Genomic DNA, 104,331 nt, shown 5'->3' on the forward strand with positions numbered 1-104,331 from the left:
AGTGTGGATACTTGAGGGATTTCCAAAATTAGTTGATAAACTTTCTGATATTGCGGTGATGACCTCAGGAAGAAGTGGAGTAGTAGCTGCGTTATCTAAATATATAATTTTATTTTTCCTACCTTTCGTAGTAATTAGTGGATATTTTTATAAGGATTTAATATTTTTTTAAAAGTTAGTGCTTTATCTTTGCATACTTTACTGATAGAAAGATTATAATTTTTCTATCAGTATTAAATCGTTTCCTTATCTGATAAGCTCTATTTTAACATTTTTTTATCTTTTTTATCTGAATCTTGATAAGTTTATTTGCTAGATTGAAATATCAAATTGAACGATTAAACGTCATCTATTGATGGTATATTTCTCTATTTAATTATATAATATTCTTAGGGAGGGTTTTATTATGGTTGAACAATATAAAAATATTTTAGTCGCAGTAGATGGTTCAGAACAATCCTATGATGCACTTCGGGAAGCAATCGAAACCGCTCAAGCGAATGATTCACAGTTGAAAATATTGTATGTTTTAAATGATAAACTGGCAAATATTCCGGTACATTTGGATACAATGACACTTTATAAAAGTGTACAAGAGCATTCTGATTATGTGGTGGATCAAGTTCAAGGGTATCTTAAAGATACAGAAGTTAGTTTTGAAATTGTCCGTTTAACAGGAAGCCCCAAAAGAGAAATTATTAATTATTCAAAAGAAAATAATATTGATTTAATCGTTCTAGGTTCTACAGGTCTTGATGCCATTGACCGTTTTATTATCGGTTCAACAACACAGTACATTGTTAATCATGCCTCTTGCAACGTGATGGTTGTTAAATAAAAAAGAGAAAAGTTGTCATTAGATGACTTTTTGTTTTTCTAAAAGAATTATAAAAATACCAAACCTAGCTTGGTATTTTTATTGTTTTAAATTAGAAAATTCTTTTAATCTTGAGGTTTTTCATGTTCAAAAAGTGGAGAAACTGGACGTCCTTCATGAATACGAAGGATTGCACTAGCTAAGTATTCAGCGGCACTTAAATATTTCACATTCAAAGGCTTACGGTGCTCAGTAACTACAGAGTCTGTTACCAAGATTTCTTTGATGTCTGCTTTTTCAAGAACATCAGCAGCGTTTGTTGTGAATAATCCGTGACTGGCAACAGCATAGATTTCGCTGGCTCCAGCTTCGCGAACGACATTCGCTGCGTTAGCAAAAGTCACCCCTGTATTTAAGATATCATCAATAAGAATTACTTTTTTACCAGCAACATTACCGATTACATAACCATTTTCACGATTTTTATCATCATCTTCATAGTCAACAATGGCAATTGCTGATTCTAAGTATTCAGCAAGTGAACGTGCACGTTTGATACCAGAATTTTTGGGAGCAACAACGATAACATCATCACCAAATAAACCATTTTTACGATAGTAATCAGCAAAAAGTGGAACAGTGAAAAGATTATCTACAGGAATATCGAAGAATCCTTGAACCTGAACAGCATGAATATCAAGAGTGAGTACGCGGTCAGCTCCAGCTTTAACAATCATATCAGCAACTAATTTTGCTGTGATTGGTTCACGAGAAGTCGCAGTACGGTCTTGACGAGCATAGCCAAAGTAAGGAATTACGATGTTAATCGTACGAGCAGAAGCACGTTTACATGCATCAATCATGATAAGCAATTCCCAAAGGTGATCATTAACAGGGCAGCTGGTTGATTGGACGATGAAAATGTCTTGGCTACGGACACTTTCTTCCATGTTAATCATAATTTCACCGTCAGAAAACTGTTTTGAAGAAAGTTTTCCTAGAGGAACTCCTGTAAATTGGCTAATTTTCTCAGCAAGACCAGGGTTTGAGTTTAAGGCAAAAAGCTTTAAGTGTGAATCAGAGTAAACCACGATTTCTCTCCATTTTCTTTTATGAAATAATATAGTTCTATTTTAGCAAAATTATGATGATTTTCATAGTCTATATCGATAAATATCTTTGTGAATTAATATGAAAATAAAAGTTAAGAGTATTTAGAAAAAATTTTATAAGTAAAAAATAAATTCACAAACTTAAAATTCTAATAATTTAAAAAAACGCTTTAAACGTTTAAGAATACGCTTTTGAAAACATTTTCAAAAAATGAGGAAAGTAAAGTTTGTGAAAGTTGCGGCAAAGTCTTGCGTTTACATAAGTGAAGTGTTACAATGGTTCTGTAAGGTTCGTGAAAGCTAAGTGTTACGAACAAATTATTTATTTTTAGGGGAATTAAAAATGAAAAAAACAAAAGTGATTTCACTTCTTGCTGTTTCAGTACTCTCAGTTTCTTTGCTTGCCGCTTGTGGAAGTAATAACTCATCAAGTAGCTCTGATAAAAAAACAGAACAATCATCTAAAGCAGAAGTTTTTGCTGGTGCAACTCAAGGAACAAGTAACTTCTCTGATTTGCAAAAAGGTTTTGCTAAAAATGGCGCTTGGTTGAATGCAACTAAAGGTGATATGAACGCTTCAGGCAAAACTTTGACTGTTGAAGGACTTTTCTTGGGTGACGGACAAGTTGCTCGTAAATTGGCAATCTACAATCAAGATAGCAGCCATAAAATTACTGCTCGTTATACTTTGACAGTTGATAAAATTGAAGTGAAATCTCCTGGTTTCTATATTTCAAATGGTACTGTTAAAGGAAATGTTGATGTATTTGCAACTGGCTTCCACGGACAAACTGGTACAGGTGTTGAAGGACAAGCAACAATTGATGGTAACTTGACTTTTGCTAGCCAAGACCTCCTTGACGCTTACAATAAATTACCAGATGCTCAAAAAGTTAAAGTAACTGGTACAACTTCAGTTGTTAAAGGTGATGTTGTTTCATTCAAACCTGGTGGAATTACTGCCGGTGCTCATGGTAATGTAACTTATTCATTTGAAGGAAATGGTACAGATACAAAAACTGGTGCAACAACTGGTACTGCTGATGTTTCAGTATTGAAAAAAGCACTTGGTAAAAATGGTGCTTGGCTTGTAGCTACTAATGCTGACGTTGATGCTTCAGGAAAAGACCTTACAATTGATGGAACTTTCCTCAATGAAAAAGCGGCTGTTCAACGTACACTTGCGATGATTAGCCAAAATGATCAACACCAAGTAACTAAATCTTATACATTGACTGTTGGACGTTTGATTGTTAACTCACCAGCCTTTGACCTTGAAGGTGGTAATATTAAAGGTGACGTTTATGTCGGTAAAGATGCTTCAATTGAAGCTCGCGACATGAAAGGAACTGATGGTAAATCAATCCAATCTGAAATCACTGGAAATCTTTACTTTGCAACTCAAGAACAACTTGACACTTACAAAGCTCTTCCAGCTGCAAATCAATTCAAAGTATCAGGTGAAGTTGCTGTAAAAGCCGCTAACTAATGAACTAAAAATTGTCTAAAAGGCTCTCTATGAGCCTTTTTTTCTTTCTCAAAATATAGTATAATGGGACATACGTGTAGTTCTATACAAAAATGAATTTGTCAGCAAAAAGTTTACTGACAGAAAAGAAAATCTCTCATCAGAAAAAAATTTACTGACAAAATAATCAGTGATGACAATTTGATTTTTGTTTAGAAACACGTAGACTAAAAATAATGCAAAAGCAGGAGACTGGACTGTTAGAAAAAATTCTAAGCATTTCAAGTCAAGGAGAATAACATTGGCAAAAGAAACATTTTCAATCGAATTTGCAGGACGAACTTTAACTGTTGAAACAGGTCAAGTTGCAAAACAAGCAAATGGAGCTATAGTTGTACGTTATGGAGATACAACAGTTTTGACAGCTGCTACAATGGGTAAAATGGCTACAGGTGATTTCTTCCCACTACAAGTGAATTATGAAGAAAAAATGTATGCTGCAGGAAAATTTCCAGGAGGTTTTAACAAACGTGAAGCGCGTCCTTCAACAGATGCGACTTTGACAGCTCGTTTGATTGACCGTCCAATTCGTCCAATGTTTGCCGAAGGTTTTCGTAATGAAGTACAAGTAATCAATACTGTCCTTTCTTATGATGAAAATGCGTCTGGTCGTGTGGCAGCAATGTTTGGTTCATCTCTTGCTCTGGCAATTTCTGATATTCCATTTGATGGTCCAATTGCTGGTGTTGAAGTTGCTTATATTGACGGAAAATATATCATCAATCCAACTGTTGCAGAAAAAGAGGCTTCAAGTTTGGAACTTTCTGTTGCTGGAAACATTAATGCCATTAACATGGTTGAGTCTGGGGCAAAGGAATTGTCAGAAGAAGTGATGCTTGGTGCACTTTTAGCTGGACATAATGCTGTTAAAGAATTAATCGAATTTCAAAATGAAATTGTTGCGAAAGTTGGAAAAGAAAAAGCTGAAGTTGAACTTTTGCATGTTGATGAAGATTTGAAAGCCGAAGTTATTGCAGCTTACAATTCAGATTTACAAAAAGCCGTTCAAGTTGAAGAAAAATTAGCGCGTGAATCTGCGACAAAAGCAGTTAAAGAGGCGATAATTTCTGTTTACAGTGCAAAATATGAGAATGATGAAAATCTATCAATCATTTTGCGTGATCTTGCTGAAATTCTTGAAGGAATGGAACATGCAGAAGTTCGGCGTCTGATTACCGAAGATAAAATCCGTCCTGATGGACGTAAAATTGATGAAATTCGTCCGCTTGATGCTGAAATTGACTTTACTCCACGTAATATTACACATGGGACAGGTTTATTTACTCGTGGTCAAACCCAAGCATTGTCAACATTGACTTTGGCACCAATGAATGAAGCACAAATCATTGATGGTTTGAATGATGAATATAAAAAACGATTCATGCACCACTACAATTTCCCACAATATTCTGTTGGTGAAACTGGACGTTACGGGGCACCAGGTCGACGTGAAATTGGTCACGGAGCACTCGGAGAACGGGCTTTAGAACAAGTCCTTCCTTCTTTGGAAGAATTCCCTTATGCTATTCGTTTAGTTGCTGAGGTATTGGAATCAAATGGTTCTTCATCACAAGCTTCAATTTGTGCGGGAACACTTGCACTGATGGCTGGGGGTGTGCCAATTAAAGCGCCAGTTGCTGGAATTGCTATGGGCTTGATTTCGGATGGAACGAACTATACTGTTTTGACCGACATTCAAGGACTTGAAGACCATTTTGGTGATATGGACTTTAAGGTTGCGGGAACTCGTGAAGGAATTACTGCTCTCCAAATGGATATTAAGATTTCTGGAATTACACCAGAAATTCTTGCCGAAGCTCTTGCTCAAGCCAAAACTGCTCGCTTCCAAATCTTAGACGTGATTGAAGCAACAATTGCGCAACCGCGTGAAGAATTGGCGCCGTCTGCTCCTAAAATTGATACAATTACGATTCCTGTAGATAAGATTAAAGTGGTCATCGGTAAAGGTGGCGAACAAATCGATAAAATTATCGCAGAAACTGGGGTTAAAATTGACATTGATGATGAAGGACTTTGTTCAATTTTCTCTTCTGACCAATCAGCGATTGATCGTGCTAAAGAAATCATTGCTGAACTTGTCCGTGAAGCAAAAGTTGGCGAAGTTTATGAAGCAAAAGTGGTTCGTATCGAAAGTTTTGGTGCCTTTGTCAATCTCTTTGGCAAACAAGATGCTATGGTTCACATTTCAGAAATGGCTTGGGCACGTACGGCCAAAGTTGAAGATGTCATGAAACTAGGCGATGTAGTTAAAGTGAAAATCATGAAGATTGATGATAAAGGACGTGTTGATGCGTCAATGCGTGCTTTGGTTGAAAAACCAGAAGGCTATGTTGAACCTGAGCGTAAACCACGTGAACGTCGTGATAATAAGGACCGTCGTAATGGAAATGGATTCGATCGTCGCAATAACGATCGTAATAACCATAACAACAATAGCGGAAATCATAGTTTTGAACTTCGTGAACGCAAATCACACGTTGACCATGAGTTTCCAGAGCTTTCAACTAAAAAGCCAGAATAAACTGAAATTTAAAATGGAAAAGCTGTAAAAATAGACCTAAAAAAGCTAAAAATTTACTGATGAAAATACTAGCCTATTCCTAAGTGTTCTCTAGGCATTTCGTACTGTGTTGTCACTTTTTCTATCCGCTCAAGCGAATGAAATAAAGGCAAAGCGCCGAAGGTTACGTTATGACAGAAACAGGCGAGGAATAATCTTAAATTTGTCAGTAAATTATTTGTTTACTTAGCTTGTAAGTAATCACTGACAGGTCTGTCAGCAAAAAATATGTCTAATTATAACCTTAATACAGAATTGGATGAACGTCTGCGTGTCTCATTAGCAAATCCAGGATCATTTATGGAAGATTTGTCCTTGGTCTATGCTTTTCACCAATTCCCAGTACTCGCCCCAAAATCAGTCTTTTTTGTTCCGATTGAAGACCATAAGGCTTTACCTGTCTTTACAACAGAAGAAGACTTGGAAGTTTTTCTGTCAGAACTGACAGATTTTGAAACAGAATGGGAACTTCACTCATTGATTGAGATATTGGATCAGTTAATGGAAACTGATATTGATATTTTGGCAATCAATCCCAAATTGCCTCAAGATGAAGATAAAGGAAATACGGTTTATTTCGGAACACCGGAATTAATGCAATTTTTGATTCATTATACGGAAATTTTGAATAAAGTTTTCAGTCCAGAAAACACTTCTGCTGAACAAAGAGAAAAATATTACTTCGTACCAGCTTTTGTGACTACAACGAATCAAAGAACTTTTCCAAATTTAATCAATCAAGAAAATGAAGAATATCTTCCTGTTTTTGATAACTTAGACAGTTTGGCTAAATGGCATAATGAAGATTATTTTAGTCAAGCCTTTAAAGAAAACAATGGCCAAGTATTACTTTTGAAACTTGATGAATTGTTGAAATCAGATGCTGAAACAATGAATGATTTAGGAAAAAGCCTTGGAATTACTGTAAATCCTTTGGATTTTTCACAAGAAGAAGTTCAAAATTCAATGGTTACTTGGGAAGAATTGGCAAGAGATTAAATGAATTAACAGAGTAATTAAGTCTCGGCAGCATTTTTTTAACAACAAGGCCCACAATGCTTATGGTATAATTACTGTAAGTATTTTTTAGCGAAGTAGGAAAAAATGAAAGAAAAAAAGAAAGGTTTTTGGTCTGAAGCAATTCGGGTGACCAAGGAAAATGACCCAGCCGCTCGAACGGCATTAGAAGTGTTGTTGACCTATCCGGGAGTAAAAGCACTTGCGGCTCACCGAATTTCACATTTTCTTTGGCGCCATAATTTGAAACTTTTAGCCCGGATGCATTCCCAATTTTGGCGCTTTTGGACGCAAATTGAAATTCATCCAGGAGCTGAAATTGCTCATGGGGTTTTTATCGACCATGGTTCAGGTTTAGTCATTGGTGAAACGGCGATTGTAGAATCCGATGTAAAACTCTATCACGGAGTGACCCTGGGTGGAACGGGTAAAGACAAGGGGAAACGGCATCCAACCATTAGACAAGGTGCCTTGATTTCGGCCCATTCACAGCTTTTGGGCCCAATCGAAGTTGGGATGAATGCAAAGGTAGGAGCAAGTGCTGTTGTGGTAACAGATGTTCCAGCCGAGGTTACTGTTGTCGGCATTCCCGCAAAAGTTGTTCGAGTTAAAGGTAAAAAGGATTTGGAACGGATTACAAATCTTGAAGAGCAACGTGAAGCGAGCTATCATTCGTCACATTTGTGAGGAGGAATGAGAAGTGAAAAAGAGAAAAGTAGCTGTTTATGAAGGACATATGCTTAGCACTTTAAAATCGTTTACTGATGCGGTAATGTCTATTATTGCGACGATTATGGTTTTAGAGATTCCTTTGCCAAAATTTATTGGAACTAATCATTATGATTTTCGTGAAACAAGTAGTTCACTCATTATTTTCTTTGTGAGTTTTCTAGTTGTTGCTTCATATTATTTTCAGTTTAGTAAGTTTTTTGGACGGATAAAGAAAATGAGTGGTTGGCAGATATTCGCCTATACGATTTTTCTCATGCTTGTTTCACTTTTCCCCTTTATGACTCAAACTGATAATGGTAGTCATCCCGCTTATTTTACAATAGTCTATGTTATATATATTATTGTGACCTCACGGTTTGCTTCTTTGATTATCAAAGCTGCTTATCGTTTAAACGAAGTAAAAATCAATAGGCATCAGGCACGCAAACCTTGGGATTTGTTAGCTATGTCAGTGATTGCTATTGTGATTTCGAGTCTTGGTTATTCTGCTTATACAGGAATACCACTGCTCTATCTACCAATACGTTCTCTTGTAACCTCAATTGTTTATGATGAAGATTAAGAAGGAAATAGAATGAAAATATATAACACTTATAGTCGACAGCTAGAAGATTTTCAACCAATTGAACCTGGAAAAGTTAAAATGTATGTCTGCGGACCGACCGTTTATAATTACATCCATGTGGGAAATGCTCGCTCAGTTGTTGCTTTTGATTTAGTCAGAAAATATTTGGAATTTCGGGGATTTGAAGTTGAATATATCTCTAATTTCACAGATGTTGATGATAAAATTATTAACGGTGCAAAAGCTGCGAACATGACCACAACGGATTTTTCTGAGCGCTATATTGCTGCCTTTTACGAAGATACTGACGCCTTAAATATCAAAAGAGCCAGCCAAAATCCAAAAGCAACGGAATTTATCGAAGCGATGATTGATTTTATTCAAGAACTTTTGGATAAGGACTACGCTTATATTTCTGAGGGTGATGTGTATTTCCGTGTAGCTAAATCAAAAGATTACGCTAAATTGGCAAATAAAAACCTTGCAGATTTACTTGCAGGGGCTTCTGGACGTACGGATGAGGAAACTAAATTAAAAGAATCACCAGCCGATTTCGCCCTTTGGAAATCTGTAAAAGCTGATGAAGTTTCGTGGCAAGCCCCTTGGGGAGCAGGACGTCCGGGTTGGCATATTGAATGTTCTGTTATGTCAACTTCGTTATTGGGTGAAACGATTGATATTCATGGAGGGGGAGCAGATTTAGAATTTCCTCACCATACTAATGAAATTGCACAATCTGAAGCAAAAACAGGCCAAAAATTTGTTAACTATTGGATGCACAATGGTTTTGTCAATGTTGATGGTGAAAAAATGTCCAAATCATTAGGAAATTTCACAACTGTCCATGAATTACTTCAAGTTGTTGACCCACAAATTTTACGTTTCTTTTTGGCAACAACTCATTACAGAAGACCGCTTAATTTTACTGATGATGCACTGACAGAAGCAGAAAATAACATTAAAAAAATAGAAAATGCTTACCGACATTTGGATGACCAAGCTGAATCCAATCTATCGGCTTTGACAACTTTTAGAAATGATTTTGTGGTTGCTATGGATGAAGATTTCAACATTGCTAATGGAATGACTGTTTTTTATGACTTTGTTTCATGGGTCAATAAAGGAAATGGGGGAGCTGAGGTCAAAGCATTCTTTGATCAGGTTTTAGAAATATTAGGCATAAAATTTGAAATTGAACAAAGTTTAGATAGTGAAATCGAAGCGATGATTGAAGCGAGACAATTGGCACGAGAAGTCCGTGATTTTGCGAAATCAGATGAAATTCGTGATGCTCTGAAAGCTCAAGGAATTGTTCTTGAAGATACAAAAGACGGGGTACGGTGGCATCGTGAATAAGCAACAAGCAGAACTTTTAAATGGAATTGCCCTTGCCTATGTGGGGGATGCAATATTTGAAGTTTTTGTCCGCGATTACTTGTTAGAAAAAGGGCTGACAAAACCCGCTTTCCTTCAAAAAAATGCCACAAAATTTGTGTCAGCTAAAGCGCAAGCAAAAATCATCAGAGCCATGGAAGAAGTTGATTTTCTTACGGAATATGAACTCACATATTTCAAAAGAGGACGTAACGCTCACTCTAAAACTACGGCCAAAAATACCGATGTTGTCACTTATCGGATTTCAACTGGTTTTGAAGCCGTCGTTGGGATTCTTCACTTGACACAAGAAAATGAGCGTCTTAAAGAATTTTGGAATTTTTGTGTCGAAACAATCGAAAAAGATACAGCCTAAAGATTACTGTCTGACAGAAAAAAGTATTAAGCAAATTATTTTAAAAAAATAAAAAAATCCGCTAGAATAGGTATGCAAAGATACAAAGAAAAAAACAGCGGAAAGAAGAAGAGATGTATAGAGTAGTTACAATGTACGGCACCGATGAGCCATGGTGGTTCTTTGAAGGCTGGAAAGAAGATATAGTTTCAGTAGACGAATTTGATGATTTTTATAAAGCTTTAAAATGGTACAAAAAAGAATGGTTTGAGATGGCTGAGAATTTTAAAGAATTCACTAGTAAGTCAGGATTACAAACCGCATTTTGGCAAAATGGTGATGAAGAGTGGTGTGAAGATTGTGTAGGCTATTTGCAACGTTATCACAGTATTGCTTTGCTTGAAGATTGGCATGCGATTCCTTTCGAGAAAAAACGTTCAGGTTATAGTAAAAAATCAGGAGAGCTTCCTGAACGATTCTGTTCAATGAAAAACGAAAATTAAAAAATGAGAAAGTTTACTTTTTAGGAAAACTTTCTTTTTCTTTTGTAAAATGACTGTGAGCATTTTAGTGGTAAGAAAGTTGAAATTATAATATAATTATTTTATAATATAAATCTAATGTTAGGAGGGGCTATGAGGAAACCATTAATTATATTAGATGGATTTTTAATATTACTAATCATAATTTTGGGACTGGCATTATTTCACAATGTCCGAGAACAATCTAAAGAGCATTCATTATCGAATGAAACAAATATACATAAAAGTTCGATTGAAAATAAAGAAGAAACAAAGTCTACTGGCCTTAAATTAAATACCAGAGAGATCAAACAAGGAAACTTTTTAACATTATCAGGTCTTTGGGAAAGTAAAAGTCATCAGTTGAAAAATATCGTTATTTCAGGGCCTTCGGCAACTCTTGATGATATCCAGTATGAATTGAAAGTAGCAGGAGTGACTTCTGAAAATGAACTGCCCTATTTAAAATTGATGATAGAAGGACAGGATTCAGGGAAAGTTTTAGGAGTTTATCCTCGAGGAAGTGCTATTCCTGTCAGGTTGGCTAATGGTAAGATTGATTTTGCTGGGCAGTATGACCCTACAGATAAGAAAAAAGACCGAATTATTCTTTTTGACGATTATCTCTCGGCACAAGATATTCTTGGACAAGTTTTATATCGAGAATTGGAAGAAATTTTGTAAATAGTAATAGATTTACGTGATTTTGAAAATGAAAAGAAAATAGTCTTGAAAAAAATGATAAAATGAGTTAAAATATCATTATCTTAGATAAGAACTCGATGGTCAAAGCTCGGGAAAATATGACAAAAAACTTTTAAAAATTACTGATAGGAGGGTCAATTTATTGATTTTCTTTCAGTAACTGATGAGAGGATTTTTTGACATATTTTTCACAGCTTTGGCTTTTTTATTTGCAAAATATTTATGTTTAATGTGTACAAAGAGTGAGCATTAAATCGTTAGATAAAAGAATTGTCAGTAAGTTTGGCAGTTCTGTCAGCAGTTTTGCAAGAACTTTTATCAAAATAAAAAGAAAGGCGAATTTTAAAAAATTCGTAGTAAAAAATGAATTTTCAAGAAAATTATGATGTCATCGTCATCGGAGGAGGACATGCGGGTGTTGAAGCTTCGCTTGCGGCTGCACGCATGGGTTCTAAAACGTTACTGATGACGATTAATCTTAACATGGTTGCCTTTATGCCATGTAATCCATCAATTGGTGGCTCAGCTAAAGGAATTGTTGTCAGAGAAATTGATGCCCTAGGTGGGGAAATGGGACGCAATATTGACAAGACCTATATTCAAATGAAGATGCTTAATACAGGGAAAGGTCCAGCAGTTCGTGCCCTCCGTGCCCAAGCAGATAAAGATGAATATGCTGCTTCAATGAAAAATACCGTTTCTGACCAAGAAAACTTGACGCTTCGTCAGGGAATGGTTGAAGAACTCATCCTTGATGAAGAAAAGCAAAAAGTTATTGGTGTTCGGACATCAACAGGAACACAATACGGGGTCAAGGCTGTCATCATCACGACTGGAACAGCTTTACGTGGGGAAATTATCATCGGTGAATTGAAGTATTCTTCTGGACCAAATAATTCTCTTTCATCAATTGGTTTAGCAGATAATTTACGTGAAATTGGTTTTGAAATTGGTCGTTTTAAAACTGGAACACCACCACGAGTTTTGGCAAGTTCAATTGATTACGATAAAACAGAAATCCAACCAGGAGATGAAGCGCCAAATCATTTTAGCTTTATGAGCTCTGACGAGGATTATCTAAAAGACCAAATTCCTTGCTGGTTGACCTATACTACAGAAAACAGTCATACGATTTTGCGTGATAATTTGCACCGTGCACCACTTTTTTCTGGTATTGTTAAAGGAGTAGGTCCTCGCTATTGCCCATCCATAGAAGACAAAATTACTCGTTTTGCTGACAAACCTCGTCATCAACTCTTTCTTGAACCAGAAGGACGCAATACAGAAGAAGTTTATATCGGTGGACTTTCAACTTCAATGCCTGAAGATGTTCAATTTGATTTAGTAAAATCAATTCCAGGACTCGAAAATGCTAAGATGATGCGTCCAGGTTATGCCATAGAATATGATGTGGTGATGCCTCATCAACTCCGTCCTACTCTTGAAACGAAATTGATTTCAGGTCTATTTACAGCCGGACAAACAAATGGAACTTCAGGTTATGAAGAAGCGGCTGGGCAAGGTTTGGTTGCCGGAATAAATGCCGCTCTTAAGATTCAAGGAAAACCAGAATTTATTCTTAAACGCAGTGAAGCTTATATCGGTGTAATGATTGATGATTTGGTAACCAAAGGGACTTTAGAACCTTATCGCCTCTTGACTTCACGGGCTGAGTACCGTTTGATACTTCGTCATGATAATGCTGACCGCCGCTTGACAGAAATCGGACGTCAAGTTGGTCTCGTTTCAGATGCACAATGGGAGCATTACCAAGCTAAAATGGCTCAATTTGACCGAGAAATGAAACGACTCAATTCGGAAAAACTCAAACCTTTGCCTGATACTCAAGAAAAATTAGGAAAATTGGGCTTTGGTCCAATCAAAGATGCACTGACAGGTGCCGAATTTTTGAAACGACCAGAAGTTCATTATGATGAAGTGATTGATTTCATTGGACAAGCACCAGAAGTAATTGACCGCACAGTCATTGAATTGATTGAAACTGAAATTACTTACGAAGGTTACATCAAAAAAGCAATGGACCAAGTGGACAAAATGCATCGCTTGGAAGCAAAACGAATTCCTAAAAATATGGATTGGGATAAGTTAGATTCCATCGCTACCGAGGCTCGTCAAAAATTCAAAAAAATAAATCCAGAAACACTCGGACAAGCCAGCCGAATTTCAGGTGTAAATCCAGCTGATATTAGTATTCTCATGGTTTATCTTGAAGGAAAATAATTTAGAATTAAAAAGTTACTGATAGAAAAGTTAGAGGAGAGTCCTTGTGTTTTAATCACTTAGGACTAGACTCAACTTTTCATCAGTAACTTTTTTTCTTGTAGAATAAATCAAAAGCTGATAAAATAGGCTTAAATATGGAATGAGGGAAATAGATGACAGAAATAAAAAACATTATTTTTGATTGGGACAATACACTTTTCCCTTTTAAAAAAAAATATTGGGAATTAGCCCACCGACAACTTTTTTCAGAACAATTAGGCCCATTTACTGATCAGGGACTCAATCATTTTATGGAGAAATATCACGAATTTGATGAATTGCTCTGGCCCCAAGTTCATCAAAGACAGATGACCATTGAAGAGTTAAGAGAAGAAAGATTACGCTTGACTCTCGAATATTTTGACTTGGAAATTGATGAAATTTATCTTAGGGCTTTCTTCAAAAATTTTTTGAACAGATTATTTGAGTTGATAGAACCTGATGAGCAACTCATTCAAAATTTGAAAAATCTTTCAAAAAAATATCAACTTGCACTATTAAGTAATGGTGGACGTGTTGAACAAAGAGAGAAATTACGGCGTTCAAATGTTGAAGAATTATTTCCAGTTTATATTTCAGGAGAAACAGGCTATTTAAAACCAGACGCGCGTGCTTTTACAAATTTACTGAACAAGGAAAATTTCAAAGCCAGTGAAACCTTAATGGTTGGAGATTTACTAGAACATGATATAAAGCCAGCTAAAGATTTAGGACTTCAAACAGCCTATATTGGGTCAGAAAAAGGAACCATTGCTGACTATGAGTTTGAAACAATTCAAGAATTATTTAATTCATTATAAGATAAAAAAACGATTAATAATCGTTTTTTAATTTTTATCAATTTTTAAAGCATTAGTAGTCAAATAGATTTGCCCGACTGGCGCATGGGTTAATCTATAGATTCCATTCTTACTGAAAGTGATACATTTCTTTTCAAAAACTCCATTTGATTTCTCAATAAAAAATGTAAAATTTCCTACAAGATTTCCAGTAATGACAAGCGCTAAGTCCTTTGAGTCATTTAAAATCTTTAACCAGCTATTGGAATTTAAAATATATTGTATCCCGGCTTCATCATTAAAAGTTAGAATATGGGAAAATTGAAGCTTAGCATTGATCGATTCACTTTTTTCAACCATTTCTTCAAAAATTGTGATTTCATCATATTCGATAAGTTGGTCAAGAACTTCACTGACCAGTTGAGCAGTTAATAATCGATCACTTGCAGGAATAATGGAATGCTCAGCATCAAGAGAACCATCAGTGATATAAAGTTCATGCATTAATCCCATTGCATACATCTTTTTACGATGAATAGACCAATTCTTTGTTTTTTTTATGTTATCAGTAAGATGAGTTAAATCAAGTGCAGCCATAGAAGTCTTCCTTTCTATATTATATGGAAATCAATTTGATGAAGAGGGTTCTCTGAGTGTGCGTAGAGAATTATCAGGCATCACTTGATAAGTTTTGAGATGTTGAGTAGTGGTAGTATTGCTGATATTAGAAATCGTAATGAGTTGCGTATCTGCCATTTTATTCTCCTTTCGTATTTTTATTTTATTATAATCATTTTATCATTTAATTATCATTTTGCTAAATGATATGATGTATTTTGAAGATAATAAAATGCTAGTAATAAGGGCTGGCCTAATATTCTAAAATTGTATTATATATATATCTAAATAATAAAATTAATCTTAAAAGTCATCTAAAACAATCAGTCAAAAGTTGATAAAGAATTAGGGCTTGACAAGTTCTAAAATAATTGATAGAATAATAGAGTTGAAAAGCAGAAGCACCCGCTTCTCGCCTTAGAGGTTATAGCCCTGGGCAAACAAATGGAATTATTCAAAAACGAATGTTTTCATGAGCGGGGCGAGATTGTCGTTCCGCTTTTGTTTTTCTTTAAAAAAGAAGTTGAGCTAAATTTTAGCCAACTTTCACATCATATTAGAAGGAGAACGAACATAGCTAAACAAGACAATAGAAAACCTATGATGAACGGTGCAATCCGTGCTCGTGAGGTTCGTCTCATTGGCGCTGAGGGTGAACAATTAGGTGTCACACCAACGTCTGAGGCGCTAATGCAAGCTGAAAATCTTAACATGGACTTGGTTTTAATTTCAAATCAAGAACCACCTGTTGCCAAAATTATGGATTATACAAAATTCATGTTTGAGCAAAAGAAAAAACAAAAAGAAGCAAAGAAAAAACAAGCAGTTGTTTCTGTAAAAGAAGTCCGTTTGTCACCAGTTATTGACCAAAACGACTTTGATACAAAGCTTCGCCAAGCCATCAAGTTCCTTGAAAAAGGCGATAAAGTTAAGGTTTCAATCCGATTTAAAGGTCGGATGATTACTCACCAAGATGTGGGTCGTCAAGTAATGGACAAGTTCGCGGAAGCAACAAAAGAAGTTGCTGTCGTTGAACAAAGAGCCAAAATGGATGGGCGTCAAATGTTCTTGCAACTTGCTCCTATAAAAAAATAGGTCTGTACAAGATAAGCTCGTCTCGAAAGGGTAGCCTTTCAAGTCTTTATTCTTTAGACTAGTGCTTTAAGAATAAAGAAAGCAGAATTCATCTTCTGCTAACTGATATAAATTAAGGAGAATTACAATGCCAAAACAAAAAACTCACCGCGCATCTGCTAAACGTTTCAAACGTACAGGTAACGGCGGACTTAAACGCTTCCGCGCTTACACTTCTCACCGTTTCCACGGTAAATCTGTAAAACAACGTCGTCAACTTCGTAAAGCTTCTATGGTTTCTAAAGGTGACTTCAAACGTATCCGTCGCATGGTTGCGACTATGAAATAAGCAAAGCTTATTTCAAGGAGCAATCGCCATACATCGAAGCACAGCTTCGATAGGCGGACAATGCGTTAAGCGAACACGGTTCGCTGCATTGGAGCAATCCCTATAGGAGCGTAAGCGACTAAGGGAGACTATGGAATAACTCATCTGATTTTAGAGAGTTCTCTAAACAGTTGATTATAAAATTCTTGTTCCAACTCAAATAAAAAAATAAACTTGTCTTCAAAGACAAAAATGAAATCTACTAAGAATTAAAGGAGAACACACATGGCACGTGTTAAAGGTAGCGTTGCAACTCGCAAACGCCGTAAACGTATTTTAAAGCTCGCTAAAGGTTACTACGGAGCTAAACATAGACTCTTCAAGACTGCTAAAGAGCAAGTCATGAATTCATACTACTATGCATTCCGCGATCGTCGTCAAAAGAAACGCGACTTCCGTAAATTATGGATTGCACGTATCAATGCAGCTGCTCGTATGAATGGTCTTTCATACAGCAAATTGATGCACGGTTTGAAATTAGCTGACATCGAAGTGAACCGTAAAATGCTTGCTGACATCGCAATCGCTGATGCTGCTGCATTTACTGCACTTGCTGAAGAAGCAAAAAAAGCTTTGGCTAAATAATTAACTTAAAAACTCTGCTAGTTTTCTAGCAGAGTTTTTTTATTTTATATCAAATTCTATCTGAGAAGATAGTTTTTTTATTTGGAATATGCTAAATTATTGCAAAATTCAATAAAAAGGATTATAATACCGTAAATCATCTTTTTGAAACAAAAGTAACGTGATAGCAATAAATTACGTAGTGTACGAAAAAAGATACAATTTGGAGGTTACTGTGGAAAATAATAATATTTTAGTGGCTAAACAAGTAAGCGTTGCTTTTCGGATTGCTGGAAAATTGCAAAAAGCAATTTATGATATTGATTTAACGGTTAAACACGGCGAGGTTTTGGCAATTGTTGGGGAATCAGGCTCTGGAAAGTCTACTTTTGCAACAGCAGTAATGGGTTTACATAATCCTAACCAAACTCAAATCAAAGGTTCCATTTTATTAGATGGTGAAGAAGTGGTTGGCAAAACTGGAGATTCGATGTCAAAACTTCGAGGAACTAAGGTAGGGATGATTTTTCAAAATCCTTTAACTGCTTTGAATCCGTTGATGAAAATTGGTCAACAAGTCATGGAAATGCTAGCAGTACATGAAGTTTATCCAGAAAGCCAATATGAAAGTAGAACTTTCCAGCTCTTAGAACAGGTTGGGATTCCAAATTCTAAGCGTGTTGCCAATCAATTCCCACATCAGCTATCAGGAGGAATGCGACAGCGGGTGATGATTGCGATAGCAATAGCCAATGACCCAGATTTGATTATTGCTGATGAACCAACAACAGCTTTAGATGTTACGATTCAAGCTCAAATTTTAGATTTGATATTAGATGTACAAAAGAAGAAAAATGCAGGAGTTATTTTGATTACTCATGATTTGGGAGTAGTGGCAGAAGTCGCTGATACGGTGGCCGTCATGTATGCGGGACAATTAGTCGAAAAAGCATCTGTCGAAGAACTCTTCAACAATCCTAAACACCCTTACACAAGGTCACTTTTACGCTCAAACCCTTCGGCCGAGACTGTTTCAGATGACTTGTACGTGATACCGGGAAATGTTCCTTCGTTATCTGAAATCGAATATGATAAAGATTTATTTCTTGCACGCGTACCTTGGATGAAAGAAGAGGCTAAAAAGATAATTTCAAATGAGATGACTGAAATTTCTCCAAATCATTTGGTTCGAGGAAGTGCTTGGGAAAACTTTGATTTCCCAAATCAAACCGTTAAAGGAGGTGAGAGGTGAGCGAAATTCTTAGTCTAAAAGACTTAAAAGTTTATTACCCGATTCGTTCAGGTTTCTTTAATCGGGTAACAGATAATGTAACGGCAGTTGATGGAGTAGATTTGACCATTCATGAGGGAGAGACAGTTGGACTGGTTGGTGAGTCTGGTTCAGGAAAGACAACGATTGGAAAAACAATCGTCGGACTAGAGCAAATGACCTCAGGGAAATTGATTTACAAGGGGCAAGATGTCAGCAAGAAGAAAATAAGAAATCAGCTCAAGTATAACAAAGATGTACAAATGATTTTTCAGGATGCCTTTTCCAGCCTTAATCCTCGTAAAAATATTTATGATATTATTGCTGAACCGATTAGAAATTTTGAAAAATTGGATCCAAATTCAGAAAATAAAAGGATACTTGAACTATTGGATATTGTGGGCTTACCCAAACAAACTTTAAGTCAATATCCCTTTCAATTTTCAGGAGGGCAACAACAACGGATTGGAATAGCTCGGGCAGTTGCGACCAATCCTAAATTAATTGTGGCCGATGAGCCTGTCTCTGCTCTTGATTTGTCTGTTCAGGCTCAGGTTCTAAACTTTATGAAACTCATTCAGAAAGATTTGGGAATCGCTTTTTTGTTCATTTCTCATGATTTGGGAGTTGTGCGACATATGACGGATAATATTGCGGTCATGCACAATGGACGAATTGTAGAAAAAGGAACGCGAAAGGATATTTTTGAACATGCCGAGCATATTTACACAAAACGTTTATTATCTGCTATTCCTTCTATCGATGTCTCAAGAAGAAGGGAAAATAGGTCGAAACGATTAGAAGTGGAACAAGAATTTGAAACTAAAAAATCAATTTTTTATGATAAGGAGGGACGCGCTCTGCCCTTACAAGAATTAAGTAAAACACACTGGGCAGCTTTACCAAAAGGAGGGGAAAATGTGGAAAGTAATTATTAGACGTGTTTTATTGATGATTCCGCAACTATTTATCCTGAGTATTCTTGTTTTCTTCTTTGCTAAATTGATGCCAGGTGACCCTTTTTCTGGTTTAATTGGGCCACATACAGATCCACACGAAATTGAAGCTTTAAGGCGTGCAGCTGGCCTGTACGACCCTTGGTGGGAACAATATCTCAGATGGTTGGGACATGCGATTCATGGAAATTTGGGGATGTCTTATAATCTCAAAGAGCCTGTCACTACTGTCATTGGTCAACGAGCAGTTAATACTTTTTGGATGTCGCTTCTTTCTGTGATTTTGACCTATTTATTTGCTGTGCCAATGTCTATCGTTGCAGCCCGTCATGAGGGAAAATGGCAAGACCGTTTATGGTTGACATATAACTCGATTACTTTTGGTATTCCACCTTATGTTTTCTATTTGGTCATGATTTTTATCTTTGGTTATAGTTTAGGCTGGTTTCCAACGGGTGGAACAGTGAGTCCAAATGCTGTTGGTTTTGTCGCCGTCTTTTTTAGTCGAATCTATCACATGATTCTTCCAGCTTTTAGCTTGGCAGTTTTTGGAACAGTCGCGATATTCACTTATTTCCGTTCAGGGATTTTGGATGAAGAAACGCAGGATTATGTGCGAACGGCGCGAGCTAAAGGAGTGAAGGAAAGAGTGATTTTCACTCGACATATCTTGAGAAACGCTTCACTACCGATTGCGGCAAACTTTGGTTTTGTAATTACGGGACTTTTAGGAGGGGCAATATTTGCAGAAACGATTTTCGGCTATCCTGGTTTGGGTCAACTTTTTATTACCTCAATCACTGGTCGAGATTATTCAATGATTACGGCTCTGATTTTGTTAAATGGTTTTCTAGGCTTATTAGGGGCCCTCTTGTCAGATATTATCATGGCAATTGTTGACCCTCGAATTCGGATTCAGTAAGGAGTGAAAATGTCAGAAAAAAAACAAAAAAATTCTCTATCATTGATTCACTCAATCAAAGAAGAACTCAAACATGATAAATTGGCATTGATTTCAACAATTTTCCTTTTAGTTGTCTTTTTGACAGTTTATATCTACTCGATGTTTCTCAAGCAAGCAAATTATGTTGATGTCAATATCATGGACCAGTATCTGGCGCCTTTGACCAATGGTCATTTGCTGGGAACGGATAATGGTGGACGCGATATCATCATGATGCTAATGATTAGTGCGCGGAATTCCTTTAATATCGCCTTTGCAGTGACTTTGATTACCTTAGTTGTCGGGAATGTTTTAGGGGTGATCACGGGGTATTATGGGGGAAGGTTTGATTTAATCTTCATGCGTTTCACCGATTTTTGGATGATTTTACCTAACTTGATGATTATTATCGTTTTTGTAACTATTATTCCGCGATTTAATGCTTGGTCCTTGATTTGGATTATTAGTATCTTTAGTTGGATAGGAACAACACGTCTGATTCGGGCAAAAACATTGACAGAGGTTAATCGAGACTATGTTCGGGCTTCTAAGACTTCGGGAACTTCAAATTTAAAAATTATGTTCCGAGAAATCTGGCCTAACTTATCGACTTTGGTTATCGCTGAGTCTACTTTAGTCTTTGCCGGAAATATTGGGCTAGAAACAGGACTTTCTTTCTTGGGATTCGGACTTCCTGCAGGGACTCCTTCTTTGGGGACGATGATTAGTGAGGCAACGAACCCAGAAACGATGACTGACAAACCTTGGACTTGGGTTCCAGCAACGGTAGTCATCTTGATTGTGGTCCTTGCAATTATTTTCATCGGTAATGCACTAAGACGCGTTGCTGACCAAAGACAAGCAGTAAGATAAAATAAAAATATCAGAATATAAAAAATAGTTTGACAAAAATAAATTTAGTGATATAATCTAAACATTCTAGTTAAACTAGAAATAAAACTTAATTTTTCGGGAGAAAATTAACATGAAAAAATTGAATATAACTTTATTGGCAACGACTGCAGTTTTAGCAACTGCACTCTTGAGTGCTTGTGGCTCCAACCAAAGCTCAAGTACAAGCACTACAAAATTAAAAGCCGGAAGTTTTGATGTGGCTTACAAAAATCCAGATAAGGCTATCAAAGGTGGAAACTTAAAAATCGCTTATCAAAGTGACTCCCCAATGAAAGCTGAATGGCTAGCTGGACTTTCAGATGATGCGACTTTTGGTACCATGTCTAGTCCTGCAGGTGGACAAGATGGAATCTTCTTTACGAACAGCTCATTTAAATTTATCAATGGTGGTCCTGCGAATGTCAGTCTTGATAATAGCGCAAAGACGGCAACAATTACCTTGCGTAAAGATTTGAAATGGTCTGATGGCTCGCAAGTTACGGCTAAAGACTATGAATTTACTTATGAAGTTACTGCCAACCCTGCCTACGGCTCTGACCGTTGGACTGATTCTTTAGCCAATATCGTTGGTTTGAGTGATTATCATGCAGGTAAAGCAAAAACAATCTCAGGCATCACTTTCCCAGATGGTGAAAATGGTAAAGTTATCAAGATTCAATTTAAAGCAATGACACCAGGAATGACTCAAACAGGAAATGGCTATTTCCTTGAAACAGTGACTCCTTATCAATACTTGAAAGACGTGGCGCCTAAAGACTTGGCTTCAAGTCCAAAAACGACAACCAAACCATTAGTCACAGGTCCTTTCAAACCAGCAAATGTTGTCGTTGGCGAATCAATCAAATATGTACCAAATCCATATTATTGGGGTGAAAAACCAAAATTAAACTCTATCACCTATGAGACAGTTTCAACAAATAAATCAGTTGCTGCTCTCTCATCTGGTAAATATGACTTTATCAATCAGATGACTCCTAGTCAGTACAAACAGGTTAAGAATCTTAAAGGGTATAAGGTGTTGGGACAACAGCAACTTTATATCTCATTGATGTACTACAATTTGGGACATTATGACACGAATAAATCAATCAATGTTCAAGACCGTAAAACACCATTACAAGACCAAAATGTCCGTCAAGCGATTGGCTATGCTCGTAATGTCGCAGAGGTTGATGCGAAGTTTTCAAATGGATTGAGAACACCAGCAAATGGACTTATCCCACCCATCTTTAAACAGTTTACAAGTTCATCAGTCAAAGGTTATGAAAAACAAAATCTTGACAAGGCCAATAAACTTTTGGATGCAGATGGTTGGAAACTCAATAAGTCTACAGGCTACCGTGAAAAAGATGGGAAAGAATTATCGCTTGTCTATGCCGCTTGTCAAGGAGATTCCAATCAAGAAACCATCGCTCAAAACTATATCCAACAATGGAAGAAGATTGGTGCGAAAGTCAGCCTTTATAAAGGAAAATTGATGGAATTCAACTCTTGGGTTGACCACATGACGACTCCTCCAGGAGCAAATGACTGGGATATTACCGACGGGGCTTGGTCGCTTTCAGGAGAACCTTCTCAACAAGATTTGTTCTCAGCAGCAGCCCCTTACAATATGGGTCACTTTAACGACCCACAAATCACTAAAGATTTGAATGATATTGACTCTACCAAGTCGGAAAATGTAACTTATCGTAAAGCAGCCTTTATTAAATATCAAAAAGATATGAATACTAAAGCTTATGTCATTCCAACTGATTATATGTTGAACTATACTCCTGTCAACAAACGTGTGGTTGGAATGACACTTGACTATGGGGATATGAAGCTTTGGTCAGAAATTGGAGTCTCTTCTAATAAGATGGCTACCAAATAATTTTAATTAACTATGTTTACAAGTTTTTTTGTAAAAATACCCTCACTTTAGTTCGCAATCTAAAGTCAAAGAAATTCAAGTCTATGATTTGAATTTCTTTTGTTTTATAAAAAGAAAAAATCACTGACAGAATTTTGTCAGTGATTTTATTTGTTGAAGGTGTAAATTTTTTATTGGCGGACAACGAGTACGTCACAAGGCGCATTCTTGATAATGTAGTCCGCCACGGAGCCGATAAAGATACGCTCAATGTAAGAAAGACCAGTAGCTCCAAGAACGATTAGACTAATTTCTTCTTCTTTAGGAAGAGTTTGTCCGAGCATTACTTTTGGAGAACCAAACTCAACACGAGTTTTAACCTTTTTGACACCAGCTTTTTTTGCTTCATCAGCAAAGTCATTAATGAGATTTTCAGCACCTTTGTGTGTATCATCAGCAACAACTGAATCATAAGCTGAGATAGATTGGAAGGCACGAAGGTCAATGACGTTAGCGATAACGAGTTCAGCATCGTTACGAAGTGCTGTTGCGACTGCTTTGTCAAAGGCTTTAGTAGCTTCTACCGAACCATCAATACCAACAAGGATTTTCTTATAGTTATCTAACATAGGCGACTCCTTCATAAGTTTTTATCTATATTTTAATTTTACTCTTATTTTGTCAATTTGTAAAAAGAAAACTGTTAAAAAAAGGTTTATGGTATAATTGATAAAGTGAATTTCTTCAAAACAATGTTCAAAAATTACTGACAAAGATTCAAAATTATTTCTAAATGGACTTAAGTCAATCTGGAGTTTCTGTCAGTAAAATTTGTGAGTGGTTATTGAAGAAAACTGTAAGAAATAGGTGAAAAATATGACTCGATATGCTGTGGTGGATCTGGAAGCGACCGATGCTCATAGTAGTGAAAATAAAATTATACAGATTGGGATTGCGCTTGTTGAAGGTGGAAAAATTGTTGAAACTTATTCCACAGAAGTAAATCCGCATGAACCTTTGCTTCCAAGGATTAGTGAGTTAACTGGTTTGTCAGATAAGCAATTAAAAAGTGCCCCCGATTTTTCAGAAGTTGCCTCAGAGGTGAGAAAACTGCTGACGGATAGTGTTTTTGTTGCTCATAATGCTCGGTTTGATTATGGACTTTTAGAAAAAAGTTTTCTTAATGCTGGTTTAGAATTTAATGAAATGTTACGCGTTGACACGGTTGATTTGGCGCGTGTTTTCTATCCAACTTTTGAAAAATATGGGTTAGAAGCGCTAAGCGAAAAATTAGACTTAGCTCATGACCATCCGCATGCTGCGGTTTCTGATGCTTATGCAACGGCAGAATTATTAATAAGAATAGAAGAAAAAATCCAAAAACTGCCAAGAAGTGTTTTAGAAGAATTGCTCAGACATTCAGATAATTTACTTTTTGAAAGTAAAAGCTTCTTACAAGAACAGTTAGATAAAACAAAAATTCGACCAGCTGCTTTTAAAGTGGTTCATAATATTGCGACTCGTAAGTTTAAATCTTCTGTCAGTAAAAAAAGTCCACTGACAGACTTGTCAGCAAATTTTTCAGAAAACATCAGTAGATTGGGCTTATCTTCTCGCTCAAAGCAAGAAAAATTAGCTCATTTAATGGAAACAGAGCTTACACATTTACAAGCAAGTTTTATTGAGGCTCCGACAGGACTTGGGAAAACTTATGGTTACTTACTACCCTTAGTAGCAGCAGGTCAACGAATTGTTGTTTCAACAGCAACAAAAGTTCTCCAAAAGCAATTGGTGAATGATGTTGCTCCAAAACTTGCAGAAACATTTGGTCTTAAAATGGCCAAAATTGTAGGAACCAAAAACTACATTTCCTTGAGAAAATTTTCTGAACTCTTATTAAATAATACAGATGGCAAAAATTTTGAAATTTTCAAGATGAAGATTTTAATTTGGCTGACAGAAACAAAAACGGGCGAATTGGATGAAGTTTCAAAAGTCATGACAAATGATGATTATTTTGATGGCATTCGCCACGACGGTTATGTCAACACTAAACATTTTCATTATGAACAAGATTTTTGGTTGAGAGCTCAAAAAGAAGCAGAACAAGCTGAAATTAAAGTAGTGAATCATGCTTATCTGATTGAACGTTTAGCAGATTATCCAGAAACTTTTTTGGAAAATCGGGTGCTTGTCGTCGATGAGGCTCAACAACTATTTCCAATCATGGAAAATGCTGGTCAGAAAAGTATAAAAATTACGGATGAACTCTTAAAAATTGACTCTGAATCAAGTGAAAATCCGCAACTGACTAAACGTCTTCAAGAAAGTCTTGTTTTTCAGCTCAATAAAAAAGAACTTGACTTAAGTAAAATAAAAATAGACGCTGATGAACTCGGGCTGACAGAACTATCAGCACTTTTGGAAGCTGATAATCAGATAGTTTGGCGTGAAAATGGCATACTTTATAGTAGCGACCAAGATTTTTATAATTTTGAGCGTCTGATTCCCAAAGAAACTAAATTGTTCATGTTGGGAGCGACACTTTCTCTATCTAAAGATAAACCCTCTTTTCCAGAATTACTTGGTTTTAAAGATTATCGATTTTTCAAAATTGAAGCTAGTCAAGCCACCAATCAAGAATTATTGACAGTGGCAGATGCTCCTAATATCAAAAATGTAAGTTTGATTGATTACGCAGACTATACAGCTGATACCATTGCAGAACTTGCCAAGTTGAATCTCCCAATTGTTGTTTTATTTACTTCAAAAATGTCATTAACTTTTGTTGCTGAAAAATTATCCGCTGAAGGATTTGATATTTTAGCACAAGATATTAATGGAAGTCCAGCTCAAATCAAGAAAAAATTTGATAAGGGTGAAGGAAAAATTTTATTAGGACTCGGCTCTTTTTGGGAGGGTGTTGATTTTGATAAGCAAAACCAAGTGATTCTGGTTATACCAAGATTGCCCTTTGCGACACCTGATGATATTTTAACTAAAAAATATGCTAAAAAATTTGAAAATCCTTTTTATGACTTCAACGTTCCCATGGCGACGTTAAAAATGCGTCAAGCAATTGGTCGAGTGAATCGGCGAAAAAATCAGTACTCAAGTATTGTTGTATTAGATAAACGTCTTGGTGGGAAATCCTATGCCAAAAGAATGCGGAAAAATCTCTCAGAAGCTTTACCTGTAAAAATGCTGAATTTACTTGACACAATCAGCGAAATCAAGAATTTTTTGATATAATAAAACATGTTTAAGCAAAAACTTAAAATGGGAGATTGGACAAATTATTTTTGACCAATCATAAGAGGTTTTTACTAATAAATAGCTTGAAATATCTTTGAAAAAGATTTGCTCAAATTTTGAAAGAAGAAAAAAATGAAAAAGCGGAAAATGACTCGACATTCGCAAATTATAATCGGAATTTTAGTGATAATTTTAGCCATTTATTTGTCTATCGGCCTTTTCTTTTGGAAAAGTCTGAATCCCTATCATTCTGTGCGAGCGCAAGCGATAAATATTGCTAAAGACAAAACAGATTTAGTCAAAGCGACGGGATTTGATATTGCGTCTACAGATACTGTGACTTATTCAATTGTCGGGCTCAATAAAGCGAACCAAGAAGTTGGAATTTTAATTCCAAAAAAATCTGGTAAAATCAAAGAGGTACAATTATCTGAGGGGGTTTCACCTGCAAGCCTAACGACTAAAGATACCAAATCAGTTGTTTTAGCGCTTTACAAAGGGAAACCAGCCTGGGAAGTAAATAATAGCAATGGATTTAAAGTTTATGACTTTGAGTCAGGAAAAGAGTTGATATGAAAAAATGTTCTGATTTTGTATTAAAAATGGATGAGTCTGTGACCCTTGCGGCGGCCAATCGTGCCAAAGCATTAAAAGCACAAGGACGAGATATTATCGACTTGACCCTTGGTCAACCAGACTTTCCAACTCCTAAAAAAATTGGTCAAGCGGCCATCGAAGCGATAAATAATGGACAAGCTAGTTTTTATACACAAGCTGGTGGACTTCCAGAACTTAAAAAAGCCGTTCAACATTATTGGACACGTTTTTATGCTTATGAAATTCAAACAAACGAAATATTAATTACGGCTGGGGCAAAGTTTGCCCTCTACGCTTACTTTATGGCAACTGTTGACCCTTTAGATGAGGTAATCATACCAGCACCTTATTGGGTTTCTTATGTTGACCAAGTAAAAATGGCTGGTGGGAATCCAGTAATTGTAGAAGCCAAGCAAGAAAATAACTTTAAAGTTACGGTTGAGCAATTAGAAAAAGCAAGAACAAGCAAAACTAAGATTTTATTACTAAATTCGCCTTCAAATCCAACAGGAATGATTTATTCTAAAGAAGAATTAACAGCCATTGGAGAATGGGCAGTTGCTCATGATTTATTGATTTTGGCCGATGATATCTATCATCGTTTGGTTTATAATGGAGCAGAATTTACAGCAATTTCAAGCCTGTCTGATGAAATCAGAAACAGAACGACAGTGATTAATGGTGTTTCTAAAACATTTGCAATGACTGGTTGGCGAATTGGTTTAGCCGTAGGTGATCCTGAAATTATTGCTGCAATGACTAAAATTGCCAGTCAAACCACTTCAAATCCGACCGCTGTTGCTCAATATGCTGCCATAGAGGCATTTGAAGAAAATGATAAAAGTTTTGAGAAAATGCATGCTGCATTTGAAGAACGCTTAAATAAAATTTATCTTCAACTTTCAGAAGTTCCTGGTTTTGAACTTGTGAAACCAAATGGTGCTTTCTATTTGTTCCCGAAAGTGACCAAGGCTATGGCGATGAAAGGCTATACGGATGTGACTGATTTTACGACAGCCATTCTTGAAGAAGCTGGGGTAGCTCTAGTTACAGGAGCAGGTTTTGGTTCTCCAGAAAATGTTCGTTTGAGTTATGCAACAAGTCTTGAAACTCTGGAAGCAGCAGTAACAAGATTAAAGGATTGGATGAATGATTGATAAAAAAGAAGCAAAATCAGCTTATAAACTTTCAAAAAAAGTTGGAGCAGTTGTTGCTTATAAGAATTTCGAAACGAATGAACGCTATATCGACATAGCACCAGACTTAGCAGGTGTAAAAAATCGTTTTGAATTTGCTAAAAAGACTGGGATTGGTTTGCCTTATGCCATTGAAAAAGCAGCAAAAACGGCTGATTTTGAATTGGAAGTTCTTGAAGAGCTAGAAAAAGATGAACTTCAAACGACGAAAGAATTCAAAGAAGATTTAAAAACCTTAAAAGAAATCTGGCTTGAAAAGTCATAAAATTATGATTTAAAAATTATAAAATAGAAATATAGATAGAAGGATTTATTTATGAAAGACTTAATTTCAATCATTGATGTAAAAGACCACGTTGGTGAAACAGTAAAAATCGGCGCTTGGGTCGCTGACAAATCAGGCAAAGGGAAACTTCAATTTCTTCAACTTCGCGATGGGACAGCATTTTTCCAAGCTGTTGTTTTCAAACCAAATATGATTGAAAAATTTGGTGAAGAAGAAGGAACAGCTAAATTTGATGAAATCAAACATTTATCACAAGAAACTTCAGTTTATGTGACTGGTGTGGTCAAAGAAGATTCACGTTCAAAATTTGGTTATGAACTTGATGTGACAGAGTTGGAAGTGATTGGTCACTCACACGATTATCCAATTACACCAAAAGAACATGGCGTTGAATTCCTCCTTGATAACCGTCATTTATGGTTGCGCTCAAAACGTCAAATGGCAATGATGCAAGTGCGTAATGCAATTATCTATGCAAGCTATGATTTCTTTGCGAAAAACGGCTTTATTAAGTTTGATAGCCCAATTCTTTCAGGAAATGCTGCAGAAAATACAACAGAACTTTTTGAAACAGATTATTTTGGCAACTCTGCTTTCTTGTCACAATCAGGACAACTTTATCTTGAAGCTGGTGCAATGGCTCTTGGACGTGTCTTTGACTTTGGTCCCGTTTTCCGTGCTGAAAAATCAAAAACTCGTCGTCATTTGACAGAATTTTGGATGATGGATGCAGAATATCCATTTGTTACTCATGATGAATCTTTGGATATTCAAGAAGCTTATGTGAAAGCTTTGATTCAAGGCGTTTTGGATAATGCGGCTTATGCGCTTGAAACACTTGAACGTGATACAAGCATGTTGCAAAAGTATATTGATACGCCTTTCAAACGTGTGTCTTATGATGATGCGATTGATTTGTTGCAAGCCCATGAAAATGATGAAGATACAGACTATGAACACGTAGAACACGGGGATGACTTTGGCTCACCACATGAAACATGGATTTCAAATTACTATGGTGTTCCAACCTTTATCGTCAACTATCCTGCAAGTTTCAAAGCTTTCTACATGAAACCAGTTCCTGGTAATCCAGAACGTGTCTTGTGTGCTGATTTGTTGGCACCAGAAGGTTATGGCGAAATTATTGGTGGCTCAGAACGTGAAACAGATTATGACTTGTTACTTAAGAAAATTGCTGATTTCGGTTTAGATCCTAAAGATTATGATTGGTATTTAGAACTTCGTAAATTTGGTTCAGTTCCGCATGCTGGTTTCGGACTTGGTCTGGAACGGATGGTTACTTTTGTGGCTGGAACAGAACACATTCGTGAAGCTATTCCATTCCCACGTATGATTAATCGTATCCAACCTTAAAAATAAAAGCCTCTAAATTAGAGGCTTTTTTATTATTTATTATTCAGCAACTGAGGATGAGCTTGCAGCATCAATGTCATTTTGTGTGATTAAGAGATTAAAGATCTCTGAATTATCTGGATTCAAGTAGATGTAACGTTCTTTGAAATTTGGATACATGGAAGTGAATTTATTAAATTCAGTGGCTGTTCCTGAAGCCAATTGCTTAATCATTGTTTCTTTAGAAATAGTAGGGGTTACTTTATTTTTATAAATATAGGTATAAACAATTGTTTCAGGAGCTTCTGCAGTAACTTTGATATCTGAGTAGGTATCTTTGAAAGAAGCTTTCGTTGTTTCCATATTTTTTCGTGTAGCTTCTACAGTCATTTGAAAGCTAGAGCTAATATTTTCTTGAGTATTTTCAACTTTTTTTGAAGAAGATGTTGAACTTGAAGAGGAGATGGCCGTTGATGAAACAGATGAACTGGCTTTGGCTTTACTATCTGATTTTTTAGAGCAAGCTCCTAACGAGAGAAGAGCAAGTGCAAGAGTTGTAGTAATTAAAATTTTTTTCATAATACTAGAAGTATAACATGTTTAGTTTCATTTAAGCAAGTCGAAAATTTAATTTTGGTTTCAAAAAATACATTTTTATTTTATAATTTACGATATCTTTTACTTTTAAGTCAGTAAATCGGATGCAAATGAAAATTTTTTCATTAAATTTTGATAATGATAGCCTTTGCAAGACTGTGATATAATTAGACTTATGAAAAGTAAAGAAGAGCAGCGAATGAGTTGGTCAGAAGATGAATATGAAGCGATGGTTGACTTAGCAACAAGACAATTGGCTGAACGGATGGCCAAGCGGGCATTGATTACTCATGAACTGTATGATTACAATTATCTTGATTCGCAGTTTGTGGCGGATTTTATTGCTGAATTTGTCATCAGCGGCTATGCTTCCTATTTGATTAAACCTGAAAATCTTGATGAAGAGGCCATTTTGCTTTTATTTGTGAATATGGCTTATGAAAATATGCGAGGATTGCCAGATGAAGTGGGACAATACCATCGGCTTTTTCGCCAACTTTGTGACCTTTATTATGAACAAGGTTGCTTGCGAAATGCTTTAGTCGATGAAGTAGACTATCAAGAAATGGTTCTAGCAATTTTAGCGGATATTTTTATGGAAGTAAAATTGCGAAAAAAGCTTTGAAATAGGGTTTGTAAAATTTAAGGGGGAGAAAATGGACTTAGATGCTTATCAAAAAGCAATTGTCAAATTTGATTTAAATAAAAATATTGAGTTTCGGGATAAAATTGATTTTGCTTTTTTGGACAAAATTTTAGGGCTGTCTGGCGAGGCAGGAGAAGTTGCTGACAAAGTAAAAAAAGTGATTCGGGACCAAGAGGGAAAGCTGTCAGTAAATGATAAAAAGGCAATTTCTTACGAGCTAGGCGACTTATTGTGGTATCTGGCGACAAGTGCACGTTATTTAGGAATATCCTTAGAACAAGTTGCAAGCGAAAACATTGAAAAATTAGAAAGTCGTTTAAATCGTGGAAAAATTTCAGGATCAGGTGATGAAAGATGAAAATATTAATTGTAGCAGGTTTGCCTGATTTTATTCCCGACGAAACTTTTGATAAATATATTGGTGTGGATCGTGGCTCGCTTTTTTTAGTGGAAAAAGGGATTCAGCTAACGCTTGCGATTGGTGATTTTGATTCTGTCAGTAAAACTGAACTTGATAAAATTTCTGTCAGTACTGACAAGTTGATTAAATTACCTGCTGAAAAAGATTTGACAGATTTAGAAGCAGCTTTAGATTTTATATTAAAAGATTTTCCAGATGCTGAGCTGACAATAGCTGGTGCTTTAGGTGGACGTTTGGATCACTTACTGACCAATGCCTACCTAGCAACACGCCCAAAATATCAGAGCCTTGCTCCCAAAATGCATTTAGTTGACCAACAGAATTTGGTGACCTATTTACTACCAGGTCAGCATTTACTCAAAAGAATACCAGCTTACAAATATATTGGTTTTGTACAGGTCGATACAAGCGATAGTCTGGCTATTGTGGGAGCCAAGTATCCTTTAAAAGCCGAAGATAATTTTAGTTTAATCTATGCAAGTAATGAGTTTATAAGTGAGCAGATGCAAGTTTCATTTGATAGTGGCGTGGTCATTGTGATTTATTCAGGAGATTTGCGGAAAAAATAAGAATCACCAGATTTAAGGAGAGAAAAAAGTATGATTATTGGAGTCATTGGGGCAACATCAAATATCGCAAGCAAAGCTTATTTACCTGTTTATGCAAAAATGCAGGAAGAACACCGTTTTATTTTATATTCTCGTCAGTGGGATAAAGCCGAAAAAGTTCGTAAGCAGTATAAATTTGAATACGCAACAGAAGATTTATCAGCGCTTGAAACGGTTGATTTAGTTATTATCCATGCTGCAACAAGCCAACATTTTGAATTGGCCAAAAGATATCTGACAGCAGGGGTTCCGGTATTAATGGATAAACCGATTTCCGAAAATTTTTCTGAGGTAAAAGAATTACAAAAGTTAGCAAGGCAAAAAAATGTTTTATTTGTTGTTGCCTTTAATCGTAGATTTGCACCACAAACTGCTAAATTAAAAGACTTACCAGAAAAAAATATGGTGAAAGTAAGCAAAAATTTAGCGAATTCTGCGAGTGACAAAATCACTTTTTCGATGTATGATATTTTTATTCATCCGCTTGACACCTTGATTTATTTGCTAGATGATGAAATTTTAGAAGTGAATTATTCACTTAAAAAGAATAAAAAGGGGCTCTTAACACGAGCGATTGTTATGTTAGAAACCGCGACGACTAGCGGGATTGCAACGATGAATTTAGAAGCAGGAGCTTTTACAGAAGAATTTATAGTGGAAAGTCCCAATGCAACTCTCCGTTTATCAGAGCTGACAGAACTTGAAAAAATGACAGGAATTGACCGCCAAAAATTCGGAATTAGTGGTTGGCAAAGTACCACTTATAATCGAGGATTTGATGAAATAATTTCAGCAATGACTCAGGCAGTTGAAAAATTTGATGGTCAAAATCGAGAAGAGTTACTGACAGAACTTAAACAAAAAAATATTTTAAAATCGCATGAAATCATTGCCCAAATGTTGAGCTGAGAAAATACTGACAGAATTTCAAAAATTTCTGTCAGTATTTTTTTTGATTGCCCCTTGCATTATTGTCAATAAAAAAGTATAATTATAAAAAAATTAAGAAAAGGAGTCCGCATGAAAACACAACAATCAACAGTCTTTTATTTTTGGCGCAGATAGTTTGTGTTTATGCAATTGGCGTAGATACAACTTTTGAGTATACTCAAGTTTCTGCGCCGGGATTCAAAGAAGACCGGATAGTAAAAACTATCTGGTCTTTCTTTTTTAATTTTTTTAACCTTTCTTTCAACTCTAAAGTAAAATTAATCGTAAAGACCGACTCCAAGCAGGGTTTTGCTAGGCGACTGGAAGGTAACTTATAAAAGAAAGCTTTGCTTTCACACATTAGAAAAGAGGAATTTTATGGAAAATTCTACAGGCTTGAAGTCTTCTTTAAAGACTCGCCACATTGTTATGCTCTCACTTGGGGGAGCGATTGGATCAGGACTATTTTTAGGTTCTGGTAAAGTCATCGCACAAGCAGGGCCAAGTGTGCTGCTCTCCTACGTCTTAGCTGGGCTGACCCTTTATGTCGTCATGTATGGTGTTGGAAAAATGGTCATCCATCAAGATGACCATAAAGCTGGGATGGCTGGAGTTGTTGCTCCTTTTATTGGAGATCATTGGGCGCATTTTGCAGACTGGGTTTACTGGGCAACTTGGATGGCGGTCCTCATCGCAGAAGAAGCGGGAGTTTCAACTTTCCTTGCTATGCTGATTCCTGGCGTCCCACTTTGGGTTTTTGCTCTGGTTGTTGCGGTTCTTGGAACGGCAATTAATCTCTGGTCAGTCAAAGCTTTTGCCGAAACGGAATATTGGTTGGCCTTTATCAAGGTCGCTGTTATCCTACTTTTGATTGCTTTGGGTATTTATTTATTGGTTATCAATGATGCTCATCTTGGTTTTGTTGCCGATAGTGCTCAAAAAGTAACTACGAAAAGTACAGCACCAAGTTTTGCTCCAAATGGTTTTTCAGGATTTTTAACTTCACTATTAGTCGTTATTTTCTCATTTGGTGGTTCTGAATTGGCGGCCATTACAGTTGCTGAAACAGAAAATCCAAAAGTGGCTATTCCGAGAGCTATTCGAGGCGTTTTAATTCGGATTATTAGTTTTTATGTTATTCCAATCTTTTTATTCTTGCATTTATTGCCATGGAGCGAAGTGTCAAATCCAGACGCCGCTAGTCCATTTGCGACAATTTTTGCTCGAGTTGGAATTCCTCACGCAGATAAAATTGTACTTGTAATTATTGTTATTGCTATTTTCTCAGCCGTGAATTCGGCAATTTATGCTACTTCACGTTCACTTTATTCTCGAATTCAAGGTTCTAGCACTTATGTGGGTAAAAAATTAGGTAAATTATCAAAAAATCAAGTGCCAACGAATGCGATTTTAGTTTCTTCATTTGTTCTATTTATCGGAGTTCTTTTATCAGCTGTTTTGGGTGATGGTTTCTGGCAATTTGTCGCCGGTTCAATCTCATTTACCATTTCAATCGTATGGATTCTCTTATTAGTTGCTGCTTTAGTTTTGTATTTTAAACATAAAGAAGTCACAAATTGGGTTGTTAAATTGGCAACACTTGTAGTACTTATCGCTTTAAGCCTCGTGTTTATCATGCAAATTATCATAAATCCTTGGACATTGTCCGTCTTTGCCTTGGTTATTTGCCTTTTGTCTTACTTTAGTTACCGCAAGAAAAAAGCATAATAGAAAAAACATTCATTTTATAATGAATGTTTTTATTTTTGCTTGGCTAAAAGATACTCTAAAAATTTTTCTTTAATCAAATTATTTTTGACAAGAGACAATTTTTGCTTGCGAACAAGTTTATGTTTAAACCACCATTCACAAGACATGGCATCATTTTTATTATCAAAATTGACAGAAGCAAGCAACTTAACTGGAAGCCTCGTTTTTGTGTATTTAGCTCCTTTTCCGGAGTTGTGAGTGGCAAGTCTTTTTTCTAAATCAGTGGTGTAGCCACAGTAAAGCGTTTGGTCAGCGCACTGTAAAACATAGGTGAAATGGGTGTTCATAAAATTATCCTAAAATTTCTAAAATGCTAAATGTCTATAAATTGATTATAGCATTTCATGTAGCCAAAGTTAAGAGCTAGCTTTCTATTCGTGGTATAATAATAGTATGATTACTTCACTTACGATTCTTTCAAGTCTAGCAATTATTGTGACCGCAATCATTGCTTTTGCGGAATATCAGGCTGGAAAAAGACGTCATTCAACCACTCTTTCTATTGAAATGCTTCATAAGCAAAAAGATGATTTTATTAAGTGGTTTTATGATTATCTTCATATTTCACAAGTCTTGATGCGAGTGACCATTCAGCTTAATATGGACCGTTTGGAACAACGTCATTTTGAGAATACAAATGATTCAAGTAATCAACGTCGCATTATTCGTATTAATGAGAATACAATGTCAAGAGATCGAAATGCTGCGGATTTAAATTATCAGATGATGCTTTTAAATCTGGTGATTGATGACCGTAAGCCTTATTTTGAGAATACTCAAATAAAAATTCGTTCGAATTTTGAAACATTGATGCATGACATCAATGAGTTTACAAGAAAAATTCATGTAGAATATGATGAAAAAATGAAAGAAACTGATGATGCAGGCTGTCGTTCTATTATGAATGAAGCTCGCAATTTGGCTAGAAATACGATGGAAATTATCGAAAAATCTAATCATGAAATGGGTGAACAAGTCAAACATGATATTCAGTCACTAGAAGATGAAGTAGAACATTATTTTAAAAAATAAAGCAAACAGGAATGTACAAGACAAATAGTAATACATGGTGCGTGCTAGACAGGACTAGTGAACTCTCTCTTAGTGAGAATGGACATCTGCAATAAAAGAAACGTGCTAACCTGTAGAGTAAAAACAAAATAAAAAGGAAGTAATATGCCACAAGATAAAATAGTAATACATGGTGCGCGTGAGCACAATTTAAAAAATATTGATGTTGAGATTCCAAGAGATAAATTAGTTGTAGTTACAGGTGTTTCAGGTTCTGGTAAATCATCACTGGCCTTTGAAACTTTATATGCGGAAGGGCAACGCCGTTATGTTGAATCCCTGTCAGCTTATGCCAGACAGTTTTTAGGAAATATGGATAAACCAGATGTTGACTCAATAGATGGTTTGTCACCAGCGATTTCCATTGACCAAAAAACAACCTCAAAAAATCCGCGTTCAACGGTCGGAACAGTCACAGAAATTAATGATTATTTGCGTTTGCTCTATGCGCGTGTTGGAACGCCTTACTGTGTGAATGGTCATGGTAAAATTTCGGCACAATCTGTCGAAGAGATTGTTGAACAAATTCTTGAACTCCCAGAAAAAACACGTTTGCAAATCCTTGCTCCTGTCGTGCGGACTAAAAAGGGAACGCACGTTAAGATGTTTGAACGTATCCAAAAAGATGGTTATGTGCGCGTCCGCGTTGATGGTGAAGTTTACGATATTTCAGAAGTTCCAGAGCTTGATAAAAATAAAAAACATACCATTGAAATTGTCATTGACCGTATTGTCGTGAAAGAAGGGATTCGCTCACGTCTTTTTGACTCGGTAGAAGCCGCGCTTCATCAGGCCGAAGGTTATGTTATTGTTGATAAAATGGATGGCTCTGAGCTGCTTTTTAGTGAATTTTACGCTTGTCCTGTTTGTGGATTTACCGTTCCAGAATTAGAACCACGCCTTTTTTCATTTAATGCACCTTTTGGTTCATGTCCAGATTGTGATGGACTAGGAGTCAAATTGGAACCAGACGTCGATTTACTAATTCCTGACACCAGTAAAACACTGCGTGAAGGGGCGATTATCTACTGGTATGGAAAAGCCTCAACTTACTACCCAGCACTTTTAGAACAAGCTATGGAGCAATTTGGCATTGATTTAGATACGCCTTGGGAAAAATTATCAGAAAAAGAGCAGCAAATCGTCCTTTATGGAAATGGCGATAAACTTTTTCATTTTCTCCACGAAGGGGATTTTGGATTACGTGACCAAGATATGACTTTTGTTGGGGTCATTCCTAATCTTTGGCGCCGTTATCGCTCGGGAATGAGTGAGTCTGCCAGAGAAATGGCACGTTCTTACATGACTGAATTGACTTGTACGACTTGTCATGGTTATCGTTTGAATGACCAAGCTTTATCTGTAAAAGTCGGCGAAAAAAATATTGCTGAATTTTCAATTCTGTCAATTGGCGATACGCTTGACTATGTGGAAAGTCTTGCTTTAAGCTCAAACAACGAGATGATTGCCAAACCTATTTTGAAAGAAATTAAAGACCGTTTGGCTTTCTTAAAAAATGTTGGTCTGGATTATTTGACTTTGTCTCGTTCGGGTGGGACTTTGTCAGGTGGAGAATCTCAACGAATTCGCTTAGCAACACAGATTGGTTCTAATTTGTCAGGTGTTTTGTATATTTTGGATGAGCCATCAATCGGTTTGCACCAAAGAGATAATGATCGTTTGATTGAATCTTTGCAAAAAATGCGAGATTTAGGAAATACTTTGATTGTTGTTGAACATGATGAAGATACGATGATGGCAGCGGACTGGTTGATTGATGTTGGGCCTGGTGCAGGCGATTTGGGTGGTGAGATTATTGCTTCTGGCACACCAAAACAAGTCATGAAAAATAAAAAATCACTGACAGGACAATATTTGTCAGGAAAAAGAGCCATTCCAGTTCCTGAAAAACGTCGGGCCATTGATAAGAAAAAGATGGTCAAGATTACAGGTGCAAGTGAAAATAATTTGCAAAATCTTGATGCTGAATTTCCAATGGGCGTCATGACTGCTGTGACTGGTGTTTCTGGTTCGGGTAAATCAACTTTGGTCAATAGTATCTTGAAAAAATCATTGGCTCAAAAATTGAATCATAATTCAGAAAAACCTGGTAAGCATAAAAAAATTACAGGTTATGAAGGAATTGAGCGTTTGATTGATATTGACCAAAGTCCAATTGGTCGGACTCCCCGCTCAAATCCAGCCACTTATACCAGTGTTTTTGATGATATTCGTGATTTATTTGCCAATACCAATGAGGCAAAAATTCGTGGATATAAAAAAGGACGTTTTTCATTCAATGTCAAAGGTGGGCGTTGTGAAGCCTGTTCTGGTGATGGAATTATCAAGATTGAAATGCACTTTTTGCCAGATGTTTATGTGCCTTGTGAAGTTTGTCATGGCAGACGTTATAATTCGGAAACTTTGGAAGTTCATTATAAAGGAAAAAATATTTCGGAAGTGCTTGATATGCGCGTGTCTGATGGACTCGAATTCTTCCGTCATATTCCAAAAATCGAGCGGAAATTGCAAACGATTGTCGATGTTGGTTTGGGCTATGTGACGCTTGGTCAACCGGCAACAACCTTGTCAGGTGGAGAAGCACAACGGATGAAATTGGCTTCTGAGTTGCAAAAACGCTCAAATGGTAAAGCTTTTTATATTTTGGATGAGCCAACAACTGGTTTGCACAGCGAAGATATTGCGACATTGATTCAGGTTTTAGACCGTCTGGTTGAGCAGGGAAATACGATTGTGGTCATTGAGCACAATTTGGACGTCATTAAAACGGCAGATTATATCATTGATTTAGGACCAGAAGGTGGAGCTGGCGGCGGAACAATTCTTGCCAAGGGTACGCCTGAGGAAGTAGCCAAAGTTACTGACAGCTATACTGGTCAGTATCTTAAAGCAAAATTAGAAAAAGCAAAAGGATGAGAATACTAAGAAATTTTTGTCAGTAAATATAATCAAACAAGCGTAATCTATAAATTTAGATTACGCTTTTAAGGAAAGAAAATGGATAAATTAAAAGAAATTTTTGAAGCCATCAAAGCAGATCCGCAAAATATAAATTACACAAATAAAGGGATTGAACCACTTTATTCTGTTCATAAAGAAGCCAAAATTTGTATCATAGGACAAGCACCGGGCATTAGAGCGCAGGAATCACGCCTCTTTTGGAACGATCCATCAGGAGAACGCTTGCGTGACTGGCTAGGAATTGACCGAGAAACATTTTATCAATCGAATAAAATTTCAATTTTACCCTTAGATTTCTATTTTCCAGGAAAAGGAAAATCAGGGGATTTGCCCCCGCGAAAAGGTTTTGCCGAAAAATGGCACGAACCACTTTTGCAGCAAATGCCAGAAATTGAACTTTTTGTTTTGGTTGGATCTTATGCGATAAAATACTATTTAAATCTAAAATCGTCAGCAAAAACAACAGAAGTGATTCGTGATTTTGAAAAATATCTGCCAAAATATTTTCCACTTATTCACCCTAGTCCAAGAAATAACATTTGGCTAGCCAAAAATCCTTGGTTTGAGCCCCAACTTGTACCAGAACTTCAAAAAAGAATTGCACAATTAATGAAATAAATTACTGACAAAATGGTCAATTTAAGAAAAAATGAAAAAAACTAACCGTGAAGCTTGTTGCTACTAATCACGGTTAGTTTTTTATAGTTCATTAAGAAGTTGCACTTGTTTCTTCTGTGATAAATGTGTCACTGGCAGTTCCAATGATTGGGTCTTTGAGGAAGTCCCACATAGCTGAGTTATATTTCAATTGAGTAACGAACTCATAGCCACCGGGTGCATCTGGAATTTTAAGGCCTGGGAATTTCGATAACATTTGACCATAGTTGATGTTGAGGTCGACAGATACATCTGCTACCCCAACCCATAATTGGTGAGGGGTTGTAATTACAATACGGTCAGCAGCAACTTGAATCATTGAGCTGTCAATATCTACAGTATTTGGTCCAAGAATACATTGAACAGTTACTTGTCCCTTGATTGTATCAATGAATCCAGGAAGTACTGCGAGGGTTTTGAATTCCTTAGGAAGTTTAACTGACACAACAGAAGTATCTCCATCCACAAATCCTGAGCTTCTGGCCGTGTAGTGCAAAACTACATCCCCTGTATATTGACTAACTCCTTCAATATTCGTAAAAGGGACAAGTGACCCTTCTAATTTACCTTTAGCAGTGACAATCGCTGTTCGTGCAGAGATACCTGGATTTCCAGCAGGAGGGGTTACGGGCGCTTTGACGCTGTCTGCAAAGGAAGTCCCCATAGGAAGGCCAGCTAAAACGAGTCCACAAGCTAACGCTCCAATAATTGTTTTTGTCTTCATAATATACTCCAATTCGTATTTTGTTTTTTATGCTCGAGCAATATAAGAAAACGTTCTCTGATGATATTTTCTCACATTGAAACACAATCGTCAAATAAAAAGTTAGCAAAATGAAATTTTTCCACAATAAAGTAACATTATAGTATAATAAACGAAATTTTGTATTATATAAACAACTATAACAAAAAAATTCTTACCATTGTAAGAATTTAAACGACTAAAAATCAGTTCTTGCCATCTGAATATGCTGAATCCCTGCCTCTTCAAAAATTTGTCCAACTTCATTAAAATGAAATTTACTATACAAACCTCGTGCAGAAAGTTGCGCATGAAGTTCTAATTTATTTAGCTTAGTTTCTTTGGCAAATTCAATCAAGCGCTCAATCAAAATTGCTGCATAACCATGTCCTCGGGCTTCTTTTAAAATTGCCATTCGTTGAACCAATGCTGTTTTTTCACCCAAATCAGTAAGTAAGCGAACAGTCCCCTTGGCAACTCCTTCATCATAAAGGACAAAATGAACAGCAGAAGCTTCCTCAAGGGCATTACCAACCTCAAGTTCATAAGGGACGCCTTGCTCTTTGACAAAAACTTGATTGCGAATTCGTAAAGCATCAAAATAAATATCGGACATCGTGTCACGAGTCACTCTAATTTCCATAAGTTCTCCTAAAGATTAGTTTACATAAAAGCCTTGGATTTATTATAAAGCTTTCCACAGATACTTGCAAGTGTTGGAATTACTACATCTGATAGTTTAGGATTATATTGTATGTGCTGCATAGAGCCTAGTTTTAAGAAGAATAAAATATTTTACAAAATTTCTGATTAAAATCCTTGACATATCCCATCTTTAGATATAAAATATCCATAGATTAAGTAAATCTACGGATTGCAAGGAGAAATGATGAATATTGTTTTATTAGGCGGAAATGGCTATATAGGAAGATATCTTACAGAAATGTGGATAAATAAGAATAATGATATTAAAATCTACACAATTTCAAGAAGTGGTAAAAATAAGTTTGAGCATCCTAATGTGGTCAACATCAAAGCAGATGTAAATGATTTTGAAAAATTGGAAAAGCTCTTACCACAAGAGGTTGACTTCATTATAAATTTAATTGGAGCACCAGAAAAAGATGAACTTAAATCAAGAGAGATAAATGATCAACCAGCAGAAGTAATGCTGAAAATTGCTCAAATAAAAAAGGTTAAGGCCATGGGCATGATAGGAGGAAAACTTGGACCTAAATATTTTTTGAATACAAAAGCGAAATTAATTAAAATGTTGAGAGAATCAGAGATACCTGTAGTTGTTGTCGAACCTACTTTAGTTTATGGAGGAGATAGGAGAGATAGACTATCAAAATTGGTTCCCTTATTCAATACTTTGGGAGTTTTTTCTAAAAATATAAAACCTATCAGAGTAGAAAAAGTTGTAAAAGAAATGATTGAGGGATTGGAAAATAAATGAAACTGTCCAAACATTTAGAAGAAGCCGTTTATGTTTTACTAATTTTAGCGACTCAAAAAGACCAACAAGCCTTGAAAAGTAAAACGCTCAGCAAATTATTGGAAGTTTCCGACTCCTCTCTAAAAAAAGTATTAAGGCAATTAGTGGTAAATAATTTAATAGAGTCTACAGCAAGTAAAGATGGTGGCTTTAAGCTTAAAAAAAGAATAAATGAAATTTCGTTAAAGGACGTAATGGCTGCAGTAGAGGGGGGAGAATTCATTAGTGCTGACCTTAGTCATATCGGGCAGCGCATCTTTCCAAATAAAGCACACACACTTGAGAGTGAGAGTCTAGTGATTGAAACTTTAACTAAAGCTCAAAATCTTTATGCACTAGAATTAGAGAAATTAAAGCTTAGTGATTTATTGTTAGCCGAAGCGATGGATAATAAGACTTTAGACTGGCTAAAAAGAGAATGAGTTCTCTTTTTAGCCGTAGCAAAACACCTTGTAGGTGTTTTTTTATATTTATAGACTTTACAAACGCCAGTAGATTTTATCTATGCTTTTTTAGAGGGAACTTTTGGATGTGAAAGGCGCTAAAAGAACAATATTTAGATGACTTGTTTTTTGTTTGAAGGCTAACCTAGCGCGGTAAATCAGTTTATGGTATTATAGATAGTATTAGGGAGATAAGCCTAGAGTTCTTTCAATAAAACTCACTTGATTTAAAATAATGATTTATTTTGAGAAAGATAAAAATAAATTAAATAAAGGAAATCTATGTTCAAAAAAAGTAAATTATTCTTCTGGACAGTTGAAATATTAGCCGTTACTTTACTAATTTTTCTATTGACTCAGATTCAATTTGTATTCCAGCCCATAAAGACGTTACTGACGCTCTTATTTGTTCCGTTTATTATTGCAGGTTTTTTATATTATGTCTTCAATCCGGTTGTTACTTTTATGGAAGAAAAGCTAAAAATAAAAAAAGTATTTGGCATTTTCATTGTTCTTATACTTATTTTAGGAATGATTATTTTTGCAGTTGCATCAGTCATTCCAAGTTTAATTACACAGCTGACAAGTTTGATCAATGCCACTGGGAAAGCTTATCCTCAGATTCGAACATGGATAGAAGGACTTCAACATAACCCAAGATTCTCGCATATTTATGAACAACTTGATATTAAGAGCCTTGTTGAAAGACTAAATCTTTCTTATACTGATATTTTGCATAATCTTTTAAACAGTATTACGATAAGTGTTGGAAGTATTGTAAGTATTATCACGAGCATTATCATGGTAATGATTTTAGTTCCAATTCTTCTTTACTACATGCTCAAAGATGGTGAAAAAATTATTCCATTCTTGAAAGAAAATGTACTGACAGAAGATAAACTTAATATCTTTGAACTTTTGGAAAATATGAATCATACGATTTCTCGTTATATTTCTGGAGTTGCGCTTGATGCTTTATTGGTCTTCATTGTCGTTTTCGTCGGTTATATGGTTTTGGGAATTCCTTATGCTTTCCTTTTTGCACTCTTTGCGGGTGTTACTAACCTTATTCCTTATGCGGGACCATATATCGGGGTTTTACCAATGGTTGTAACGGTTGCTTTTAATCGTCCAATTACAGCCTTAATTGCGGTAATCTATGTTCTCGTCTTACAACAACTTGATGGAAATTTGGTTTATCCTAAAATTGTTGGTTCTGCCGTTAAAGTGCATCCAGTTACAGTTATGATTTTGATGTTAATTTCAGGAAGCCTATACGGAATTCTTGGAATGATTATTGCTGTTCCGGCCTATTGTTTGGTCAAAGAAATTGTAAAATTTGCCAATAGTCTTTATAATAACCATAAAGCTGAACAAAGAAAAATTATTTCAAAATGAGAACAAAAATATGATATAATAATTCTATCTAAAATGTTAACTCTTATTTTCTTAAATTCGAGCTAACTAAGTTTTAAGTGTTAAAATAAACACTATAATATCTTTTTCAAGGAGCACTAATGTCAAACCCTGATCCCGAGAGTGTATCGATACTCTTGCAGATTCTTTTACTAATTTTTTTAACAGCTTTAAATGCCTTCTTCTCAGCCAGTGAGATGGCCATGGTCAGTCTCAGCCGGACAAAAGTAGAGCAAAAGGCCAGCGAAGGTGATAAGAAATATATCAACCTTGTTAATATTCTTAATCAACCAAGTAATTTCCTCTCGACAATTCAGATTGGGATTACTCTGATTAACATCTTGGCGGGGGCTAGTTTGGCCGAAGCTTTGTCATCACGTCTAGCACCATTATTAGGTGGAACGGCATTGGCTAAAACTTTATCTCAAATTATTGTTTTAGCTATTTTGACTTATGTTTCACTTGTATTTGGTGAACTTTATCCTAAACGAATTGCCCAAAACCTTAAAGAAAAAATGGCCCTACGGGTCGCACCACCTATCCAATTTTTAGGAAAAGTGATGAAACCTTTTGTTTGGTTTTTAGCAAGTTCAACCAACGTCTTGAGTCGTTTGACACCAATGAAATTTGATGATTTGGATGAAAGTATGACTCGTGATGAAATTGAGTATTTACTTAATACCAATGATGAAGCACTTGATGATAATGAACGCGAGATGATTACTGGTGTATTCAGTTTGGATGAATTGGTGGCGCGTGAAATTATGGTTCCAAGAACTGACGCCTTCATGATCGATATTAATGACGACTCACGTGAAAATATTACAGCTATTCTGAACGAAACTTATTCACGAGTTCCAGTTTATGATGATGACAAAGATAATATTCTAGGGATTCTACATGTCAAAAAACTTTTGAGATATAGTTTTGAGCATGGTTTTGATGATATTGACCTACGGGAAATTCTTCAAGAACCATTGTTTGTCCCTGAAACAATCTTCGTTGACGACTTGATGCGCCAAATGCGCAAAACCCAAAATCAAATGGCAGTATTGCTAAATGAATATGGTGGCGTTGAAGGTGTAGTAACATTGGAAGATTTACTAGAAGAAATCGTCGGTGAAATTGATGACGAAACAGATATTGCCGAAGAAGATGTTTTCAAAATTGGCGAAAACCTCTATGTCGTGCAAGGGAAAATGACTCTAAACGACTTCAATGAAGAATTTGATACTCATCTTGAAAGTAATGACGTAGATACCATTGCGGGTTACTTCTTGGCAACGACTGGGAAAATTCCGGCCAAAGGACAACAAATTGTTTGCAAAGTTGATAATGAGGAAGATCATTTTTCACTGACAAGTTTAGAAGTTTCTGGAAAACGTGTGGTTAAACTTCGTGTTGAATTTGACGTTGAACCAGAAGAAACAGAAATTTAAAAAAATACTGACAGAAATTCTGTCAGTATTTTTATTTAATCAAAAAGCTTTAATTAGTTAAACCCTTACATTTATTGACTGACCGAGCTTGATTTACTAAGAGAAAGTTACTGACAGAGCCGTTAGTAGGATATTTTACTGACAGAATTTAATTTGATAAAATCAGCGAATTGCGGTATGATAGTGGTGTGAAATAGTGTTTGAAATTGGAGAAAATGATGTCAGAAAATATAGATGAACTAAAAAAAGTGACCGGACTGATTCATTCAACTGAATCATTTGGTTCTGTTGATGGGCCTGGTGTACGATTTATTATCTTTATGCAAGGTTGTCGGATGCGTTGTAAGTATTGTCATAACCCTGATACTTGGGCTTTGAAATCGGATAAAGCCACAAAACGGACTGTAGAAGATGTCATGGATGAGGCGCTTCGCTTTAGGGGATTCTGGGGAGAAAAAGGGGGAATTACTGTTTCTGGTGGTGAAGCCCTTCTTCAAATTGACTTCGTTTTGGCTCTTTTTAAATATGCAAAATCTCTTGGTATTCATACAACGCTTGATACAGCAGCTCAACCTTATTTGACTGACAAATATGTGACTGGAAAAATTGATGAATTATTAGATTATACTGATTTGGTCTTGTTGGACATCAAAGAAATCAATCCAGAACGTCATAAAGAACTGACAGCTAACAAAAATGACAATATTTTGGCTTTTGCCCAATATTTATCAGACCGTGGCAATGCCATGTGGGTTCGTCATGTCCTTGTCCCTGGTGAAAGTGATTTTGACGAAGATTTGGTACAATTGGGTGAATTTGTTAAGACTTTGAAAAATGTTTTGAAATTTGAAATTTTGCCCTACCATACAATGGGTGAATTTAAATGGCGTGAATTAGGTTGGAAATATCCACTTGAAGGGGTTAAACCGCCAACGAAAGACCGTGTTCATAATGCTAAAGAAATCATGAATACAGAGTCTTATCAAGACTATTTAGAACGAATAAAATAAAGAATAAAATGGATTTGAAAATATTTCAAATCCATTTTTTGTTATAACCGAACAAATAAGCAGAAAGAGACTTAAATGAAAATGAAAGTGTGCTTAATCAGTCAATTTTTGATATAATTTAAGAGATGATAAGCTCACTCTATTTTATAGAAAAATGAAAGAAGAGTGAGAGATAAAAATTTTTAAATTGAGGTAAAAAAATGTCTGATAAAATACTTGTTTTTGGTCACCAAAAACCTGATACTGACGCTATTGGTTCATCGTACGGTTTCTCATACTTGAGCAATCACCGTCCAAATGGTGCCCTTAATACTGAGGTTGTTGCTCTTGGGACTCCTAATGAAGAAACACAATTTGTCTTGGATTACTTTGGAGTAAAAGCTCCACGCGTTGTAAAATCAGCCAAAGAAGAAGGTGTGGATACAGTAATTTTAACTGACCACAATGAATTCCAACAATCAATTTCTGATATTGAAGACCTAACAATTTATGGTGTGGTTGACCATCATCGTGTCGCTAACTTTAATACAGCAGCACCTTTATTTATGACTGTTGAACCTGTTGGTTCTGCATCATCAATTGTTTACCGTAAATTCCTTGAAGCTAATGTTGAAATTCCTAAAGAGGTTGCAGGACTTTTACTTTCAGGTTTGATTTCTGACACTTTGCTCTTGAAATCACCAACGACTCACGTAACAGACCATAAGGTAGCTAAAGAGCTTGCTGAAATTGCTGGTGTAAATCTTGAAGAATATGGTCTTGCAATGCTTAAAGCTGGAACAAATTTGTCAACTAAATCAGCAGAAGAATTGATTGATATTGATGCTAAAACTTTTGAATTGAATGGTTCAAGTGTACGTATTGCACAAGTTAATACAGTTGATATTCCAGAAGTTTTGGAACGTCTTTCAGATATTAAAGTAGCAATTAAAGCTTCAATGAACGCAAATGGATATGATGATTTTGTCTTTATGATTACTGATATTGTTAACTCAAACTCTGAAATCATTGCATTGGGTGCACACCCAGAAAAATCAGAAGCGGCCTTCAATTTTTCACTTGCTGATGACCATGCTTTCCTTGCGGGAGCTGTTTCACGTAAAAAGCAAGTTGTTCCACAATTGACTGAAAGCTTTAATAAATAATGACTATTAAAATCTATAATGAAAATCGGCTGACAGGTCAGCCCTTTTTTAAAGATTTGATAGAATATTTAGCAGAACATGATGAAGTCATGCTAAGACAGATTCATAAAGATTTTGCTGACGTAAAAAATATGGATCGGCAGATTGATTCATTCATTGCTGCTGGCCTAATCTTACGTTCTGATAAGCGTTATTCACTTGGTTTTCATATTTTTAAAGACAGCGATTTTGACTGGAAAAGAATAGAGGATAAAAAGGCTGAACCGCAGAGAAATATCTATGAACATCCGATTTTTATTGAGGAAAATTCACGGATTGAGAAGTTATTGCAAGAAAGCAATTGCTATCCCAGATTAACTAATCAAACGAATCAAGTTATATTGAATTTCGTGACATCTTTTTCTTACAAGGAATATCCAGAAAATACAAAAGTTACACCAACACTCGCCAATTATTTTAATAAAGTAGCGAGTAATCTCCCTTTAACAACATTTGAAAAAGAAATTTATCAAATGATTGGAGATGTGGACCCTGAGTATGCATTAAAATATATGACGACTTTTCTCTTGAAATTCATGCGTAAAGACATCGTCAAAAATAAAAGTGATATTTTTGTCAATGTACTTGAAAAATATAATTATATTGAAAAGATTTCTGAAAAAGAATATAAATGTCTTTTGGAGTTTTCAGAACAAGTGATTCCAGAGCAAAAATATGATGATGCTAAATCTTTTATTATTGCTCAAATCCAACAAACCACAGCTATTGAGCCTTTTATCTCATTGGGAGACAAAGAGGCGATTAGAATAAATTAAAGGAGAACCAATGAAGTACGAAAAACTGTTACCACGTTTTCTTGAATATGTTAAAGTAAACACACGTTCAGATGAAAACAGCACAACAACACCTTCAACACAAGCGCTTGTAGAATTTGCCCACAAAATGGGTGAAGATATGAAAGCTCTTGGGCTCAAAGATGTTCATTATCTTGAATCAAATGGTTATGTTATCGGAACAATTCCTGCAAACACAGATAAAAAAGTGCGTAAAATTGGACTTTTAGCTCACTTGGATACCGCTGATTTCAACGCTGAAGGAGTTAATCCACAAATTTTGGAAAATTATGATGGGGAGTCTGTGATTCAACTTGGGGATACTGAGTTTACACTTGATCCAAAAGATTTTCCAAATCTTAAAAATTATAAAGGGCAAACATTGGTTCATACTGATGGAACAACTTTGCTTGGCTCAGATGACAAATCTGGTGTCGCTGAAATCATGACTTTGGCTGATTACCTCTTGAACATTAATCCTGATTTTGAACATGGCGAAATTCGAGTTGGATTTGGACCTGATGAAGAAATTGGTGTAGGTGCTGATAAATTTGACGTTGCTGACTTTGATGTTGACTTTGCTTACACTGTTGATGGTGGTCCTCTTGGAGAACTTCAATATGAAACTTTCTCAGCAGCTGGTGCAGTGATTGAATTCCAAGGTAAAAACGTTCACCCTGGTACAGCAAAAAATATGATGGTTAACGCTTTGCAATTGGCAATTGACTATCATAATGCACTTCCAGAATTTGACCGTCCTGAAAAAACAGAAGGCCGTGAAGGCTTCTTCCACCTTTTGAAACTTGATGGAACACCAGAAGAAGCAAGAGCTCAATATATTATTCGTGACCATGAAGAAGGCAAATTCAAGGAACGTAAAGCTTTGATGCAAGAGATTGCAGATAAAATGAATGTTGAACTTGGTCAAAACCGCGTAAAACCAGTTATTAAAGACCAATACTACAACATGGCTCAAATCATTGAAAAAGATATGTCAATTATTGATATTGCCAAAAAAGCAATGGAAAATCTTGATATTGCCCCAATTATTGAACCAATCCGTGGTGGGACTGATGGATCTAAAATTTCGTTTATGGGACTTCCAACACCAAACCTTTTTGCTGGTGGAGAAAACATGCACGGACGTTTTGAATTTGTTTCTGTACAAACAATGGAAAAAGCAGTAGATACTTTGCTTGAAATTATCCGTTTGAACAATGAAGTAGCAAAATAAAAGAAAAAATAGAGTTATTATTTTTAAGGACTCGATAATAAAAGAACAAGTCGCCCAAGAAGGTTTTTATTAAAAAATCTACTTGAGCGGCTTGCTTTGCGCTTAGCACGAAATTTTCAGACTAATCGCTACTTTTCGATAACTTTCTGCTACTGTCTACAATATTATTCTGTTTCTAAAGATTTTACTGACAGATTTGTAAGTAAAATTTAGTTAATCATTCAACACTTTAAAAATAAATTGGTTGATAAAATTATTAATCAATGTAAAAAGGAAAGATTATGTCACAAAACACAAAAGGTAAACTCTCACTCGTAGGTCTCTCGTTGATGATCTTTACGACTGTCTTTGGCTTTGGGAATATCCCAGTTGCCTTCTATCAAATGGGCTACGGTGCTATTCCTTGGTATATTATCGGAGCTCTCCTCTTTTTCCTCCCCTTTGCCTTTATGGTAACGGAAATGGGATCAGCATTTAAAGATGAAAAAGGAGGAATCTACTCATGGATGAGTGAGGCAGTTAATCCTACTTTCGCCTTTATTGGAACATTCATGTGGTATGCTTCTTATGTCATTTGGATGGTAAGTGTCGCAAATAAAATTTTGATTCCAATGGTGAATTTAATTTTTGGTAATTCAACACATACGCCATCATTACTTTGGATTTCAATTGCAGCCGTTGTTTGGATGGCCGTCATTACATTTATGGTATCTAAAGGGGTCGAAACAATTAAAAAATTCACCTCTATTGCTGGGATTGCCGTTCTTTCGCTCAATGTTATTTTAATTCTTGGCGCAGTTCTTGTACTAGTTGTTAATGGACATCCTGCAACACCAATTAACCTTGCTGCTTTTACGTCATCTCCTAATCCAACTTTTGATGGTAGTATCGTTGCTTTTATCGCCTTTCTTGTCTTTGCTGTATTTGCCTATGGTGGGGTAGAATCAATTGCCGGTTTAGTCGATCAAACACATGAACCAGAGAAAAACTTCCCTCGTGGAATTATTACATCAGCACTTATTATTGCCGTGGGTTATTCAGTAGCTATTCTTAGCGTTGGATTCTTTGTTGATTATTCACAATGGATTCCAGCAATAAAAGATGGGTCAATGAACCTTGGAACTGTTCCTTATATGCTTTTGCAAAATCTTGGTGAAGCAGTTGGTCATGCACTTGGACTTTCTACTTCTGGAGCGGATATGCTTGGTGGAATTTTTGCCCGTTATATTGGTCTTTCAATGCTTCTTGCCTATATGGGTGCTTTCTTTACCTTAACTTACAGCCCAATCAAACAGTTGATTACTGGTACACCAGAAAAACTTTGGCCTGGTAAATTAGGTAAACTTGATGAAGAAGGTATGCCAAAATTTGCAATGTGGATTCAATTTGCAATTGTTACTTTGATTATTGTTTTGAATTTCTTGACTTCACAAGGTGGTGCAAGTCAATTCTTCCTCATTTTGACTTATATGGCTAATGTTTCTATGACCTTGCCTTATCTCTTCATCGTTATTGCTTTCTGGTACTTCAAGAAAAATAAAAATATTGCTAAACCAATTGAGTTCTTTAAATCAAACTTCGTTGTTAATTTCTTGACAATTTTGGTCTTAGTAGTCGTTGGTGGCGCGAACTTCTTCACAATTATTCAACCGATTGTGAACTATATTCAATTACCAGCTGTTGACCAAACTGCAAAAGCATTATCAGAAATGTTGACCTCATTTATCTCAATGATTGGTGGACCACTTATCTTTGGTATTATTGCTTACTTCATGATGCGTAATTATAAAAAGAAAAACAAGTAAGACTAAATTATCTTTCAAAAAAAGCTGAGTATTTACTCAGCTTTTTTTATATTCAGATATTTTGTCAATGAAAAGTGTGCCATATTTTTCAAGTTTAACTGGACCTACACCAGAAATTTGTAAAAATTGGCTTGGGCTATCTGGAAGAACTTGTGCCATTTCTTTAAGGGCACTATCAGAAAAAATCATAAACGGAGGAACGCCTTCTTCTTTTGCAAGTTCGAGTCGAAGCGAACGAATACTTGCAAAACACTCTTCATCAAAATGATGAACAACAGTCGCCTTAGATTCAATAATCAAGCTTGCTCTTCGAGAGACTTTCACTTGGCCCTTGAGTACTTTTAGACCTTGGGCTGAAAGGAGAAGGAGGGGAAATTTTCCAGTTGTAACATTGAGATAACCCTCGGCAGATAAAAAGTCGATTAATTCTCCGACTGTCTTTTGGGAGTAATTTTTCATAATTCCAAAAGTGGAGAGGCCTTCAAAATTCCATTTGGCAATATTTTTATTTTTAGAACCAATCAACACTTGTGCTACAGCTGTCTTACCAAATCGCTCACCCATTCTTACCACGCAAGAAAGAACCTTTTGGGCATCAACGGTGATATCAAGAAGTTCTCTTTCATCAAGACAATTACTACATTTCTTACAGTCTTCTCCTTCATCACCAAAATATTGGAGAATATAGCGTTGGAGGCAAGTTTCAGCACTTGTGTAAGCTTGCATTTGACGGAGCTTTTCATATTCAAGTTCTTTATGTCCCTCATCCCCTTCACCTTGTTCAATCAAAAAATTACGAATTCGCAAATCATTTGGAGAAAAGAGTAAAATTGCATCTGATTCTAAGCCGTCACGTCCTGCACGACCAGCTTCTTGATAATAACTTTCAATTGTTGCGGGAATGGCATAGTGAATCACAAATCGAACATTTGGTTTGTTAATTCCCATCCCAAAAGCATTGGTTGCAACCATTATTGGCACTTCGTCAAATAGAAAAAGCTCTTGGTTCATTTGACGTTCTCGCTCGCTCAGCCCAGCATGGTAACGAACGGCTTTAAAATGATTATGGTTGAGCCACTCACAAATTTCTTCAACTTCTTTACGGGTGCTGGCGTAGATAATTCCAGCAGACTCACTCTCCTGATTTTTAAGATAATTTTTAAGAAAAGTTCTTTTATCCATCCCTTTAACCACTTCAAAACGGAGGTTTTCTCGAAGAAATCCAGTTTTGATGGTGTGGCTGGGGGATATAGAGAGCAAGGATTGGATATCGTCGGCAACCTTTGGAGTCGCAGTAGCAGTGAGAGCTAAGACGGTGGGCCGTGTAGGTAAATCTTTGAGATGAGCTGCAAAATCGACATAACTGGGTCTGAAATCATGACCCCATTGCGAAATACAGTGGGCTTCATCAATGGCAACTAAGTCAATTGGAAGTTTTTGTAAGAAATTATTGAAATAATCTAATGAAAAACGTTCGGGCGCAACAAAAAGAAGCTTAATTTCACCATTTTCTACTTGTCGCATTCTTTGATAAGATTCACCTTCTTCAAGAGTAGAGTTGATAAAAGTTGCTGGGATTCCAGCGATATTAAGTTGGTCAACCTGATCTTTCATTAGACTGATAAGTGGTGAGATTACCAGTGTGAGCCCAGATTGGATAACGGCTGGTAGTTGATAACAAATTGATTTTCCAGCTCCAGTAGGCAAAATGCCAAGAGTAGCTTGTCCTGCTAAGACTTGTTCAATAATTTGTTTTTGACCATTTCGGAAATAATCATAACCGAATATTTCTTTTAGTTTTATTTCTAAATTCATTCTTTCTATATTATACGTAAAAGAGAGGGAAAAATCACAGATGAATCTTAAAAAATTTAAAGAAAAACTGGTATAAAAATTACTTAAATAGAAATAAGATATTTTATTGGTCAAAAATATTTTTTTGCTACTTTAATGATACAAAACGAGGTAAAAAGTGTTATAATAAATTAAAAAGAATGCGTTTACAAAAAATATTATATATAGAGGAGACTTTCTTATGAAAGCAGCAGTAGTACGGAAAAATCAGGATGGTTATGCGGATGTTGTTGAAAAGGAACTTCGGATGATTAAGCCCAATGAAGCTTTACTCGACATGGAATATTGTGGAGTCTGTCATACAGACTTGCATGTAGCAGCAGGCGATTATGGCAACAAAGCTGGAACGGTCCTTGGTCATGAAGAAATCGGTATTGTCAAAGAAATTGGTAGTGAAGTCACTTCCTTAAAAGTTGGAGATCGTGTGTCAGTCGCTTGGTTTTTCGAAGGATGTGGGCATTGCGAATACTGTGTTTCTGGTAATGAAACTTTTTGTCGAGAGGTCAAAAATGCTGGTTATTCAGTTGACGGTGGAATGGCCGAACAAGCGATTGTAACAGCTGATTATGCGGTAAAAGTTCCAGAGGGACTTGATCCTATTGAAGCAAGTTCAATCACTTGTGCTGGAGTTACGACTTACAAAGCAATCAAGGTTTCTGGAGTTAAGCCAGGAGATTGGCAAGTCATCTTTGGTGCCGGTGGACTAGGTAATCTAGCCATTCAATACGCTAAAAATGTTTTTGGGGCAAAAGTAATTGCAGTTGATATTAATCAAGATAAATTGGACCTAGCTAAAAAAATTGGTGCAGATGTGATTATCAATTCTGGTGAAGTCAATCCAATTGATGAAATAAAAAAAATCACTGGTGGTTTAGGTGCACAAAGTGCTGTTGTTTGCGCCGTTGCAAGAATTGCCTTTGAACAAGCAGTCGCTTCTTTGAAACCAATGGGTAAAATGGTTGCGGTGGCACTCCCTAATACCGAAATGACTTTGTCTGTTCCGACAGTTGTTTTTGATGGTGTGGAAGTTGCTGGCTCACTTGTTGGAACAAGACTTGATTTAGCAGAAGCTTTTCAATTTGGTGCTGAAGGTAAAGTCAAACCAATTGTTGCGACACGCAAGCTTGAAGAAATCAATGAGATTATTGATGAAATGAAAGCAGGAAAAATTGAAGGCCGGATGGTCATTGATTTTACTAAATAAAATAAAAAGAGGCGATACAGATGAATTCAAAGGATTTAGTCAACTATTCAAGTGATGAATTTAACAATCTTTCGCAATTTCAACAAGAAGAAATTACAAACAATTTTAAGGAAGCGATTTTGTACAAGATGAAGGAAAAGAAATTGCACATTGATGAGGTAAGTGAGAAGGTTGGATACTCATCTCGTAAGCTTTCTGCACTCCTTTATTCGGATACAGTGAGCTATGAAACTCATGCAGAATTGCAGAGAATCCTTGCCGTTGTTAATTCTTTTGCTTAGTTAAAGGATAAAAGAGAAAAACGACTCAATTTCGAGTCGTTTTTCTCTAGTTAATTTACTGATAGAACTTCTGTCAGTAAATTAGAGATATTTTTGAGCAGCAGGACTATCTCCGATATAAGGTTCACGTTTCCCGTCCTTCAATTGGAACATATCCGCGCCTTTTCCAGCGATAATGACAGCATCATCAGAATTTTGAGTTTTACTGATAGCTTTTTTAATTGCAAATTCACGGTCCAATTCAAAGTCCAACTCACGACTAACAAATGAAGCAATCTCGTTAGCAATTGTTTTGGGATTTTCTCGGTTTGAATCGTCCGTTGTTAAGATTACATTTAGATGGGGATGATTTTCAATGACTTGTCCGAAATCTTTACGACGACTTTCTCCTTTATTTCCGGTTGAACCAAGAACTAAGAAAAGCTGACCAGTATGATGGTCTTCAACCACTTCAACGAGATTTTCTAACGATAAACCATTGTGGGCATAGTCAATGTAAATGTGTGCCCCATTTTTGGCGGTGAGTAATTCCATTCTTCCTGGAACGATAGCTGAAGCTAAACCTTGACGAATATTTTCAAAAGAAGCACCAAGTGCTTTGGTTGCTAATGCTGTAGCCAAGGCGTTTTCTTGGTTGAATCGTCCTAACAAGCGAATATCAAATTCTCCACTGACAGAGCCGTCAGTAACAAAATGAAGTCCTTTTGATTCTATAATTTTATTTTCAGAATCTGCACCATAGAAAGCATGAGGAATTTTCCGTTCATTGAGTTCTTCTTTAATGATTGCAAAGTGGTTCATTTCGGCATTGGCAACAAAATAACGTGAATTTTTAAGAAGTTGACGTTTGCAGTAAAAATAATCTTCAAGAGTTGGGTGCTCAACTGGACCGATGTGGTCAGGAGAAATATTTAAGAAAACACCAACATCAAAAGTTAAACCATAAACGCGTTCAGTCTTGTAAGCTTGGCTTGAAACTTCCATTACTAAATGTGTCATTCCATTTTCCAGAGCTTTTGCCATCATTTCCAATAAATCAAGACTTTCAGGTGTTGTCAGTTCTGATTTGAAATAATTTTGTCCATCAAGAGTCGTTTGGGCAGTTGATAAAAGGGCAGTTTTACCTCCATTCATTTTATCAAGAATGGCTTTAGCAAAGTAAGCAGAAGTTGTTTTTCCTTTGGTCCCAGTTAAGGCAAGGGTTTTTAATTTATTTTGAGGGAATTTATAAAAGTTAGCGGCAATTAGAGCCATTGCTCTTTTAACATCGGTTACGATAATTGCTGGAAGAGCTACTTCATAATCAAATTCTGAAACATAAAAAGCAGCTTCTAAATCTGTCAGATACTCCTTTTTAAAATTTAAACCCTTGGCAAAAAAAAGGGTGTCTTTAGTTGATTTTCGTGAATCATAAGAGAGCTGGTCAAAGTTTACTTCTTTTGGCCAATTGAAATAATATTCGCCAGCAGAAGAAATCTCACGAAAGTTATTATCTTTTTTTAGTATTTCTACAACTTGTTCGAGTTTAATCATGTGAGGAATGCCTATTTATCGCGAAGCGTGCGATACCTTTCTAAAAGCAAGGAACTAAGGGAAAAATCCCATTACCCTATATTATAGCATAAGCAAAGACCTGACGCATGTCCCATTTATTTACTTGATAGTAATAGATGACATCGTGAATTAATGATCTAAAATTATTCTTTTATTGTCAAAATACAGAACTTAGGGTAAAATGGAACAATGGAAGATTCAGAAAAAATAATGAATACGGGTCAGCAGTCACCAAAAACGGCTGCAAAATCAAAAGATCAGATGCTCTCGGGTGCTGCTTGGCGGACTGGTGCAGATATGATTGGGAAAATTTTAGGTGTCATCTATATTATTCCTTGGTATGCTTGGATGGGACGTTTTGGTAATGAAGCTAACTCCCTCTTTAGCATGGGATATAACATCTATGCCCTTTTCCTTTTGATTTCAACAGTGGGAATTCCAGCGGCAATCGCGCGTGAAGTGGCGCGTTACAATACCTTGGATGACCCCAATATGGCCTATCGTCTGGTACGCCAAATGCTCGGAGTCATGTTAGTTCTAGGGATTATTGCTTCAGGACTAATGTTCTTTCTCGCCGGTCCACTATCGACACTCGTTGGAGGGAAAGATAGTGCAGATTTGATTCCGGTCATGAAAAGTCTTGCCTTAGCGGTCTTGATTTTTCCTTCGATGTCCGTTATTCGGGGATATTTCCAAGGGTTAAATCAAGTGAAAGCTTACGCTATGAGTCAGCTTTTAGAGCAAATTGTTCGGGTCATTTGGATGTTGGCGGCGACTTTTGCTATCATGAAATTAGGTTCACATAACTGGCAAAATGCTGTGACGCAATCCACTTTAGCTGCTTTTATCGGGATGTTAGGTTCCTATGCTGTCTTATTTTATTACTTACAAAAATCGGGAAATCTTAATAAATTAATCAATCCAGGTCCTGTAAAGTCTAAAATAAATGCTTTAGAAATTTTAAGATCAACCTTACATACCGCTATTCCATTTATTGTCATTGGCTCAGCTATTCAAATTTTCAAAATTATCGATAACTCAACTTTCATGAATATGATGCCTTGGGTAACAAATTATAGTCATAATGAGTTACTTGTTTTGATGAGTTATTTCTCGGCCAATACAGATAAATTGACCATGGTTTTATTGGGCGTGGCTTTGACGCTAGGTTCTGTATCAGACCCATTGATTACAGAACATTATGTTCAGGGAAATCGGCGTGAGCTTGCAACGTTAGTAGGTTATAATTTCCAATTATACGTTGGTTTTATGCTTCCTGCCGTGATTGGAATGTCACTGTTGACCAAACCAATTTATACAATTTTTTACCAAATTCCTTCTGGTTTGCAAAGTAGCTTGTTTGTCTTTGCTATCTTACAGACTTTCTTATTGGGACTTTATATGATTGTCTATCCTCCGCTGACGGTGATGGATCATAAACGTTTGGCGATGCGAATCTTCACACTGACTCTTGTTATCAAATTAGTTTTACAAGTTCCGATGATTCTTATTTTCCATACTTATGGACCTTTACTTGCGACAACTGTTTCATTCTTAGTTGGTGTTTTCTTATTCATTAGAAAATTACATGAGTTAACTCATTTTTCAATTAAGAATACAGTTCGTGGAATTCAGGGAGCAACTTTACTGACAGGATTTATGGCGATTGTGGTTATTATCGTTGAAATCATTCTAGGTTTTATTTTCGGTAAGAGCCCAGGGCGTATTGCGTCAGTATTTATTGCGGCGATAGCCGGTGGTGCAGGATTTTATACTTACCTCTGGTTTGCTGCTAAACTAGGACTTTTAGAGAAATGGTTTGGTCCAAGAGGATTATCTCTCCGTCGAAAACTACATATTTAACAAAAAATAAGTCTGTCAGTAAAATATTTGCTGACAGACTTATTAGTAAATGCTAAAAAAGGATAAAAAATGGCTGAAATCACTGAAAATACAAAAAAGATTTTAGAAGTCATTCTCAATCTAAAAGAAGGAGAAGTGATGAGCTACCGAGATGTGGCACACTTGGCTGGTCTTTCAAATGGGGCCCGACAGGTTTCGAGAGTTTTGCACTCCATGTCCAAAAAATATGGACTTCCTTGGTGGCGTGTAGTCCGTTCTGACAGAACAATTGGACTGCCGGAACCTGCCAAAAGTGAACAAATGGAACTTTTGAAAAAAGAAGGAGTTTCATTTACAGCCCAAGGAAAAATAGTTATCGAAGATGAACTGCTTTGATAGATAAAAAAAGTACTTCTAGAAGAGGTACTTTTTTTTATAAATTTAATTACCAAATTTTAAGGCGTTTTTCTGGTGCACGATACATTTGGTCTGTTTCTTTGACATCAAAAGTTTCATAAAATTCTTCAAGATTTGTTGGTGGAATATTGGCACGGAGTTTAGCAGGAGCATGGACATCCATTGATAAAAGCATTTGTTGGAATTCTGTGCTTGCTTTCATACGCCAAATTTTAGCCCATTGGCTAAAGAAGGCTTTCAAATCAACATCATCTTCCTCTTTGGCTGCGGTTAGCGCAGCAGTGATTCCACCTTGGTCAGCAATATTTTCTGACACAATGAGTTTTCCGTTTGCTGGACCAGCTTCAGTTTCAACGCCATCAAAGAGCTCAATCATTTCTTTTTGTTTTTCTTCAAAGGCTTCGTAGTCTTTATCTAACCACCACTTGTTCAAATTCCCTTCTTTGTCAAATTGGGCGCCGTTGTTATCAAAAGCATGAGAAATTTCATGAGCAATGACAGCGCCGATTCCACCATAATTTTGTGATGAAGATTGTTCAAGAGAGTAAAAAGGAGCTTGCAAAATTGCTGCTGGGAAAACAATTGTATTACTATCTGGACTGTAATAAGCATTGACCATATGAGCCGGCATATGCCAAGTTGTTTTATCCACATCTTCTGAGAATTTCTCAAAAGTTCGAGCAGTCAAAATTTCATCAAATTTAAGGGCATCTTCATAAAGTGAGCCAGAAGTTGTTTTTAAACGACGATAAATTTCAGGCAGTTTATCTGGGAAACCAATGAAAGGAGTGATGGCATCCAATTTTTCAATGGCTTTTTCAGCTGTTTCTTGACTAAGCCACTCGTTTTTAGACAAACGCGCTTGGTAAACCTTAATCATTGCAGTGACCATCCGTTTAACATCGGCCTTAGCAGCTTCACCAAAATATTTTTTACCATAGAATAAACCAATTACTTGGCTAAAATAAGACTCGGTCAAATCAAGTTGATGTTTTTCTTGACTTCTTGCTTCTTGAACATTTGAGAGAAAACGTCCGTAAGCTCCACCAAGAATTCTAAGATCTTCATTGAAGAAAGAAGTAGCACCACGTGCAATTTTAGTCAGCATCCAAGCTTTAATGATTGACCAGTTTTCTTCATTGGTAAGTGAATCAAATGATTCATAAAAACGATCTTCATAAACAATGACTTTATCAGGCTCAGTTTTTATTAAATCTTTAATTAAAGTTTTTAAATCTAGGTTTTTAACTTTACTGACAAAGCTGTCAGTAGAAATTGGATGATAAAGGTCAGCATATTTTGCCCACTCTTCAGAAGTATTTGCTGACGGAACTAAAAGAGCATCGAATTTAAGGGCAGACTTTGCAATTTCTTCTGCATTTTCAACGTCAAATGTCTTTAAAATTTCGCTTGTATTTTTAGCCCAAAAATCAAGTAATTCTTTTTTTCTAGGGTGTTCATCGTTATAATAGGTGGTATCAGGTAAAATCAAGCCCGGACCAGAGAAGCCAAGAGAATAGTGAATGGCATCTTTCATATCAGGTTCAACACTAAAAGAAAATGGAAGAGGAGCCTGTGAATGGAAAACGAGTTGAGTCAAATTATTTTTAAAATCTTCAAAAGTATTTAAAGTTTCAACTTTAGCAAGTTCATTTTTTACCGCAGAAAAGTCCGCTTTTTCTCTCGCTTCCCAATCTCCCGCTTTATTATAAAACTTGATAGCCTCAAGTAATTCTGGATGATCAGTAGGTAGATTTTGCGATAACTCAGCTAAATCTTTAGCTAAATTTTTCTCATTTTTTAAAACTAATTCATCAAATGCTGAAATTCTGGGCTTGTCAGCTGGAATTTGTGCTTCTTTTAACCAGTCTGCATTAACAGTAGCAAATAAATCATCTTGAACTCTAGTCATATTCGACCTCCTAAGATTATGGATATTTTTTACATTATATCACACTTGCATAAAAAGCACTGACGATATTATCAGTACTTTTTAGGACTATTTTAAATTAAAGGAAACTCAGAATCAAGAAGTTCTGAAACGATAAATTTTAGCAATTTCACCCGATAATCCTGGAATTTCAGCAAGTTCGCCACTGTCACGACTGAAACAAATCAGTTCTCCATCTGCAATCAAAAGTTTAGCAAAGTGATTATGTTGGATTAAAAAATTGTGAGCGGATTCAGATGAATTGGCGCTACTATACTTCACGAAAAGTAAATCTCCATTTCCTGGAGCATCAGCATCCAAAGAGCCACCAATTAATTCAAAAACGGCATCATAATCATCAGGAAGTTGTTTGGTAAGAAGTTTAATTGTTTTTTTACTGTCTTGAAGTGCCCAAGTATTGTCGCCACAAAAAACAAATTGTCCAGCACTTAAAGAAATTGGCTCTCTCTCGAGCAGTTCAAGTTCATCAATTCGATTTTGGATATAATTCAGCAAATTTTGTTTGTTATCTAAAGTAAGATATTCAAACAAGAGTTTTGCTTTATTATAGCTGTATTTATCATCTTTATCGAGAAGATACTCGGTCGTGACATTAAAATAATCAGCAATTTCTGTCAACCTTTTGGCAGAAGGTTCTTTTCCCAAGCGATAATTAGCTAGGGCGTTTCTGGGATATCTCAATTCTCTTTCGACTTGATTGAAAGATTTCTGAGAATCAACAACTAAAGTTTTTAAACGGTCATAGAACATTAAAATCACCTCAATATGTATTGAATAAATATTTTTAATATTTGTAACAAATACATTATATCATATAGTTATTAGATATAAAATACCTTAAACTTAAAAAAATAGCAATATTTAGTTTGGTATATTAATTAATGCAAATTTATTAAGAAAATTGACATCTTAAACGTGATGTGGTAGTATAAAAGTAATCATAGGAATACTCGGTGCGCTTTTGAGAAGAGGAGGGAGAAAACTTGAAAGAAATTTATAATAAAATCCAAGACATAAATCTTATTTTGAAAAGATCATTTATTGACCTTGGAAAACCATTAGCTTATCAAGAAGTGGTAGAGAAAAGTGCCGAAGTTTTAGAATCTAGCCTTTTTATCATAGACACTAAACGCAATTGTTTAGGTTATGGTTTTGCTGATACTGATAACTCTTATCAAGACGATACAAACCTCCAAAATTTTTTTATCTATCAAAAAATATCAAAAGATATCTCTAGCCAAATATTAAATCACTACGAAATGAGTACAAATCTGCCCATGGCTCACTCAATTTTGGAACCAGTAAAAGAAATTTCGAGTAAATTTCCGAATAAATTTCTCACTTTTCTTCCTATAGAAGGAAATCATTTGAGACTAGGGACTCTTTTTCTATTAACAGATTCACCTCTTGAAGAAGAAAAAAGAATCTTGGCAGATTTTCTATCAACATTTATCGGAAATCAAATGTCTTATATTATGTTGGCAGAACTGGAAGGGCAACGGCGAAATGAAACCTTTGTTTCATTGGTTCAATCCTTATCTCGTTCAGAATTAGAAGCCTTTAAAAGTATTATTGAAAAAATTGAATGATAAGCTAGATAAGCCTTGAAAATTTCTACAATAAATAGTATAATAGAAATAATGGTTTGTCAGCAAAATCTGTGGGATATATTGTCCCCATAGGCTTTGTAAGCAACGAAACACTACTGTTTTCGTTGCTTTTTTGGCGTCTTTTATATTGAATAAACCAGAAAAGTTATTAAAAAGACAAACTACTGACTTTTCGGTTTTTTTAATTAAAAGTTCATCAAAAACACAGACTTTTTTAATCAAATCTAAAAAATAGAGGAGAAAACACTTGGCAGGACATGACGTAAAATACGGTAAACACCGTACAAGACGCAGTTTTTCACGTATTAAAGAAGTAATCGGTTTGCCAAACCTCATCGAAGTTCAAACATTAAGTTATAAAAACTTCCTCGATGAAGGTCTTGCAAATGTCTTCAAAGAAATGTTTCCAATCGACAACTTTGCGGGTACAATGGAACTCGAATTTGTTGGTTATGAAATGAAAACCCCAAAATACACTGTTGAAGAAGCTCGTGCACATGACGCAAACTATTCAGCACCTATCTATGTAACCTTCCGTCTTGTAAATAAAGAAACTGGTGAATTAAAAACACAAGAAGTCTTCTTTGGTGACTTCCCACTCATGACTGAAATGGGGACATTTATCAATAATGGTTCAGAACGTTTGATCGTCAGCCAGTTGGTACGTAGTCCAGGTTCATATTTCCACCTTAAAACGGATAAAAATGGTCTTGAAAGTTTTGGACATACCACAATTCCTAACCGTGGAGCTTGGTTTGAGTTGGATACAGATGCTAAAGGCATTGGTTATGTTCGTATTGACCGTACTCGTAAATTAACTTTCACAACAATGCTTCGTGCGCTTGGATTTGGTTCAGATGATGAAATCCTTGAATTGTTGGGTGAAACTCAACTTTTGACAGACACAATTGCAAAAGATGTTCATAAAAATCCGGCTGACACTCGTGTAGAAGAAGCCCTCAAAGACATCTATGACCGCTTGCGTCCAGGAGAACCAAAAACAGCAGACAGCTCACGTGGCTTACTTGTTGCGCGTTTCTTCGATCCAAAACGTTATGATTTTGCTCCTGTTGGACGTTATAAATTTAACAAAAAACTAGCTCTTAAAAACCGTTTGCTTGGTTTGACTTTGGCTGAACCAATTGTTGACCCAGAAACTGGCGAAATTCTTGTTAATACAGATACACTTGTGACTCGTGATGTGCTCGATTTAATCGAACCATTGCTTGATAATGGTCTTGGAAACTTCGTTGTTGAGCCTTCTGATGATGCAGTAATTCCAGAACCAATCACTTTGCAAAGTATTAAAGTTTATTCTCCTAAAGATTCAGAACGTGTTGTGACATTGCTCTCAAATGGTAATCCAGATTCAGAATGTCGTGTCTTGACACCAGCCGATGTTATTTCAAATATCAGCTACTGGCTTGGTCTTGCTGAAGGTATTGGTAAAGTGGACGATATTGACCACTTAGGTAACCGTCGTATTCGTTCAGTTGGGGAATTGCTTCAAAACCAAGTACGTATCGGACTTTCACGTATGGAACGTGTCATTCGTGAACGGATGTCATCTTCAGAAAACGAAAATATCACACCGCAAGGTTTGATTAACATTCGTCCTGTAACAGCTTCAATCAAAGAATTCTTTGGTTCATCACAGTTGTCACAATTTATGGACCAACATAATCCTTTGTCTGAGCTTTCACACAAACGTCGTTTCTCTGCCTTAGGACCTGGTGGTATCTCTCGTGACCGTGCTTCATATGAAGTGCGTGACGTTCACTACACTCACTATGGCCGTATGTGTCCTATTGAAACACCTGAAGGACCAAACATCGGTTTGATTAACAACTTGTCATCATATGCCAAAGTTAATGAATATGGTTTCATCATGTCACCATATCGTCGCGTTGACCGTGTGAATGGAATTGTTACTGACGAAGTTGAATATTTGACTGCCGATGAAGAAGATAACTACACTGTAGCCCAAGCGAACTCACCATTGACTGATGATAGTCGCTTTGCTAATGAAACAGTTATGGCTCGTCATACAGGTAACAATATTGAAGTTGAAGCTTCAACAGCTGACTATATGGACGTTTCACCTAAACAGGTTATCGCCGTCGCTGCTGCTTGTATTCCTTTCTTGGAAAACGATGACTCCAACCGTGCCCTCATGGGTGCCAACATGCAACGTCAAGCAGTTCCATTGATTGACCCACATGCACCTTGGATTGGTACTGGTATGGAACATCAAACCGCTCGTGACTCAGGAGCTGCACTTCTTGCTAAGCATGCAGGTGTCGTTGAATATGTTGACGGTAATGAAATCCGTGTTCGCCGTACATCTGGTGAACTTGATATTTACAATATTACAAAATATCGTCGTTCTAACTCAGGAACTTCTTATAATCAACGTCCATTGGCTCGTCTTGGCGAAAAAGTTGAAAAAAATGACATCATCGCTGACGGTCCATCTATGGAAAATGGAGAAATGGCCCTTGGTCAAAATCCACTTGTTGCTTATATGACTTGGGAAGGTTATAACTTCGAGGATGCGGTAATCATGTCAGAACGTTTGATTAAAGACGACGTTTATACATCAATTGCCATCGAAGAATATGAATCAGAAACACGCGATACAAAACTTGGCCCTGAAGAAATTACTCGTGAAATTCCAAACGTTGGGGATGAAGCACTCAAAAACCTTGATGAATCAGGAATTATCCGTATTGGTGCTGAAGTTAAAGATGGTGATTTGCTTGTTGGTAAAGTAACGCCTAAGGGTGAAACTGACCCAACACCAGAAGAACGTTTACTTCGTGCAATCTTCGGTGAAAAAGCTCGTGAAGTTCGTGATACTTCACTTCGTGTTCCTCACGGAGGTGGCGGTATTGTTCATGACGTTCGCGTATTTACCCGTGAAAATGGTGATGAATTACCATCAGGTGTGAATAAACTCGTTCGTGTCTTCATTGCTCAAAAACGTAAGATTCACGTTGGGGATAAAATGGCCGGTCGTCACGGTAACAAAGGGGTTGTTTCAAACATCGTTCCAATGGAAGATATGCCTTACTTACCAGACGGAACACCGATTGATATCATGTTGAACCCACTTGGGGTACCATCACGTATGAATATCGGACAAGTTATGGAGCTCCATTTAGGTATGGCTGCTCGTACACTTGGAATTCACATTGCAACTCCAGTGTTTGATGGAGCCTCTGATGAAGATATCTGGGATACTGTTAAAGAAGCTGGTATGGCTGCTGATGCGAAAACAGTTCTCTATGACGGACGTACTGGTGAACCATTTGATAACCGAATTTCAGTCGGTGTCATGTACATGATTAAACTTCACCACATGGTTGATGATAAACTCCATGCACGTTCAGTTGGTCCTTACTCACTCGTTACACAACAACCGCTCGGTGGTAAAGCACAGTTCGGTGGACAACGTTTCGGGGAAATGGAAGTTTGGGCGCTTGAAGCTTATGGTGCTGCCAATGTTCTTCAAGAAATCTTAACTTACAAATCAGATGACGTAATTGGACGTACGCGCGCCTATGAAGCTATTGTTAAGGGTGAACGTATTCCTAAACCAGGTCTTCCTGAATCATTCCGCGTATTGGTTAAAGAATTACAATCACTTGGTCTTGATATGAAAGTCCTTGATGCTGACCGTAATGTTCTTGACTTACGTGAATTGGATGAAGATGAAGTAATGACTCGTCCAGATAATACAGAAATTACTCCTGAAATGCTTGAAGCACAGGAAGCTATTGTTGCACAAGCAGAAGCTGAAGAAGAAGCTTTGATTAACGCTGATATTGAAAAATAAGATTTTGTAATTAATATTTTGAGATAGATTTACTGACAAAAATTCTGTCAGTAAATCTCTGATCTCAGAATCGTCTAGCGTTAAATTTATTAGAAGTGGAGAAAGAATTGGTTGATGTAAATAAATTTGAGAGTATGCGTATTGGTATCGCATCTCCACAAAAAATTCGTTACTGGTCATTCGGTGAAGTAAAAAAACCAGAAACAATTAACTATCGTACACAAAAACCTGAACGTGAAGGACTCTTTGACGAACGTATTTTCGGTCCTCAAAAAGACTGGGAATGTGCTTGTGGAAAACTTAAAGGTGTTTTCTATAAGAATCAAGTCTGTGAACTTTGTGGTGTTCAAGTAACAACTGCAAAATCACGTCGTGAACGTATGGGACATATTGAGCTTGCTGCTCCAATTTCACATATTTGGTATTTCAAGGGAATTCCATCACGTATGGGACTTGCTCTGGATATGAGCCCCCGTGCACTTGAAGAAGTAATTTACTTCGCAAGTTATGTGGTTATTGATCCAAAAGAAACTGATCTTGAGAAAAAACAACTCTTGACTGAGCGTGAATATCGTGAACAACTTTTGAAAAATGGTTTTGGTTCATTCGTTGCAAAAATGGGTGCTGAAGCAATTCAAGATTTGTTGAATGATGTTGATATTGACAAAGAAGTTGCTGAACTCAAAGAAGAACTCAAAACAGTGACTGGACAACGTCGTGTAAAAATTATTCGTCGTTTAGATGTTTTGTCAGCTTTCAGAAAATCAGGCAATGCTTTATCTTGGATGGTCTTAAACGTATTACCAGTTATTCCACCAGATTTGCGTCCAATGGTTCAATTAGATGGTGGACGTTTTGCCACATCTGACTTGAATGACTTGTATCGTCGTGTTATCAACCGTAATAACCGTTTGAAACGTTTGATGGAACTTAATGCTCCAAATATTATCGTCCAAAATGAAAAACGGATGCTCCAAGAAGCAGTTGATACATTGATTGACAATGGTCGTCGTGGTCGCCCAATCACTGGTGCTGGTAACCGTCCATTGAAATCTCTTTCACACATGTTGAAAGGGAAACAAGGACGTTTCCGTCAAAACTTGCTTGGTAAACGTGTTGACTATTCTGGACGTTCAGTTATCGCTGTCGGCCCAACACTTAAAATGTACCAATGTGGTGTTCCACGTGAAATGGCGATTGAGTTGTTCAAGCCATTCGTAATGGCTCAACTTGTTAAGAAAGAATTGGCTGCTAATATTCGTGCGGCTAAACGTAAAGTTGAACGTCAAGATTCTGATGTTTGGGATGTACTTGAAACGGTTGTTAAAGAACACCCTGTTCTTCTTAACCGCGCACCTACGCTTCACCGTTTGGGGATTCAAGCTTTTGAACCAGTCTTAATTGATGGTAAAGCCATCCGTCTTCACCCACTTGCTTGTGAAGCCTATAACGCCGACTTTGACGGTGACCAAATGGCCATTCACTTGCCATTGTCTGAAGAAGCACAAGCTGAAGCACGTCTTTTGATGCTTGCTGCTGAACATATCTTGAACCCTAAAGATGGTAAACCGGTTGTTACACCATCTCAAGATATGGTCCTTGGTAACTACTACCTTACAATGGAAGAAAAAGGTCGTGAAGGCGAAGGAATGATTTTTGCAACTCCTGAAGAAGTTGAAATCGCAATGCGTAACGGTTATGTACACTTGCATACACGTATTGGTATCGCGACAAAATCACTCAATAAACCTTGGACTGAAAATCAACAAGATAAAATCTTGGTAACCACTGTTGGTAAAGTTATTTTCAACTCAATCATTCCAGAAGGAATGCCTTACTTGAATGAACCAACTGATGTTAACTTGACAACTTCAACTGATGACCGCTTCTTTATGGATGCTGGTCAAAACATCAAAGAAGTTTTGGCTGGAATCGATACTGTTCGTCCATTCAAAAAAGGATATCTTGGAAATATTATCGCCGAAGTATTCAAACGTTACCGTACAACAGCTACATCTGAGTACCTTGACCGTTTGAAAGACCTTGGTTACCACCAATCTACTTTGGCTGGTTTGACTGTGGGTATCGCTGATATTCCTGTTGTTGAAGATAAACATGAAATCATTGATGCTGCGCATAAACGCGTAGAACAAATCACTAAACAATTCCGTCGTGGTTTGATTACTGATGATGAACGTTATAATGCCGTTACTGGTGTTTGGCGTGATGCAAAAGAGTCTCTTGAAAAACGATTGATTGAAGAACAAGATTTGACAAACCCAATCGTTATGATGATGGACTCTGGAGCCCGTGGTAATATTTCCAACTTCTCTCAACTTGCTGGTATGCGTGGATTGATGGCTGCTCCTAATGGTAAAATCATGGAATTGCCTATCATCTCTAACTTCCGTGAAGGACTTTCTGTCTTGGAAATGTTCTTCTCAACTCACGGTGCCCGTAAAGGGATGACCGATACGGCCCTTAAGACAGCCGACTCAGGTTACCTCACTCGTCGTTTGGTTGACGTTGCCCAAGATGTTATCATTCGTGAAGACGATTGTGGTACTGACCGTGGACTTGTGATTGCTGATATTGCAACTGGTAAAGAAATGGTTGAACCACTCTTTGAACGTTTGGTTGGTCGTTATACTCGTAAATCAGTCCTTCATCCAGAAACTGGTGAAATGATTATTGGCGATGATACTTTGATTTCTGAAGATATTGCTCGTAAAATCATTGAAGCTGGCGTTAAAGAAGTAACAATCCGTTCAGTATTTACATGTAAAACACCACATGGTGTATGTAAACATTGTTATGGTATCAACTTGGCAACAGGTGATGCTGTTGAAGTTGGTGAAGCTGTTGGTACAATCGCCGCTCAATCTATCGGTGAACCTGGTACTCAGTTGACAATGCGTACATTCCACACGGGTGGTGTTGCGTCAAGTTCAGATATTACTCAAGGTTTGCCTCGTGTCCAAGAAATCTTTGAAGCACGTAACCCTAAAGGGGAAGCAATCATCACTGAAGTAACTGGTACAGTTGAATCAATCGTTGAAGATGGCGCAACTCGTACTCGTGAAATTACTGTCAAAGGTAAAACAGATACACGTAGCTACACAGTAGGTATGGCAGATGTCTTGATGGTTGAAGAAGGCGAATTTATCCACCGTGGTGCGCCTTTGATTCAAGGTTCTATTGAACCTAAACATTTGCTTCAAGTTCGTGATGCTTTGTCAGTGGAAACTTACTTGCTCGGTGAAGTTCAAAAAACTTACCGTTCACAAGGGGTTGAAATTGGTGACAAGCACATCGAGGTAATGGTTCGCCAAATGCTTCGTAAAGTTCGTATCATGGACAATGGTTCAACTGATGTGCTTCCAGGTACTTTGATGGACATTTCTGATTTTGAAGCTTTGAATGAAACTGCACTCTTGAATGGTGAAATGCCTGCAACTGGTCGTCCAGTCTTGATGGGTATTACTAAAGCCTCTCTTGAAACAAATTCATTCTTGTCAGCTGCATCATTCCAAGAAACAACTCGTGTGCTTACAGATGCCGCAATTCGTGGTAAAGAAGACCACTTGCTTGGTTTGAAAGAAAATGTTATTATCGGTAAGATTATTCCTGCTGGTACAGGTATGTTCCGTTACCGTAACATCGAACCTTTAGCTGATTTGACAAATGCTCCAGAAGTAAAAGAAGTTGAAACAGAAACTGTGGAAAACTAATTTTAAATCTAGAAAATAAATAAAAATTACTGACATAAATTCTGTCAGTAATTTTTTTATCCACCGATTTGATATTTTTTTGTTTGTGTTGAGCTGTCAGTAACTTTTTTTATTAAATTTACTGACAAAATCATTAAAAACATAAAATCTCTGTCATTTTTGGTAAAATAATTCTATGACTTATTATCTCCTTGCAAATCCCAATTCTGGTGCAGGTAAAGGTGCACGAACATTGGAGATTCTGATTCCATATTTGGAAAAAAATAATTATAATTATCGACTTTTTAAAACTAATGCTCCTGGTGAAGAAGGAGATTTAGTAAAACAAATATTAGAACTTAAAGTGGCTGAAGACCATTTAGTGATTATAGGCGGTGATGGGACCATTTCACTTGTTATAAATGAACTTCCAGAAGAAGAAGCATTTTCGTATATTCCATCAGGTTCAGGTAATGATTTTGCTAGAAGCTTGAACTTAATTCTTGACCCAATTGAATCTTTTGAGGCTGCTCGCAGTGGAATGAATCATGAAATTTTTATTATGAATTATCAATCTAAAGGATTGAATGGCTATGCTTTAAATAATATTGGGATTGGATTAGATGCGGCGATAGTACAAGCTTCCAATGAAGGAAAACTTAAGCAATTTCTAAATAAATTAAAGCTAGGGAGTTTTTCTTATATTTTGACCGCTTTACATGTTTTAATCACTAAAAAAGCATTTCCAGCTTTGATTGAGATAGAAAATCAGCAAATATCTTTAGAAAAAACTTTCCTGATGACTTTTACCAAACATCCATATTTTGGAGGAGGGGTAAAAATTTCCCCAGAAGCTTCCAACCAAAATGCAGATATTCATTTGGTAGAATACAGTAAGCATTCTTTATTTCGAACTTTTTCCTTGATTCCGAGTGTTCTTCGTGGAACTCATTTAAAACATCCTTTATTTCTCCATCGTGTTAATCCAGACTTTTCCGTAGAACTAGCAGAAAGTCAATCCGTACAAATTGATGGAGAAATTCATCATTTAGCTGCCGCTGACAGACTTTCCATCAGTACTGAAAAACGAATGATTATTTACTGACAGAATAAAAACTCCGTAATTGGAGTTTTTATTTATTTAAAATTAATTTTTATACAAAAATGATTGTATTTTTATACTTTTTATATTATAATTATGCTATTGTTTTTTTATAAAAATAGAAATTATAAAAGAGAAGAGAGAAAATATGAATTTTGATTTTTTACCGAAATATTTACCCTACTTTAATGATGGAATGATTGTAACGATATTTATTTCAGCTTTTGTGGTCTTAATTGGAACGCTTTTAGGGATTGTCACAGCATTGGCAAAAATTTCTAAGATTGCTCCATTACGCTGGCTAGCCAATATCTACATTGAAATTTTTCGTGGGACACCTATGCTGGTTCAAATCATGCTTGGTTTTGGCCTAATGGGAAGTATTTCTTTACCTACTTTTCAAGTAGGAATTTTGCAACAAGATTTGGGACGTTTGATTCCCGGAATTATCGTGATTTCGTTGAATTCTGGTGCTTATATGGCGGAAATTGTTCGGGCGGGGATTGAAGCAGTACCTCTTGGTCAAAAAGAAGCGGCTTATTCTTTGGGGATTCGACCAAGACAAGCGATGACAACCGTTATCCTACCTCAAGCATTGCGAAATATTTTACCAGCCGTAGGAAATGAATTTGTAACGATAATTAAGGACAGCTCACTCCTTTATACGATTGGGGTTATGGAAGTTTTCAATGGCGCACAAACCGTGGCGAATTTGACTTATCAAACGATTAGTCCAATGATATTTGTTGCACTTTACTACTTTGTGGTCACTTTTGTTGTTAGTCGCTTGCTTGTTCTGTTTGAAAAGAAACTTGGGAAAGGATATGCGAAATAATGAATGAATATTTAATCGAAATTAAAAATTTGCATAAATATTTTGGGAAGAATGAAGTATTAAAAGGACTTGATATCCAAATAAAAAAAGGTGAAGTTGTTGTGATGATTGGACCATCAGGTTCTGGAAAATCAACTTTTTTAAGAACAATGAATTTATTAGAAAAACCAACTGATGGAGAAGTTTATTTTGAAGGAATTAATATTGCTGATAAATCTGTAGACGTCTTTAAACACCGCGAAAAAATGGGAATGGTTTTTCAGCAATTTAATCTTTTTCCAAATATGACAGTCCTTGAAAATCTTTGCTTGGCCCCAATAAAAACAGGGAAAATGACGAAAGATGAAGCTCTAAAGACTGCAGAAGATTTACTTCAAAGAGTTGGCTTATCAGATAAAGCAGAAGCCTATCCACAGTCTCTATCAGGCGGACAGCAACAAAGGGTAGCTATTGCTCGGGCTTTGGCTATGAATCCAGATGTAATGCTTTTTGATGAACCAACGTCGGCACTTGATCCGGAAATGGTTGGGGAGGTTCTGTCAGTAATGCAAGAACTTGCCAAAGAAGGGATGACGATGGTCGTTGTCACTCATGAAATGGGCTTTGCTAAAACAGTTGCTGACAGAGTATTATTTATGGCTGATGGAACAATTGTTGAGCAAGGCAAACCAGCTCAAATCTTTGAAAAGCCTAAAGAAAAACGGACCCAAGACTTTCTAGCTAAAGTCTTATAATAAAGGTTTCATATAGTTATATGGAATATCAAAAAACGGCATGAGTGCTGTTTTTTTTCTGGTCTGTGGTATAATACTATTAAGACTGGTAAAGTGATAGAAGATAAATTATAGAAAAGAGAAACAAAATGAAGTATGAGGATATAAATGAAAACACTATAAAAATCACCTTGTCTTTTGATGATTTGACAGACTATGATATCAAGTTATCTGACTTTTTTGGAAATCAAGAAGTCATTGAACAATTTTTCTATGAATTAGTTGATGAACTTGGCTTAGAAAATCGTTTTGGAAATGTAGGGATGTTAACTTTCCAAATTCAACCCTTCCCACAAGGCGTTCACATGATTGTTCATGAAGAAGCAATGTTGGGTGAAGGGGGAGAGATTCCAGATGATCCTGAAGAATTTGAAGAATTAATGACTGGTTTTTATAATAAATTAAATGAAATAGGGGCAGATATGGCGCGCGAGCGAGGAATTACTGATTTTAAACCTGGACTTGGTTTACCAGGGGCTAAAAAAGAAGAAGCCGAACATGAGCCAGACTTTATATACTACTCTATTCGTTATGATGACATGATGTCTGTCTTGACTGGAATAAAAAATGTGAAATTCGCAGATGAAGAGTCAGAATTTTACCGTTATGATGGTAATTTTTATCTTGTTGTTTTAGATAATCAAAAAGCAAAAGGTAAAATGCATGTTGAAAGCACACGTTCACGGATGATGGAATATGGTGAAGCGACAAAAATGAGTCGAGAATTTTTGCAGGAGTATGGTGAATGCCTAATCACAACGCGTGCTTTAGACGTTCTTAGAAAAATCTAAATATGGTTGATACATTAAAAGAAATCCCTTTTGCACTCAAGTTTTTAATGGTTATAATTATCACTTTTGGTATTTCAGTGATTTTAACCCCAGTTATGACTTTTGTGTCTAAGGTAATTGGCGCTGTGGATAAACCCAATGAGCGCCGCATCAATAAAAAACCGATGCCTTCAGCTGGAGGCTTGGTTATTTTCATTGCTTTTGCGGTTGCCACATTATTTATCCTTCCGCAAATCGTGCATGCCCAACCTCCAATCCATGCCCAACCTCCCGGAAACGGAAATGGTCACCCTCCCATTCAATTAGTTAGTTATTTGAGTTACATTTGGCCCTTTATTGTGGGTGGTGGAATTGTTGTTTTGACTGGTTTGGTTGATGATATAAAAGAAATATCACCTAAAATGAAACTCTTAGGTTTGACGATTGCTGCGAGTTTTATTTGGTTCTTTACCAATGCACGTTTTGATAATTTAAAAATTCCTTTTGGTGGCCCTTTATTAATTTTTCCGGGCTGGTTATCCTTTATCTTTACGGTATTTTGGATACTGGCTATTACGAATGCGATTAATTTAATTGATGGTTTAGACGGACTTGCCAGTGGGGTATCCATTATTTCACTGACGACAATGGGAATTGTCTCTTACTTTTTCCTACCAAGTCCAAATGTGTTCTTACCAATTACTATTTTCACGGTAGTAGCTGCAATCATGGGATTCTTTCCCTATAATTATCACCCAGCAATTATATATTTGGGAGATACAGGAGCTTTATTCCTTGGATTCATAATCTCGGTTGCCTCTTTACAAGGCTTGAAAAATGCGACTGCTGTAGCCGTTTTAACTCCCTTGTTAATTTTGGGAGTGCCGCTCACAGATACAATCATGGCTATGATTCGTCGGAAATTAAATCGACAATCTATAGCAACAGCTGATAAAAGGCACTTGCACCATCGGCTCATGGCACTTGGCTTTACACATCGTGGCGCTGTACTTGTAATTTATGGAATTGCCTCAATTTTTGCCTTTATCTCGATTCTCTTGCAATTTTCAAGTCGAATTGGTGGAATCTTACTAGTAATTGCATGTCTTTTTGGACTAGAAATCTTTATTGAACTTGTTGGAATTCTGGGTGAAAATCGTCAGCCAGTCTTGAAAGCTTTGAAATTCGTTGGAAATTCAGCTTATCGTGACGAAGTTCTTCACCCTGAACGGACTGACAAAAGAGATAATAAAGACCAAGAACAGTATTCAGTAGTAGATGAAGAAGTTGATGAACCGACACAAGAATTTCCAATTCAAAATTATCGAAGAAGTCGACATAAAAAATAAAAAACCTCTAATTTTATAGAGGTTTTTTGATATCTAAAAAAGCCAAATGTCATTTATTTTTTATATTGCGATTGATAAAAATAATATGAGCGAAAATAACAAATTTTATCAATTTTTTGTTAGAATAGAGACTATAAATGTCAAATACAATTGACAATTCAAAGGAGCGAAAAAATGGCTACACTTGAAATTAAAAATCTTCATGTGGCGATTGAAGATAAAGAGATTCTCAAAGGAGTCGACCTAGTCATCAATACCAATGAAATTCATGCAATTATGGGACCTAACGGAACTGGTAAATCGACTTTATCGGCAGCGATTATGGGGAACCCTAATTATACCGTCACTGAGGGAGAAGTTCTTTTTGATGGTCAAAATGTTTTAGAGATGGAAGTTGATGAAAGAGCTCGTTTAGGCCTATTTCTTGCAATGCAATATCCATCTGAAATTCCAGGAATCACTAACGCAGAATTTTTACGGGCAGCAATGAATGCCAAACGTGCTGAAGATGATAAAGTTTCTGTCATGGAATTCATCAAAAAATTGGATAAAAATATGGATGTCTTGAGCATGAAAGAAGAGATGGCGGAACGTTATCTCAATGAAGGATTTTCTGGTGGTGAAAAGAAACGAAATGAAATTCTACAACTTTTGATGTTAGAACCAACTTTTGCTATTCTTGATGAAATTGACTCAGGACTTGATATTGACGCTTTAAAAGTCGTTGCAAAAGGTGTTAATTCAATGCGTGGCGAGAAATTTGGTGCATTGATTATCACACATTACCAACGTTTGCTTGATTACATTACACCTGATGTTGTCCACATCATGATGGATGGTCGTGTGGTGAAAACCGGTGGTGCTGAATTGGCTAAACGTCTGGAAACTGAAGGATATGTCAATATTGCTGAAGAACTTGGACTAGAATATAAAGAAGAAGTTTAAGGAAAGGAGCTAGTAAGTCTATTTTTATCTACTGACAAAGCTGTCAGTAAGTTTAACTGTTCATCAATTTACTGACAGAATAATTTGTCAATAAATCGATAAGTTTACCTATAAAAATAAAAACTTGCTAATAATAATTATGAATCAAGACATCTTAAACTTTTCACAAATGCATGCTGAACCAGCTTGGTTGTCAGATTTACGCCAAAAAGCGGCGCTTGAATTTGAAAATTTAGAATTACCAAATATTGAACGAGTTAAAATCAACCGTTGGGGCTTAGACCATTTAACAATTTCTGAAAATGAAGAAATTGGCTCTGTTCCCACTTTTACAGAAATCCCAAATCATCCCTTGCTTGTTCAAGTTGGAAGCCAAACGGTTATGGAACAAATGACGAAAACGCTGGCTGAACAAGGGGTAATTTTTACAGATTTCAATTCGGCTTTGACAGAAATTCCAGAATTAGTTGAAGAAAACTTTGGAGCTGTCGTTCCCTTTAATGAAAGTCGTTTAACAGCAGCAAATGCTGCAACTTTTAATTCTGGTTTGGTTCTCTACGTTCCAGATGGTGTGGAAGTTCTTGAACCCATTGAATCAATTTTGATGCAAGAGGGTTCATCAGAAGTTCCCTTTAATAAACGAATTTTGCTTATTGTAGGAAAAAATGCGAAAGTTGATTATCTCGAGCGCTTGGAAACAAGTGGGGAGCAAACAGCCAAAGCAACAGCAAATCTAGTTGTTGAAGTGATTGCAAAAGCAGGGGCGCAAGTCAAATTTGCAGCCATTGACCGTTTAGGAAAAAATGTCACAGCATCAGTTATTCGTCGCGGTTTGATTGGGGATAATGCAACAGTTGACTGGTCAGTTGGAGTCATGAATGACGGAAATGTTGTGGCTGACTTTGACAGTGACCTTAAAGGGAATGGTTCTCATTCACAAATTAAAGTGGTGGGAATTTCAACAGGTCATCAAACGCAAGGAATTGACACAAGAGTGACTAACTTTGGTCTAAATTCTGTTGGTCATATCTTGCAAAATGGTGTTATTCTTGATAAAGGAACTTTGACCTTTAATGCCATTGGTCATATTATCAAAGGCGCTAAAAATGCGGATGCCCAACAATCTTCTCATGTTTTAATGCTTTCTGATAAAGGACGAGGAGATGCAAATCCAATTCTCTTGATTGACGAAAATGAAGTAACCGCAGGTCACGCAGCTTCTGTTGGGCAGGTTGATGAAGAAGATTTATTTTATCTTCAATCTCGTGGACTTGATGAAGAAACAGCTAAACGACTTGTTATTCGTGGATTCCTTGGCTCAGTCGTCAGTGAAATTCCTGTCAAATCAGTCCAAGCAGAATTTATTGAAACTATTGAAAGAAAGCTGGGCATGTAATGCTTAAAGGCATCAAAAATGAATTTCCAGTTCTGAATCAAATTGTTAATGATGAACCTTTGGTTTATTTGGATAATGCAGCAACCACTCAAAAACCTTTGAGCGTTTTGTCAGCGATAAAGGATTATTATGAAAATGATAACGCCAATGTCCATCGTGGGGTTCATACATTAGCAGAGCGAGCGACTGAAAAATATGAAGCAGCGCGTGAAAAAGTCCGTCAGTTCATCAATGCTAAATCAACAAAAGAAGTTTTGTTTACTAGAGGAACAACGACTTCAATCAACTGGGTTGCTCAATTTGCTGGGCAAATCTTAAAAGCAGGTGATGAGATTGTCATTTCCATTATGGAACATCATTCTAACATCGTTCCTTGGCAAGAAGTAGCTAAGAAAACAGGGGCAATCTTAAAATTTGTTTATCTCAAAGAGGGCGAATTGGATATGGAAGATTTGCGGCAAAAAGTCACAGCGCAAACGAAATTCGTGTCAATTGCCCATGTCTCTAATGTCTTAGGGACAATTAATCCAGTAGAAGAAATTACCAAAATTGCTCATGAACACGGCGCCTACCTGGTGGTTGATGGGGCACAATCTACGCCACATATGGCGATTGACCTTCAAAAAATGGATGTCGATTTCTTTGCTTTCTCAGGTCATAAAATGATGGGACCCACAGGAATCGGTGTTCTTTATGGCAAAGAAGAATTACTTAATCAATTTGAACCCGTAGAATTCGGTGGGGAAATGATTGATTTTGTTTATGAAAGTCATTCAACCTGGACAGAACTTCCTTGGAAATTTGAAGCAGGAACACCAAATATAGCGGGTGCTATTGCTTTAGGAGCAGCCATTGATTACATTCAGACACTTGGAATTGACCAAATTCATCAACATGAAGCCGAATTGATAGATTATGTGATGCCAAAACTTCAAAATATTGAAGGCTTAACAATTTATGGACCCAAAGATAACAAAAAACGTAGTGGAGTTATTGCTTTTAATATTGAAGGCCTTCATCCGCATGATGTCGCTACGGCATTGGATATGGAAGGGGTAGCAGTCAGAGCTGGTCATCACTGTGCTCAACCATTATTGAATTATCTTGGTACTCCGGCAACGGCTAGAGCAAGCTTTTATATCTATAATACCAAAGCAGACTGTGATAAATGGGTTGAGGCACTTCAAAAAACAAAGGAGTTTTTCAAACTTGATTAATATGCTTAATTGGGTCGCCTCCCTCCCACTTTGGTTGGCAACCACTTTCTTATTCGTTGTTGTTTTCTTTAGAGCTCAATGTACCTTTTGGCTAGGAAAATTGAGTTACCATGGAATATTAAAAACAAAGTGGGGCAAAAAGCTTGAAAAAAATTCAGAAACCTCCTCTGGAATTATAGCCATTCAACGGATTGGTTGGCCAATTATTCCCCTCTCTTTTTTAACGGTTGGTTTTCAAACTGCTGTTCAATTTGGAGCGGGTTTAACAAACTGGTCTTGGTTTAGATATACGCTTGCTGCGTTACCAGGTTATCTAGCATGGGGCTTCATTTATGCTATTGGAGGACTCAGCCTTTTTCGCTCACTTGTTCAAGGATCGGTTGGCTTACTTATACTATTTGTTATCATTATTTTAGCGGTAGTGATTGCAGCGAATCTTGTCCTTCGATATATTCGTAAAAATGGGATAAAGACCGATGACTAAATGAGCAAAAAGTTACTGACAGAAAATTTATTGACTAATAATAATTCTGTCAGTACTTATGAATAGATTTCAATTTTTTTCAAAAAATAAATCAAAACAATATATAAAAATTAGAAAAAAGAAAGTGTGAAAGCGTGGCTTTATCTAAATTAGATAATCTATATCGTGCAGTCATTCTCGACCATTCATCAAATCCGCGTCATGCTGGAGAATTACATACAGGTTGTATGATTGATCTTAATAATCCAACTTGTGGAGATGTCATTCGACTGACTGTTGAATTTGAAGGAGATGTGATTTCAAACATTGCCTTTAGCGGTCATGGTTGCACAATTTCAACAGCTTCAGCCTCAATGATGACAGTGGCAGTTCTTGGAAAAACCAAAGAAGAAGCCAAAGAGTTGGCAACTGTTTTTTCATCAATGGTGACCGGTGAAACTGACGAACGTCAAGAAGCACTTGGAGATGCTCAATTTCTTGCGGGTGTCAGTAAATTTCCAGCTCGGGTAAAATGTTCAACTCTAGCTTGGAATGCTCTAAAAAAAGCCATTGATTTTGGTGAAGCACAAGAAACAGTAATTCATGGTGAGTAGCTAAAAGTTACTGACAGATTTTTTATCAGTAAATTAAAGACTTGTCAGCTAGGCTGAAAAGTCTGTCAATAATAAAATGCCAAAGAGGAAGAAAAATGACAGAAAATAGTACACAAGAAGTCGTCAAAGACCTCGAAGAATATAAATTTGGATTTCATGATAATGCAGAACTTGAATTTACAACCGGTTTAGGCTTGACCGAGGAAGTCATTCGTGAAATTTCTGAGACTAAAAACGAGCCTGAATGGATGTTAGAATTTCGTCTGAAATCTTTTGAAACTTTTAAAAAGCTAGATATGCCAAAATGGGGACCAGATTTATCTGGTATTGATTTCAATGACATCGTTTATTATCAAAAGGCGTCAGCAAAATCGGCTCGCTCTTGGGAGGATGTTCCCCAAGAGATCAAAGATACTTTTGAAAAAATTGGTATTCCAGAAGCTGAACGTTCATACTTGGCAGGAGCCTCAGCCCAATATGAATCAGAAGTTGTTTATCATAATATGAAAGATGAATTTGAAAAATTAGGAATTATTTTCACTGACACTGATTCAGGCTTACGTGATTATCCAGAAATTTTCAAAAAATATTTCAGCAAACTTGTTCCGCCAACTGACAACAAATTAGCAGCTTTAAATTCTGCTGTCTGGTCTGGAGGTTCATTTGTCTACGTTCCTAAAGGAGTCAAATGTGAGATTCCTATTCAAGCTTATTTCCGTATTAATAACGAAAAATCAGGACAGTTTGAGCGGACATTGATTATTGTTGAAGAAGGAGCCTCTATTCAATACGTTGAAGGATGTACTGCCCCAACTTATTCAGCGAGCTCACTTCATGCGGCAGTCGTTGAAATTTTTGTTGAAGAGGGTGGCTACATGCGCTACTCTACCATTCAAAACTGGTCAGATAATGTTTATAACTTAGTGACTAAACGTGCGGCTGCAGAAAAAAATGCAACCGTTGAATGGATTGATGGGAATCTTGGTTCAAAAGTATCCATGAAATATCCTGCTGTGCATTTAAATGGGCCAGGAGCGCGTGGAACAATGCTTTCAATCGCTTTTGCTGGAGCAAATCAAAATCAAGATACAGGTGCTAAAATGATTCATAATGCACCAAATACTTCAAGCTCAATTATTTCAAAATCAATTGCCAAAAATGGTGGAGCAGTCAATTATCGCGGGCAAGTTACTTTTGGGAAAAATTCTAAAAAATCAGCTTCTCATATTGAATGTGACACAATTTTGATGGACGATTTATCAAAATCAGATACCGTTCCATTCAATGAAATTCACAATTCACAAGTTGCCTTAGAGCATGAAGCGAAAGTTTCAAAAATTTCTGAAGAACAACTTTATTACTTGATGAGTCGTGGTTTGACAGAAAAAGAAGCTACAGATATGATTGTCATGGGATTCATTGAACCATTTACCAAGGAATTACCAATGGAATATGCTGTTGAATTAAATCGTTTGATTTCTTATTCAATGGAAGGTTCTATTGGGTAAAATAGAAAAAGTCTTTAAAATATCATTTATCTATAATCAAAAAGGTTCAGCAATTTAATTGTTGAACCTTTTTGATTATACAAAGTTATAAAAATCATTATTTTATACCTGAAAACTCATTTATTTTTCAATAATTCGCTTAATAATTGTCTCCGCAGGTTCAATTTTATTAATATAAGCAGATGAGGTTCCGGCCATGAATGCTCCATTTAATAAGTCACCTTGTTCAACTGCAGATTTTAATGATTGGTTTGAGGAGGTTTCTGAAGGTTTTTTTAAGAGTCTCGCTAGATGACCTTTTTTGTTTGAAATTAGAATCGTTTCATTTTTTTCAGACTGACAAATCAGCTTTTGATAGGTTGAAGAAATCTGACACTCTTTGGCAAGCAGAAAGGCTGTACCAACTTGCGCACCACTAGCACCTAAATTTTTTGCAGAGGAAAAACTATGATAATCATGTATTCCTCCCGCAGCTATAAGGGGAAGAGGACAAAGAGAAGTGATTTCCTCAAGGAGTGAGGAGAGATTTTGCGTTCCTACATGGCCACCAGCCTCGGTCCCTTCAGCGATAATCCCAGTTACTGGAAGTTCTAACATTTTTTTGGCAATTTTCAAACTAGGAACAACTGGAAATAGTTTGATATGGTTAGCCACAATGGTATCAATGTATTTTTTAGGACTACCAGCTCCGGTCGTGACGACTGATATTTTTTCATCATAGATGACTTGTAAGAGCTGATCAATATTTTTATCAAGCAGCATTAGATTAACGCCAAAGGGAGAAGAAGTGAGTCTTTTAGTTTGATGAATCATTTCCTGTAATTCACTTGCTGTTCGGCCACCACTACCGATAATTCCTAAAGCTCCGTTATTGGATACAGCAGCTACTAACTCGACATTAGTCGCCCAAGCCATTCCTCCTTGAAAAAGTGGATATTTTATCCCAAGTTGATGATACCAAGTCATGTTTATATTCTTTCTATCAAAGTTTATGAAATACAGGCTCTGACCAATAACCAATTTCAGAGCCGTTCACTGAAAAAATTTTCCCAGTTTCTGGTCTGTCTATCAAGTCATTGATAATAAAATGAGCCACCTCAGAACTTGAGCCCAACTGCCATTCTTTTGGTAATTCCTGCCCGTAATGTTCTTCTAACTTTTCTAAGATTGGAAGTGTCATATCGGTCTTTGCTGCTGGAGAGACACAGTTTACTCGGAGATTAAGCTTTTTTAATTCTTGGGCCAGCGTTTTAGTTAAAGCAATCACTCCTGCTTTTGCTGCCGAATAGTTTGTTTGACCAAAATTTCCAAAAAGAGCAGATTTTGATGTCATCATAATGAGCTGACCGCCTGGATTAAGCTTATTAATCAGAGCATGGGTGACATTAAACACACCTGTTAAGTTTGTAGAAATAACATCATCCCAAGCCTTTGTTGTCATTTTAAAAAAGGTGCTGTCAGCAGTAATTCCAGCATTATTAATTAGAATATCAATCTCTGTTATTAATTGAGAAGCTGTTTGAATGCTGAGGCGATTAGAAACATCTAATTCAATGGCTTGAATTTCTGCGTTTGGAAAGTCTTTTTTTAGTGTATCAGATCTCTTTTTTAAGGCCAACGGATCGCGTCCAGTCAAGATGACTTTATGCTTTTTTCGGATTGCTTCTTGAGCCAGTGCCCAACCTATTCCTCTTGTCGCGCCTGTAATCAAAATTGTTTGTTTTTTCATTTGTTCCACACTCCTTTAAGAATCATTTTTTGATTAGCGTCATTAATTTGAAAAGTTTTTTGATTAAAATCAAAACATAAAATTTCTTGTAAGACTGCGGGTGAAAAAAAAGTTACTTTCAAATATGTTAGCTGTTCCTGATAGGTTTTCTGATACATTTTTTCTAAAAGATATAAAAGCAAATTGCCAGGAAGAATTGGTTGTTCTAAAGAGTGCAAAGGATTAGTATCATAACTTATTTCGAGATAATTTACCAAATCCCTTTCATTTATTTGTTTGTATATTTTCATTCCACGAATCCTCGGATAATAATGTTAATTTAATTTCTGTCAGTAGTTTTTGGTTCTTTGTCAGCTGTAAACTCAAATCCACAATATATTTTTGAAAATGACTTGTGGTTCGTTGACTTACTAGATAAAGTTCAATCTTATCAAAAGTAAAATCAGAGGAGGCAAAGTGGCTAATCTCTTCTGACAATAACCAATTTTGTCCATTTTTTAGATTGTCAGGAAGATTTTCAAGAAGCTGCCAAACTTGAGGAAGTCTACTGACAAAAAAAGGATTTTCAAAAAGTATCTGATATTTTTCTTTGTTTTTTATTTTAGAATGCTTAGAAATAATTGTCTGAGTCAGTAAAATCATTCGCGAAACCACCGATTTCCGAGCAGAATGGAAATTCCCATCCCACCAGCAATACATAAAGTTGCAATACCAAGGCAGGGCTTCTCTAGCTTATTGATGCGATTTAATAATCGAGAAATTAAAATTCCACCGGTTGCACCATAGGGATGACCAAAAGCTAGTGCCCCGCCGTAAGAGTTCAATTTTCTGTCATCAAGCCTAAAATGATTTCGGAATAAGAGGGCTTGACTGGCAAATGCTTCATTCAATTCTATTGCCTCAATCTCAGCAACTTTAAGATTGAATTTTTCAAGAAGTTTTTCAGTTGATTTTATTGGCGCTAGCAGAAAATCTGTGGGAGCAAGAGCAATCGTTGCTTGTCCAAGATAATAGCCTTGAAAATCAAATGGCTTATCTGAATTAGCTAGAATAAGAGAAGAAGCACCGTCATTTATAGGACAGCTGTTTCCGGCAGTAGTTCGACCATTTTCAGTAAAGGCAGGTGATAATTTAGCCAGGGCTTCAAGTGATGAATGAGGACGAACGGTTTGGTCTCGGATTATGCTTGAATTCTTGCCCAGATATGGGAGAACTTCACTCATCAATGATTTATTTTTGATGGCTTGATTAGCTTTTTGATGACTATTGAGAGCATAGAGGTCTTGAGACTCACGAGAAATATTATATTTACGGGCAGTAATATCTGCAATAATTCCCATATCAAGATCTTCATAAGGTTCAGGAGCCATTTTAAACCGTTTGATTGGCAATTGACTCTTAGCATCAATAGTGATATTTGATTGTGAAGTGTTTTCTACCCCACCTGTACAAATTATGGAGGCCTCACCCGACTGGATATAGTTTGCGGCTGTAATCAATGCTGTTAATCCCGAACCGCACTGATGATCAATTGTGAAAGCAGGGACCTCAGTTGAAAATCCAGCTTTTAAAGCGCAACGTCTGGCCAAATTTCCACCCTGATTTGTTACATTTCCCAATATGACATAATCAATCTCAGATTTTTTGAGAAATGAATTTTTTTTAAATTGTTGTTCAATAAGATTCTGATACAAACTTTCAGGGGAAATATTTTTATAAAAACCATTTATTTTACCAATTGGTAAACGATTTGCGGCAATTATTCCTACAGAGTTATTAAAAGTCATGATAGATTCCTTTAAAGTAGTTTTGTTCTAATTCTTTTCTGGATAGTTTTTGATTTGAAGTTAGCGAGAGTGTTTCGGCTTCTAAATAAATTTGTGGACGTTTATATTTTGGAAGTTCTTGATTTAGTCTTTCTTTCACTAGTTCTTTTTCTAGTGGTTTTACAACTAAGAGCGCAATTTTCTGACCATATTTTTGATCGGATATTCCAAAGGCTGCACATTCTTGACATAAATCTTTTACAAATTGCTCAATTTCTTCTGGAAAAATTTTATTAGCCCCGTGTTCAATAATGTCAGCACGTCTACCAAATAAATAGAGAGTGTCATTTTTAATAGTTCCTAAATCGTCAGTCGTCCATGACTGAGGGCTAACTTGATTGAGATATCCAGAAAATAAATAAGGACTTTTGACAATGATGCTATGATTATCGTCAAATTCAACTTGTGCATGCGGGAAAAGTTTTCCGACAGCCGCTGTTTTTTTCCCATTTTCAACAAATTGCCAAGAAATAAAGCTTGTTTCGGAGCTCCCGTAAAATTCAATCATCTTTGTTAAGGGAAGTTGATTTTTTATTTTATCAATCGTTTCTGGGCTTAAAGTTCCTCCGCTTAAAAATAAAGTATTGAGAGAAGATAAAACACTGAGTTCATTAAAAATATTCAAAAGATAGGTTGGAACAGTAAATAAAGCCCAACTTTTTTTAATTTTGCCGAATTGTGATGGACTAGTAATGGGGAGGAAGCTTTTACCAAGATATAAGGAGCAAACCAAACTATGAAGTCCCAAAGAGGTAGTCATAGGGCTGGTAGTTGCCAGACTTTCAATTTTTTTGAGTTGAAATAAGTCATTAATTGTTTCAAAGCCTGATTTCCAAGAAAGCCAGTCTCGTAAGTAGATTTTAGGCTGACCGGTTGTACCAGAAGTGGCAGCTAAAAAGAAGGTGTTATCGGGAAGAGCGTGATTATCAATATTTGTTTTGGGAGTAAAAGAATCTATCACAAGGGGATAATTTCCACTTTCAATAATTGCTAAAAATTCGGTAGTAAAATTTATGATGTTTTCATTTTTTACAATCAAAATTTTTTTAAAAGAATTTTTATATTTTTGAGCACTTTTCTTAATCATAGTTCCAAGTTGCTGATAAGTATAGCTATCTGGTCCGATAATTAAAGCTGTTTTATCAGCATAAAGAGAAACTAAATGTGAGAAATTAAATTGATTGTTGTGTTCCATTGCTGGTTTCCTTGTTCAATAAGCTTATAATTTTAAAAACAGTTAACCAAAATTTGATTATAGGGTTACTATTTGATATGATACCAGTATAATAAAAAAATCTTTTATTGTAAAATATAAAATTAGGAGTAACAACATGACTAACAATCAGAAAGTCAAAACATTAACTTATTCAGCCTTTATGACTGCTTTTATTATTATCTTGGGATTTTTACCAGGAATTCCAATTGGTTTTATTCCAGTGCCAATCATTCTTCAGAATATGGGGATAATGATGGCAGGGGGGCTTCTTGGCCCTAAATATGGTACAATTTCGGTAGGTGCTTTTCTTGCTTTAGCTTTAATTGGTTTACCTGTTCTGACAGGAGGGAATGGTGGTGCGGCTAGTTTTTTAGGGCCTTCAGGTGGTTATCGAATAGCCTGGCTCTTTACCCCATTTTTAATTGGCTTTTTCCTAAAGAAACTAAAAATTACGACTTCCCAAAATTGGTTTGGAGAGTTAATAATTGTTTTATTATTTGGGGTTATTTTTGTGGATTTTGTTGGAGCAATCTGGCTATCTTTTCAATCTAATATTCCACTATTAACTTCTTTAATTTCTAACTTAGTTTTTATTCCAGGAGACTGTATCAAAGCCATTTTAACGGTCGTCATCGTTCGACGCCTTAGAAAGCAAGGAGGTTTTGAACTTTATTTTAGAAAGTGATAGTTATGCAAACAACAAAACAATTTGTCTTGTTAGAACTTCTTCGGCAAAAAGGAAATTGGGTTTCAGGAGATGAATTAGCAGAAGAGCTAAATATTAGTCGTGAGAGCATTTGGAAAGCAATCAATACTTTAAAACGTAAAGGAAATCAGATTGTCAGCCGAAAAAATTTAGGATATAAATATATTGGAAATGAATCATTAGACGAAGATACGATAAATTTTTATAGTGGAATGAAATTTGAAAATGATATTTTCGTTTTTGATGAAGTGACTTCTACACAGGAAGTGGCAAAACAATATTTGACGACTCATGAGGTCAAACAGCCGCTTGTTTTTGTTGCGAATAATCAATCTCAAGGACATGGGAGGCGCGGTCGAAAATTTTATTCGCCAAGTGATACTGGACTATATTTTAGTCTTATTTTACCTAATCCCAGCCATGATATTTTGAAAATAGGTTTATTGACTACAAGTGCTGCTGTTTCCGTGGTCAAAGTACTTGAAAAATTTTATGAGGATAAAAACTTTAAGTTAAAGTGGGTTAATGATATTTATCTAGATACTTATAAAGTGGGAGGTATTATCACAGAAGCGGCTTTAGATTTAGAATCGAGTTCTGCTAGCAATTTTATTATGGGAATTGGCTTAAATTTGGCAACTAAGGAATTTCCAGATGAGTTATTAGGAAAAGTGAAAGGAATTAATCCCGATATAAATATAGACCGGAATCAATTGATTGCAGAAATGGCTCAGGAAGTAATTGCTAATTTTTCAAATTATACTCACCCAGACTTGATTGAAGAATATCGCAAACGCTCTTTATTAGTCGGAAAAGAGGTTACTTTGAAATTAGGAACGAGCTCTGTCAAAGGAGAAGTACAAGGAATTGCTGATGACGGAAGTTTAGTACTCAAAGGGGATACAGGAAAGCTACAATCTTTCACGAGTGGTGAGGTTATAAAAGTTGATTGGTAAGAGAAGCAGGAGAGATACCGATGGAAAAAATTTGGGGAAAAGTGGTAGATGATGAGGGAAGGTGCAGTCATTATCATCAAGAAAATGATATTGTTGCATTAAAATGTTCTGGCTGTGAAAAATATTTTTCGTGTTATGAATGTCATGACGAACTAGAAAATCATCAATTTATGGCTACTGAAAAAGAAGATTTTCCAGTCCTTTGTGGTCATTGTAAAACAAAGCTGAATTTTAATGATTATTCACAAGGTTATTGTATCAATTGTAAAGCTGTCTTTAATCCAAATTGTCATCGCCATTGGAAAATTTATTTTAAATCATAAATTCTTTTTTTCATAAAATTTATCAAAGCTCAAGTTATTCTTGAAGTTTTAATAAATTTTAAATTAATAACAAAGAATATAGGCCGATAAAATGAAGTCTAAACAAAATGTATAATCTAGATTTTTGCTCATCGTTCCATTTAAAAAAATGATATAATGTGCAAAACCGTTATATATAAAATACTTTTTAACTTATGAAAAATTTTAAGGAAAATGAAAATGTTATTTACTGAATTAGCAAGAGAAAAATCAGCAAAATATTGGGAAATGAGTTTTGAACATCCTTTTATCGAAGGTTTAGTGACGGGGAACTTATCTTCTGAGGCTTTCCGATATTACTTACTTCAAGACCGCTATTATTTAGAACACTTTAGTAAGCTCTATCTTTATATTGCGGAAAAAACTGAGGATAAAATGATTCGAGAACATTTAAAATTAAATGCAGAAGAATTAAAAGAAGGTGAAATATTCATTCGAGAAGGTTTTTTTAGGGACTTAGATATTACCGAGCAAGAAATTTCAGAAACCGCTATTGCTCCAACAGCTTATCATTATGTTTCTCATATGTATCGTCAGCTCGTTGATGGTACGGTTAATACGGCTATTGCTGGCATGTTGCCTTGCGCTTGGCTTTATCATGAGATTGGACTTCGTTTGATTGATAGGGGTTCTTCTAACGCCTTATACCAACGATGGATTGAAACATACGCGAGTGAAGAGGTTACGGTACAAATCGAAAAAGAGTGTGCCATTATCAATCAACTTTATCAAGAAAGTAATGAGTCAGAACGTGAAAAAATGCTTGAAACTTTTGTGATTAGCAGTAAGATGGAATACGAATTTTGGGAAATGTCGATGAACTTAGAAAAATGGTAATTTTTCGGGAATAAGTGAGAAATATCGATAGGACTTATAATGTAAAAAAAACATTAATTTTATTTCAGTTATTTCTTGCAAACGGATACACAAAATGATAGAATATGTTTATCCTTATAGGAAAACGTTTACCTTTAAGTCATGGTTACGTTACTAAGCTATAGCGAGTAGCTTAATTTCTTTCAGATCCCTCCTAGTCAGGGGGATTTTTTGTTTTGTGAAATATAAAATTTTAAGATGATTATCTCCTCAAAATAATGAATCTATTGAGTCAAGATGTTCACTTGAAAATAATTCGCTTTTAAGTGAGAAAAAGCTTGTCACTGGTATCTTTAGATGGTATAATTTATTGTGGTGCAAAATTTTATATGCTAGTTAGGAGAAGTAGTGGAACATTCAGCTACTCAGCGCGAATCCCAAAAAATCTGGACGGCCATTAAAAACTGGTTTCTAGTGGACAAAGTTTTTCTGATTTCGTTTATTATTGCAATTATTGCCATTAGTTTGGGTGGAGTGACAACTCGTTTTTTCAATTATCATGTCATTGTTACGGTTTCAGGATTGATGCTTGTCATTGGTGGTTTTAAGGAAACAGGATTGTTACAGTATTTGGGACAGACCTTAGTCAAAAGAAGTACAACAACGCGTCAGCTTGTTCGATTTACGACGCTACTTACCTTCTTTTTAGCCGTTTTTTTTACAAACGATTTAACAATTTTGACGGTTTTACCGCTCTATTTAGCGATTACTAAAGAAATTAAAAATCGAAAATCAGTTTATATTGGGGCAGCTTTAATTGTTCCAGCTTGTCATATTGGTTCTGCTTTGCTTCCGCAAGGAAATCCGCATAATCTCTATCTTTATTCGTTTTATAAGGTAGCGGCACATCATGGTGGAGTTCCCCTGACAAATTTAGACTTTTTCAAAGGAACTGGGGCTTTATGGATTTTAGGTTTATTGATTTTGATGATTGCTTGTCAATTCATCGATAATGAGCCTTTGGTTATTGAAACTAAAGTGAATCAATTTAATAAAGTTGAAACTTCTATCTTCGTTGTTTTGATGTTGTTAATGGCAGCTTCTGTTTTTGGTTATGTGAATTTTTATCTTGCTGGAGCAATCGTTGCTCTAGTTGTGCTAATTTATCGTCCGCGACTTTTTAAAGGAATTGATTATCATCTTTTATTTACTTTTATCTTTTTCTTTTTGATTGTGGGTAATATCGCTAATATTCATGTGTTGACTGATTTTATCAGTAATACCTTAGTTGGACCACAGGCTTCTTTTTTAGGAACCGTGATTATGAGCCAGTTTATTTCTAATATTGCGGCCCCCATCTTGATTTCGCCATTTACTCCCCATGCTGTTTCTTTGGTCCTTGGAGCTGATATTGGTGGGATTGGAACAATTGTTTCCTCTATGGCAACACTGATTGCTTATAAGGTGATTCGGATGAATGCGCGGGGCGAAACACGTGGTTTCGTAAAATATTTTACAATTGTCAATGCCGGATTTGTCCTAATTTTAACACTGATTGGTTTGATTATTGTGACACTTGTTGGTTAAAATGTAAAAGTTGGACTTTCCAACTTTTTTTATTTTTCAAAAAATTGAAAGTTACTGACAGGTCTCATAGGCACTTTTATTTATTTTTAAAATTTTATTATCTAGCGATGTGAGAAGTTCTGTCATTAGTTAATAATTGGTGTATAATAGATAAAAACTATAAAGGGGATAAGATGGAGTTTAGACTAGCAAAAAAAGCTGATGCTCAGCGACTTTTAGAGATTTATAGACCATATGTTGAAAAAACAGCCATTACTTTTGAGTACGAAGTGCCTACACTAGAAGAATTTGAAAATCGAATTGAAAAAATTGGGAGTCAATTTCCATATCTTTTAGCGATTGAAAATGGTAAAATCATTGGTTATGCCTATGCAGGGACCTACCGTGAACGGGCGGCTTATGATTGGGTGGTCGAATTATCAATTTATTTAGATGAAAAAGAGCGACAACATGGAGCTGGAAGTGCCCTTTATCAAAAGTTACTGACAGCCTTAGCGGCACTCAATTATCAACGGGCCTATGCTTGTATTACTTATCCAAATCCAGCTAGTGTCGCTTTCCATGAGAAATTTGGATTTCAACAAATTGGACTTTTCCCCAAGGCTGGTTATAAGTTTGAACAATGGTATGGAATTGTTTGGTTAGAATTAGCACTACAAAAATCTGAAGAGGTAAAGGCTCCAAAATTACTGACAGATTTATCAGAAGAGGAAATAAAAAAAATCTTGGAATAATGACCAAGGTTTTTTTATTATATAAATTATAAAAGAAGTAAAACATTTTGCCTTTTGTAAGAAAAATATTAAAATAAAATTAAAGAAAATAAATATAAATTAGAAAGGAAGAAAAAATGAACAAATTTATCTGGTCCATTTTTATCCCAATCCTGATTTTTGCAGGACTACTGACCCTTCTGGGCTTTCTCTTAGAAACTCAGCACTTTTACTGGCTTCAAACCATTGAGCTCATTTATCTTTTTGGAAGTCTGCTTATTGCTTTTACTAGTTTTCGTATCTGGAGACTTGGCATAAAAATTCGGAGAATGAAAACATTAAAAGTATTATGGCTTTTTCTAAGTTTTGGATTTTTACTTGACTTAATTAATACTGGAGTCTATATCGCACAGGGGCGTGGCTTACTTTGGGGAATGAGTAATTATAATTCGGCTCTTCCGGCTTTCTTGGCTAGTCTGCTACTTTTAGTCTTGTGTTTTAATGGGTTGAGAAATCAAATGAAAACGGTAAAATAAAAAGACAAAATGAACAATTTTTTGTCTTACCTAAGGAGAAAAAGTAGGTGAAAAGTGAAAATAAAATGATATAATTAGAAAAAAAAGGAAAAGTAAGAGAATTTATGACATTAAAGATTGACAAAGTTCAAAAAAACTTTGGGAGTAAAATCGCCGTTGACCATCTTAATATGATTATCAAACCTGGGGAGGTCATGGGACTGATTGGTCAAAATGGTGCGGGAAAAACAACAACATTTCGGATGATTCTTAATTTCATACCAACTGATCAAGGGAAAATTACTTGGCAAGGCGCTCCGATTACCCAAGAAATCAAACAAAAAATTGGTTTTTTACCCGAAGAGCGGGGCCTCTATCAAAAAATGACGGTAGAGGATCAAATTCTTTATTTTGCCGAACTACATGGGATGAAGCGGGCAGATGCACGTTTAAAACTTCAAGATTGGATGAAACGTTTAGAAGTCGTTGGAAAATCAACAGATAAAGTTCAAACGCTCTCAAAAGGGAATGCCCAAAAAATTCAATTTATTGCCACCTTGATTCATGAGCCAGAATTTTTAATTTTAGACGAACCATTCACAGGACTTGACCCTGTAAACACAGAACTTTTGCGAAATGAAATTAAGCGAAGTCGTGATAAGGGAGCAGCAGTTATTTTCTCTAATCATAATATGAGTGATGTTGAGCTTTTATCTGACCACTTGCTGATGCTAAAAGGTGGGCAAACGATATTGAATGGTACGGTTGAAGATATCAGAGCTTCTTATGGTCGGACCCGTGTTTATTTAGAGTCGGACCTATCAAATGATGAACTTTCCTTAATTTCAGGAGTTGAGTCAATTGAAAAAAGAGGGAGTGGCCGTTCAATTAAAATTTCTGAAGCAAATGTTGGTCGTGAAATTTTTCAAAAAGTAGCCAAAGATGGCTATGTCCAAGCCTTTGTTCAATCCCCTCCCTCCCTTGATGAAATTTTCCGAATGGAAGTGGCTGAGCATAATCAAGAAGACCTAAGCGCGAAAAGTGGGGTGGCGAAATGAAAAATCAAACTTGGCTTGTTGCAAAAAATATTTATCGTAGTCGCATCAAGGGAGTGGGTTTTTGGGCCCTCGTTCTTTCTCCTTTTTTATTAGGAGCAATCTACTTAGTTATTGGTCTGGTCATCAGTAGCGGGGCTAATCAAACTCCGCAATTGGCAGTCGTAGATAATCCTGCTTTAACTCAAATTCTTTCTAAAAATGAGAGTTTAAAAGCTGATATTAAAAATGAATCTTCTTTAAAAGAGGCTAAAAATGAGCTTTCTGAAGGGAGAATTGATGGTTTTTTGACTGTTGAAGATGGGACTTACACCATTGTTACGGACAATAAATCAAGTGTCAAATTTGACCAAACAAGTTTTCAATCAGCACTAACTCAAGTTAATATATCAAAGACAGCTCAGCGTTTAAATCTATCGGCAGCTGATGTTCAAGAATTGCTCAGTCCAGCTAAATTTACGATGAAAACTCAAACAAGTTCTGGGCAAAAATCAACAGGAAATGCTCAGACTGGGGCAAATATTGCTATTGGTTCAATTGCTTCGATTTTAATCTTCACATTGATGATGATGTATGTGGGAATTATAGGGCAAGAAATTGGTAATGAGAAATCAAGCCGGATTATGGAGACTTTACTTGCGGCAACAAGCTCAAATGTGCAGTATTATGGGAAAATTATCGGTGTTATTTTGCTTCTGACCACTCAGCTTGGAATTTACGTTATCGGATTTGGAGTTGCTTATCCATTCATCAGAAATTTAGACCAAATCAAAGCAATTGGTGAAATGCTTTCAGGCATTACCTTTGGATTTGGAATTTATTTAGTCACGATGTCATTGGTTGGAATTTTGGGTTATCTTATTCTTGCTTCAATTGTAGCTTCTTTAGTGAATGAACAAGCCCAAGTTCAACAAGCTACTCAGCCAATTGCCTTTTTAGCGATGATTGGATACATTGGTGGGATTGCAGGCTCAACTGTGCCTGGAAATATTGTTTTAAAAGTGCTTAGTTTTATACCTTTTATTAGTCCAACTTTGATGACTAGTCGTTTAGCCATCCAATACTCAACCACTACAGAAGCCTGGATTGCTCTTGGCTTACAGTTACTAGCCACTCTGGCAATAGCCAAGGCTGGAGAAAAAATTTATGCGCGTAATGTGCTTTCTTATAGCGATGAGAAGATTATGAGTCAACTCTTTAAAGGACTGACAGGAAGACAGGCAAAGCGAAAAAATGCTGACAAAGTGGTCAGTAAAAATGGAAAAAAGAAAAATCCTTGGCGTCGAAATTCACCATTAAGACTGGCTCTTGTTATCTTAATTATTCTAATTATCTTGGCTTACCGGTTCATTTTTAAATAAAAACATTAATAATTTAACTCTTGGAAACTTTTCAAGAGTTTTTTCGTATATAAAAGTATGGAAAAAATTTTAGATAAATTAAAAGAATACTGGAAAATAATGCTTTTAGTTGTTTGTGCACTTATTGCTGGTGGAATTTTTTATATTTTCACCAATTCACCAAAGCCAGCTGAAACTCTGTCAGTAGAAAATTTGATCTCTAGTTCTACCAAAAGCTCTGTCAGTAAATTTAATAGTAGCAGTAGTGAAAAAAATAAAAATGAAATTATGGTTGATTTAAAAGGAGCGGTTGCAAAACCTAATGTATACCAAATTTCGTCAGATGAGCGCCTTGTTGATTTAATTAGGCAAGCGGGAGGATTTACTGATCAAGCAGACCAGAAATCAATCAATCTGTCAGCAAAACTTAAAGATGAAGAAGTGATTTATGTACCGAAAGTTGGGGAAAGTTCAAGTTCAGAAAGTACTGACAGTCCTACTAGCAGCTCTGTCAGTAATCAAATTTCAACGACAAGTGGTCCAAAAATAAATATCAATAAAGCAGACCTGACAGAATTACAAAAACTGACTGGAATTGGTCAAAAAAAAGCGCAAGATATTATTGATTTTCGCATGAAAAATGGTGACTTTAAATCAATAGAGGATTTGGGTAAAGTATCTGGCTTTGGGGATAAAACATTAGAAAAACTGAAAGATGAGATTTCTATTGATTAAATTTCCCTTGATTTTTCTAACTTATCTTGTTGTGCTCCTTTATTTTTGTATCTTTACTTACAATTTACCCTTGCTTATTTTATTTATTTGCTCAATTTTACTAGCTCTATTCAGAAAATATTATCTAATGATTCCGATATTAATTGTTTTTGCTGGATTTTTTCTGTTAATCAATAGTCTTAGTATTAGGGATAATGAAAATCAACCAAAAGCTCTCTCAAAAATTGAATTAATTCCAGATACAATTCAAGTCAATGGTGATTTATTGAGTTTTCAGGGGAGAATGAACGGACAAAACTATCAAGTCTATGACACATTGAAAAGTCTAAAAGAGAAAAAATTTTATCAGAACTTAAGTCAAAATTGTCAGTTAAGTTTCACAGGAAACCTTGAAATACCAGAAACTCAGCGAAATTTTAATGGTTTTGATGACCAAAAATATTTAGCTAGTCAAAATATCTATCGACAGATTACCATCCAGCAAATTACAAATGTGGAAATAAAAAAGAATTTTGACCTTCATACTTTAAGGCGAAAGGCAATTGTTTGGGCACAAAATCATTTTCCAAAACCGATGAGTGACTATATGACAGGCTTACTTTTTGGCTTTTTAAGCAAGGATTTTAATCAGATGAGCGATATTTACAGCTCTTTAGGAATTATTCATCTTTTTGCTCTATCAGGAATGCAAGTAAATTTTTTTATTGATTGGTTTCGTAAAATACTTCTTCGCATGGGACTGACGAGAGAAAGAGTGAATCTTGTTCAAATTCCATTTTCTATTTTTTATGCTTTTATGACGGGATTATCAGTTTCAGTTTTAAGAGCCCTTTTTCAAAAAAATATTCGTCTGACTTCTTTGGATAATATCGCAGTGACGACATTAGTTTTGATGCTCATAAGTCCAAAAATTTTACTGACGACTGGCGGTCAGCTTACCTTGTTTTATGCTTTTGTCATTTCGATGCTTAACCATTCTTTTTCTAATTTAAATGGATTGAAAAAAGTGCTGACAGAATCAGCAGTCCTTTCACTTTGTGTTCTTCCGTTACTCATCTTTGATTTCCATATTTTTCAGCCTCTTTCAATATTATTAACAATTATATTTGGTTTTCTTTTTGATTTTATGCTGCTCCCGCTGCTTTTATGCTGTTTTCTTATATCATTTTTGGGATTTTCGCTCAATTTAAATTTTATTTTTCAAATTCTAGAATGGCTAGTTCATAAAGTTGATTTACCCTTACATTACCCCTTTGTTTTGGGGAAACCTAGTTCATTCGAATTAATTATTCTATTTGTGTTAATTGGTTTATTCGTAGATTCATTTTTTCATAAAAAAAGGAAATTTTTTTTTATTGGATTTATATTTTTATTTTTTTTCATCACTAAAAATCCAATGAGAGCAAGCATTACAGCGGTTGATATCGGACAAGGCGATAGTATTTTTCTACAAGATAAGTTTAATAAAGAAAACATTCTGATTGATACTGGGGGACGACTTGCTCTTCCTCAAAAAAATTGGCAAAAAGCGCAGACGCAATCAAATGCTGACAAAACGCTTATTCCTTATTTAGAATCCATGGGGGTGGCTCATATTGACCAACTTATTCTGACTCATACAGATGCTGACCATGTTGGTGATTTCTTATCCTTAGCTGATAAAATAAAAATAAGAGAAATCTGGGTCAGTCCGGGAGAATTAACCAACAGTAGTTTTGTGGAAAAATTAAAAAAAGCAAAAATTCCGATTCATGTTAGTAAAGTTGGGGATAAAATTCCGATTTTTGATAGTTTTCTTCAAGTTTTATCAAATGGTTACACTAAAAAAGGTGATAATAATGATTCCATAGTGACTTATGGAAACTTTTACCATACAAAATTTCTTTTTACAGGAGATTTGGAACAAGAAGGAGAAAAAAAGCTTCTACAAAATTATCCCAAATTACAGGTAGATGTGTTAAAAGTGGGGCATCATGGCAGTAAAACAAGTTCAAGTCCGGAATTCATCAAAGAGATACATCCTAAACTTGCACTAATCTCGGTTGGAAAAGCTAATCGCTATGGTCATCCCAATCAAGAAACTTTAGAAACCTTAGCCAAATATCAGGTAAAGACACTCAGAACTGACCAAAAAGGGGCAATAAAATTAACAGAAGTAAATCAGCAATGGCAAATCAAAACAGTTAGATAAATGAAAGGAAAAAAGAGAGCAAAAGACATCTATAAAATGTTACAATAAAGAAGACGTTGAGTGCCTGTGGAAACTAAAAAAGTACTTCTTTCATTTCGTTTTTTTATTATTAAAAACAAAATGGAAGGAATAGTCATAGTGCACACTTTGAAAAAAGAAAACGAAGGTCAGATTTAAAAAGAAAGGAATTTTTAATTTAACAGAATTCAAGAAATTGAACTTATAATAGGTAGAAAGTTAACAACATTTGCTAACAACATAAAATTTATTAAGGAGACTTTTTATGGCAGTAATCAATATCGAATACTACTCAGAAGTTCTTGGGATGAATCGAAAAGTCAATGTTATTTACCCTGAGTCAAGTAAGGTGGAAGATTTTTCAAACACAGAGATACCCGTACTTTACCTTTTGCACGGAATGAGTGGAAACGAAAATTCATGGATGATTCGTTCTGGAATTGAAAGATTAATTCGACACACAAATTTGGCGATTGTAATGCCCTCGACAGATTTAGGTTTTTACGTGAATACCACTTATGGTATGAATTATTTTGATGCGATTGCCTTGGAACTTCCAAAAGTAATTCACAATTTTTTCCCAAATTTATCTACAAAAAAAGAAAAGAACTTTATTGCTGGTTTATCTATGGGTGGATATGGTGCTTACCGTCTTGCCCTAGGTACAGATCACTTTAGCTATGCCGCAAGTTTGTCAGGAGTTCTGACATTCGATGGAATGGAAGAGAATTTCAAAGAAAACCCAGCTTATTGGGGCGGGATTTTTGGAAATTGGGAGACTTTTAAGGGTTCAGATAATGAAATTTTGGCCTTAGCTGATCGTAAGAATGAGGAACGACCAAAACTTTACGCTTGGTGTGGAAAACAAGATTTTCTTTTCCCAGGAAATGAGTACGCAATAGTAGAGTTGAAGAAAAAGGGATTTGATGTTACTTATGAGAGTTCAGATGGTGTCCATGAATGGTATTATTGGACTAAAAAAATAGAGTCTGTCTTACAGTGGCTCCCTATAAATTATAAGCAAGAAGAACGATTGAGCTAATATTAAAAATTTCCATTTTATTCAAGACAAAAGTAAAAAGTTTGTCTATCAAACGCTTACAAAGACAAAAACAAGAGAAATGATGAAATTCTCATGCTTGTCTTTGACAAAAACTACGAATAGTAGTAGAATTTCTTAGTAAAATAAATTTGCGAAATCGCAATATAGAAAGAGGTCTATAATGACAATTACACTTGCCGCTCTTGGAGCAATTGCTATCGGTCTTGCAGCACTCGGAGCCGCTATCGGTGATGGACTTATCGTTTCAAACTTCCTCCAAGCCGTTGCACGCCAACCTGAACTTGAAGGAAAACTTCGTGGTTCAATGTTCATGGGTATCGCCTTCGTCGAAGGTACATTCTTCATCGCCCTTGCTATGGCATTCCTTTTCCGTTAAAATTTTTCTCAACAAAAAATTTTAAAAACAGAAAGGAAGAACAGGTATGGAATCAACATGGACCTTTAATATTGGGCCAATTCCATTTGATGGAACAATCACAGTAATGACTTTTGTGACTGTCCTCATTGTTTTCGGTCTGGTATTCTGGGCGAGCCGCAATATGCAGCTCAAGCCCAAAGGTAAACAAAATGTTCTTGAGTGGGTTGTTGATTTTGTCAATGGAGTTTCCAAAGATAACGTCGGCCCTCATGAAGCACCACGCTTTGCGCTCATGAACTTTACCCTCTTTTCTTTCCTTCTTATTGCCAACTGCATTGGGCTAGTAACTAAAATTAGTACGCCAGGTGATGTTTCTCTTTGGAAATCACCAACTGCAAATCCAACAGTCGATTTGACACTTGCGCTTCTTGTTGTTGTAATGTCAAATACACTGGGTGTACAAAAATTCGGTTTTAAAGGTTACCTCAAGGTTGCCTTCTGGAAAGATCCGAAAGGTCTTCTTCCAATGAACATTTTGGAAGAATTTACAAATGCACTTTCACTTGGTTTACGGCTTTATGGGAATATCTTCGCGGGTGAAATCATGCTTGGTCTTATTGCCGGTATGATTCAATCAACCATGTGGATGCTTCCAGTTGCGTGGATTCTAGAAGTTGCATGGATTGGCTTTTCACTTTTCATTTCAGCCCTCCAAGCTTATGTCTTTGTCCTTTTGACAAACTTGTACATTAGCCACAAAATCATAGCAGAACATTAAGAAAGGAGTAGAAATTGTCAACATTATTATTAGAAGCTGCTCCGAATACCGTTCTCGGTAACATCATCGTTGTATCTGGTGCATTTATTATCTTATTGGTATTGTTGCGCCTCTTTGCATGGAATGCAATTACAAGTGTTTTTGCAAGTCGTGCGAAAAAAATATCTGATGATATCGATGCAGCAGAAGCGAACAACAAACAAGCCGCTGACTTGGTTAAACAACGTCAAGCAGAGCTTGCAGGTTCTAAAGAAGAAGCTGCTAACATCATTCAAGTTGCAAATGACACTGCCTCACAAAACCGTGCGAAAGTACTTGCAACAGCAAATGAAGAAGCAACTAGCTTGAAGAAACGTGCGCAAGAAGATATCGAGCAAGAACGCAAAGAAGCTCTTAACACAGTTAAAGGCGATGTTGCGGACATCTCAGTTCAAATTGCTGAAAAGCTCATTGGACAATCATTAGATGCTTCTGCACAACAGGAATTAATCGACTCTTATCTCGCTAAGTTAGGAGAATAAGATGACAAAAGTAAATTCACAAAAATACAGTAAAGCTTTACTTGAGGTCGCCCAAGAAAAAGGACAACTTGAAGCAATTCTTACTGAAGTTAGCGAAATGATTCAGCTTTTCAAAGAAAATAACTTAGGTGCTTTTTTAGCAAATGAAGTTTATTCATTCTCTGCTAAATCTGAATTGATTGATACTTTGCTTCAAACTTCATCAGAAGTGATGTCAAATTTCCTGAATACTATTCGTTCTAATGGACGTCTAGCTGACCTCGGAGAAATACTTGAAGAAACTAAAAATGCAGCGGATGACATGTTTAAAATTGCTGACGTTGAAGTTGTTTCAAGTATTGCATTGTCAGAAGCTCAAATTGAAAAATTTAAAGCAATGGCTAAATCAAAATTTGATTTAAACGAAGTAACAGTAATTAATACAGTCAATGAAAAAATTCTCGGAGGATTCATTGTAAACTCTCGTGGAAAAATTATTGACGCCTCATTAAAAACACAATTGGCTAAAATCGCCGCTGAAATCCTCTAATCAGGATAGAAAAATTTTCTTCCTTTGTTAAAAACTTAGTGGAGAATTTTTCAAACTCAAACTGTTAAACTTTTGAAAACATGCAAAGGAAATTTTAAAACTTGCCTATCCATGCTCAAAAAGTATAACTGCAGTTTAAAGCTAAATAGCCTTGAACTAGTAAAAAATTTCTAGAAGGGAGCATATTTTTGGCAATTAAAGCTAATGAAATCAGCTCACTGATTAAAAAACAAATTGAAAATTTCACACCAGATTTTGAAGTTGCTGAAACTGGTGTCGTTACCTATGTTGGTGATGGTATCGCGCGTGCCTATGGCCTTGAAAATGCGATGAGCGGTGAGCTTGTTGAGTTTTCAAATGGTGTACTTGGTATGGCGCAAAACTTGGATGCTACAGACGTTGGTATTATCGTACTTGGTGATTTCCTCTCAATTCGTGAAGGTGATACTGTTAAACGTACAGGTAAAATCATGGAAATCCAAGTTGGTGAAGAACTCATCGGACGTGTTGTAAACCCACTTGGACAACCCGTTGATGGACTTGGAGAACTTAATACAGGTAAAACTCGTCCTGTTGAAGCAAAAGCTCCTGGTGTTATGCAACGTAAATCAGTCTCTGAGCCATTACAAACTGGTCTTAAAGCGATTGATGCCCTCGTTCCAATTGGACGTGGACAACGTGAATTAATTATCGGAGACCGTCAAACAGGTAAAACTTCAGTCGCTATTGATGCAATCTTGAACCAAAAAGGTCAAGATATGATTTGTATCTATGTCGCGATTGGACAAAAAGAGTCAACAGTTCGTACACAAGTTGAAACGCTCCGTAAACTCGGTGCGATGGATTATACTATCGTCGTAACTGCGTCAGCTTCTCAACCTTCTCCACTCCTATACATCGCTCCTTATGCTGGAGCTGCAATGGGTGAAGAATTTATGTATAACGGTAAACATGTCTTGGTTGTTTATGATGATTTATCTAAACAAGCGGTAGCTTACCGTGAACTTTCTCTCTTGCTCCGTCGTCCACCAGGTCGTGAAGCATACCCAGGTGACGTTTTCTACTTGCACTCACGTCTTTTGGAACGTGCTGCTAAATTGTCTGATGATCTTGGTGGTGGATCAATGACGGCTTTGCCATTCATTGAAACACAAGCAGGTGATATCTCAGCTTATATTGCAACAAACGTTATCTCTATTACCGACGGTCAAATTTTCCTTGAAAATGACTTGTTCTATTCAGGTGTACGTCCTGCCATTGATGCTGGTTCATCAGTATCACGTGTTGGTGGTGCCGCACAAATCAAAGCCATGAAGAAAGTAGCTGGTACTTTGCGTCTTGACCTTGCGTCATTCCGTGAACTTGAAGCCTTTACACAATTTGGTTCTGACCTTGATGAAGCGACTCAAGCAAAATTGAATCGTGGTCGTCGTACCGTTGAAGTTTTGAAACAACCATTGCACAAACCATTGGCTGTTGAAAAACAAGTTTTGATTCTCTATGCATTGACTCATGGTCATCTTGATGATGTTCCAGTTGATGATGTTCTTGATTTTGAAACTAAAATGTTCGATTTCTTCGATGCAAATTATGCAGATCTCTTGAACGTAATTACTGACACTAAAGATTTGCCAGAAGAAGCAAAACTTGACGAAGCGATTAAAGCATTCAAAAATACAACGAATTATTAATAAGGAGGCTAACTAATGGGAGCTTCACTTAACGAAATAAAAACTAAGATTGCGTCAACAAAGAAAACAAGTCAAATCACAGGTGCCATGCAAATGGTTTCTGCTGCTAAACTTCAAAAAGCAGAATCTCACGCTAAAGCTTTTCAGACTTATGCTGAAAAAGTACGTAAGATTACGACTGACTTAGTTTCAAGCGATAATGAGCCGGCCAAAAATCCGATGATGATTAAACGTGAAGTCAAAAAAACTGGCTATCTCGTTATCACATCAGATCGTGGGCTTGTTGGCGGTTACAATTCAAATATTTTGAAGTCTGTTATAAGTAATATACGTAAACGCCACACAAATGAGAGCGAGTATACAATCCTTGCACTTGGTGGTACGGGAGCGGACTTTTTCAAAGCCCGTAACGTCAAAGTTTCTTATGTTCTTCGTGGACTTTCAGATCAACCGACCTTTGAAGAGGTTCGGGCAATTGTTACAGAAGCCGTGGAAGAATATCAAGCAGAAGAATTCGATGAACTCTATGTTTGTTACAACCACCACGTGAACTCATTGGTAAGTGAGGCACGGATGGAAAAAATGTTACCTATTTCTTTTGATGAAAAAGGTGACGAAAAAGCATCTCTTGTAACATTTGAATTAGAACCAGATCGTGAAACAATCTTAAATCAGTTGTTGCCGCAATATGCTGAAAGTATGATTTATGGCTCAATTGTTGATGCAAAAACAGCAGAACATGCTGCAGGTATGACCGCAATGCGTACTGCAACAGATAATGCACATTCTGTCATTAATGATTTGACCATTCAATATAACCGTGCTCGTCAAGCTTCAATTACGCAAGAAATTACGGAAATTGTTGCGGGTGCTTCAGCGCTATAATTACTGTCAAACATTATTCTCAATGTTACGATTTATCAACTTGAGGAATAAATGTTCTGTCAGTAAAGGCTTTGAATTTTAATTACGTTTGTCAGTAAATTTTTACTGATGAACTTAAAAATGAATAGAAATTCTGTTGTTAGACAGAAAATAAAAACAGGAGGAAAAACATTGAGTTCTGGTAAAATTACTCAGGTTATCGGTCCCGTCGTTGACGTGGAATTTGGTTCTGATGCCAAACTGCCTGAGATTAACAATGCCTTGATTGTCTACAAAGATGTCAATGGTTTAAAAACAAAAATTACTCTTGAAGTTGCTTTGGAACTTGGTGATGGTGCAGTTCGTACGATCGCTATGGAATCTACTGATGGATTGACTCGTGGACTTGAAGTCCTTGATACAGGTAAAGCGGTCAGCGTTCCTGTTGGTGAATCTACTCTTGGTCGTGTTTTTAATGTCCTTGGTGACGTTATTGATGGTGGAGAAGATTTCCCTGCTGATGCAGAACGTAATCCTATCCACAAGAAAGCTCCAACTTTTGACGAATTGTCAACTGCAAATGAAGTTCTTGTAACAGGGATTAAAGTTGTCGATTTACTTGCCCCTTATCTTAAAGGTGGGAAAGTCGGACTCTTCGGTGGTGCCGGTGTTGGTAAAACCGTCCTTATCCAAGAATTGATTCACAACATTGCCCAAGAACATGGTGGTATTTCTGTATTTACAGGTGTTGGGGAACGTACTCGTGAAGGGAATGACCTTTACTGGGAAATGAAAGAATCAGGCGTTATTGAAAAAACAGCCATGGTCTTTGGTCAAATGAATGAACCACCTGGAGCACGTATGCGTGTTGCCCTTACTGGTTTAACAATAGCGGAATATTTCCGTGATGTTCAAGGACAAGACGTATTGCTTTTCATCGATAACATCTTCCGTTTCACTCAAGCCGGTTCAGAAGTTTCTGCCCTTTTGGGACGTATGCCTTCTGCCGTTGGTTACCAACCAACTCTTGCAACTGAAATGGGTCAATTACAAGAACGTATCACTTCTACTAAGAAGGGTTCTGTTACATCTATCCAAGCGATTTATGTCCCTGCCGATGACTATACTGACCCAGCGCCAGCTACAGCCTTCGCTCACTTGGACGCAACAACTAACTTGGAACGTCGTTTGACACAAATGGGTATCTATCCAGCCGTTGACCCACTTGCTTCATCATCACGTGCGCTTACACCTGAAATTGTTGGTGAAGAACACTATGAAGTTGCAATGGAAGTTCAACGTGTCCTTCAACGCTACAAAGAATTGCAAGATATCATTGCCATTCTTGGTATGGATGAATTGTCAGATGATGAAAAAATTCTCGTTGGACGTGCACGTCGTATCCAATTCTTCCTTTCACAAAACTTCCACGTTGCTGAACAGTTTACTGGTCAACCTGGTTCATATGTACCAATTGACAAAACAGTTCATGACTTCAAGGAAATTTTGGAAGGTAAATATGACGAAGTCCCTGAAGATGCTTTCCGTGGAGTAGGTCCAATTGAAGACGTACTTGCAAAAGCAAAATCAATGGGTTATTAATTCGATTTCTTATGAAATGACAAAGTGAAAATACATTATTGAATCGCAAAATTTACTGACAATAATTCTGTCAGTAAAAGTTGCTTCAACTTTTTAAAAGTTTGATTAACTCTTGTAATTTTGTTTTTTAAAGTATTTTTACGCTTTATAATTTAAATTTTCATAGAAAAAATTGGAGGATCGAATGTCTGAAAACGTCATGACACTTCAAGTGATTACCCCTGCTGGTGTGGTTTATGATCACCATGCAAACTATATTACTGCTCGGACTACAAATGGTGAAATTGGTATTTTGCCAAACATGATTTCGACAATTGCTGGACTTGAAATTGATGAACTTAAAGTTCGTCGTCCAGATGATGAGACACATGTAGATTACATTGCTGTTAATGGTGGAATTATCGAAATTAAAGATAGTCTCGTAACAATTGTTGCAGATTCCGCCGAACGTAATCGTGATATTGATGTTTCACGTGCCGAACGTGCAAAAATTCGAGCTGAAAAAGCACTTGAAGTTGCTAAAGCTGAGAAAAAATCCGATGAAATAAAACGCGTAGAAGTTGCATTGCATCGCGCGCTCAACCGTTTGAATGTTTCATCTCATAATTAAAAAGCACCTGCGGGTGTTTTTTTATGTAAGATTAAAATGTTGCAAAATCAAGACATTAATGTTAAAATTATAGTCAGTAATGATTTAAGGATCTAAGAAATAAGTGAGGAAGAATGTGATTCTTGATTATTGTCGAGAACTGTTTGATATATTAGAAAATTTAGAAGGACTTTTAAAGGGTTCAGAAGACTTAAGAGAAGATTATCGTAAAAAAATATCAGCCCAAATTGCTCGTCAGGCTTCTATTTTGGATATCTTTATTTCAATCGGGATGATTGTTTACTTCATGCCTGATAAAACAGTATTTTTTAGTAATCTGGTACCTGGAACAGGACCGGTTGATCTTTTTTTTAGAATTGGAAAGTCAACGAAAAACTAGACACGGAGTTAAGAGAATTTAAGAATTATATTTTTCAAAGTCTTTTGGCGACTTG

At 36.2% G+C, this 104,331-nt stretch carries 99 protein-coding genes, 1 pseudogene and 1 other annotated feature (1 of these 101 only partly in view); of the genes and pseudogenes, 81 read left to right on the forward strand and 19 right to left on the reverse strand.

The window, feature by feature from the left end:
* Positions 1 to 108 carry the 5' end (the start) of a cysteine desulfurase family protein gene (locus RSC39_RS05360; RefSeq protein ID WP_332535772.1) on the reverse strand. Its footprint begins 1,017 nt before the window's first position, so 108 of the gene's 1,125 nt are visible here — the first part of the coding sequence; its start codon is at positions 106 to 108; its stop codon lies off the left edge, out of view.
* Positions 109 to 406: 298 nt separating this feature from the next.
* Here RSC39_RS05360 and RSC39_RS05365 point away from each other — a divergent pair, with 298 nt between their 5' ends.
* On the forward strand, positions 407 to 838 hold the full coding sequence (locus RSC39_RS05365) for a universal stress protein (RefSeq protein WP_011676870.1): 432 nt from the start codon (positions 407 to 409) through the stop codon (positions 836 to 838).
* 104 nt (positions 839 to 942) lie between these two features.
* Here the strand turns inward: RSC39_RS05365 and RSC39_RS05370 are convergent, their stop codons facing one another.
* Positions 943 to 1,908 (reverse strand): ribose-phosphate diphosphokinase, encoded by a 966-nt coding sequence (locus RSC39_RS05370; RefSeq protein ID WP_021037811.1) that lies wholly within the window; start codon positions 1,906 to 1,908, stop codon positions 943 to 945.
* Positions 1,909 to 2,272: 364 nt separating this feature from the next.
* Here RSC39_RS05370 and RSC39_RS05375 point away from each other — a divergent pair, with 364 nt between their 5' ends.
* The 11 genes and pseudogenes from RSC39_RS05375 to RSC39_RS05425 all read left to right on the forward strand — a co-directional run bounded on the left by RSC39_RS05375 (position 2,273) and on the right by RSC39_RS05425 (position 14,390).
* Complete coding sequence (locus RSC39_RS05375) at positions 2,273 to 3,418, forward strand: hypothetical protein (RefSeq protein WP_021037810.1); 1,146 nt, start codon at positions 2,273 to 2,275, stop codon at positions 3,416 to 3,418.
* A 280-nt stretch (positions 3,419 to 3,698) separates the two neighbouring features.
* Positions 3,699 to 5,789, forward strand: a pseudogene (pnp, locus tag RSC39_RS05380) (polyribonucleotide nucleotidyltransferase); the annotation flags it as partial.
* 477 nt (positions 5,790 to 6,266) lie between these two features.
* The gene (locus tag RSC39_RS05385; RefSeq protein WP_332535662.1) at positions 6,267 to 7,037 is read left to right on the forward strand and encodes a hypothetical protein; all 771 of its coding nucleotides are present in this window, start codon (positions 6,267 to 6,269) and stop codon (positions 7,035 to 7,037) included.
* Positions 7,038 to 7,142: 105 nt separating this feature from the next.
* Positions 7,143 to 7,742, forward strand: a complete 600-nt coding sequence (gene cysE, locus RSC39_RS05390; RefSeq protein WP_011835759.1) for a serine O-acetyltransferase — start codon at positions 7,143 to 7,145, stop codon at positions 7,740 to 7,742.
* A gap of 13 nt (positions 7,743 to 7,755) precedes the next feature.
* Positions 7,756 to 8,349, forward strand: coding sequence for a TMEM175 family protein (locus RSC39_RS05395; protein WP_332535665.1), 594 nt, complete (start codon positions 7,756 to 7,758; stop codon positions 8,347 to 8,349).
* Between the two features lie 12 nt (positions 8,350 to 8,361).
* Positions 8,362 to 9,708, forward strand: coding sequence for a cysteine--tRNA ligase (gene cysS, locus RSC39_RS05400; RefSeq protein WP_332535667.1), 1,347 nt, complete (start codon positions 8,362 to 8,364; stop codon positions 9,706 to 9,708).
* The gene (locus RSC39_RS05405; RefSeq protein ID WP_014735129.1) at positions 9,701 to 10,102 is read left to right on the forward strand and encodes a Mini-ribonuclease 3; all 402 of its coding nucleotides are present in this window, start codon (positions 9,701 to 9,703) and stop codon (positions 10,100 to 10,102) included. The genes cysS and RSC39_RS05405 overlap by 8 nt, the downstream gene beginning before the upstream one ends.
* A 113-nt stretch (positions 10,103 to 10,215) precedes the next feature.
* Entirely contained in the window at positions 10,216 to 10,584 is a 369-nt protein-coding gene (locus tag RSC39_RS05410; protein ID WP_063282105.1) for a DUF1033 family protein, read from the forward strand.
* A 132-nt stretch (positions 10,585 to 10,716) separates the two neighbouring features.
* Positions 10,717 to 11,286, forward strand: coding sequence for a hypothetical protein (locus tag RSC39_RS05415; RefSeq protein ID WP_063282106.1), 570 nt, complete (start codon positions 10,717 to 10,719; stop codon positions 11,284 to 11,286).
* Between the two features lie 384 nt (positions 11,287 to 11,670).
* A complete protein-coding gene (gene mnmG / locus RSC39_RS05420) occupies positions 11,671 to 13,548 on the forward strand; it encodes a tRNA uridine-5-carboxymethylaminomethyl(34) synthesis enzyme MnmG (protein ID WP_332535670.1) in 1,878 nt (625 codons plus the stop codon).
* Between the two features lie 155 nt (positions 13,549 to 13,703).
* Positions 13,704 to 14,390, forward strand: coding sequence for an HAD family hydrolase (locus RSC39_RS05425; RefSeq protein ID WP_332535672.1), 687 nt, complete (start codon positions 13,704 to 13,706; stop codon positions 14,388 to 14,390).
* A gap of 27 nt (positions 14,391 to 14,417) precedes the next feature.
* On the opposite strand, the gene RSC39_RS05430 is transcribed toward RSC39_RS05425, so the two are convergent.
* Positions 14,418 to 14,966 carry a hypothetical protein gene (locus RSC39_RS05430; RefSeq protein WP_332535674.1) on the reverse strand — a complete coding sequence of 183 codons (549 nt, stop codon included), beginning with the start codon at positions 14,964 to 14,966 and terminating at the stop codon, positions 14,418 to 14,420.
* 30 nt (positions 14,967 to 14,996) lie between these two features.
* A complete protein-coding gene (locus tag RSC39_RS05435) occupies positions 14,997 to 15,125 on the reverse strand; it encodes a hypothetical protein (RefSeq protein WP_269199249.1) in 129 nt (42 codons plus the stop codon).
* A 249-nt stretch (positions 15,126 to 15,374) separates the two neighbouring features.
* Positions 15,375 to 15,500 (forward strand) — a sequence feature (ribosomal protein L20 leader region).
* 87 nt (positions 15,501 to 15,587) lie between these two features.
* Between RSC39_RS05435 and infC the strand changes: the two genes are divergently transcribed.
* The 8 genes from infC (at position 15,588) to RSC39_RS05475 (ending at position 22,970) form a co-directional block, all read left to right on the forward strand.
* A complete protein-coding gene (infC, locus tag RSC39_RS05440; protein ID WP_021165690.1) occupies positions 15,588 to 16,082 on the forward strand; it encodes a translation initiation factor IF-3 in 495 nt (164 codons plus the stop codon).
* A gap of 127 nt (positions 16,083 to 16,209) precedes the next feature.
* Positions 16,210 to 16,410 carry a 50S ribosomal protein L35 gene (gene rpmI / locus RSC39_RS05445; RefSeq protein WP_011676854.1) on the forward strand — a complete coding sequence of 67 codons (201 nt, stop codon included), beginning with the start codon at positions 16,210 to 16,212 and terminating at the stop codon, positions 16,408 to 16,410.
* Positions 16,411 to 16,674: 264 nt separating this feature from the next.
* Positions 16,675 to 17,034, forward strand: coding sequence for a 50S ribosomal protein L20 (gene rplT, locus RSC39_RS05450; RefSeq protein WP_011835750.1), 360 nt, complete (start codon positions 16,675 to 16,677; stop codon positions 17,032 to 17,034).
* Positions 17,035 to 17,248: 214 nt separating this feature from the next.
* Positions 17,249 to 18,265, forward strand: coding sequence for an ABC transporter ATP-binding protein (locus tag RSC39_RS05455; protein ID WP_011676852.1), 1,017 nt, complete (start codon positions 17,249 to 17,251; stop codon positions 18,263 to 18,265).
* Positions 18,262 to 19,221, forward strand: a complete 960-nt coding sequence (locus RSC39_RS05460) for an ATP-binding cassette domain-containing protein (RefSeq protein ID WP_043735699.1) — start codon at positions 18,262 to 18,264, stop codon at positions 19,219 to 19,221. The genes RSC39_RS05455 and RSC39_RS05460 overlap by 4 nt, the downstream gene beginning before the upstream one ends.
* Positions 19,202 to 20,161, forward strand: coding sequence for an ABC transporter permease (locus RSC39_RS05465; protein ID WP_011835749.1), 960 nt, complete (start codon positions 19,202 to 19,204; stop codon positions 20,159 to 20,161). Before RSC39_RS05460 ends, RSC39_RS05465 begins: the two co-directional genes overlap by 20 nt.
* Positions 20,162 to 20,170: 9 nt before the next feature.
* Positions 20,171 to 21,055, forward strand: coding sequence for an ABC transporter permease (locus RSC39_RS05470; protein WP_021037800.1), 885 nt, complete (start codon positions 20,171 to 20,173; stop codon positions 21,053 to 21,055).
* A 112-nt stretch (positions 21,056 to 21,167) separates the two neighbouring features.
* A complete protein-coding gene (locus RSC39_RS05475) occupies positions 21,168 to 22,970 on the forward strand; it encodes an oligopeptide ABC transporter substrate-binding protein (protein ID WP_332535680.1) in 1,803 nt (600 codons plus the stop codon).
* Between the two features lie 170 nt (positions 22,971 to 23,140).
* On the opposite strand, the gene RSC39_RS05480 is transcribed toward RSC39_RS05475, so the two are convergent.
* Positions 23,141 to 23,578 (reverse strand): universal stress protein, encoded by a 438-nt coding sequence (locus RSC39_RS05480; protein ID WP_010906159.1) that lies wholly within the window; start codon positions 23,576 to 23,578, stop codon positions 23,141 to 23,143.
* 247 nt (positions 23,579 to 23,825) lie between these two features.
* Here RSC39_RS05480 and RSC39_RS05485 point away from each other — a divergent pair, with 247 nt between their 5' ends.
* The 5 genes from RSC39_RS05485 to asnS all read left to right on the forward strand — a co-directional run bounded on the left by RSC39_RS05485 (position 23,826) and on the right by asnS (position 29,657).
* Positions 23,826 to 26,201, forward strand: a complete 2,376-nt coding sequence (locus RSC39_RS05485) for a helicase C-terminal domain-containing protein (RefSeq protein ID WP_332535682.1) — start codon at positions 23,826 to 23,828, stop codon at positions 26,199 to 26,201.
* A gap of 135 nt (positions 26,202 to 26,336) precedes the next feature.
* Positions 26,337 to 26,780 (forward strand): DUF5590 domain-containing protein, encoded by a 444-nt coding sequence (locus tag RSC39_RS05490; RefSeq protein WP_011676846.1) that lies wholly within the window; start codon positions 26,337 to 26,339, stop codon positions 26,778 to 26,780.
* Positions 26,777 to 27,958, forward strand: coding sequence for a pyridoxal phosphate-dependent aminotransferase (locus RSC39_RS05495; RefSeq protein WP_011835744.1), 1,182 nt, complete (start codon positions 26,777 to 26,779; stop codon positions 27,956 to 27,958). Before RSC39_RS05490 ends, RSC39_RS05495 begins: the two co-directional genes overlap by 4 nt.
* Positions 27,951 to 28,262: a GIY-YIG nuclease family protein gene (locus RSC39_RS05500; protein WP_332535685.1), complete on the forward strand. Its 312-nt coding sequence runs from the start codon at positions 27,951 to 27,953 to the stop codon at positions 28,260 to 28,262. The genes RSC39_RS05495 and RSC39_RS05500 overlap by 8 nt, the downstream gene beginning before the upstream one ends.
* Positions 28,263 to 28,313: 51 nt before the next feature.
* Complete coding sequence (gene asnS / locus RSC39_RS05505) at positions 28,314 to 29,657, forward strand: asparagine--tRNA ligase (protein ID WP_063282112.1); 1,344 nt, start codon at positions 28,314 to 28,316, stop codon at positions 29,655 to 29,657.
* 39 nt (positions 29,658 to 29,696) lie between these two features.
* On the opposite strand, the gene RSC39_RS05510 is transcribed toward asnS, so the two are convergent.
* Positions 29,697 to 30,215, reverse strand: coding sequence for a hypothetical protein (locus RSC39_RS05510; protein ID WP_063282113.1), 519 nt, complete (start codon positions 30,213 to 30,215; stop codon positions 29,697 to 29,699).
* Between the two features lie 193 nt (positions 30,216 to 30,408).
* Between RSC39_RS05510 and RSC39_RS05515 the strand changes: the two genes are divergently transcribed.
* The 5 genes from RSC39_RS05515 to RSC39_RS05535 all read left to right on the forward strand — a co-directional run bounded on the left by RSC39_RS05515 (position 30,409) and on the right by RSC39_RS05535 (position 34,566).
* Positions 30,409 to 30,858, forward strand: coding sequence for a hypothetical protein (locus RSC39_RS05515; protein WP_041168656.1), 450 nt, complete (start codon positions 30,409 to 30,411; stop codon positions 30,856 to 30,858).
* A gap of 31 nt (positions 30,859 to 30,889) precedes the next feature.
* A complete protein-coding gene (locus RSC39_RS05520; RefSeq protein WP_063282114.1) occupies positions 30,890 to 31,237 on the forward strand; it encodes a nucleoside triphosphate pyrophosphohydrolase family protein in 348 nt (115 codons plus the stop codon).
* A complete protein-coding gene (locus RSC39_RS05525) occupies positions 31,234 to 31,869 on the forward strand; it encodes a thiamine diphosphokinase (protein WP_332535690.1) in 636 nt (211 codons plus the stop codon). Before RSC39_RS05520 ends, RSC39_RS05525 begins: the two co-directional genes overlap by 4 nt.
* A gap of 30 nt (positions 31,870 to 31,899) precedes the next feature.
* Positions 31,900 to 32,817 (forward strand): Gfo/Idh/MocA family oxidoreductase, encoded by a 918-nt coding sequence (locus tag RSC39_RS05530; protein WP_332535692.1) that lies wholly within the window; start codon positions 31,900 to 31,902, stop codon positions 32,815 to 32,817.
* Between the two features lie 399 nt (positions 32,818 to 33,216).
* Positions 33,217 to 34,566 carry an amino acid permease gene (locus tag RSC39_RS05535; RefSeq protein WP_332535694.1) on the forward strand — a complete coding sequence of 450 codons (1,350 nt, stop codon included), beginning with the start codon at positions 33,217 to 33,219 and terminating at the stop codon, positions 34,564 to 34,566.
* Between the two features lie 32 nt (positions 34,567 to 34,598).
* Here the strand turns inward: RSC39_RS05535 and RSC39_RS05540 are convergent, their stop codons facing one another.
* Positions 34,599 to 34,895, reverse strand: coding sequence for a GIY-YIG nuclease family protein (locus RSC39_RS05540; protein ID WP_332535696.1), 297 nt, complete (start codon positions 34,893 to 34,895; stop codon positions 34,599 to 34,601).
* Positions 34,896 to 35,001: 106 nt separating this feature from the next.
* On the opposite strand from RSC39_RS05540, the gene RSC39_RS05545 reads away from it, so the two are divergent.
* From RSC39_RS05545 to RSC39_RS05555, 3 genes are all read left to right on the forward strand, one after another.
* A complete protein-coding gene (locus tag RSC39_RS05545; RefSeq protein WP_021165682.1) occupies positions 35,002 to 35,640 on the forward strand; it encodes a hypothetical protein in 639 nt (212 codons plus the stop codon).
* Between the two features lie 144 nt (positions 35,641 to 35,784).
* Positions 35,785 to 38,616, forward strand: a complete 2,832-nt coding sequence (uvrA, locus tag RSC39_RS05550) for an excinuclease ABC subunit UvrA (protein WP_332535699.1) — start codon at positions 35,785 to 35,787, stop codon at positions 38,614 to 38,616.
* A gap of 81 nt (positions 38,617 to 38,697) precedes the next feature.
* Positions 38,698 to 39,279, forward strand: coding sequence for a uracil-DNA glycosylase family protein (locus RSC39_RS05555; RefSeq protein ID WP_332535701.1), 582 nt, complete (start codon positions 38,698 to 38,700; stop codon positions 39,277 to 39,279).
* 91 nt (positions 39,280 to 39,370) lie between these two features.
* Here the strand turns inward: RSC39_RS05555 and RSC39_RS05560 are convergent, their stop codons facing one another.
* The gene (locus RSC39_RS05560; RefSeq protein WP_063282121.1) at positions 39,371 to 40,042 is read right to left on the reverse strand and encodes a hypothetical protein; all 672 of its coding nucleotides are present in this window, start codon (positions 40,040 to 40,042) and stop codon (positions 39,371 to 39,373) included.
* 217 nt (positions 40,043 to 40,259) lie between these two features.
* A complete protein-coding gene (locus RSC39_RS05565) occupies positions 40,260 to 40,703 on the reverse strand; it encodes a GNAT family N-acetyltransferase (protein WP_332535704.1) in 444 nt (147 codons plus the stop codon).
* 246 nt (positions 40,704 to 40,949) lie between these two features.
* Here RSC39_RS05565 and RSC39_RS05570 point away from each other — a divergent pair, with 246 nt between their 5' ends.
* From RSC39_RS05570 to yjeM, 9 genes are all read left to right on the forward strand, one after another.
* On the forward strand, positions 40,950 to 41,519 hold the full coding sequence (locus tag RSC39_RS05570; RefSeq protein WP_332535706.1) for an NAD(P)-dependent oxidoreductase: 570 nt from the start codon (positions 40,950 to 40,952) through the stop codon (positions 41,517 to 41,519).
* Positions 41,516 to 41,980, forward strand: a complete 465-nt coding sequence (locus RSC39_RS05575) for an Rrf2 family transcriptional regulator (protein WP_043735669.1) — start codon at positions 41,516 to 41,518, stop codon at positions 41,978 to 41,980. The genes RSC39_RS05570 and RSC39_RS05575 overlap by 4 nt, the downstream gene beginning before the upstream one ends.
* Positions 41,981 to 42,283: 303 nt before the next feature.
* Positions 42,284 to 43,399: an AI-2E family transporter gene (locus RSC39_RS05580; RefSeq protein ID WP_021037782.1), complete on the forward strand. Its 1,116-nt coding sequence runs from the start codon at positions 42,284 to 42,286 to the stop codon at positions 43,397 to 43,399.
* Positions 43,400 to 43,518: 119 nt separating this feature from the next.
* Positions 43,519 to 44,856: a hemolysin family protein gene (locus RSC39_RS05585; RefSeq protein WP_332535709.1), complete on the forward strand. Its 1,338-nt coding sequence runs from the start codon at positions 43,519 to 43,521 to the stop codon at positions 44,854 to 44,856.
* Positions 44,857 to 45,071: 215 nt separating this feature from the next.
* The gene (pflA, locus tag RSC39_RS05590; protein WP_021211883.1) at positions 45,072 to 45,866 is read left to right on the forward strand and encodes a pyruvate formate-lyase-activating protein; all 795 of its coding nucleotides are present in this window, start codon (positions 45,072 to 45,074) and stop codon (positions 45,864 to 45,866) included.
* Between the two features lie 200 nt (positions 45,867 to 46,066).
* Positions 46,067 to 47,011, forward strand: a complete 945-nt coding sequence (locus RSC39_RS05595; RefSeq protein WP_063282125.1) for a manganese-dependent inorganic pyrophosphatase — start codon at positions 46,067 to 46,069, stop codon at positions 47,009 to 47,011.
* Entirely contained in the window at positions 47,011 to 47,826 is an 816-nt protein-coding gene (locus RSC39_RS05600; protein ID WP_332535711.1) for a DUF1803 domain-containing protein, read from the forward strand. Before RSC39_RS05595 ends, RSC39_RS05600 begins: the two co-directional genes overlap by 1 nt.
* Before the next feature lie 10 nt (positions 47,827 to 47,836).
* Positions 47,837 to 49,078: a peptidase T gene (gene pepT, locus RSC39_RS05605; protein ID WP_332535713.1), complete on the forward strand. Its 1,242-nt coding sequence runs from the start codon at positions 47,837 to 47,839 to the stop codon at positions 49,076 to 49,078.
* Between the two features lie 281 nt (positions 49,079 to 49,359).
* Positions 49,360 to 50,883, forward strand: coding sequence for a glutamate/gamma-aminobutyrate family transporter YjeM (yjeM, locus tag RSC39_RS05610; protein WP_332535715.1), 1,524 nt, complete (start codon positions 49,360 to 49,362; stop codon positions 50,881 to 50,883).
* 36 nt (positions 50,884 to 50,919) lie between these two features.
* On the opposite strand, the gene recQ is transcribed toward yjeM, so the two are convergent.
* Positions 50,920 to 52,698: a DNA helicase RecQ gene (gene recQ, locus RSC39_RS05615; RefSeq protein ID WP_042747861.1), complete on the reverse strand. Its 1,779-nt coding sequence runs from the start codon at positions 52,696 to 52,698 to the stop codon at positions 50,920 to 50,922.
* Positions 52,699 to 52,918: 220 nt separating this feature from the next.
* On the opposite strand from recQ, the gene adhP reads away from it, so the two are divergent.
* Positions 52,919 to 53,941, forward strand: a complete 1,023-nt coding sequence (adhP, locus tag RSC39_RS05620; protein WP_332535718.1) for an alcohol dehydrogenase AdhP — start codon at positions 52,919 to 52,921, stop codon at positions 53,939 to 53,941.
* Between the two features lie 20 nt (positions 53,942 to 53,961).
* Positions 53,962 to 54,222, forward strand: a complete 261-nt coding sequence (locus RSC39_RS05625; RefSeq protein WP_011676814.1) for a hypothetical protein — start codon at positions 53,962 to 53,964, stop codon at positions 54,220 to 54,222.
* 81 nt (positions 54,223 to 54,303) lie between these two features.
* On the opposite strand, the gene RSC39_RS05630 is transcribed toward RSC39_RS05625, so the two are convergent.
* On the reverse strand, positions 54,304 to 55,755 hold the full coding sequence (locus tag RSC39_RS05630; protein WP_332535720.1) for a UDP-N-acetylmuramoyl-L-alanyl-D-glutamate--2,6-diaminopimelate ligase: 1,452 nt from the start codon (positions 55,753 to 55,755) through the stop codon (positions 54,304 to 54,306).
* 210 nt (positions 55,756 to 55,965) lie between these two features.
* On the opposite strand from RSC39_RS05630, the gene RSC39_RS05635 reads away from it, so the two are divergent.
* Together RSC39_RS05635 and RSC39_RS05640 are read left to right on the forward strand one after the other, a co-directional pair.
* Complete coding sequence (locus RSC39_RS05635; RefSeq protein WP_332535722.1) at positions 55,966 to 57,639, forward strand: polysaccharide biosynthesis protein; 1,674 nt, start codon at positions 55,966 to 55,968, stop codon at positions 57,637 to 57,639.
* A gap of 69 nt (positions 57,640 to 57,708) precedes the next feature.
* On the forward strand, positions 57,709 to 58,014 hold the full coding sequence (locus RSC39_RS05640) for an MGMT family protein (RefSeq protein WP_011676811.1): 306 nt from the start codon (positions 57,709 to 57,711) through the stop codon (positions 58,012 to 58,014).
* A 49-nt stretch (positions 58,015 to 58,063) separates the two neighbouring features.
* Here the strand turns inward: RSC39_RS05640 and pepO are convergent, their stop codons facing one another.
* Both pepO and RSC39_RS05650 read right to left on the reverse strand, forming a co-directional pair.
* Complete coding sequence (gene pepO, locus RSC39_RS05645; protein ID WP_332535725.1) at positions 58,064 to 59,947, reverse strand: endopeptidase PepO; 1,884 nt, start codon at positions 59,945 to 59,947, stop codon at positions 58,064 to 58,066.
* Positions 59,948 to 60,061: 114 nt separating this feature from the next.
* Positions 60,062 to 60,736, reverse strand: a complete 675-nt coding sequence (locus RSC39_RS05650; RefSeq protein ID WP_332535727.1) for a helix-turn-helix transcriptional regulator — start codon at positions 60,734 to 60,736, stop codon at positions 60,062 to 60,064.
* A 233-nt stretch (positions 60,737 to 60,969) separates the two neighbouring features.
* Here RSC39_RS05650 and RSC39_RS05655 point away from each other — a divergent pair, with 233 nt between their 5' ends.
* The 14 genes from RSC39_RS05655 (at position 60,970) to sufB (ending at position 80,116) form a co-directional block, all read left to right on the forward strand.
* Positions 60,970 to 61,575: a transcriptional regulator gene (locus RSC39_RS05655; protein ID WP_063282134.1), complete on the forward strand. Its 606-nt coding sequence runs from the start codon at positions 60,970 to 60,972 to the stop codon at positions 61,573 to 61,575.
* A gap of 268 nt (positions 61,576 to 61,843) precedes the next feature.
* A complete protein-coding gene (rpoB, locus tag RSC39_RS05660) occupies positions 61,844 to 65,434 on the forward strand; it encodes a DNA-directed RNA polymerase subunit beta (protein ID WP_063282135.1) in 3,591 nt (1,196 codons plus the stop codon).
* Positions 65,435 to 65,541: 107 nt separating this feature from the next.
* A complete protein-coding gene (rpoC, locus tag RSC39_RS05665) occupies positions 65,542 to 69,165 on the forward strand; it encodes a DNA-directed RNA polymerase subunit beta' (RefSeq protein WP_021037774.1) in 3,624 nt (1,207 codons plus the stop codon).
* Positions 69,166 to 69,340: 175 nt separating this feature from the next.
* Positions 69,341 to 70,249: a diacylglycerol kinase family protein gene (locus tag RSC39_RS05670; protein WP_332535730.1), complete on the forward strand. Its 909-nt coding sequence runs from the start codon at positions 69,341 to 69,343 to the stop codon at positions 70,247 to 70,249.
* Between the two features lie 145 nt (positions 70,250 to 70,394).
* The gene (locus RSC39_RS05675; protein ID WP_011835715.1) at positions 70,395 to 71,081 is read left to right on the forward strand and encodes an amino acid ABC transporter permease; all 687 of its coding nucleotides are present in this window, start codon (positions 70,395 to 70,397) and stop codon (positions 71,079 to 71,081) included.
* Positions 71,081 to 71,815: an amino acid ABC transporter ATP-binding protein gene (locus RSC39_RS05680; RefSeq protein ID WP_011676803.1), complete on the forward strand. Its 735-nt coding sequence runs from the start codon at positions 71,081 to 71,083 to the stop codon at positions 71,813 to 71,815. Before RSC39_RS05675 ends, RSC39_RS05680 begins: the two co-directional genes overlap by 1 nt.
* Before the next feature lie 128 nt (positions 71,816 to 71,943).
* The gene (locus RSC39_RS05685; protein ID WP_011676802.1) at positions 71,944 to 72,645 is read left to right on the forward strand and encodes an adaptor protein MecA; all 702 of its coding nucleotides are present in this window, start codon (positions 71,944 to 71,946) and stop codon (positions 72,643 to 72,645) included.
* Between the two features lie 2 nt (positions 72,646 to 72,647).
* Entirely contained in the window at positions 72,648 to 73,973 is a 1,326-nt protein-coding gene (locus RSC39_RS05690; protein ID WP_332535733.1) for an MraY family glycosyltransferase, read from the forward strand.
* A gap of 174 nt (positions 73,974 to 74,147) precedes the next feature.
* Positions 74,148 to 74,918 carry a Fe-S cluster assembly ATPase SufC gene (gene sufC, locus RSC39_RS05695; RefSeq protein WP_063282139.1) on the forward strand — a complete coding sequence of 257 codons (771 nt, stop codon included), beginning with the start codon at positions 74,148 to 74,150 and terminating at the stop codon, positions 74,916 to 74,918.
* A 136-nt stretch (positions 74,919 to 75,054) separates the two neighbouring features.
* The gene (sufD, locus tag RSC39_RS05700) at positions 75,055 to 76,314 is read left to right on the forward strand and encodes a Fe-S cluster assembly protein SufD (protein ID WP_332535774.1); all 1,260 of its coding nucleotides are present in this window, start codon (positions 75,055 to 75,057) and stop codon (positions 76,312 to 76,314) included.
* Positions 76,314 to 77,531, forward strand: coding sequence for a cysteine desulfurase (locus RSC39_RS05705; RefSeq protein WP_332535737.1), 1,218 nt, complete (start codon positions 76,314 to 76,316; stop codon positions 77,529 to 77,531). The genes sufD and RSC39_RS05705 overlap by 1 nt, the downstream gene beginning before the upstream one ends.
* 1 nt (position 77,532) lies before the next feature.
* Positions 77,533 to 78,015, forward strand: coding sequence for a hypothetical protein (locus tag RSC39_RS05710; RefSeq protein WP_011835709.1), 483 nt, complete (start codon positions 77,533 to 77,535; stop codon positions 78,013 to 78,015).
* 134 nt (positions 78,016 to 78,149) lie between these two features.
* Complete coding sequence (locus RSC39_RS05715) at positions 78,150 to 78,608, forward strand: Fe-S cluster assembly sulfur transfer protein SufU (RefSeq protein ID WP_063282142.1); 459 nt, start codon at positions 78,150 to 78,152, stop codon at positions 78,606 to 78,608.
* A gap of 95 nt (positions 78,609 to 78,703) precedes the next feature.
* Positions 78,704 to 80,116, forward strand: coding sequence for a Fe-S cluster assembly protein SufB (gene sufB, locus RSC39_RS05720; protein WP_063282143.1), 1,413 nt, complete (start codon positions 78,704 to 78,706; stop codon positions 80,114 to 80,116).
* Positions 80,117 to 80,236: 120 nt separating this feature from the next.
* On the opposite strand, the gene RSC39_RS05725 is transcribed toward sufB, so the two are convergent.
* From RSC39_RS05725 to RSC39_RS05750, 6 genes are read right to left on the reverse strand one after another with little or no spacing between them, the layout of a single operon-like run.
* Positions 80,237 to 81,082, reverse strand: coding sequence for a nitronate monooxygenase (locus RSC39_RS05725; RefSeq protein ID WP_332535739.1), 846 nt, complete (start codon positions 81,080 to 81,082; stop codon positions 80,237 to 80,239).
* A 16-nt stretch (positions 81,083 to 81,098) separates the two neighbouring features.
* Positions 81,099 to 81,845 (reverse strand): SDR family NAD(P)-dependent oxidoreductase, encoded by a 747-nt coding sequence (locus RSC39_RS05730; protein WP_332535741.1) that lies wholly within the window; start codon positions 81,843 to 81,845, stop codon positions 81,099 to 81,101.
* On the reverse strand, positions 81,842 to 82,135 hold the full coding sequence (locus RSC39_RS05735) for a hypothetical protein (protein WP_332535743.1): 294 nt from the start codon (positions 82,133 to 82,135) through the stop codon (positions 81,842 to 81,844). Before RSC39_RS05735 ends, RSC39_RS05730 begins: the two co-directional genes overlap by 4 nt.
* Positions 82,110 to 82,544 (reverse strand): hypothetical protein, encoded by a 435-nt coding sequence (locus RSC39_RS05740; RefSeq protein ID WP_332535745.1) that lies wholly within the window; start codon positions 82,542 to 82,544, stop codon positions 82,110 to 82,112. Before RSC39_RS05740 ends, RSC39_RS05735 begins: the two co-directional genes overlap by 26 nt.
* Positions 82,484 to 83,632: an acetyl-CoA C-acyltransferase gene (locus RSC39_RS05745; protein ID WP_332535747.1), complete on the reverse strand. Its 1,149-nt coding sequence runs from the start codon at positions 83,630 to 83,632 to the stop codon at positions 82,484 to 82,486. The genes RSC39_RS05740 and RSC39_RS05745 overlap by 61 nt, the downstream gene beginning before the upstream one ends.
* On the reverse strand, positions 83,622 to 84,866 hold the full coding sequence (locus tag RSC39_RS05750; RefSeq protein ID WP_332535749.1) for an AMP-binding protein: 1,245 nt from the start codon (positions 84,864 to 84,866) through the stop codon (positions 83,622 to 83,624). The genes RSC39_RS05745 and RSC39_RS05750 overlap by 11 nt, the downstream gene beginning before the upstream one ends.
* 136 nt (positions 84,867 to 85,002) lie before the next feature.
* Between RSC39_RS05750 and RSC39_RS05755 the strand changes: the two genes are divergently transcribed.
* From RSC39_RS05755 to RSC39_RS05855, 21 genes are all read left to right on the forward strand, one after another.
* Positions 85,003 to 85,572 carry a biotin transporter BioY gene (locus RSC39_RS05755; protein ID WP_011835704.1) on the forward strand — a complete coding sequence of 190 codons (570 nt, stop codon included), beginning with the start codon at positions 85,003 to 85,005 and terminating at the stop codon, positions 85,570 to 85,572.
* 5 nt (positions 85,573 to 85,577) lie between these two features.
* Entirely contained in the window at positions 85,578 to 86,549 is a 972-nt protein-coding gene (locus RSC39_RS05760) for a biotin--[acetyl-CoA-carboxylase] ligase (RefSeq protein WP_332535751.1), read from the forward strand.
* A gap of 20 nt (positions 86,550 to 86,569) precedes the next feature.
* A complete protein-coding gene (locus RSC39_RS05765; RefSeq protein ID WP_063282172.1) occupies positions 86,570 to 86,872 on the forward strand; it encodes a CHY zinc finger protein in 303 nt (100 codons plus the stop codon).
* A gap of 219 nt (positions 86,873 to 87,091) precedes the next feature.
* Positions 87,092 to 87,748: a thiaminase II gene (gene tenA, locus RSC39_RS05770; protein WP_063282171.1), complete on the forward strand. Its 657-nt coding sequence runs from the start codon at positions 87,092 to 87,094 to the stop codon at positions 87,746 to 87,748.
* A 387-nt stretch (positions 87,749 to 88,135) separates the two neighbouring features.
* Positions 88,136 to 89,314: an SLC13 family permease gene (locus tag RSC39_RS05775; RefSeq protein ID WP_021037692.1), complete on the forward strand. Its 1,179-nt coding sequence runs from the start codon at positions 88,136 to 88,138 to the stop codon at positions 89,312 to 89,314.
* Positions 89,315 to 89,487: 173 nt separating this feature from the next.
* On the forward strand, positions 89,488 to 90,048 hold the full coding sequence (locus RSC39_RS05780; protein WP_332535757.1) for an N-acetyltransferase family protein: 561 nt from the start codon (positions 89,488 to 89,490) through the stop codon (positions 90,046 to 90,048).
* A gap of 116 nt (positions 90,049 to 90,164) precedes the next feature.
* Positions 90,165 to 90,563, forward strand: a complete 399-nt coding sequence (locus RSC39_RS05785) for a hypothetical protein (RefSeq protein WP_063282169.1) — start codon at positions 90,165 to 90,167, stop codon at positions 90,561 to 90,563.
* A 104-nt stretch (positions 90,564 to 90,667) separates the two neighbouring features.
* Positions 90,668 to 91,600 carry an ABC transporter ATP-binding protein gene (locus RSC39_RS05790; RefSeq protein ID WP_332535760.1) on the forward strand — a complete coding sequence of 311 codons (933 nt, stop codon included), beginning with the start codon at positions 90,668 to 90,670 and terminating at the stop codon, positions 91,598 to 91,600.
* Entirely contained in the window at positions 91,597 to 92,958 is a 1,362-nt protein-coding gene (locus tag RSC39_RS05795; protein ID WP_332535762.1) for an ABC transporter permease, read from the forward strand. The genes RSC39_RS05790 and RSC39_RS05795 overlap by 4 nt, the downstream gene beginning before the upstream one ends.
* Before the next feature lie 57 nt (positions 92,959 to 93,015).
* Entirely contained in the window at positions 93,016 to 93,672 is a 657-nt protein-coding gene (locus RSC39_RS05800; protein WP_332535764.1) for a helix-hairpin-helix domain-containing protein, read from the forward strand.
* Positions 93,653 to 95,863: a DNA internalization-related competence protein ComEC/Rec2 gene (locus RSC39_RS05805; RefSeq protein WP_332535766.1), complete on the forward strand. Its 2,211-nt coding sequence runs from the start codon at positions 93,653 to 93,655 to the stop codon at positions 95,861 to 95,863. The genes RSC39_RS05800 and RSC39_RS05805 overlap by 20 nt, the downstream gene beginning before the upstream one ends.
* Before the next feature lie 283 nt (positions 95,864 to 96,146).
* Positions 96,147 to 96,923, forward strand: a complete 777-nt coding sequence (locus RSC39_RS05810) for an alpha/beta hydrolase family protein (protein WP_063282164.1) — start codon at positions 96,147 to 96,149, stop codon at positions 96,921 to 96,923.
* Positions 96,924 to 97,104: 181 nt separating this feature from the next.
* On the forward strand, positions 97,105 to 97,320 hold the full coding sequence (locus RSC39_RS05815; RefSeq protein ID WP_004255250.1) for a F0F1 ATP synthase subunit C: 216 nt from the start codon (positions 97,105 to 97,107) through the stop codon (positions 97,318 to 97,320).
* Between the two features lie 46 nt (positions 97,321 to 97,366).
* Positions 97,367 to 98,080 carry a F0F1 ATP synthase subunit A gene (atpB, locus tag RSC39_RS05820; protein ID WP_004255255.1) on the forward strand — a complete coding sequence of 238 codons (714 nt, stop codon included), beginning with the start codon at positions 97,367 to 97,369 and terminating at the stop codon, positions 98,078 to 98,080.
* 14 nt (positions 98,081 to 98,094) lie between these two features.
* On the forward strand, positions 98,095 to 98,601 hold the full coding sequence (gene atpF, locus RSC39_RS05825) for a F0F1 ATP synthase subunit B (protein WP_010906128.1): 507 nt from the start codon (positions 98,095 to 98,097) through the stop codon (positions 98,599 to 98,601).
* 1 nt (position 98,602) lies between these two features.
* Positions 98,603 to 99,130 (forward strand): F0F1 ATP synthase subunit delta, encoded by a 528-nt coding sequence (locus RSC39_RS05830; RefSeq protein ID WP_011835692.1) that lies wholly within the window; start codon positions 98,603 to 98,605, stop codon positions 99,128 to 99,130.
* Between the two features lie 188 nt (positions 99,131 to 99,318).
* Positions 99,319 to 100,821, forward strand: coding sequence for a F0F1 ATP synthase subunit alpha (gene atpA, locus RSC39_RS05835; protein WP_014572214.1), 1,503 nt, complete (start codon positions 99,319 to 99,321; stop codon positions 100,819 to 100,821).
* Positions 100,822 to 100,836: 15 nt separating this feature from the next.
* Complete coding sequence (locus RSC39_RS05840) at positions 100,837 to 101,706, forward strand: F0F1 ATP synthase subunit gamma (protein WP_011676766.1); 870 nt, start codon at positions 100,837 to 100,839, stop codon at positions 101,704 to 101,706.
* Positions 101,707 to 101,877: 171 nt separating this feature from the next.
* Positions 101,878 to 103,287: a F0F1 ATP synthase subunit beta gene (gene atpD, locus RSC39_RS05845; protein ID WP_014735119.1), complete on the forward strand. Its 1,410-nt coding sequence runs from the start codon at positions 101,878 to 101,880 to the stop codon at positions 103,285 to 103,287.
* Positions 103,288 to 103,471: 184 nt separating this feature from the next.
* Positions 103,472 to 103,897 carry a F0F1 ATP synthase subunit epsilon gene (locus RSC39_RS05850; protein ID WP_011676764.1) on the forward strand — a complete coding sequence of 142 codons (426 nt, stop codon included), beginning with the start codon at positions 103,472 to 103,474 and terminating at the stop codon, positions 103,895 to 103,897.
* A 115-nt stretch (positions 103,898 to 104,012) separates the two neighbouring features.
* Positions 104,013 to 104,276, forward strand: a complete 264-nt coding sequence (locus RSC39_RS05855; RefSeq protein WP_332535770.1) for a hypothetical protein — start codon at positions 104,013 to 104,015, stop codon at positions 104,274 to 104,276.
* Positions 104,277 to 104,331 lie beyond the last annotated feature (55 nt).

The organism is Lactococcus sp. (assembly GCF_036648155.1).
Classification (GTDB): Bacteria; Bacillota; Bacilli; order Lactobacillales; family Streptococcaceae; genus Lactococcus; species Lactococcus cremoris.

Coding starts and splice junctions, on each gene's coding strand:
- RSC39_RS05365 (WP_011676870.1), top strand. CDS start 407: ATGGTTGAACAATATAAAAATATTTTAGTCGCAGTAGATGGTTCAGAA.
- RSC39_RS05375 (WP_021037810.1), top strand. CDS start 2,273: ATGAAAAAAACAAAAGTGATTTCACTTCTTGCTGTTTCAGTACTCTCA.
- RSC39_RS05385 (WP_332535662.1), top strand. CDS start 6,267: ATGTCTAATTATAACCTTAATACAGAATTGGATGAACGTCTGCGTGTC.
- cysE (WP_011835759.1), top strand. CDS start 7,143: ATGAAAGAAAAAAAGAAAGGTTTTTGGTCTGAAGCAATTCGGGTGACC.
- cysS (WP_332535667.1), top strand. CDS start 8,362: ATGAAAATATATAACACTTATAGTCGACAGCTAGAAGATTTTCAACCA.
- RSC39_RS05410 (WP_063282105.1), top strand. CDS start 10,216: ATGTATAGAGTAGTTACAATGTACGGCACCGATGAGCCATGGTGGTTC.
- RSC39_RS05415 (WP_063282106.1), top strand. CDS start 10,717: ATGAGGAAACCATTAATTATATTAGATGGATTTTTAATATTACTAATC.
- mnmG (WP_332535670.1), top strand. CDS start 11,671: ATGAATTTTCAAGAAAATTATGATGTCATCGTCATCGGAGGAGGACAT.
- RSC39_RS05425 (WP_332535672.1), top strand. CDS start 13,704: ATGACAGAAATAAAAAACATTATTTTTGATTGGGACAATACACTTTTC.
- RSC39_RS05430 (WP_332535674.1), bottom strand. CDS start 14,966: ATGGCTGCACTTGATTTAACTCATCTTACTGATAACATAAAAAAAACA.
- RSC39_RS05435 (WP_269199249.1), bottom strand. CDS start 15,125: ATGGCAGATACGCAACTCATTACGATTTCTAATATCAGCAATACTACC.
- infC (WP_021165690.1), top strand. CDS start 15,588: ATGATGAACGGTGCAATCCGTGCTCGTGAGGTTCGTCTCATTGGCGCT.
- rpmI (WP_011676854.1), top strand. CDS start 16,210: ATGCCAAAACAAAAAACTCACCGCGCATCTGCTAAACGTTTCAAACGT.
- rplT (WP_011835750.1), top strand. CDS start 16,675: ATGGCACGTGTTAAAGGTAGCGTTGCAACTCGCAAACGCCGTAAACGT.
- RSC39_RS05465 (WP_011835749.1), top strand. CDS start 19,202: ATGTGGAAAGTAATTATTAGACGTGTTTTATTGATGATTCCGCAACTA.
- RSC39_RS05470 (WP_021037800.1), top strand. CDS start 20,171: ATGTCAGAAAAAAAACAAAAAAATTCTCTATCATTGATTCACTCAATC.
- RSC39_RS05475 (WP_332535680.1), top strand. CDS start 21,168: ATGAAAAAATTGAATATAACTTTATTGGCAACGACTGCAGTTTTAGCA.
- RSC39_RS05480 (WP_010906159.1), bottom strand. CDS start 23,578: ATGTTAGATAACTATAAGAAAATCCTTGTTGGTATTGATGGTTCGGTA.
- RSC39_RS05485 (WP_332535682.1), top strand. CDS start 23,826: ATGACTCGATATGCTGTGGTGGATCTGGAAGCGACCGATGCTCATAGT.
- RSC39_RS05490 (WP_011676846.1), top strand. CDS start 26,337: ATGAAAAAGCGGAAAATGACTCGACATTCGCAAATTATAATCGGAATT.
- RSC39_RS05495 (WP_011835744.1), top strand. CDS start 26,777: ATGAAAAAATGTTCTGATTTTGTATTAAAAATGGATGAGTCTGTGACC.
- RSC39_RS05500 (WP_332535685.1), top strand. CDS start 27,951: ATGATTGATAAAAAAGAAGCAAAATCAGCTTATAAACTTTCAAAAAAA.
- asnS (WP_063282112.1), top strand. CDS start 28,314: ATGAAAGACTTAATTTCAATCATTGATGTAAAAGACCACGTTGGTGAA.
- RSC39_RS05510 (WP_063282113.1), bottom strand. CDS start 30,215: ATGAAAAAAATTTTAATTACTACAACTCTTGCACTTGCTCTTCTCTCG.
- RSC39_RS05515 (WP_041168656.1), top strand. CDS start 30,409: ATGAAAAGTAAAGAAGAGCAGCGAATGAGTTGGTCAGAAGATGAATAT.
- RSC39_RS05520 (WP_063282114.1), top strand. CDS start 30,890: ATGGACTTAGATGCTTATCAAAAAGCAATTGTCAAATTTGATTTAAAT.
- RSC39_RS05525 (WP_332535690.1), top strand. CDS start 31,234: ATGAAAATATTAATTGTAGCAGGTTTGCCTGATTTTATTCCCGACGAA.
- RSC39_RS05530 (WP_332535692.1), top strand. CDS start 31,900: ATGATTATTGGAGTCATTGGGGCAACATCAAATATCGCAAGCAAAGCT.
- RSC39_RS05535 (WP_332535694.1), top strand. CDS start 33,217: ATGGAAAATTCTACAGGCTTGAAGTCTTCTTTAAAGACTCGCCACATT.
- RSC39_RS05540 (WP_332535696.1), bottom strand. CDS start 34,895: ATGAACACCCATTTCACCTATGTTTTACAGTGCGCTGACCAAACGCTT.
- RSC39_RS05545 (WP_021165682.1), top strand. CDS start 35,002: ATGATTACTTCACTTACGATTCTTTCAAGTCTAGCAATTATTGTGACC.
- uvrA (WP_332535699.1), top strand. CDS start 35,785: ATGCCACAAGATAAAATAGTAATACATGGTGCGCGTGAGCACAATTTA.
- RSC39_RS05555 (WP_332535701.1), top strand. CDS start 38,698: ATGGATAAATTAAAAGAAATTTTTGAAGCCATCAAAGCAGATCCGCAA.
- RSC39_RS05560 (WP_063282121.1), bottom strand. CDS start 40,042: ATGAAGACAAAAACAATTATTGGAGCGTTAGCTTGTGGACTCGTTTTA.
- RSC39_RS05565 (WP_332535704.1), bottom strand. CDS start 40,703: ATGGAAATTAGAGTGACTCGTGACACGATGTCCGATATTTATTTTGAT.
- RSC39_RS05570 (WP_332535706.1), top strand. CDS start 40,950: ATGAATATTGTTTTATTAGGCGGAAATGGCTATATAGGAAGATATCTT.
- RSC39_RS05575 (WP_043735669.1), top strand. CDS start 41,516: ATGAAACTGTCCAAACATTTAGAAGAAGCCGTTTATGTTTTACTAATT.
- RSC39_RS05580 (WP_021037782.1), top strand. CDS start 42,284: ATGTTCAAAAAAAGTAAATTATTCTTCTGGACAGTTGAAATATTAGCC.
- RSC39_RS05585 (WP_332535709.1), top strand. CDS start 43,519: ATGTCAAACCCTGATCCCGAGAGTGTATCGATACTCTTGCAGATTCTT.
- pflA (WP_021211883.1), top strand. CDS start 45,072: ATGATGTCAGAAAATATAGATGAACTAAAAAAAGTGACCGGACTGATT.
- RSC39_RS05595 (WP_063282125.1), top strand. CDS start 46,067: ATGTCTGATAAAATACTTGTTTTTGGTCACCAAAAACCTGATACTGAC.
- RSC39_RS05600 (WP_332535711.1), top strand. CDS start 47,011: ATGACTATTAAAATCTATAATGAAAATCGGCTGACAGGTCAGCCCTTT.
- pepT (WP_332535713.1), top strand. CDS start 47,837: ATGAAGTACGAAAAACTGTTACCACGTTTTCTTGAATATGTTAAAGTA.
- yjeM (WP_332535715.1), top strand. CDS start 49,360: ATGTCACAAAACACAAAAGGTAAACTCTCACTCGTAGGTCTCTCGTTG.
- recQ (WP_042747861.1), bottom strand. CDS start 52,698: ATGAATTTAGAAATAAAACTAAAAGAAATATTCGGTTATGATTATTTC.
- adhP (WP_332535718.1), top strand. CDS start 52,919: ATGAAAGCAGCAGTAGTACGGAAAAATCAGGATGGTTATGCGGATGTT.
- RSC39_RS05625 (WP_011676814.1), top strand. CDS start 53,962: ATGAATTCAAAGGATTTAGTCAACTATTCAAGTGATGAATTTAACAAT.
- RSC39_RS05630 (WP_332535720.1), bottom strand. CDS start 55,755: ATGATTAAACTCGAACAAGTTGTAGAAATACTAAAAAAAGATAATAAC.
- RSC39_RS05635 (WP_332535722.1), top strand. CDS start 55,966: ATGGAAGATTCAGAAAAAATAATGAATACGGGTCAGCAGTCACCAAAA.
- RSC39_RS05640 (WP_011676811.1), top strand. CDS start 57,709: ATGGCTGAAATCACTGAAAATACAAAAAAGATTTTAGAAGTCATTCTC.
- pepO (WP_332535725.1), bottom strand. CDS start 59,947: ATGACTAGAGTTCAAGATGATTTATTTGCTACTGTTAATGCAGACTGG.
- RSC39_RS05650 (WP_332535727.1), bottom strand. CDS start 60,736: ATGTTCTATGACCGTTTAAAAACTTTAGTTGTTGATTCTCAGAAATCT.
- RSC39_RS05670 (WP_332535730.1), top strand. CDS start 69,341: ATGACTTATTATCTCCTTGCAAATCCCAATTCTGGTGCAGGTAAAGGT.
- RSC39_RS05675 (WP_011835715.1), top strand. CDS start 70,395: ATGAATTTTGATTTTTTACCGAAATATTTACCCTACTTTAATGATGGA.
- RSC39_RS05680 (WP_011676803.1), top strand. CDS start 71,081: ATGAATGAATATTTAATCGAAATTAAAAATTTGCATAAATATTTTGGG.
- RSC39_RS05685 (WP_011676802.1), top strand. CDS start 71,944: ATGAAGTATGAGGATATAAATGAAAACACTATAAAAATCACCTTGTCT.
- RSC39_RS05690 (WP_332535733.1), top strand. CDS start 72,648: ATGGTTGATACATTAAAAGAAATCCCTTTTGCACTCAAGTTTTTAATG.
- sufC (WP_063282139.1), top strand. CDS start 74,148: ATGGCTACACTTGAAATTAAAAATCTTCATGTGGCGATTGAAGATAAA.
- RSC39_RS05705 (WP_332535737.1), top strand. CDS start 76,314: ATGCTTAAAGGCATCAAAAATGAATTTCCAGTTCTGAATCAAATTGTT.
- RSC39_RS05710 (WP_011835709.1), top strand. CDS start 77,533: ATGCTTAATTGGGTCGCCTCCCTCCCACTTTGGTTGGCAACCACTTTC.
- sufB (WP_063282143.1), top strand. CDS start 78,704: ATGACAGAAAATAGTACACAAGAAGTCGTCAAAGACCTCGAAGAATAT.
- RSC39_RS05725 (WP_332535739.1), bottom strand. CDS start 81,082: ATGACTTGGTATCATCAACTTGGGATAAAATATCCACTTTTTCAAGGA.
- RSC39_RS05730 (WP_332535741.1), bottom strand. CDS start 81,845: ATGAAAAAACAAACAATTTTGATTACAGGCGCGACAAGAGGAATAGGT.
- RSC39_RS05735 (WP_332535743.1), bottom strand. CDS start 82,135: ATGAAAATATACAAACAAATAAATGAAAGGGATTTGGTAAATTATCTC.
- RSC39_RS05740 (WP_332535745.1), bottom strand. CDS start 82,544: ATGTATTGCTGGTGGGATGGGAATTTCCATTCTGCTCGGAAATCGGTG.
- RSC39_RS05745 (WP_332535747.1), bottom strand. CDS start 83,632: ATGACTTTTAATAACTCTGTAGGAATAATTGCCGCAAATCGTTTACCA.
- RSC39_RS05750 (WP_332535749.1), bottom strand. CDS start 84,866: ATGGAACACAACAATCAATTTAATTTCTCACATTTAGTTTCTCTTTAT.
- RSC39_RS05755 (WP_011835704.1), top strand. CDS start 85,003: ATGACTAACAATCAGAAAGTCAAAACATTAACTTATTCAGCCTTTATG.
- RSC39_RS05760 (WP_332535751.1), top strand. CDS start 85,578: ATGCAAACAACAAAACAATTTGTCTTGTTAGAACTTCTTCGGCAAAAA.
- RSC39_RS05765 (WP_063282172.1), top strand. CDS start 86,570: ATGGAAAAAATTTGGGGAAAAGTGGTAGATGATGAGGGAAGGTGCAGT.
- tenA (WP_063282171.1), top strand. CDS start 87,092: ATGTTATTTACTGAATTAGCAAGAGAAAAATCAGCAAAATATTGGGAA.
- RSC39_RS05780 (WP_332535757.1), top strand. CDS start 89,488: ATGGAGTTTAGACTAGCAAAAAAAGCTGATGCTCAGCGACTTTTAGAG.
- RSC39_RS05785 (WP_063282169.1), top strand. CDS start 90,165: ATGAACAAATTTATCTGGTCCATTTTTATCCCAATCCTGATTTTTGCA.
- RSC39_RS05790 (WP_332535760.1), top strand. CDS start 90,668: ATGACATTAAAGATTGACAAAGTTCAAAAAAACTTTGGGAGTAAAATC.
- RSC39_RS05795 (WP_332535762.1), top strand. CDS start 91,597: ATGAAAAATCAAACTTGGCTTGTTGCAAAAAATATTTATCGTAGTCGC.
- RSC39_RS05800 (WP_332535764.1), top strand. CDS start 93,016: ATGGAAAAAATTTTAGATAAATTAAAAGAATACTGGAAAATAATGCTT.
- RSC39_RS05805 (WP_332535766.1), top strand. CDS start 93,653: ATGAGATTTCTATTGATTAAATTTCCCTTGATTTTTCTAACTTATCTT.
- RSC39_RS05810 (WP_063282164.1), top strand. CDS start 96,147: ATGGCAGTAATCAATATCGAATACTACTCAGAAGTTCTTGGGATGAAT.
- RSC39_RS05815 (WP_004255250.1), top strand. CDS start 97,105: ATGACAATTACACTTGCCGCTCTTGGAGCAATTGCTATCGGTCTTGCA.
- atpB (WP_004255255.1), top strand. CDS start 97,367: ATGGAATCAACATGGACCTTTAATATTGGGCCAATTCCATTTGATGGA.
- RSC39_RS05830 (WP_011835692.1), top strand. CDS start 98,603: ATGACAAAAGTAAATTCACAAAAATACAGTAAAGCTTTACTTGAGGTC.
- RSC39_RS05840 (WP_011676766.1), top strand. CDS start 100,837: ATGGGAGCTTCACTTAACGAAATAAAAACTAAGATTGCGTCAACAAAG.
- RSC39_RS05850 (WP_011676764.1), top strand. CDS start 103,472: ATGTCTGAAAACGTCATGACACTTCAAGTGATTACCCCTGCTGGTGTG.